The 115,343-nt window shown below is 69.5% G+C and carries 95 protein-coding genes, 1 tRNA gene and 1 pseudogene (2 of these 97 cut by a window edge); 56 read left to right on the top strand and 41 right to left on the bottom strand.

Translation table 11 applies throughout. The features are described from left to right. The 3 genes from BLV57_RS02910 to BLV57_RS02900 all read right to left on the bottom strand — a co-directional run. Positions 1-340: the start of an ABC transporter ATP-binding protein gene (locus BLV57_RS02910; RefSeq protein WP_091286215.1), read on the bottom strand. Its footprint begins 572 nt before the window's first position; only the first 340 of its 912 coding nucleotides appear in the window; its start codon is at positions 338-340; its stop codon lies off the left edge, out of view. Then, positions 337-1,452: a hypothetical protein gene (locus tag BLV57_RS02905; RefSeq protein WP_091286212.1), complete on the bottom strand. Its 1,116-nt coding sequence runs from the start codon at positions 1,450-1,452 to the stop codon at positions 337-339. Before BLV57_RS02905 ends, BLV57_RS02910 begins: the two co-directional genes overlap by 4 nt. Before the next feature lie 88 nt (positions 1,453-1,540). Further along, positions 1,541-2,248, bottom strand: a complete 708-nt coding sequence (locus tag BLV57_RS02900; protein WP_091286210.1) for an MBL fold metallo-hydrolase — start codon at positions 2,246-2,248, stop codon at positions 1,541-1,543. Between the two features lie 336 nt (positions 2,249-2,584). Between BLV57_RS02900 and BLV57_RS02895 the strand changes: the two genes are divergently transcribed. Both BLV57_RS02895 and BLV57_RS44210 read left to right on the top strand, forming a co-directional pair. Continuing rightward, positions 2,585-4,603 (top strand): hypothetical protein, encoded by a 2,019-nt coding sequence (locus BLV57_RS02895; RefSeq protein WP_143046962.1) that lies wholly within the window; start codon positions 2,585-2,587, stop codon positions 4,601-4,603. 8 nt (positions 4,604-4,611) lie between these two features. Beyond that, positions 4,612-4,737 (top strand): hypothetical protein, encoded by a 126-nt coding sequence (locus BLV57_RS44210; protein ID WP_281244379.1) that lies wholly within the window; start codon positions 4,612-4,614, stop codon positions 4,735-4,737. Positions 4,738-4,959: 222 nt separating this feature from the next. On the opposite strand, the gene BLV57_RS02890 is transcribed toward BLV57_RS44210, so the two are convergent. Beyond that, a complete protein-coding gene (locus BLV57_RS02890) occupies positions 4,960-5,676 on the bottom strand; it encodes an AAA family ATPase (protein ID WP_091286206.1) in 717 nt (238 codons plus the stop codon). 112 nt (positions 5,677-5,788) lie between these two features. Here BLV57_RS02890 and BLV57_RS02885 point away from each other — a divergent pair, with 112 nt between their 5' ends. Genes BLV57_RS02885 through BLV57_RS02875 form a run of 3 tightly spaced genes read left to right on the top strand, consistent with a single transcriptional unit; the run spans position 5,789 to position 9,274 of the window. Then, positions 5,789-6,658 carry a HalD/BesD family halogenase gene (locus BLV57_RS02885; protein ID WP_091286203.1) on the top strand — a complete coding sequence of 290 codons (870 nt, stop codon included), beginning with the start codon at positions 5,789-5,791 and terminating at the stop codon, positions 6,656-6,658. 12 nt (positions 6,659-6,670) lie between these two features. Continuing rightward, the gene (locus BLV57_RS02880; RefSeq protein ID WP_091286201.1) at positions 6,671-7,474 is read left to right on the top strand and encodes a methyltransferase type 12; all 804 of its coding nucleotides are present in this window, start codon (positions 6,671-6,673) and stop codon (positions 7,472-7,474) included. Between the two features lie 9 nt (positions 7,475-7,483). Then, the gene (locus BLV57_RS02875; protein WP_425425937.1) at positions 7,484-9,274 is read left to right on the top strand and encodes a choline/carnitine O-acyltransferase; all 1,791 of its coding nucleotides are present in this window, start codon (positions 7,484-7,486) and stop codon (positions 9,272-9,274) included. A gap of 414 nt (positions 9,275-9,688) precedes the next feature. Here BLV57_RS02875 and BLV57_RS02870 read toward each other — a convergent pair whose 3' ends face one another. Further along, complete coding sequence (locus tag BLV57_RS02870) at positions 9,689-10,201, bottom strand: mycothiol transferase (protein WP_091286196.1); 513 nt, start codon at positions 10,199-10,201, stop codon at positions 9,689-9,691. A gap of 45 nt (positions 10,202-10,246) precedes the next feature. On the opposite strand from BLV57_RS02870, the gene BLV57_RS02865 reads away from it, so the two are divergent. The 5 genes from BLV57_RS02865 to BLV57_RS02845 all read left to right on the top strand — a co-directional run bounded on the left by BLV57_RS02865 (position 10,247) and on the right by BLV57_RS02845 (position 14,782). Next, a complete protein-coding gene (locus tag BLV57_RS02865) occupies positions 10,247-10,654 on the top strand; it encodes a fluoride efflux transporter FluC (protein ID WP_091286193.1) in 408 nt (135 codons plus the stop codon). Beyond that, positions 10,651-11,022 carry a fluoride efflux transporter CrcB gene (crcB, locus tag BLV57_RS02860; RefSeq protein WP_091286191.1) on the top strand — a complete coding sequence of 124 codons (372 nt, stop codon included), beginning with the start codon at positions 10,651-10,653 and terminating at the stop codon, positions 11,020-11,022. The genes BLV57_RS02865 and crcB overlap by 4 nt, the downstream gene beginning before the upstream one ends. A gap of 100 nt (positions 11,023-11,122) precedes the next feature. Beyond that, positions 11,123-12,340 carry a GUN4 domain-containing protein gene (locus BLV57_RS02855; protein WP_091286189.1) on the top strand — a complete coding sequence of 406 codons (1,218 nt, stop codon included), beginning with the start codon at positions 11,123-11,125 and terminating at the stop codon, positions 12,338-12,340. Then, positions 12,328-13,914: an SPFH domain-containing protein gene (locus BLV57_RS02850; RefSeq protein ID WP_091286186.1), complete on the top strand. Its 1,587-nt coding sequence runs from the start codon at positions 12,328-12,330 to the stop codon at positions 13,912-13,914. Before BLV57_RS02855 ends, BLV57_RS02850 begins: the two co-directional genes overlap by 13 nt. Positions 13,915-13,939: 25 nt before the next feature. After that, positions 13,940-14,782 (top strand): DMT family protein, encoded by an 843-nt coding sequence (locus BLV57_RS02845; RefSeq protein WP_091286184.1) that lies wholly within the window; start codon positions 13,940-13,942, stop codon positions 14,780-14,782. Here the strand turns inward: BLV57_RS02845 and BLV57_RS02840 are convergent. Then, entirely contained in the window at positions 14,769-16,094 is a 1,326-nt protein-coding gene (locus BLV57_RS02840) for a lysine N(6)-hydroxylase/L-ornithine N(5)-oxygenase family protein (RefSeq protein WP_091286181.1), read from the bottom strand. The two genes, BLV57_RS02845 and BLV57_RS02840, sit on opposite strands and share 14 nt — an antisense overlap. A 171-nt stretch (positions 16,095-16,265) precedes the next feature. Here BLV57_RS02840 and BLV57_RS02835 point away from each other — a divergent pair, with 171 nt between their 5' ends. Together BLV57_RS02835 and BLV57_RS02830 are read left to right on the top strand one after the other, a co-directional pair. Then, positions 16,266-17,207 (top strand): methionyl-tRNA formyltransferase, encoded by a 942-nt coding sequence (locus BLV57_RS02835; protein WP_091286178.1) that lies wholly within the window; start codon positions 16,266-16,268, stop codon positions 17,205-17,207. Positions 17,208-17,229: 22 nt separating this feature from the next. Next, the gene (locus BLV57_RS02830; protein WP_245757123.1) at positions 17,230-18,240 is read left to right on the top strand and encodes an iron-siderophore ABC transporter substrate-binding protein; all 1,011 of its coding nucleotides are present in this window, start codon (positions 17,230-17,232) and stop codon (positions 18,238-18,240) included. A gap of 333 nt (positions 18,241-18,573) precedes the next feature. Here BLV57_RS02830 and BLV57_RS02825 read toward each other — a convergent pair whose 3' ends face one another. The 8 genes from BLV57_RS02825 to entS all read right to left on the bottom strand — a co-directional run bounded on the left by BLV57_RS02825 (position 18,574) and on the right by entS (position 44,314). Beyond that, the gene (locus BLV57_RS02825) at positions 18,574-19,179 is read right to left on the bottom strand and encodes a hypothetical protein (protein ID WP_091286176.1); all 606 of its coding nucleotides are present in this window, start codon (positions 19,177-19,179) and stop codon (positions 18,574-18,576) included. 68 nt (positions 19,180-19,247) lie between these two features. Continuing rightward, entirely contained in the window at positions 19,248-22,610 is a 3,363-nt protein-coding gene (locus tag BLV57_RS02820; RefSeq protein ID WP_091286174.1) for a non-ribosomal peptide synthetase, read from the bottom strand. After that, a complete protein-coding gene (locus BLV57_RS02815) occupies positions 22,607-30,229 on the bottom strand; it encodes a non-ribosomal peptide synthetase (RefSeq protein WP_091286171.1) in 7,623 nt (2,540 codons plus the stop codon). Before BLV57_RS02815 ends, BLV57_RS02820 begins: the two co-directional genes overlap by 4 nt. After that, positions 30,226-34,593, bottom strand: coding sequence for a non-ribosomal peptide synthetase (locus tag BLV57_RS02810; protein ID WP_091286170.1), 4,368 nt, complete (start codon positions 34,591-34,593; stop codon positions 30,226-30,228). Before BLV57_RS02810 ends, BLV57_RS02815 begins: the two co-directional genes overlap by 4 nt. After that, positions 34,590-41,909, bottom strand: a complete 7,320-nt coding sequence (locus BLV57_RS02805) for a non-ribosomal peptide synthetase (RefSeq protein WP_245757122.1) — start codon at positions 41,907-41,909, stop codon at positions 34,590-34,592. The genes BLV57_RS02810 and BLV57_RS02805 overlap by 4 nt, the downstream gene beginning before the upstream one ends. Positions 41,910-41,911: 2 nt before the next feature. Continuing rightward, positions 41,912-42,130, bottom strand: a complete 219-nt coding sequence (locus BLV57_RS02800) for an MbtH family protein (protein WP_091286165.1) — start codon at positions 42,128-42,130, stop codon at positions 41,912-41,914. A gap of 107 nt (positions 42,131-42,237) precedes the next feature. After that, on the bottom strand, positions 42,238-43,044 hold the full coding sequence (locus BLV57_RS02795; RefSeq protein WP_091286164.1) for an alpha/beta fold hydrolase: 807 nt from the start codon (positions 43,042-43,044) through the stop codon (positions 42,238-42,240). 10 nt (positions 43,045-43,054) lie between these two features. Further along, entirely contained in the window at positions 43,055-44,314 is a 1,260-nt protein-coding gene (gene entS, locus BLV57_RS02790) for an enterobactin transporter EntS (RefSeq protein ID WP_091286161.1), read from the bottom strand. A 77-nt stretch (positions 44,315-44,391) separates the two neighbouring features. On the opposite strand from entS, the gene BLV57_RS02785 reads away from it, so the two are divergent. From BLV57_RS02785 to BLV57_RS02775, 3 genes are read left to right on the top strand one after another with little or no spacing between them, the layout of a single operon-like run. Then, the gene (locus BLV57_RS02785; RefSeq protein WP_091286160.1) at positions 44,392-45,978 is read left to right on the top strand and encodes a (2,3-dihydroxybenzoyl)adenylate synthase; all 1,587 of its coding nucleotides are present in this window, start codon (positions 44,392-44,394) and stop codon (positions 45,976-45,978) included. Then, on the top strand, positions 45,965-46,966 hold the full coding sequence (locus BLV57_RS02780; RefSeq protein WP_091286158.1) for a FecCD family ABC transporter permease: 1,002 nt from the start codon (positions 45,965-45,967) through the stop codon (positions 46,964-46,966). The genes BLV57_RS02785 and BLV57_RS02780 overlap by 14 nt, the downstream gene beginning before the upstream one ends. Then, on the top strand, positions 46,963-47,949 hold the full coding sequence (locus BLV57_RS02775; protein ID WP_245757121.1) for a FecCD family ABC transporter permease: 987 nt from the start codon (positions 46,963-46,965) through the stop codon (positions 47,947-47,949). Before BLV57_RS02780 ends, BLV57_RS02775 begins: the two co-directional genes overlap by 4 nt. 68 nt (positions 47,950-48,017) lie before the next feature. On the opposite strand, the gene BLV57_RS02770 is transcribed toward BLV57_RS02775, so the two are convergent. Then, the gene (locus tag BLV57_RS02770) at positions 48,018-49,340 is read right to left on the bottom strand and encodes a salicylate synthase (RefSeq protein WP_245757120.1); all 1,323 of its coding nucleotides are present in this window, start codon (positions 49,338-49,340) and stop codon (positions 48,018-48,020) included. 153 nt (positions 49,341-49,493) lie between these two features. On the opposite strand from BLV57_RS02770, the gene BLV57_RS02765 reads away from it, so the two are divergent. The 4 genes from BLV57_RS02765 to BLV57_RS02750 all read left to right on the top strand — a co-directional run bounded on the left by BLV57_RS02765 (position 49,494) and on the right by BLV57_RS02750 (position 54,820). Continuing rightward, positions 49,494-51,575: an alpha-galactosidase gene (locus BLV57_RS02765; RefSeq protein WP_091286151.1), complete on the top strand. Its 2,082-nt coding sequence runs from the start codon at positions 49,494-49,496 to the stop codon at positions 51,573-51,575. 168 nt (positions 51,576-51,743) lie between these two features. Continuing rightward, positions 51,744-53,024 carry an ABC transporter substrate-binding protein gene (locus tag BLV57_RS02760; RefSeq protein WP_091287835.1) on the top strand — a complete coding sequence of 427 codons (1,281 nt, stop codon included), beginning with the start codon at positions 51,744-51,746 and terminating at the stop codon, positions 53,022-53,024. A gap of 99 nt (positions 53,025-53,123) precedes the next feature. Beyond that, positions 53,124-53,984, top strand: a complete 861-nt coding sequence (locus BLV57_RS02755) for a carbohydrate ABC transporter permease (RefSeq protein ID WP_218134675.1) — start codon at positions 53,124-53,126, stop codon at positions 53,982-53,984. 5 nt (positions 53,985-53,989) lie between these two features. Further along, a complete protein-coding gene (locus BLV57_RS02750; protein ID WP_091287834.1) occupies positions 53,990-54,820 on the top strand; it encodes an ABC transporter permease subunit in 831 nt (276 codons plus the stop codon). 56 nt (positions 54,821-54,876) lie between these two features. On the opposite strand, the gene BLV57_RS02745 is transcribed toward BLV57_RS02750, so the two are convergent. After that, positions 54,877-55,122: a hypothetical protein gene (locus BLV57_RS02745; protein ID WP_143046961.1), complete on the bottom strand. Its 246-nt coding sequence runs from the start codon at positions 55,120-55,122 to the stop codon at positions 54,877-54,879. 270 nt (positions 55,123-55,392) lie between these two features. Here BLV57_RS02745 and BLV57_RS02740 point away from each other — a divergent pair, with 270 nt between their 5' ends. Next, complete coding sequence (locus BLV57_RS02740; RefSeq protein WP_091286140.1) at positions 55,393-55,641, top strand: hypothetical protein; 249 nt, start codon at positions 55,393-55,395, stop codon at positions 55,639-55,641. Between the two features lie 6 nt (positions 55,642-55,647). Here BLV57_RS02740 and BLV57_RS02735 read toward each other — a convergent pair whose 3' ends face one another. After that, the gene (locus tag BLV57_RS02735; RefSeq protein ID WP_091286137.1) at positions 55,648-56,280 is read right to left on the bottom strand and encodes a TetR/AcrR family transcriptional regulator; all 633 of its coding nucleotides are present in this window, start codon (positions 56,278-56,280) and stop codon (positions 55,648-55,650) included. 48 nt (positions 56,281-56,328) lie between these two features. On the opposite strand from BLV57_RS02735, the gene BLV57_RS02730 reads away from it, so the two are divergent. The 3 genes from BLV57_RS02730 to BLV57_RS02720 are packed head-to-tail and all read left to right on the top strand — an operon-like array spanning position 56,329 to position 59,605. Next, complete coding sequence (locus BLV57_RS02730) at positions 56,329-57,276, top strand: patatin-like phospholipase family protein (RefSeq protein ID WP_176968477.1); 948 nt, start codon at positions 56,329-56,331, stop codon at positions 57,274-57,276. Next, on the top strand, positions 57,273-58,121 hold the full coding sequence (locus BLV57_RS02725; RefSeq protein WP_091286134.1) for an SDR family oxidoreductase: 849 nt from the start codon (positions 57,273-57,275) through the stop codon (positions 58,119-58,121). Before BLV57_RS02730 ends, BLV57_RS02725 begins: the two co-directional genes overlap by 4 nt. Next, positions 58,118-59,605, top strand: coding sequence for a flavin-containing monooxygenase (locus BLV57_RS02720; RefSeq protein WP_091286131.1), 1,488 nt, complete (start codon positions 58,118-58,120; stop codon positions 59,603-59,605). Before BLV57_RS02725 ends, BLV57_RS02720 begins: the two co-directional genes overlap by 4 nt. Here the strand turns inward: BLV57_RS02720 and BLV57_RS02715 are convergent. Continuing rightward, positions 59,602-61,239 (bottom strand): ABC-F family ATP-binding cassette domain-containing protein, encoded by a 1,638-nt coding sequence (locus BLV57_RS02715; protein WP_091286128.1) that lies wholly within the window; start codon positions 61,237-61,239, stop codon positions 59,602-59,604. The two genes, BLV57_RS02720 and BLV57_RS02715, sit on opposite strands and share 4 nt — an antisense overlap. A gap of 104 nt (positions 61,240-61,343) precedes the next feature. Here BLV57_RS02715 and BLV57_RS43825 point away from each other — a divergent pair, with 104 nt between their 5' ends. The 3 genes from BLV57_RS43825 to BLV57_RS02700 all read left to right on the top strand — a co-directional run bounded on the left by BLV57_RS43825 (position 61,344) and on the right by BLV57_RS02700 (position 63,611). Beyond that, the gene (locus tag BLV57_RS43825; RefSeq protein ID WP_245757118.1) at positions 61,344-62,555 is read left to right on the top strand and encodes an HNH endonuclease signature motif containing protein; all 1,212 of its coding nucleotides are present in this window, start codon (positions 61,344-61,346) and stop codon (positions 62,553-62,555) included. 4 nt (positions 62,556-62,559) lie between these two features. Continuing rightward, a complete protein-coding gene (locus tag BLV57_RS02705; protein WP_245757117.1) occupies positions 62,560-62,889 on the top strand; it encodes a riboflavin biosynthesis intermediates N-glycosidase in 330 nt (109 codons plus the stop codon). Between the two features lie 107 nt (positions 62,890-62,996). Next, the gene (locus BLV57_RS02700; protein WP_425425936.1) at positions 62,997-63,611 is read left to right on the top strand and encodes a thiaminase II/PqqC family protein; all 615 of its coding nucleotides are present in this window, start codon (positions 62,997-62,999) and stop codon (positions 63,609-63,611) included. 7 nt (positions 63,612-63,618) lie between these two features. Here the strand turns inward: BLV57_RS02700 and BLV57_RS02695 are convergent, their stop codons facing one another. Next, the gene (locus BLV57_RS02695; RefSeq protein WP_091286118.1) at positions 63,619-65,727 is read right to left on the bottom strand and encodes a bifunctional diguanylate cyclase/phosphohydrolase; all 2,109 of its coding nucleotides are present in this window, start codon (positions 65,725-65,727) and stop codon (positions 63,619-63,621) included. 361 nt (positions 65,728-66,088) lie between these two features. On the opposite strand from BLV57_RS02695, the gene BLV57_RS02690 reads away from it, so the two are divergent. Together BLV57_RS02690 and BLV57_RS02685 are read left to right on the top strand one after the other, a co-directional pair. Next, positions 66,089-67,000, top strand: coding sequence for a PaaX family transcriptional regulator (locus BLV57_RS02690; RefSeq protein WP_091286116.1), 912 nt, complete (start codon positions 66,089-66,091; stop codon positions 66,998-67,000). Positions 67,001-67,004: 4 nt separating this feature from the next. Continuing rightward, positions 67,005-67,778, top strand: a complete 774-nt coding sequence (locus BLV57_RS02685; RefSeq protein WP_425425935.1) for an enoyl-CoA hydratase/isomerase family protein — start codon at positions 67,005-67,007, stop codon at positions 67,776-67,778. A 6-nt stretch (positions 67,779-67,784) separates the two neighbouring features. Here BLV57_RS02685 and BLV57_RS02680 read toward each other — a convergent pair whose 3' ends face one another. From BLV57_RS02680 to BLV57_RS02665, 4 genes are all read right to left on the bottom strand, one after another. Then, a complete protein-coding gene (locus BLV57_RS02680) occupies positions 67,785-68,396 on the bottom strand; it encodes a TetR/AcrR family transcriptional regulator (RefSeq protein WP_091286111.1) in 612 nt (203 codons plus the stop codon). A gap of 77 nt (positions 68,397-68,473) precedes the next feature. Further along, positions 68,474-69,367, bottom strand: a complete 894-nt coding sequence (locus BLV57_RS02675) for a CU044_5270 family protein (RefSeq protein ID WP_091286108.1) — start codon at positions 69,365-69,367, stop codon at positions 68,474-68,476. Beyond that, positions 69,360-69,926: an RNA polymerase sigma factor gene (locus tag BLV57_RS02670; RefSeq protein ID WP_245757116.1), complete on the bottom strand. Its 567-nt coding sequence runs from the start codon at positions 69,924-69,926 to the stop codon at positions 69,360-69,362. Before BLV57_RS02670 ends, BLV57_RS02675 begins: the two co-directional genes overlap by 8 nt. 59 nt (positions 69,927-69,985) lie before the next feature. Beyond that, on the bottom strand, positions 69,986-71,452 hold the full coding sequence (locus BLV57_RS02665) for an amino acid permease (protein ID WP_218134569.1): 1,467 nt from the start codon (positions 71,450-71,452) through the stop codon (positions 69,986-69,988). A 149-nt stretch (positions 71,453-71,601) separates the two neighbouring features. Between BLV57_RS02665 and BLV57_RS02660 the strand changes: the two genes are divergently transcribed. From BLV57_RS02660 to BLV57_RS02615, 10 genes and pseudogenes are all read left to right on the top strand, one after another. Beyond that, positions 71,602-72,750: an NAD(P)/FAD-dependent oxidoreductase gene (locus BLV57_RS02660; RefSeq protein WP_218134567.1), complete on the top strand. Its 1,149-nt coding sequence runs from the start codon at positions 71,602-71,604 to the stop codon at positions 72,748-72,750. Positions 72,751-72,759: 9 nt separating this feature from the next. After that, positions 72,760-73,899 (top strand): Glu/Leu/Phe/Val family dehydrogenase, encoded by a 1,140-nt coding sequence (locus tag BLV57_RS02655; protein WP_245757115.1) that lies wholly within the window; start codon positions 72,760-72,762, stop codon positions 73,897-73,899. A 9-nt stretch (positions 73,900-73,908) separates the two neighbouring features. Next, on the top strand, positions 73,909-74,808 hold the full coding sequence (locus tag BLV57_RS02650) for a LysR family transcriptional regulator (RefSeq protein WP_091286100.1): 900 nt from the start codon (positions 73,909-73,911) through the stop codon (positions 74,806-74,808). Between the two features lie 99 nt (positions 74,809-74,907). Beyond that, a complete protein-coding gene (locus BLV57_RS02645) occupies positions 74,908-77,157 on the top strand; it encodes a glycosyl hydrolase family 18 protein (RefSeq protein WP_091286097.1) in 2,250 nt (749 codons plus the stop codon). A gap of 214 nt (positions 77,158-77,371) precedes the next feature. Beyond that, positions 77,372-77,911, top strand: a pseudogene (locus BLV57_RS02640) (D-glycero-alpha-D-manno-heptose-1,7-bisphosphate 7-phosphatase); the annotation flags it as partial. Further along, positions 77,908-78,471, top strand: a complete 564-nt coding sequence (locus BLV57_RS02635; RefSeq protein WP_091286092.1) for a D-sedoheptulose-7-phosphate isomerase — start codon at positions 77,908-77,910, stop codon at positions 78,469-78,471. The pseudogene BLV57_RS02640 and the gene BLV57_RS02635, both read left to right, overlap by 4 nt. Next, a complete protein-coding gene (locus tag BLV57_RS02630; protein ID WP_091286090.1) occupies positions 78,468-79,856 on the top strand; it encodes a PfkB family carbohydrate kinase in 1,389 nt (462 codons plus the stop codon). Before BLV57_RS02635 ends, BLV57_RS02630 begins: the two co-directional genes overlap by 4 nt. A 17-nt stretch (positions 79,857-79,873) precedes the next feature. Further along, the gene (locus BLV57_RS02625) at positions 79,874-81,226 is read left to right on the top strand and encodes a phenylacetate--CoA ligase family protein (protein ID WP_091286087.1); all 1,353 of its coding nucleotides are present in this window, start codon (positions 79,874-79,876) and stop codon (positions 81,224-81,226) included. A 62-nt stretch (positions 81,227-81,288) separates the two neighbouring features. Further along, on the top strand, positions 81,289-82,947 hold the full coding sequence (locus tag BLV57_RS02620) for a glycoside hydrolase family 55 protein (RefSeq protein ID WP_218134566.1): 1,659 nt from the start codon (positions 81,289-81,291) through the stop codon (positions 82,945-82,947). Positions 82,948-83,058: 111 nt separating this feature from the next. Next, positions 83,059-84,234: an alginate lyase family protein gene (locus BLV57_RS02615; RefSeq protein ID WP_091286083.1), complete on the top strand. Its 1,176-nt coding sequence runs from the start codon at positions 83,059-83,061 to the stop codon at positions 84,232-84,234. Here the strand turns inward: BLV57_RS02615 and BLV57_RS02610 are convergent. After that, positions 84,231-85,022: an ATP-grasp domain-containing protein gene (locus BLV57_RS02610; protein ID WP_091286081.1), complete on the bottom strand. Its 792-nt coding sequence runs from the start codon at positions 85,020-85,022 to the stop codon at positions 84,231-84,233. The two genes, BLV57_RS02615 and BLV57_RS02610, sit on opposite strands and share 4 nt — an antisense overlap. 151 nt (positions 85,023-85,173) lie before the next feature. Here BLV57_RS02610 and BLV57_RS02605 point away from each other — a divergent pair. From BLV57_RS02605 to BLV57_RS02580, 6 genes are all read left to right on the top strand, one after another. Next, a tRNA-Pro gene (locus BLV57_RS02605) sits at positions 85,174-85,247 on the top strand. 151 nt (positions 85,248-85,398) lie between these two features. Next, the gene (locus BLV57_RS02600; RefSeq protein WP_091286079.1) at positions 85,399-85,983 is read left to right on the top strand and encodes an RNA polymerase sigma factor; all 585 of its coding nucleotides are present in this window, start codon (positions 85,399-85,401) and stop codon (positions 85,981-85,983) included. After that, the gene (locus tag BLV57_RS02595) at positions 85,983-86,654 is read left to right on the top strand and encodes a QcrA and Rieske domain-containing protein (protein ID WP_091286077.1); all 672 of its coding nucleotides are present in this window, start codon (positions 85,983-85,985) and stop codon (positions 86,652-86,654) included. Before BLV57_RS02600 ends, BLV57_RS02595 begins: the two co-directional genes overlap by 1 nt. 54 nt (positions 86,655-86,708) lie before the next feature. Then, positions 86,709-87,062 carry a cupredoxin domain-containing protein gene (locus BLV57_RS02590; RefSeq protein ID WP_245757114.1) on the top strand — a complete coding sequence of 118 codons (354 nt, stop codon included), beginning with the start codon at positions 86,709-86,711 and terminating at the stop codon, positions 87,060-87,062. After that, a complete protein-coding gene (locus BLV57_RS02585) occupies positions 87,059-87,994 on the top strand; it encodes a metallophosphoesterase family protein (RefSeq protein WP_245757113.1) in 936 nt (311 codons plus the stop codon). The genes BLV57_RS02590 and BLV57_RS02585 overlap by 4 nt, the downstream gene beginning before the upstream one ends. Further along, on the top strand, positions 87,991-88,398 hold the full coding sequence (locus tag BLV57_RS02580) for a hypothetical protein (RefSeq protein ID WP_091286072.1): 408 nt from the start codon (positions 87,991-87,993) through the stop codon (positions 88,396-88,398). Before BLV57_RS02585 ends, BLV57_RS02580 begins: the two co-directional genes overlap by 4 nt. Positions 88,399-88,482: 84 nt before the next feature. Here BLV57_RS02580 and BLV57_RS02575 read toward each other — a convergent pair whose 3' ends face one another. The 4 genes from BLV57_RS02575 to BLV57_RS02560 all read right to left on the bottom strand — a co-directional run bounded on the left by BLV57_RS02575 (position 88,483) and on the right by BLV57_RS02560 (position 91,168). Further along, positions 88,483-88,941, bottom strand: coding sequence for a DUF6294 family protein (locus tag BLV57_RS02575; RefSeq protein ID WP_091286070.1), 459 nt, complete (start codon positions 88,939-88,941; stop codon positions 88,483-88,485). 181 nt (positions 88,942-89,122) lie between these two features. Continuing rightward, positions 89,123-89,674 carry a hypothetical protein gene (locus tag BLV57_RS02570; protein WP_091286068.1) on the bottom strand — a complete coding sequence of 184 codons (552 nt, stop codon included), beginning with the start codon at positions 89,672-89,674 and terminating at the stop codon, positions 89,123-89,125. 20 nt (positions 89,675-89,694) lie between these two features. Further along, positions 89,695-90,615 (bottom strand): SAM-dependent methyltransferase, encoded by a 921-nt coding sequence (locus BLV57_RS02565; protein WP_091286065.1) that lies wholly within the window; start codon positions 90,613-90,615, stop codon positions 89,695-89,697. Positions 90,616-90,664: 49 nt separating this feature from the next. Next, complete coding sequence (locus tag BLV57_RS02560; RefSeq protein ID WP_091286064.1) at positions 90,665-91,168, bottom strand: hypothetical protein; 504 nt, start codon at positions 91,166-91,168, stop codon at positions 90,665-90,667. A 472-nt stretch (positions 91,169-91,640) separates the two neighbouring features. Between BLV57_RS02560 and BLV57_RS02555 the strand changes: the two genes are divergently transcribed. Then, positions 91,641-92,294: a hypothetical protein gene (locus tag BLV57_RS02555; protein ID WP_091286061.1), complete on the top strand. Its 654-nt coding sequence runs from the start codon at positions 91,641-91,643 to the stop codon at positions 92,292-92,294. Between the two features lie 384 nt (positions 92,295-92,678). Here the strand turns inward: BLV57_RS02555 and BLV57_RS02550 are convergent, their stop codons facing one another. Genes BLV57_RS02550 through BLV57_RS02540 form a run of 3 tightly spaced genes read right to left on the bottom strand, consistent with a single transcriptional unit; the run spans position 92,679 to position 95,119 of the window. After that, entirely contained in the window at positions 92,679-93,470 is a 792-nt protein-coding gene (locus BLV57_RS02550) for an arginase family protein (protein ID WP_091286059.1), read from the bottom strand. Then, on the bottom strand, positions 93,463-94,185 hold the full coding sequence (locus tag BLV57_RS02545) for a GntR family transcriptional regulator (RefSeq protein WP_091286057.1): 723 nt from the start codon (positions 94,183-94,185) through the stop codon (positions 93,463-93,465). The genes BLV57_RS02550 and BLV57_RS02545 overlap by 8 nt, the downstream gene beginning before the upstream one ends. 52 nt (positions 94,186-94,237) lie before the next feature. Further along, positions 94,238-95,119 carry an SDR family oxidoreductase gene (locus tag BLV57_RS02540; protein ID WP_091286054.1) on the bottom strand — a complete coding sequence of 294 codons (882 nt, stop codon included), beginning with the start codon at positions 95,117-95,119 and terminating at the stop codon, positions 94,238-94,240. Positions 95,120-95,205: 86 nt separating this feature from the next. Here BLV57_RS02540 and BLV57_RS02535 point away from each other — a divergent pair, with 86 nt between their 5' ends. Beyond that, positions 95,206-95,784 carry a TetR/AcrR family transcriptional regulator gene (locus BLV57_RS02535; RefSeq protein WP_091286052.1) on the top strand — a complete coding sequence of 193 codons (579 nt, stop codon included), beginning with the start codon at positions 95,206-95,208 and terminating at the stop codon, positions 95,782-95,784. On the opposite strand, the gene BLV57_RS02530 is transcribed toward BLV57_RS02535, so the two are convergent. Genes BLV57_RS02530 through BLV57_RS02515 form a run of 4 tightly spaced genes read right to left on the bottom strand, consistent with a single transcriptional unit; the run spans position 95,773 to position 100,243 of the window. Then, the gene (locus tag BLV57_RS02530; protein WP_091286049.1) at positions 95,773-96,525 is read right to left on the bottom strand and encodes an endonuclease/exonuclease/phosphatase family protein; all 753 of its coding nucleotides are present in this window, start codon (positions 96,523-96,525) and stop codon (positions 95,773-95,775) included. The genes BLV57_RS02535 and BLV57_RS02530 overlap by 12 nt on opposite strands. Positions 96,526-96,540: 15 nt before the next feature. Continuing rightward, positions 96,541-97,764, bottom strand: coding sequence for a vWA domain-containing protein (locus BLV57_RS02525; RefSeq protein ID WP_091286046.1), 1,224 nt, complete (start codon positions 97,762-97,764; stop codon positions 96,541-96,543). Beyond that, complete coding sequence (locus tag BLV57_RS02520; RefSeq protein WP_091286044.1) at positions 97,761-98,948, bottom strand: AAA family ATPase; 1,188 nt, start codon at positions 98,946-98,948, stop codon at positions 97,761-97,763. The genes BLV57_RS02525 and BLV57_RS02520 overlap by 4 nt, the downstream gene beginning before the upstream one ends. A 44-nt stretch (positions 98,949-98,992) precedes the next feature. Next, positions 98,993-100,243: a hypothetical protein gene (locus BLV57_RS02515; protein ID WP_218134565.1), complete on the bottom strand. Its 1,251-nt coding sequence runs from the start codon at positions 100,241-100,243 to the stop codon at positions 98,993-98,995. 244 nt (positions 100,244-100,487) lie between these two features. Here BLV57_RS02515 and BLV57_RS43155 point away from each other — a divergent pair, with 244 nt between their 5' ends. The 7 genes from BLV57_RS43155 to BLV57_RS02475 are packed head-to-tail and all read left to right on the top strand — an operon-like array spanning position 100,488 to position 104,737. Then, positions 100,488-101,612 carry a WXG100 family type VII secretion target gene (locus BLV57_RS43155; RefSeq protein ID WP_176968476.1) on the top strand — a complete coding sequence of 375 codons (1,125 nt, stop codon included), beginning with the start codon at positions 100,488-100,490 and terminating at the stop codon, positions 101,610-101,612. Positions 101,613-101,629: 17 nt separating this feature from the next. After that, a complete protein-coding gene (locus BLV57_RS02500; RefSeq protein ID WP_091286034.1) occupies positions 101,630-101,950 on the top strand; it encodes a hypothetical protein in 321 nt (106 codons plus the stop codon). Beyond that, positions 101,947-102,732 (top strand): ESX secretion-associated protein EspG, encoded by a 786-nt coding sequence (locus BLV57_RS02495; protein ID WP_091286031.1) that lies wholly within the window; start codon positions 101,947-101,949, stop codon positions 102,730-102,732. The genes BLV57_RS02500 and BLV57_RS02495 overlap by 4 nt, the downstream gene beginning before the upstream one ends. Next, positions 102,729-103,121: a YbaB/EbfC family nucleoid-associated protein gene (locus BLV57_RS02490; protein WP_091286028.1), complete on the top strand. Its 393-nt coding sequence runs from the start codon at positions 102,729-102,731 to the stop codon at positions 103,119-103,121. Before BLV57_RS02495 ends, BLV57_RS02490 begins: the two co-directional genes overlap by 4 nt. Next, positions 103,118-103,423, top strand: coding sequence for a type VII secretion target (locus BLV57_RS02485; RefSeq protein ID WP_091286026.1), 306 nt, complete (start codon positions 103,118-103,120; stop codon positions 103,421-103,423). The genes BLV57_RS02490 and BLV57_RS02485 overlap by 4 nt, the downstream gene beginning before the upstream one ends. Continuing rightward, the gene (locus tag BLV57_RS02480) at positions 103,420-104,172 is read left to right on the top strand and encodes a hypothetical protein (protein WP_245757112.1); all 753 of its coding nucleotides are present in this window, start codon (positions 103,420-103,422) and stop codon (positions 104,170-104,172) included. Before BLV57_RS02485 ends, BLV57_RS02480 begins: the two co-directional genes overlap by 4 nt. 28 nt (positions 104,173-104,200) lie before the next feature. Continuing rightward, entirely contained in the window at positions 104,201-104,737 is a 537-nt protein-coding gene (locus tag BLV57_RS02475) for an NUDIX domain-containing protein (RefSeq protein ID WP_091286023.1), read from the top strand. A 2-nt stretch (positions 104,738-104,739) separates the two neighbouring features. Here the strand turns inward: BLV57_RS02475 and BLV57_RS02470 are convergent, their stop codons facing one another. Together BLV57_RS02470 and BLV57_RS02465 are read right to left on the bottom strand one after the other, a co-directional pair. After that, a complete protein-coding gene (locus BLV57_RS02470) occupies positions 104,740-106,185 on the bottom strand; it encodes a substrate-binding and vWA domain-containing protein (protein ID WP_176968475.1) in 1,446 nt (481 codons plus the stop codon). After that, positions 106,182-107,351, bottom strand: coding sequence for a hypothetical protein (locus BLV57_RS02465; RefSeq protein ID WP_091286020.1), 1,170 nt, complete (start codon positions 107,349-107,351; stop codon positions 106,182-106,184). Before BLV57_RS02465 ends, BLV57_RS02470 begins: the two co-directional genes overlap by 4 nt. 282 nt (positions 107,352-107,633) lie before the next feature. Here BLV57_RS02465 and BLV57_RS02460 point away from each other — a divergent pair, with 282 nt between their 5' ends. Continuing rightward, the gene (locus BLV57_RS02460) at positions 107,634-109,010 is read left to right on the top strand and encodes a PI-PLC domain-containing protein (protein ID WP_091286016.1); all 1,377 of its coding nucleotides are present in this window, start codon (positions 107,634-107,636) and stop codon (positions 109,008-109,010) included. On the opposite strand, the gene BLV57_RS02455 is transcribed toward BLV57_RS02460, so the two are convergent. The 3 genes from BLV57_RS02455 to BLV57_RS02445 form a co-directional block, all read right to left on the bottom strand. Then, a complete protein-coding gene (locus BLV57_RS02455; protein WP_245757111.1) occupies positions 108,995-109,483 on the bottom strand; it encodes a hypothetical protein in 489 nt (162 codons plus the stop codon). The two genes, BLV57_RS02460 and BLV57_RS02455, sit on opposite strands and share 16 nt — an antisense overlap. Positions 109,484-109,550: 67 nt before the next feature. After that, positions 109,551-112,829 carry an NACHT domain-containing protein gene (locus BLV57_RS02450; RefSeq protein ID WP_091286014.1) on the bottom strand — a complete coding sequence of 1,093 codons (3,279 nt, stop codon included), beginning with the start codon at positions 112,827-112,829 and terminating at the stop codon, positions 109,551-109,553. A gap of 38 nt (positions 112,830-112,867) precedes the next feature. Further along, positions 112,868-113,173 (bottom strand): spore germination protein GerW family protein, encoded by a 306-nt coding sequence (locus tag BLV57_RS02445; RefSeq protein ID WP_245757110.1) that lies wholly within the window; start codon positions 113,171-113,173, stop codon positions 112,868-112,870. A 55-nt stretch (positions 113,174-113,228) separates the two neighbouring features. Here BLV57_RS02445 and rnhA point away from each other — a divergent pair, with 55 nt between their 5' ends. Beyond that, a complete protein-coding gene (gene rnhA, locus BLV57_RS02440; RefSeq protein WP_091286007.1) occupies positions 113,229-113,681 on the top strand; it encodes a ribonuclease HI in 453 nt (150 codons plus the stop codon). A 1-nt stretch (position 113,682) separates the two neighbouring features. Here rnhA and BLV57_RS02435 read toward each other — a convergent pair whose 3' ends face one another. Next, complete coding sequence (locus BLV57_RS02435) at positions 113,683-114,228, bottom strand: EF-hand domain-containing protein (RefSeq protein ID WP_091286004.1); 546 nt, start codon at positions 114,226-114,228, stop codon at positions 113,683-113,685. Between the two features lie 197 nt (positions 114,229-114,425). Here BLV57_RS02435 and BLV57_RS02430 point away from each other — a divergent pair, with 197 nt between their 5' ends. Beyond that, positions 114,426-115,343, top strand: partial view of a glycoside hydrolase family 28 protein gene (locus BLV57_RS02430; protein WP_176968474.1) — the 5' portion only. 588 nt of this gene lie beyond the right edge of the window; the window shows 918 of its 1,506 coding nt (coding positions 1-918); the start codon lies at positions 114,426-114,428; its stop codon lies off the right edge, out of view.

Here is a 115,343-nt window from a genome sequence, read left to right as displayed (position 1 = left end):
CGACCCGTGCGCGCCGCGTGCGCCTGCCGCCGCGACCACTCGCGTCGAGCAGTTCGAGATTGCGCGGCCCGGAAAGGTGGTTATACGCGGCCGGGCCTTCGACGAGCGCGCCGACCTCGGGCAGCGCGTCGGACAGGTGCCGGGGCACCGTGCGCCCGAGGATCTCGATCTCGCCGCTGGTCGCGTAGACCAGGCCGAGCAGCATCCGGACGAGCGTGGTCTTGCCGGAGCCGTTCGGCCCGAGGAAGCCGTAACGCTCCCCCTCGGCGACCGAGAGGTTCACCGAGTCGACGGCGGTGAGCCCGCCGAAGCGCTTGGTCAGCGCGTGGGTGACGATCATCGGGGCAGCCCGCTCAGCTCGGTCGCGGCCAGGTGCAGCAGGCCGGGCGTGACCGTGCCCGCCAGCAGGAACCAGCGCCGCGTCTTGGTCGAGCGCACGATGAGCAGCGACGCGGGCGAGATCTGCAACGCCTGCCCGTTACCGGTGTTCAGCTGCACCGGGGCCGACCCCGCCCTGGCCGCCGCGTCCGAGATGGCGGCGCCGAGATCTCGTGGCACGGCGACGACCACGAAGGCGGCCAGTCCCGAGCCGTAGACGCCGGCGCCCTGCGAGTTCTCGGCGCCGGTGCGCAGTTCGCGCCCGGCGATCTTGCCCGGTAGCTGCACCTGCGCGAGCGCGCCGAGGTCGTACGCGATGTCGGGCGCGTTCGTGACGCTGTAGCCGCTGCCTGGCAGTCTCGCCGGGAAGTCGAGCAGTGGCCGGGTCTGCCGGAGTTCGGCGAACGCGGTGGTGAGCACCGGGCTGTTCTGGCCGCGCGCGGTCACTTCGACGGCCAGCGGCAGGCCGGTGATCTGGTCCGCCCAGACGTCGATCTGGCCGAGTGTGGTGGCCGGGTCGGCCGGGATCAGGCGCAGGCCGGGCGCGGCGATCCCGGCGATCCGGCGGCTGGGCAACGGTGTCACCGGATCTTGCGGGACGGCGCCGAGCAGGCGGCGGGCCAGCTCCGGTGGGAGGAGGTCGCCCGCCCTGGGCGTGCGGATCGGTGGTTCGCCGACCAGCTGGGTGAGCAGGTTCGTCTCGTAATCCCAGCTGTAGGCGTTGCCGATCGTGCGGTAGATGTCCTGCTCACCCGCGGCGGTGAGCACCGAAACGCGGGACTCCTCCGGCGACGCGTACCAGACACGCAGTCTGGTCTTGCCGTTAAGAAGCGAGGTGAGGTTTCCCGAGTTAGGAAGCTCTGGCAGTGCCATGGAGCCGACGCTCTCGGCATAGCCTTGATAAGGCTGGGGAGCCGAGCGCAGGATCAGCGTGCGCAGGCGTCCCGCGTCCGCCTGTGCGCTCGACGGCGCGACCGCCTTGACGGCGGCGGGCACCGCTATGAGCGTCACGGCGACCGCCGCGACCAGCGCCCAGCGGCGCCGCTTTTCCCTTCGCACGACTGACAAGAGCACAGCCTTTCTAAGGTCTGCACTCTTTCTACGCTGTGAAAGGCCGGCCGGACACCGGCCAGAACGGGGTGATCCGGCCGGTGCCGGTGTGCTAGCCGAACATCCGCCGCCACTCGTCGAGGTTCCGCGGCTGGAACACGAAGTTCGTGTCGCGCACGTGCGACAGGTTCGCCGAGGGGTCGGCCGAGTACTGATGACCTGGGTAGACGACCGGATCGCCCGGCAGCTTGGCCAGCTCCTGCAGGCTCGCGTAGATCGCCTCGGAGTCGCCGCCGGGGAAGTCGGTGCGGCCACAGCCTTCGAGGAACAGCGTGTCCCCGGAGACGAGCTTGCCGTCGACCAGGAAGCACTGGCTGCCCGGCGTGTGGCCGGGGGTGTGCAGCAGGCGGATCGGCACGGCGCCGACCTCGACCACGTCGTCGTGGTCGTGCCCGCGCAGATCGGAGTCCGAGACACCGGTGGTGCGGCGGACCCATTCGGCCTCGGCGTTGTTGACGTGCACCGGGACGGGCTGCAGCGCGAGCAGTTCGGCGAGGCCGGGCAGGGTGAAGCCCATCATCGTGCCGCCGACGTGGTCGGGGTGGTGATGGGTGGCGAGCACGCCGGTGAGCCGCATGTCATCCTCGGCGAGCACGTTCAGCAGGTCACCGACGGCGTACGCGGGGTCGACGATCACCGCTTCCCTGGTCTCGGTGTCGCCGATGAGATAGGCGAAGTTGACCATCTGGGTGGCCACCGGGTCACCTACCGCGAAGTCGCGGCCTGCGAGAAGCTGTCGGAAGTAGAGGCGATCGCTCATGGCCCCAGCCTAGGGCTCGTGAGTGGCGTAGCCGGTGAGAACCCTGGGCCGGGCGGTGAGCGCGTGACCTGGACAGTCAAGCCAGGTGAGGGATGGCCGTGCGAAACCCGAGTTCGGGCCATTGGGTGGCCCAAACCCGGGTTTCGCGAAGATCAACTTGCGAAAGTGGCGTTTGCGCGACTCAAGGTTCTCACCAGGCACCGACGCCATTACCTTGGGATTTCCACCCGATAACCGCCCGCAACGCTCACGAGTCCTGTACTCAGAGGACTAGGCCGACTGGACGAACGCGCCGACCGCTACGGTGTCCACTAAAGAGTGAACGAGAGTGAGCTGATGTCTTCGGCCCTGTTCATCGAGCCGTGCGGCGCGAACAGCATCATCAGGGTACCCGGTGATCGGGACGCCCGGGAGCATGCCCTGTTCACGGCCGTCCCCTCGGTGCCGGGTGAAGCCGTCGTGACCGCCACCGTCGGCGCCTTGATGAACCGGGACCTGCCTCAGGTCGTGGCGCAGGCCGCCAAGCGAGACCTTTCGGTGAAGCGGGTGTGGCTCGCGCTCTCAGGACTCGGAAGGCCTATCAAGACCGGCAGCCCGTTCCCGCAGCGGCTCGCCGAGAGCCTCGGCGTGGAAGTGCTCGCCCCGGACGGCGCGTTGTCGCTCGCGCCCGGCGGCCTCCTGTTCGTCGGTGGCGGGGTATGGCGATGTTTCCGCCCGTCGGACACGAGCCGTCCGTGGGGCACCCGGTTCCCGCAGCCCGAGTGGGAGGCGCTGCTGCCGCAGGACCCGGTCACGGTCGCGGGCCTGACGGTCGAGCCGATCCCGGCCGGGCTCCTCGTCCGGCCCGACGGCGCTTCGCCGACGTCCCCGGTCGACCCGGCGTACGCGGTCGCCGTCGATCCGGCGCGGCCCCGGCTCGTGCTCGGCAGGCCCGGCGAGGCCGGCTACTCCCCCGCGCAGGCCGCCGCGCTTCTCACGCGCCTGCGCACCTCGTTCGAACTCGTCCCCCACACCCCGCGCGTGGCGACCACCGACTGGCTCGCCGAGCTGGCAGCCAGGCTCGGCCAGGACGTCCGCGCGGCCACCGGCATGCCGCTCTACGCGCTCGACGGCTCCGTGCAGGTCATCGCGCACAACATCGAGGGCGGCCAGCTGCTCCGGCACGCCGCGACGGTCCGGATCCACCAGCCGGACGGCCGCATCCGCGTGCTCGCCTACACACCGCCGCCCGCGGGCTGGGTGGTCGCGAAAGACCGCGTCTTCCGGCTCCCGAGGGCCGCCGAGCTGACGCCGGGTGACCCGGTCGTCGAGGTGATCCCGGCCGGGCTGGCCGTGATCCCGTCGGCCATCGCGACCGGCAGGCACGCGGCGTCACTCCTGGCCGCCGAGCCGCACCGGTTCATCGTGACGGTCGGCCTGCCCGGCGCGGGCCTGCCGGGCTGGACGCCCGAGATCCTCTCGGCGCTGCTGGCCGGGTTGCCGCCGGACGCCTTGGCCCGCTTGCGCATTCTCGTGCTGGCGCGGGTCACCGAGTCCGATCGGGAGATGCTCGCCGAAGCGGCGGGCGGCCACGCGCGGGCACTCGAGTTCTCGCAGGTGCCCGCCGGTTCGCAGGACGGCACCGCCGCGCCGGTGGCGGTCGAGCCGGTCACCATGCCCCACGCGCGCCACCGCAGCACGAAGATCGAGCAGACCGAGTTCCAGCGGCTGGCCTCCTTCGAGCCCGACCCGGCGGTCCCGGCCGCCGAGCGCGCCGACCTCGCGGCCGTCCGCTGCTACCTCGGCGGCGGCCCGCTCGGCGCGGTCGCGATCAACGCCAAGCTCGCCGCGGGCACGCCCGTGCCGACCGCCTACCTGGCCTGCCTGAACTCGGGGCTGCGCAGGCTGCCGGTGCACCGCGGCGTCGTCTACCGCCCGATCCGCTTGTCCGGCAAGGAGAATCTGGCCTTCGGCGAGGGCGAGGTGCTCACCGAGCCCGGGTTCCTGACGACGTCGGCCACCACCGGCATCGCGGTCCCCGGCTCCGACGTCGACCTGCTCATCTGGTCCCGCAACGGGCGCCGCACCGACGAGCTCGGCGTGGCCGGGTTGTCCGAAGAGATCGTCTTCAGCGCCAAGACACGCTTCAAGGTGCTGGCGCTCGACTTCGAGTCCCCGCCCGCGGTGCTCCTGCGCGAGCTGCATCCGGACGAGATCCCGTATTCGCGGATCCTGGACACCACGGACGTGGCGGTCCTCTCGAAGCTCAGAAGGGCACTGGACCGGCGAAGAGCCAGCGCGCGCGTCGCCGTCACCGACGAGGACCAGCAGGCCAGGCTCGCCGAACCACCGCAGACCATGTCCCCGACTTCGTGAGGCCCCCGATGCCCGAAGACGAAACCCCGCCCCCGCCGCCGGCGCCCTGGTCGATCCCGATCCAGCTCGCCGTGCCGCTGCCTGACGTCTTCGCGGCGCAGCGGGCGGGCGCCGAGCCCGCCGACAACGGCTGACCGCTAGGGCTGTGCGGCCTGCGGCGGGTGCCGCAGGGGTCGGCTGAACGTTGTGAACGGGGCGTTCACAACGCTGAGCGACGCAAACGCCCCGCTCATTACGTCGGGCTCGCGCGAGGGCCTGCTTGAAGGGGGTCGTGAGCGTTGCGGGCGGTTAGAACCGCCCGCAACGCTCACGACCTCCGCCGACCAGCGAGAGTCCGCGGGCACCGAGCCCGCCGGCTAGAACATGCGGCTCGGGTTGCGCAGGAACGTCTGCCACAGCCGGACGGTGTCCAGGTCCTCCCACTCTTGCTCCTCGATCCCGTACTCGGTCAGCTCGAGGATCTGCGCCCCCGGCAAGGCAGCGACCAGCGGCGAGTGAGTCGAATAGATGACCTGAGCGGTCTGCGTGGTCACGAGTTCCCGCAAGCAGTTCAGCAGCGCGAGGGTCGAGTGGAACGACAGCGGCCCCTCGGCTTCGTCGAGCAGGAACAGGCCGGGGCCGTTGAACCGCCCGGTGATCGCCCCCAGATAAGACTCACCATGGCTGACCTCCTCGGTCCGGCGGTCGCCGTAACCCGACACGCCGAACTCGGTCATGTAGGACAACATCCCGTGCGCCGTCTCGGCGCGCAGGAAGAACCCGGTGGCCTTCCGCCCGGTGAAGCCGCCCGCGCCGCGACGCAGCCGCAATGACTCGCCGAGCGGGCTCTTGCTCAGCGGGCTGGAGTACTGCCTGCCGCCGTGGCCGCCGCGCACGTCCAGCCCGTACGCCTCGGCGATGCCCTCCAGGAGTGTCGACTTGCCGCTGCCGTTGCCGCCGACGAGCACGACGAGGTCGCTGGTGAAGGTCAGGCCGTGCTCGGCCACGTGGCGGATCGCCGGGACCGAGAGCGGCCAGGCCGATTCGTCCTGGTCGGCGAGCGGCGGGGTCACCTCGAGGCGTTCGATGATCATGGCCCGAACCTAGAACCGGAGTTGTGAAGCCCACGTCGATCGACACCCGTTCAGCGGCAGAGTCACCCCCTACCGCTGGGTAACCTCTCGGGAAACGAGGACGGGGGTACCCATGAGCACGTCCGAGGCTCTGGTTGCTGAACAGGTGATCGACACCGGCCGCTATCCCTTGTCCGAGCCCGGCGGCGCCGCGTGGCGCGAGGCCGTCTCGGCGACTCATCGTGAACTGAGGGAATCCGGGTGCAGTGTGCTGCCGGACTTCGTGCGCGCGGAGCTGATCGGCGCGCTGCGTGCCGAATGCGTGCAGGTCGCGCCGCTGGCCCACTTCGACGTCGAGACCGTCAACGCCTACAACATCGCCCTCGACACGCCGCTGCCCGAAGATCATCCGGGGCGGACGACCATGGAACGCGGCAACGCCTTCGTCGCGCGTGACCGCATTCCCGCGCACTACCTCATCCAGCAGCTCTACGGCAGCGGGCTGTTCCAGCGATTCGTGGCGGACTGCTTCGAGCTGCCGCAGGTGCACGAACTCGCCGATCCGCTGTCGGGGCTGGTGCTCAATGTGGTGTCACCTGGGCTTTCACATCCGTGGCACTTCGACACGAACGAGTTCACCGTCAGCATGCTCACGCAGGAATCCGAGTCGGGCGGTGTTTTCGAGTATTGCCCGAACATCCGGTCGGCGGCCGCCGAGAATTTCGATGACGTGCGTGCCGTGCTTGCCGGGCGTGGCGATCACCTGATCCGGCGACTTTCCTTGCGACCCGGTGATCTTCAGTTGTTCAAAGGCCGCTATTCATTGCACCGGGTGAGTACGGTGGACGGCGAGACAGCACGCCATTCGGCGATCTTCGCTTACAGCGAGCGTCCGGGGGTCATCGGCAGCGTCGAACGGACACGGCAGCTCTTCGGCCGGGTGCTGCCGGATCATCTGGCCGCGGCGGGGAACGCCGTCCGGGGTGACCAGCTGCTGGATTGAGGGAGACCGACCGTGCGCGCCGAGAACGCCGCCAAGACCTCGTTCGACCATATCTACACCGAGCCCGATCCGCGCGCGTTCTTCACCGCGCTGCGGGAACTGGACTACCGCATCCCGCAGCTGGCGAAACCGCATTTCACGAAATTCATCGAGGAATACCGGGAAGCGCACCGGGTCGAAGCGCCGACCGTGCTCGACATCGGCTGTTCCTATGGCGTCAACGCCGCGTTGCTCCGATGCGACGCGTCGATGGACGAGTTGTACGAGCTCTACGGCGAAAGCCCGCTGACCCGTGACGCGCTGCTGGTGCGCGACCGCGAGCTCGTGCGCCGCCGGTTCGGCCTGGCGAAGACCAGCTTCATCGGGTTCGACCGCTCCCGGCCCGCGCTCGCGTACGCGCTCGAGGCCGGGTTCATCGACGACGCGCTCGAAGCCGACCTGGAGCACAACGAACCCACTGAGCGGCAACGTGCCCAGCTCGCCGCCGCGGACATCGTGATCTCGACCGGGTGCATCGGCTACGTCACCGAGGCGACCATTTCGCGGGTCGCCGCCGCGCACGGCGAGCGCAGGCCGTGGATGGCGCATTTCGTGCTGCGGATGTTCTCGTACGAACCGATCGCGCGCGGCCTCGCCGAGCTCGGCTACGAGACCGTGGCCGTCGAAGGCGTGTTTAAGCAGCGGCGTTTCAGCTCGGCGGAAGAACAGTCTCAGGTGATCGGCACGCTCGCCGCGGCCGGAGTGGATCCGCGCGGACTCGAAGACGACGGCTGGCTCTACGCTCAGCTCTACCTTTCCCGTCCACGCACCACATAAAGGATGCCCGTGAACAACAGCCAGGAATGGTCAAGCCGCACTTTCGGCAACGAAGAACTCCTCCCGCGCGTGCCGCTGCCGACGCTGGAGGCGAGCTGCGCCCGGTTCCTCGAGTGGTGCACCCCGCTGCTGAGCACCGAGGAGCTGGCGACGACCGAAGCCGCGGTGAAGGCCTACCTGGCGCCGGAAAGCCCCGCGCACGAACTGCACGCCACGCTCAAGGCGTACGACGAGAGCGAGGGAGTGCACAGCTGGCTGGACACGTTCTGGCCGTCGCGGTACCTCGGCCGCCGTGACCGGATCGCGCTCAACGCGAACTTCTTCTTCCTGTTCAAGGAATCCGAAGAGAGCCAGCTCGAGCGCGCCGCCGGGCTCGTGGCGTCGGCGGTCAACTACAAGCTGCTGCTCGACGAGGAACTCCTGCCGCCGATCGTGCAGCGCGGGCAGGCACATTCGATGGTGCAGCACAAGTTCCTGTTCTCCGCCACCCGCATCCCCGGCGAGGTCCAGGACACCGCGCGCACGCCTTACACCGACGAATGGCCGGGCCCGTCGGCCGAGCGGCACATCGTGGTCTTCTTCCGCGGCGCCATGATCCGGATGGACGTGATCGGCCCCGACGGCGTGCCGCATTCACTCGAAGACCTCGCCGCCGGCCTCGACGCGATCATGAAGTCGGCTTCGGCGCCGGAAACCTCCGCCGGGCACTTCACCACGAAGGCCCGCGCCGAGTGGGCGTCGACGCGGCAGGAGCTGATCGCGGCAGGCAACGCCGAGGCACTCGACGCGGTCGAGACGGCGTTGTTCTGTCTCTGCCTGGAGGATTTCGCGCCCAAGGACACGCAGGAGGCGTGCGACCATCTTTTCCACGGCGACAGCGGCAACCGGTGGTTCGACAAGGCCGTCTCGCTGATCGTCTTCGCCGACGGCACGGCCGGGATCAACGTCGAGCACTGCCGCCTCGACGGCACCACGATCCTCGGTTTCACCGACACCCTGCTCGGCTCCCCCGCTGCGGAGCAGTCGGCTCGCTCGGGCGCCCGATCCCAAGGCGTCCCGGCGTTCGCGCCGATCGACTTCACGCTGACGCCTTCACTCCGCGCCGATGCCGAAGCGGCGGCCGCGGCCTTCGCGAAGTACGCGGCCGACAACGCGACGTCGATCGTGTCCTTCCAGGATTTCGGCGCCACCACGGCGAAACAGCTCGGCATGTCGCCCGACGGCTTCGTGCAGATGGCATACCAGCTCGCGCACAAGCGCACCAAGGGCCTGCTGGGCGCCACCTACGAGTCGATCGCCACCCGCCAGTACCAGAACGGCCGCACGGAGGCGATGCGCTGCGTCACCCCCGAAGCCGTCCGTTTCGTCGCCACGATGGAAGACCCGGCCGCGGACGCGGATACCCGCCGCGCCGCTTTTCGTGCGGCGGCGGCGAAACACGTCGCGCGTGCGAAGGAATGCCAGCTCGGCGACGCGCCCGAGCAGCACCTGTGGGAGCTGCAACTCATCCAGAAGCGGCGCGGCGAAGTCACGGAACCGCTGGCGCTGTACGACTCCCCCGGCTGGACCGTCATGCGCGACGACTACCTGAGCACCAGCTCGGCGCCGTCGTACAACATCCAGTACTTCGGCTTCGGCTCGACCAGCAGCAAATGCATCGGCGTCGCCTACGTGCTGCTGCAGGACCGGCTGAACATCTACCTCAGCACGCCGCTTCCGGTGGCGGACAAGATGTCGCTGTTCGCCGAGAACCTGGGCAACGCGCTGGTCGAGCTGCGCGACCTGCTCGCCTCCGAGTAGGGAGCCGGTCTCGGGCAAGGACTGGGGTCGTGAGTGTTGCGACCGGTTCTAACGGACCGGTACCTGGCTACCTACCACGCGAGTCTCGGCGCGAGTGGAAGGTTTGCTCCGTTAGATGCAGAAATTCTTCCACTCGCTCGAGCCCGTCGACCCTGGGCACGTGACAAGGGTCGCCCTTGCAACGCTCTGGGTGACAAAGGCCGCCCTTGTCACCCAGACCGGGGCCCGGCGTGTGGGAAACGGAGCGTTGAACGCCTCGTTTCCCACACACCACCACACATAAGTCACTTTCGTTCCGCTGAGCGTGACACAAGCCCCGCCCGTGCACGCCAGCCAAGGCCACGTCACGGGCGGGTCGTCGAATACCGGTTCGCTCTAACCGGCCGGAACACTCACGAGCCCTGGCACGAGTGGCTATTCGCCGACTTCGCCGTCGGCCATCTCGCGCAGGAAGTCGAGATGGCCGACGTGCCTGGCCGTCTCCTGGACCAGGTGCGCCAGCAGCCAGCGCACGGTGAACTCGCCCTTGCGCCGTGAGCGTTCCGCAGCCGCCATGCCGACCAGCGCGCCTTCCGAGCGGGCCCATTCGGCTTGATAAGCGGCGACCACCGAAGCCGGGGTGTCGTCGTCGGTGATGTTCCAGCTCGGGTCGGGGCTGCCCGCCCACAGGGACGGCAGGTCGCTTCCGCCGCCCTCGATCGAGAACCACCAGCGCTCAGCCGCGGTCAAGTGCTTGATAACGCCGAGAGCGCTCATGCCCGGCGAAGTCGCCAGAGGCGCGGCGATCGCCTGAGAGCGCGAAAGCCCGGCCACCTTGTTAACGGCTGTCGCGCGTAAGAAGCGCAGGAACTCCCATTGCAGGCGCAGTTCGTCGTCGGCCAGCGTCTCCGGCCACGCGCGCTCCACGCTCGAACTCGTGTTCGACATGGGCGGACCCTACCAGCAGCGCCGCGCTGTCTACACTGGACAGCGATGACCAAGGTGCCCGCCTCGACGCTCGCGGTGATCGCGGCAGGCGGCGCGATCGGCGCGTGCGCGCGCTACGGCGCGACCCTGCTCTGGCCGACCGGGGCGACCGCCTTTCCCTGGACGACGTTCGCCATCAACATCACCGGAAGCGCGCTGCTGGGTGTCGTGCTGGTGCTGATCATCGAGCGTGCCACCGTGCATCCGCTGGTCCGGCCGTTCGTCGGGACCGGGATCATCGGCGGCTACACCACGTTCTCGACCTACGCGGTCGACGCGCAACGGCTGATCGGCAACGGCCACGCGCTGACCGCGCTCGTGTACCTGACAGCGACCCTGCTGACCGCGCTCGCCGCCGTCTGGGCCGCCGCCGCGCTGACCCGTGCCGCGCTGGGCCGGAAGGATCACGCGTGAACTGGCTGCTCGTGATCGCCGGGGCCGTGATCGGCGCGCCGCTGCGGTATCTGACCGACCGGGCTGTGCAGGCGCGGCATGGCGGGGCGTTCCCGTGGGGCACCTTCACCGTCAACATGATCGCCTGTTCCGTGCTCGGCGGGCTCGCGGGCGCGGCCAGCTCCGCCGTCGTTCCGCAGTGGGTGCAGCTGTTCCTGGGCACCGGGTTTTGCGCGACGCTGAGCACGTACTCGACCTTCTCGTACGAGACACTGCGGCTGGCCGAGACCGGGGCGAAGCTCTACGCCGTGGCCAACGCCGTGATCAGCGTGGTCGCCGGGCTCGGCGGGGCGTTTCTCGGCGGCGCCGTGGTCCAGCTCTTCCTCTAGCGAAAGCGTCATTTGACGCATAGCGCGGCGACGCCCGGACGTAGCGTGGAGCCGGACTGCCCGGTCCCGCCCGGGCGGCCGGCGCCGTGCTGGAGGTCGTGTGTCACTCGTCGAGCGGTTCGTGATCGGCGTCGATATCCAGGGCTTCAGCGGGCGCGGCACTCGTGAGCAGGTCGAGCTGCAGCGAGCGCTCGACCGGATGCTCGACGACGCGGCGGAAAGCGCGGGGGTCAGCAGACGGAACTGGGAGCGCCGGGCCGATGGCGACGGGGAGTTCGCGGTGCTGCCCGCCGACGTCGACCTGCTCGCCATGGTGCGCGGGTTCGTCAACGAACTCGACATTCGCCTGATGGACCACAACGAGGACCACTCGCCGAAGATGAGGATACGGCTGCGCGTGGCCATGCACACTGACGTGCTGACCGACGGCGTGCTGGGCAGGGCCGGGCCCGCGCCGATCGTGCTGGCGCGGCTGCTGGACTCGGCTCCGGTGCGCGCGGCGCTGAAGGAACAGCCGACCGCGCATCTGGCCCAGATCATCTCGGAGCCGGTCTATCTGAAGGTGGTCATGTCCGGGCTCGGTGGACTGCGCCCGTCGCAGTTCGCGAAGGTGCTGGTGGATCTGCCGGAGAAGGACTTCCACCAGACCGCCTACCTCTATGTGCCGACGGGATTCCCCGCGCCCCAAACCGAATCATCCGCCGCTCGGCCGAAACCGCCGTCGTTTCCGTTCCCTGTCCCGCTGCCGAAACGGACACCGGCCGCGACGCTGCGCACCGAATCCGCGCCGGCGGCCGTCGAGGAGAGCCCGCCGCCCGAACTCACCGCCGCGCTGCGGGAGCGGGTGTCCCAGGTCAAAGCCGCGCTCATGGAGCGTCAGCTGGAACTCGCCGACACACTGACGACGCTGGCGGTGGTCGACTCGGCGGACCGCGGCCGTGCCGGGTGGCTCCGCATGCCGGACGGCGACCAGGTTCCGCTCGAGCTGATCAGCGCGCTGGACGCGGAATGGGCCGAGTATTCCTGCGGCGTCTGGGGTTTTCACGCTCAGGTACTGCGGCTGGCCGACCTCAAGCCGTTCGGTCGCCGCGAGTTCCGCGAGGTCTGCGTCCGGCTCGGCTGGCGGGCCGAGCCGGACGAGGTCGCGCTCCCCTATCCGTCCTTCGGTTCCCGCGCCGGGCAGGGCGGTCCCTTCTACCCGACGCTGCGAAATCCGGCCAGGGAAGCCTTCGCCGAGTGGCATCACGAGTGGGAGTCCACGGTCCTGTCGGTGCACGCCCGGCTGCGGGCACGGGAAGGGACGACATGGGCTACGTGATCCTGGTCTTGGTCCTCGCGGCCATCGGCTACGTCCTTTACGCCGGCCGGTATGTCATTCCGGCGGGCCAGGTCGGGATCGTCACCAAGAAATTCGGTGCCAGGGCGGCCGGTGACGACGAGCTGAAGGTCAGCATCGGCGGCGGAGCCGGTGTCCAGGCGCGGACGCTCAGGCCGAACACCAGGGGCTGGCTGCCGCCGTTCGTCTACGAGGTCGCGTGCGTCCCGCAGGTCGGCGTCCCCAACGGGACGATCGGCTTGGTGGTGGCCAAGGTCGGCAAGATCCGCCCGCCGGGACGGCCCCTGGCCGACCACATCGACTGCGACCATTTCCGTGACGGCGAGAAGTTCCTCAGGGCGGGCGGCCAGCAAGGACGGCAGCTGCAGGTGCTCACCAGCGGCCGCTACGCCATCAACACCGAGATGTTCGAGATCATCACCGTCGACACCCCGGAGGCCGCGGAGCGCGAGAAGGTGCCCGAGGCCGCGCTGCGTGAGGTGGAGATCCCGGTCGGCGCGACCGGCGTCGTGGTGACCAGGGCGGGCACCGAGCCAGACGAGGAGGAGTTCTCGGTCGGCCCCGTCGTGCCAGGCCACGAGAGTTTCCAGCTGCCCTGGGTGTTCCTGGACAACGGCGGGCTCAAGGGCGTCCAGGAGGAGACGCTCCGCGAAGGTGGCCAGTACGCCATCAACCCGTGGTTCGCCCACGTGGTCCAGATCCCGACCAGGGAACTGATCCTGGAATGGTCGAAGGACAAGAAGCCGGGCGGCAACCTCGACGCGGCGCTGGGGCAGATCGTGCTCGACGTCCAGGGCCACACGGTCCGGCTGGAGATGAAACAGACCGTGCGGATCCCGCGGCAGGCGGCTCCACTGCTGGTCTGCCGGTTCGGGGTGGCGGGGACCGAGCCAGACGGCCGGGACCCGGTCAAGCAGTTCGTCGTCAAGCAGCTGGCGTCCACGGTCGACGGCTACTTCAGGCGGGTCTCGGGCGGTTACCGGATCCAGGAGTTCATCACCAAGTACGACGACGTCTGCACCGAGCTCGCGGGTGAGGTCCGGCAGGCGCTCGCGCACACCGGGGTGATCGCGGTCAACACGAACCTCGAGGAGTTCGAGTGCGACCATCCCGAGCTCAACGCCCGCCGCCGCGAGATCGCGCTCATGGAGGAGAAGGCGAAACTGGCTCGTGCCAGGCTCGCCGAGCTCGAGGCCGAACTGCGGAACGAGAAGGTGCAGACCGAGATCGAGCTGATGCGCGTCAAGGTGGCCGAGGAGAACAAGAAACTCGAACACGTCAAGATCAAGGTGCTCGTCGAACTGCTCGGTTCCGAGTTCGTCGGCTTCGAGCGGGTGCTGGCTCAACTGGCCAAGGCCCAGGTCCCCGATCAGCAGGTCATCAGCGGGTCCGGCGGCGAGAGCGTCGACGCGCTGCTGCAGACGATGCCCGCTGCCCAGGTCCGCGGCCTGATCTGGGATGTCTTCAAGGACTGGGGTGCGGCCAAGGACGGCGAGCGAATGCTGCCCAAAACGCCCAGGCCACCGGCGGTCGGCACCAGGCAGGCGGCCGACTAGCGGTCCCCGGGCATAGGGTGATCGCATGTGGTGGGGACTGCTCTGCGCGTTGCTGGCCGCCTGCGCGTACGGGATCGCGTCGGTGATGCAGGCCGTCGCCGCCCAGGCGACCGAGGGCGACGGCGACCGGGTCGACCCCCGGCTGCTGATGCGGGTGCTCAAGCAGTGGAAGTTCCTGGCCGGGCTGGGGCTCGACGTGCTCGGGTTCGTGGCGCAGCTGGCGGCGTTGCAGACGTTGCCGTTGTTCGTGGTGCAGTCCGCGCTCGCGGCGAGCCTGGCGGTGACCGCGGTGGCGGCGATCAAGCTCGGGGTGCGGCTCGGCAGGCGCGAATGGACGGCGATCGTCGTGGTCTGTCTCGGGCTCGCGTTGCTCGGGGCGTCGGCCGAGAGTGAGGGCACCGCGACCGTCGGGACCGCGTTCCATCTGGGTCTCGGCGGGACGGTCGTGCTGCTCGGCCTCGCGGGGATGCTGCTGGGGCGGGCCAAGGAAAGCGTCAGGACGCCCGCGCTGGGGCTGATCGCCGGGCTGTGCTTCGGGATGGTGGCCGTCGCCGGGCGGATCATCCCGAGCGTGGCGCCGCTGGACCTGCTGACCGACCCGGCCGTGTACACGGTCGCGGTGGCGGGCGGGCTCGCGATGTTGTTCTACGCCAGCGCTTTGCAGCGTGGCGGGGTGACCACGGCGACCGCGATGATGGTCATCGGCGAAACCGTGCTGCCGAGCCTGATCGGGGTGATCGTGCTGGGAGACCGGACCCGCGCGGGGCTCGCGCCGGTGGCGATCGCCGGGTTCGTGCTCGCCGTCGCGGCGGCGCTGGCGCTGGCCCGCTTCGGCGAGCCAGCGCCCGAGAAGGTCAGCGCCCGCTGATGGCGTAGACGGGCTCTTCGGCCTGGACCTCACGGCGGTCGAGGATCGAGCCGAGGATCTCGCCGACGCGCACGGCCGTGTTCGACAGCAGCGAAGACGTGATGCCGTGCGTGTGCTCGGTGCCGCCCTGCAGGTAGATGCCACCACGCAGCGAAGCCGAGGCCCGCACCCGGTAGTCGCGCTCGACGACCAGGCGGCCGGAGTCGTCGCGCTTGCAGAACGACTCCAGCGAGCCGAACAGCGGCGACGCGTCGGCGGGCTGGTATCCCGTCGAGTAGATGACGTGGTCCGCGTCGAGCACGGTCCGCGAGCGGTCCACTAAGGACTCAACGGTGACCTGGACGCCCGCTTCGTTTTCCGTCACCGCGATCGGGCGGGAGACGTTGAACAGCCGCAGCCGCTCGACGCCGAGCACCTTCTCGCGGTAGACGCGCTTGTAGAGGTCGTCGATCAGCTCGATGTCGACCGCGGAGTAGTTGGTGCTGCCGTGATAGCGCATCAGCCGCTCCTTGACCTCCTCCGGCGCGTCGTAGAAATGCCCGACGGCGTCGGGGTCGAAGATGCGGTTCGCGAAGGAGCTGTCGTCGGCCGGGCTGTAGCCGTAGCGGGAGAAGACGCCGCAGATCTCGGCGTCGGGGAACCGGTCGTGCAGCAGCGCGGTGACCTCGGCGGCGCTCTGGCCTGCGCCGACCACGACGAAGCGGGACGCGGACTTCAGCTCGCCGACGCGGTGCAGCAGCTCGTGGTTGTGCCAGACGCGGTCGGTCCGCGTGACGCCCTCGGGCAGGTTCGGGCGCAAACCGGTGCCCAGCACCAGGTTGCGCGCGCGGAACTCGCTCACCTCACCCGCGACGACCGCGCGGACGTCGAAGTACTCGATGACGCCGCCGGCCACGACCGGGCGCACCTCGGTCACCTCGGACGAGTAGGCGACCAGGTCGTCGACCTTGGCGGCGGCCCACTCGAAGTAGTCGTGGAACTCGACCCGCAGCGGGAACAGGTTCTTGTGGTTGATGAAGTCGACCAGCCTGCCCTTGTCGTGCAGGTAGGCGAGGAAGGAGAACGAACTGGTCGGGTTGCGCATGGTGACCAGGTCCTTCATGAACGACACCTGCATGGTCGCGGTGTCGATCAGCATCCCCCGGTGCCAGCCGAACCGCGCCTGCTTCTCCAGGAAGTGCGCCGTCACCGGCGCCGCCGCGGTGGCGTTGTGCTCGGTCAGCGCGATCGCCAGCGCGAGGTTGGAGGGACCGAAGCCGACACCGACGACGTCGTACACAGGAACGTGGTCACCGGGCAGAGCTCGTGGCATTTGATTCCCCTCGCAGAGACGTTTGACAGAGGAAACCCTAACCTAAGTTAGGCTAGCCTCAGCTAGTGCATTCGAGGGTGATGTTCATCCCGCGAGGAGGCCTTGCGCTGTTAGGTTAGGCTTGCTTCACTTGCGGGGTTTGCCGAGCCCAGACGTCCAAGGAGGAGACCCATGCGGGTCGCGCTGTTCGGTTACCAGACCTGGGGCCACCGCACCCTGCAGGCGCTCATCGAGTCGGAGCACGAGGTCGCGCTGGTCGTGACCCACCCGGCCAGCGACCACGCCTACGAGAAGATCTGGTCCGACTCCGTCGCCGAACTGGCCGCCGCAAACGGCATCCCGGTGCTGCTCCGCACCCGGCCCGACGATCTGCTCGACGAACTCCGCGCCGCCGACCTCGACCTGATCGTGGCGAACAATTGGCGGACCTGGCTGCCGCCGGAGATCTTCACCCTCCCCCGCCTCGGCACGCTCAACGTGCACGACTCGCTGCTTCCGGCGTACGCGGGCTTCTCCCCGCTGATCTGGGCGCTGATCAACGGCGAGCCCGAGGTCGGCGTGACCGCCCACATGATGGACGACGAACTCGACGCGGGCGACATCGTGCTGCAGCGCTCGGTCGCGGTCGGCCCGCGCGACACCACGACCGACCTGTTCCACAAGACGGTCGACCTGATCGGCCCGATCGTCGCCGAGTCGCTCGACCTGCTCGCCTCCGGCAACGCGGTGCTGACCAAACAGGACCGCAGCAAGGCGAGCTTCTTCCACAAGCGCTCACTCGAGGACAGCCGCATCGACTGGACCTGGCCGGCCGAGGACATCGAACGCCTCGTCCGCGCGCAGTCCGACCCGTACCCGAACGCCTACACGTTCCACAAAGGACAGCGGGTGCGGATCACCGCCGCCTCGGTGTCCGAAGGCCGCTACGGCGGCACGCCCGGCCGGATCTTCATCCGTGAGGGCAAGGGCATCGTCATCGTCGCAGGCACCGACGCGCGCCGGGGCGACAAGCGCGGCCTGCTGATCGAGCGGGTCCGCACCGACGACGGCATCGAACACGACGCGACCGCGTTCTTCCCCGCCATGGGCGGGTACCTCAAGTCCCACCAGTAAGAAAACCCCCGAAAGGTCCCCTATGTCCCGCCGCCTTCTGGCCGGGCTCACCGCCGGTGTGCTCGCACTTTCCCTCGTCGCGTGTGGCAACGTCGAAGACAAGCCGACGACGCCCGCAGCCGGGTCGTCGTCGGCCCAGCCGGGTGCGTTCCCGGTGACGATCACGCACAAGTTCGGCAGCACGACGGTCGCGAAGGCGCCCGAACGCGTCGTCGTGGTCGGCACCTACACCGACGATCTGGACGCGGCGCTCGCGCTCGGGGTCACCCCGGTCGGGTTCTTCTCCGAGGGTCAGACCCAGCCAGACGGCGTCGCTACCTGGCTCAAGGGCAAGCTCGACCCGGCGAAGACCAAGATCGTGAACACCGGCGCGGGCCTCGACCCGGAGCAGGTCGGCAAGCTCAACCCCGACCTGATCCTGGCGACGGCGGCGTTCGGCCTTGACAAGGTTTACGAGAACCTCAACAAGATCGCGCCGACCATCGGCTACGAGAAGGAGTGGGGCGGCCAGAGCTGGCAGCAGCACGTCCAGGTCGCCGGCAAAGCGCTTGGCAAGGCTTCCGACGCCGACAAACTGATCGCCGACACCACCGCGCAGATCACGAAGGTCAAGACCGACAACGCGAAGGCGGCGGGCAAGACGTTCACCGTCTCCGTCGGCAACACCCCCGGCAAGATCTTCACGCTCGCGTCGAAGGACGACTTCGCGGTGAAGTTCGTCGAGGAGCTGGGCATGCGGCTGAGCCCGTCCGCGCTGACCGCGACCAAGGAGACCGCGGGCAGCCCGACCGGCTCGCTCAGCCCCGAGCAGTACGACAAGCTCGGCGCCGACCTGGTCGTCATCGCCTACACCGGCCCGGACCTGCGCAAGGCGGTCGAGGACAACCAGCTCGTCAAGGACCTGCCCGCGATCAAGCAGGGCAACTACCTGGTCATCGACATGGAGGCGATCACGCAGCTGCGGGCGCCGACGCTGCTGGGCATCCCCAGCTCGCTCGAGAAGCTGAACTCGGCCATGCAAAAGCTCGCCTGAGACGCTTGAGGGGTCGTGAGTGCTGCGGCCGGTTCTAACCGGCCGGAACACTCACGACCCCGATATCCGTGGCCACGCCGTGAACGAGGGGTTCCCCTGCTGCACCCAACGCAGTAGGCGAACCCCTCGTTCAGGCACGAAAGGCGTTGCGCGAGTGGTGACTCTGCTCCGTTAGACGCAGCAAAGTCACCACTCGCGCGAACGCACGATCCAAGCCTGGGGCCGATCTTGCAGTGAGGGGACCCCTGAGTGCTTACTAAGCTGAGACTTGTAAGGGGTCGTGAGTGCTGCGGCCGGTTCTAACCGGTCTAAACACTCACGACCCCTGGCCTCTTAGGCGAAGGGTTCGCTGACGTGGAACTGGTCGTCGAGTGCGGCGGCCAGGTCGGCGGCGAGGGCCGGGCCGTAAGGCTCGGCCCATTTTCGTACCAGGCCGACGAAATCGCGCAGGTCACGTTGGATCGCCGCGAGCCGCGCGGGCAGGTCCGCGAGCGGGATCTCGAGCGGTGGGGCCGTGGCCTCGCGGTCCGCGTCGGGCCAGAGGCGGGCGACGCCGGGGCCGAATTCGAGTTTGGGCTCGGGGTCGTGGCCGAGCCAAGGTTCGGCGCCGTGGACCAGGTAGAACCAGTCGCGCCAGTCCTCGAGACCGCAGCAGCAGCCGGGTTCGATGGTGACGCCGGTCGTGGTGTCGCGGGCGCGCAGGCCGCCGGACACCACGACGCGCTCCGATCCGGCCAGTGCGCGCAGGAGGCTGAACGCGTCCGGTGAGCCGGCCTCGCGCTGGTTGTACTCGGCGATGGCGGCGATCGCCTTGCCCACCTCTGGTTCCGCGAGGTCACCGGATAACACGATCAGGTCATCGGGCGGCTGGTCGGCGACCGGCCAGTGCCGGAACGGCGTGGAATGGTAAGCCGACACCACGGCCTGGAACTCGATCACGGGCCCAGTTTCACCCGTGATCGAGGCCCCACGCCTTCCTTTTCAATTTTTTCGGACTTTCCCCACGGTCAGGCGAGGAGTTCGCTTTCGAGCTCTTCGGCCGAAAGTTCCGAAACCTCCAGGTAAATCTCGGCGACCTGCTCCAGTCTGCCGGGAACCGAGTCGTCCGCGGCCAGACGAGCGGCCATCGCGCCTGGTGTCAGCGTCGCGAACAGGGTGCGAACGGACACCTCGTCGGTGTCGAGCGCCTCGCGCAGCCTGCCGATGATGACCGTGGCGAGCACGGAATCGCCGCCCAGCGCGAAAAACGCGTCGTCGAGGCCGACGCGCTCGGTTTCGAGCACGTCCGCCCAAATCGAGGTGACCACCTTTTCCAAAGCGGTTTTCGGCGCGGTGTAAGAATCCGTTCGCACCGCCCAGGAAAGGGCGACCGCGCGCCGGTCGATCTTTCCGTTGGCGGTCAACGGGAACTCGCCGAGCACCACGATCCGCGACGGGACCATGTGCGGCGGCAGCAGCTCGCGCGACCAGTCGCGGACCTGCTCGCCGTCGACGTCACCCGCGACGGCCGCGACGAGCTGGTTGCCCGCGACCCCGGCGACACCGCGGCGCACACCGGGGTGCTGGGCGAGAGCCGCTTCGACCTCGCCGAGTTCGATGCGCACCCCGCGTACCTTGACCTGGTGGTCGCGGCGGCCGAGGAACTCGAGCGTGCCGTCCGGCCAGTAGCGGGCGAGGTCGCCGGTGCGGTACCAGCGCGCGCCCTGGTAGTCGACGAACCGGTCGGCCGTGCGGTCGGGGTCGCCCCGGTAGCCCGCGGCCACGCCGTCGCCGCCGATCCAGAGTTCGCCGCCGACCCAGTCGGGGCAGTCGCGGCCGAGCACGTCGACCACCCGGCAGCGCACGTTGCGCAGCGGCGTCCCGTACGGCACGGACCGCCAGGACGGCGGCACGTCGCGCACTTCGCAGACGGTCGAGTGGATCGCGGTTTCGGTCGTCCCGCCGAGACCGGCGAACCGGCAGCCCGGCGCCTGCGCGGCCACGCGGCCCGGCAGGTCGGTGCCGACCCAGTCGCCGCCGAGCAGCACCGTGCGCAGGCCGGACAGCTCACCGGGGCGGGCCGCGAGCAGGAGCATGTCCAGCAGCGCGGGCACGCAGTTGACCAGCGTGACGCCGCGCGCGGCGGCCAGCTCGGCCCAGTGGCGGGCTTCGCGCTTGTCGGTCTCCTCGACCAGCACCACCGCTCCCCCGGCGGAAAGCAGGCCGAAGACGTCGTACACCGAGAGGTCGAAGTCCAACGCGGACACCGCGAGGCAGCGGTCGCCGGCGCCGATCCCGAAGCGCTCGTTGAGGTCGTCGATGGTGTTCATCGCCGCGCGGTGCGGGACCTCGACGCCCTTGGGCTCGCCGGTCGAGCCGGAGGTGAAGAGCACGTACGCGATCGACTCCTCGCCGACGCGGACCGGCTCGGCCAGCGGCGAGGCGTCCGGCAGCTCGGTCAGCACGAGCTTGAGCCCGCCGATCCGCTCGATGCGCTCGCGGCGTGCGGGCGGCTGGTCGACACCGATCGGTACGTAACCGGCTCCGGCGGCGAGCACCCCGAGCACCGCGACGAGCTGGTCCGCGCCCTTGGGGAAGCTCACACCGACGGTGTCGCCCGGCTGGATCCCTTGCGCCACAAGAGAACCAGCGACTCGCAACGCACGGTCGGCGAGTTCGCCGTAGGACAGCGTGCCGTCCATGCCCCACAGCACCGCCGGTGCGTCCGGAGTACGAGCGGCCAGTTCGAAGAAGCCGTCCTGCAGCAGACGGCCGCTGCGCGGACCGGCCGTGGCGTTGACGCGCTCGCGAACCTCGGCCTGCGCGACCGGCAACGCCCCGCCGACGGACAGCTCCCAGCCCTCGGCCGACTGCCCGAGCCGGGTCACCAGGCCGTGGAAGGCGGCGAACATCTCGTCGATCATCCCGGCGGGGAAGGCGTCCTCGCGGACGTCCCAGTTGATCAGCAGCCCGCCGTTGACCTCGGTCACCTGCGCGTCGAGCAGCACCTGCGGGCCTTGCGAGATGATCCACACCGGCTCGCCGAAACTCGCGCGCACGGTGTCGTCGAACAGCTCGCCCAGGTTCAGCGCGCTGGTGAAGACGATCGGCGCGAGCACCTGCTCGCCTTCGTGCCGCGACAGGTCACGCAGCACCTCGACACCCGAGTACGCGGCGTGCGCGGCGTCGGCGTGCATCCGTTCCTGCAACGCCCGCGCATGGTCCACAAAGGACGCTTCGGCCGAGAAGTCGACATCGAGCAGCACCGAGCCGGTGAAGTCGCCGACCAGCGCGTCCACCTCGGGGTGAATCGGCTCGCGGGCGAACATCGGCACGTTCAGCAGGAACCGCGGCTGCGCGCTCCACGACGCGATCGACTCGGCGAAGGCCGTGGCCACCACCATCGCCGGCGTCAGGCCGTGCTCGTGCGCGCGGGCGCCCAGGCGCGCGCGATCCTCCGGCGAAAGCCAGTGGTGACGGCGGGTCACGCGGTTCGCGTCACCACGCTCGGCCTCGGGCACCAGTGGCAGGTCGGGCGCGGACGGCAGCTCGGGAATCCGGCGCTGCCAATACTCCTTGGCCTTCTCCTGGTCGGCCGTGCGGGTGACCTCGCGCTCGGCGAGGTAGCGCGGGTAGCTGTAGCCGATCGGCGCCGGCTCCAGCGCGGGGTCCGCGTAGAACCGCGCGAGGTCGGACAGCAAAATCCGGTAGCTCATCGCGTCGGCGGCGAGCATGTCAACGTCGACGTGCAGCCGGGTTCGACCACCCGGCAGGCGCGAGAGCTGGATCGAGAAGACCTCGCCGCCGGAAACATCGAGACGCGCGTGCGACGACTTGTCCCGCAGCGCTTCGAGTTCGTCCTCGTGCTGGAGGTCGTTGACGATCAAGGCGGGCTGGCTGCGCGCGGGCAGGATGCGCTGGGTGCCGTCGTCACCGATCCGCGCGCGCAGCATGCCGTGGCGCGCGACGAGCTTGCCGACCGCACGCTCGAGGCGCTCCGGGTCGACGTTCTCGCCGTCGAACTCGACGTAGAGGTGCGCCGCGACCGCGCCGAGCGTGCTCTCCTCGTCGCGCCCGATCCAGTACGCGTGCTGCATCAGCGCGAGCGGGAACGGCGCGTCCTCGTCGACCTCGACCGTCACCGGCGCGGCCACCCCCGGCGCGTCGGCCAGGATTTGGCGCCAGTCGGCCAAAGTCGGCCGCTTCGCGAGTTCAGCGAAGCTGACCTTGACGCCCCGGCGGCGCCACTTGCCCGCCACCTGCATGAGCTGGATGGAGTCGAGCCCGAACTCGATGAGACTGTCCTGATCGGACAGTGCGGCCGCCTCCGCGCCGAGCAGGCCGGTGACCTCGCTCAGCAGTTCGTCCACCGTCGGCTTGTTGTCGCTCACCAGTCGCTCTCCTCGAACTCGTTCAAATCTTCTTGCGTGACCGACACCAGCGACAGGTCCGACAGCGTCGGCCCCGCGCCTTCGGCCTGGCCGATCCCCCGCAGCGCGGCGCCGAGCAGGCCGGCCAGCTCGTCGGCGCCCGGCCGGTCGAGCACGCCGTCGAGCCAGCTCAGCACCACCCGCAGGCGCTCGCCCTCCGGCCCGTCCGCCAGCAGCGCGGTGATCTCCAGCCCGAAGTCCGCCGCCCTGCCCTCGTGCGGGCGCACCCGCAGCATCGGCGCCTCCGGGGCGAACGAGAACGGCTTCGGCTCACCCGTCCCGATCCGGCCCAGATAGTTGACGACCAGGCCGGGCTCCGGCGCGTCCAGCTCTTCGGTGAAGTGCCGCAGCACCCCGTAGCCGAATCCGTGGTCCGGCTGCGAACGCAGCGAGTCCTTGGCGCGCTTGACGATTTCACCCGCCGGGGCCCCACCGGACTGGACGGCCGCCGCCTCGGCCGCCGACACGCGCACCCGGACCGGGGCCAGCGTGGTGAACCAGCCGACCGTGCCGGACAGGTCCACGTCCTCGGCGATCTGTTCCTCGCGGCCATGTCCCTCGTAGGACAGGACCGTGTCCCCGGTTTCGAGCCCGCGCCGGTGCCGCCAGGTGGTCACCGCCGACGCGACCGCGCCGAGCAGCAGCTCGTGCACACCCGCCTGATAGGCCCCGTCCAGCAGCGGCGCCGTCTCGGCGGCGGATAGCACCAGTTCGGTGTCCCGCACGGCCGAGCCGCCGTCCGGCGCGAACAGCACCGGCGCGTCACGCAGGACCTCACGCCACAGGTCCGCTTCCGGCAGCCGGGCCTCGGCCTGCTCGGCGACGAGACGGCTCCAGCGCCGGAACGAGGTGCCGGTCCGCTCCAGCACCGGCGCGATCCCGGCCGCCGCCTGCCCCCAGGCCTCGGCGAGGTCCGCGGCGAGGATGCGCCACGAAACACCGTCGACCACGAGGTGATGCGCGACGAGCAGCACCCGGTCGACGCCGAGCCAGACGACGTCGAGCATCCGGCCAGCCACCGGGTCCAGCCGGTCGGCCGCGGCCTCGATCTCCTTGTCCAGCACGGCGGAATCACCCCGGCTGAGCAGATGCGCGGCGTCGATCGACCCCGGCGCGGGCACGACCAGGCCGCCGAGCGCGTCGTCCCAGCGGGCGCGCAGCACGTCGTGCCGGTCGAGCACGGCCTGCACGGCGGCCGTCAGCCCCGCCGCGGTCAGCTCGGGCGGTGCGACCAGCAGCACGGCCTGCGCGAGACCGCCGAAGCCGTCCGGGCGCCGGGCCCAGCGCTGGATCGGCGTGGCCTCGGCGAGCCCGAGCGCGGCTTCGAGCGGATCGGTCGTGGTGCCGGACAGCCCGCCCGCCACCAGCGCGAGCGCCGACGGCGTGCGGTGTTCGAAGATCTCACGCGGGCTGAGTGCCAGGCCCGCCTTGCGGGCGAGGCTGACCAGCTGCACCGACAGGATGCTGTCGCCGCCGAGTTCGAAGAAGCTGTCGTCCGCGCCGACCTTGTCCAGCCGCAGCGTTTCCGCGAACAGTCCACAGAGGACCGACTCGCGTTCGGTGCGCGGCCTGGACTCCCCGGCGAGCCCGGCGAAGTCCGGCTCCGGGAGCGCACGGCGGTCGAGCTTGCCGCTCGGGGTCAGCGGGAACTCGGCGAGCGGGACGACCGCGGCGGGCACCATGTGGTCGGGCAGCGACTCGGCCAGCAGGCGGCGCAGGCCCAGCGGGTCGAGTCCGGTTCCGCGCACGTAGGCGACCAGCCGCTGGGCCTGGGCGGTGACGACCGCGCCGGTGACCCCGGCCAGCCGCTCGGCCGCGGCCTCGATCTCGCCGAGTTCCACCCGGAAGCCGCGGATCTTGACCTGGTCGTCGGCGCGGCCGAGGTACTCGAGCGCGCGCTGCCCGGTCCAGCGGACGACGTCGCCGGTGCGGTACAGCCTGCCTTCGCCGAACGGGTTCGCCACGAACCGCGCGGCCGTCAGCCCGGCTCGGTTCAGGTAGCCGCGAGCCAGCTGGACACCGCCGAGGTACAGCTCACCGGAGACGCCGGGCGGCACCGGCCGCAGGAACCGGTCCAGCACGTAGACGGTGGTGTTCCACACCGGACGTCCGATGGGGACGGCGCTCTCCCCCACGCCGTCCGCCGCTGGCCAGTACGTGACGTCGACGGCCGCCTCGGTCGGGCCGTAGAGGTTGTGCACCGGCGCGCCGATCACGTCGGCCGCGCGGCGGGCCAGCTCGGACGGCAACGCCTCGCCGCTGCACAGCACCCGCCGCAGCGCGCGGCCATGTCCACCGCTGTCCACAAAGGACTTAAGCATCGATGGTACGAAGTGGATGGTCGTGACCCGCTCGGCTTCGATCAAGGACGTGAGATACGCGGGATCCTTGTGGCCATCCGGCTTCGCCACGACCAGCGTCGCGCCGGTGATCAACGGCCAGAAGAACTCCCACACCGACACATCGAAACTCGACGGCGTCTTCTGCAGCACCCGGTCATCCGCACCCAAGCCGTATTCGTCCTGCATCCACAACAGACGGTTCACGATCGCCGCGTGCTCGACCACCACACCCTTGGGCTTTCCAGTCGAACCCGAGGTGTAGATGACGTACGCCGGGTTCGATCCGGTCACGCCGGATTCGACAACGTCAGCGGGCAGGTCGTCGGCGTCGGCGACGACGATCGCGTCCACGTCGAGCCCGGCCGGGCCGTCGGGCGAGGTCACCAGCAGGACGGGGGCGGCGTCCTCGACCATGAACGCCAGCCGCTCCGCCGGATACGACGGGTCGAGCGGCAGGTAGGCCGCACCCGTCTTGACCACCGCGAGCAGCGTGACGACGAGATCGGCCGAGCGCGCGAGCGAGACCGCGACCGTGCGTTCCGGCCCGGCGCCCCGCGACCGGAGCAGCCCGGCGAGCCGGTTGGACCGCTCGTCGAGTTCGGCGTAGGTCAGCCGCTCATCTTCGAAGACGACGGCGACCGCGTCCGGCGTGCGCGCCACCTGCGCGGCGACGAGCCCGGGCAAAGTGCCCCGCTCGACCGCGTGCGCCGTGGCGTTCCGGTCGCCCAGCAGGTCCCGGCTTTCCTCAGCGCTGAGCACGCTCGTGCGTGACAACGGCTGATCCGGAGCCGCCAGCAGCGCGTCGACCAGCCGGACGAGCCTGGCGGCGATGGCGTCCACAGTGGACCGGTCGAACAGATCGGTGCTGTAGACGAGCCAGCCGTCGACGCCGTCGGCGTCTTCGTACTCGAAGAGGTGGAACGAGAGGTCGAGCCGTGCGGCGAAGAAGTCGACCCGCTCCTCCACCAGCGAGGCGGCCCCGAACGGCCGGGCCTCCCGGCGCGCCGACTCGTGCGCGACCATCACCTGGACCAGCGGGTGCCTGGCCATCGACCGGGCGGGGTTGAGCGCTTCGACCAGCCGCTCGAACGGCAGGTCCTGGTGCGCGTGCGCGTCGAGGTCGGTGTCGCGCACCCGGCCGAGCAGCTGCCGGAACGAGGGATCGCCGCCGAGGTCGGTGCGCAGGACCAGGGTGTTGACGAAGAACCCGACCAGCCCGTCGAGCGCCGGGTCGGTCCGCCCGGCGACCGGGCTGCCCAGCGGGATGTCCTCGCCCGCGCCCAAATGGCTCAGCAGCGCCGAAACTGCGGCCTGCAACGCCATGAACACGGTCGCGCCGACGCCCCGCGCGAGCTTGCGCAGCGCGCGATGCGTCTCGGGCGCGAGGGTGAACGGCACCGCGTCGCCGCGGAAGCTCGGCACCGCCGGGCGTGGCCGGTCGGCGGGCAGCGGCAGCTCCTCGGGCAGCCCGGCGAGCCGCTCGGTCCAGTAGGCGAGCTGGGCATCGGCGTCCCTGGCGAGCACTTCCTCTTGCCAGAGCGTGTAATCCGCGTAGTGCACGGGCAGCGGCGACCAGTCCGGCCGCAGGCCGCGGCACCGCGCCGCGTAGGCGGCCGAGAGGTCGGCCAGCAGCCGCCGGCCCGACCAGCCGTCACTCGCGATGTGGTGCGTGAGCAGCGAAAGCACATGCTCGGACTCCCCGAGCACGAACAGCTTCGCCGACAGCGGCGGCTCGCTGTCGAGCACGAACGCGTGCTTGGCCGCGTCACGCAGCCTGCCGTCCAGTTCGGACTCCGCCGAGCGCACCACACTCAGCGCGGCGGCGGACTTCAGCACGCGCTGGTACGGCTTGCCCTCGAACTCGGGGTACACCGTCCGCAGCACCTCGTGCCTCGACACGACGTCGGCAATCGCCGCACGCAGCGCGTCGACGTCGAGCGGTCCGGCGAGCCTGACGGCCAGCGGGATGTTGTAGGTCGGGCTGGGTCCTTCGAGCCGGTAGAGGAACCACAGCCGTCGCTGCGCGGCGGACAGCGGTTGACGGCGGGGCCTGGGCCTCGGGGTGAGCGCGGGCCGCGCGCCGACGGACTCGGACAGCGCCGCGGCCAGCTTCGCCGGCGTCGGCGCGTCGAAGACCGTGCGCAGCGCGACCTCGGCGCCGAGCTCCGCGCGGATCCGCCCGGCGAGCCGGGTGGCCATGATCGAGTGCCCGCCGAGCGCGAAGAAGTCGTCGTGCGCGCCGACACCGGGCACGCCGAGCAGCTCGGCGAACAGTCCACACAGGACCGTTTCTTCGGCGGTGGCGGGCGTCGCGCCCTCCGCGACCGCGGCTTCGGGCTCCGGCAGCGCCCGGCGGTCGAGCTTTCCGCTGGGAGACAACGGGAAGCTGTCGACGGCCATGATCACCGACGGCACCAGGTGTTCGGGCAGGGAGGCGGCGAGTTCGGCCCGGTACCCGGCCGGGTCCGGAGCGTCCGCGATGACGTAGGCGATGAGCTGCTGACGGTCCTCGCGGGCGACCACGGCCGCCGCGCGGACGCCGTCGAGCGCGGTGATCGCCGCTTCGACCTCGCCGAGTTCGATGCGGAAGCCACGCAGCTTCACCTGGTCGTCGCCCCGGCCCAGGAATTCGAGCGCGCCCGCCGGATTGCGCCGGACCAGGTCGCCCGTGCGGTACAGCCTGCCTTCGCCGAACGGGTTCGCCACGAACCGCGCCGCGGTGAGCCCCGGCCGGTTCAGGTAGCCGCGCCCGAGCTGGACGCCACCGAGGTACAGCTCGCCGGTGACGCCGGGCGCGACCGGCTGGAGCGCCTGGTCGAGCACGTGGACCTGGGTGTTCCACACTGGTCGGCCGATCGGCACCGACCCGGCGACGGAGTCGGCGCCGTCCTCGGCGGGCCAGTACGTGACGTCGACGGCCGCTTCGGTTGGGCCGTAGAGATTGTGCAGCCCGGCGGTGAGCAGCCCGGCGAACCGGCGGGCCAGGTCGGACGGCAGTGCCTCGCCACTGCAGATCACCCGCCGGAGCGAGGTGCAGCGGACCGCGGCGGGCTCGTCCACAAAGGACCGCAGCATCGATGGTACGAAGTGGACGGTCGTGACGGACTCCGCCTCGATCACCGACGCGAGATACGCGGGATCCTTGTGACCATCCGGCTTCGCGACCACCAAAGTCGCACCCGTGATCAACGGCCAGAAGAACTCCCACACCGACACATCGAAACTCGACGGCGTCTTCTGCAACACCCGATCATCCGAGCCGAGCCGGTACTCGTCCTGCATCCACAACAGACGATTCACGATCGCCGCGTGCTCGACCACCACCCCCTTGGGGCGGCCAGTCGAACCCGAGGTGTAGATGACGTACGCCGGGTTCGACCCGGCGGGCGGGTGCGTTTCGCCGCGCTCGCCCGGCAGCGGCTCGTCGACGGCCAGCCCCGGGATCGGGGACCGCGCGTCGGTGAGCACGACCACCGGGGCGGCGTCGGCGATCATGAACGAGAGCCGCTCGGCGGGATAGGACGGGTCGAGCGGCAGGTAGGCGGCACCCGACTTGAGCACGGCGAGCAGCGAGACGACCAGCTCGGCCGAGCGCGTCACCGCGACGCCGACCACGGACTCCGGCCCGGCGCCGCGGGCGGCGAGCACCCCGGCGAGATCGTTCACCCGCCCGGCGAGTTCGCGGTAGGTGAGCCTCTCGCCTTCGAAGACCACGGCGTCCGCGTCCGGCGTGCGAGCGACCTGCGCGTCAAACAGGGACACCAGCGTCTCGTCGGGCACGGCCACCGACGGCCACGCGATGGCGGCGTCGGCACCCAGGAACTTCAGCCGTCCCACCGGGACCCCGGGCGTCGCGAGCGCGGCGGCCAGCAGGCTCTCCAGGTGCGCGAGGAACTGGTCCACAGTGGACTTCTCGAACAGCTCGGCGCGGTAGGTGGCTTCGATGCGCAGGTCGCCGTCGGTGAGGAACGCCTCCAGCGCCAGGTCGAACTGGGTGGTGTCGTTGTGCACCGTCTCCCAGGTCGCTTCGACGCCGGGGAGGTCGAGTCCTTGCAGCCCCTGGGTCAAGAACAGCAGCATGACGTCGAACAGGACCGACCGGCCGGGCTGCCGTGGCGGGTTCAGCTTCTCTACGAGCACGTCGAACGGCATCGCTTGGTGGGCGTAGCCGTCGGTGCAGATCTGCCGCACCCTGGACACGAGTTCGCCGAACACGGGATCGCCGCTCAGGTCGGCGCGCAGCACGAGCGTGTTGCCGAAGTTGCCGATGAGCCGTTCCAGCTCGGCCGTGTCGCGGTTCATCGACGCCGAGCCGATCGGCACGTCGGTGGCGCCGGTGTAGCGGTGCAGCAGCGCGGCGTACGCGGCGAAGACGACCATGAACGGGGTGGCGCCCACCTCCCGGGCGTACTCGACGAGCCGCGCGGTCAGCTCGGGCGCGAAGGTGCGGAACCGGCGGTCTCCCGCCGAGGACGGGCTCAGCCGCCGTGCGCGGTCGACCGGCAGCGGCAGGTTCTCCGGGATCGGGTCGAGTATCTCGCGCCAGTAGGCGAGATCACCGGCGAGCCGCTCGTCGGTGAGGGTTTTCCGTTGCCACAGGGCGAAATCGGCGTACTGGACCGCCAGCGGCTCGAGCCCGGAAGGCTGGCCGGTGGTGTCCTCGCGATAGAGCGCGCTGAGGTCGCGCGAGAGCGCGTTGAAGGTGAAGCCGTCCCACGCGATGTGGTGCACAACCAGCACCAGCACGAAGTCGTCGTCGCCGCGCTGCAGGAGCCGCAGCCGCATCGGGTGGTCGGTGGCCAGGTCGTAGGAGCCGCCGGAGTCACGGCGCGCCTGCTCCTCGATCGTCTGGTCCCGCTCGGCCTCGCCGAGCCCGCGCAGGTCGGTCTGGTCCATGGTGACCACCGCGTACGGGTCGACGACCTGCCACGGCACGCCGTCGGCGCCGGGCACGTACCGGGTGCGCAGGATCTCGTGTCGCTGCACCAGCCGCTGGAACGAGCGCTGCAGCGCGGCGCGGTCGAGTGTGCCGCGCAGCCCGATGCGCAGGCAGACGTTGTACGCCGCGCTGCCCGGTTCGAGCTGCTGCAGCAGCCACATCCGCGATTGCGCGAACGACAGCGGGACAGCCTCGTCGCCCTCACGCCGGGGAATCCGGCGTTCCGGCTCACGCAAGCCCGCCTGCGCCAGCTTGCGGCGCATCAGTTCACGGCGGCGGGCCGCCAGATCGGCGTTCATCCTTCACCCCTTGCGATAGCTGTGAGCGCGGCGAACCACGCGTCGGAGAGCGTCTTGATCCGCTCCTCGGTGAACAGCGCCGACGGCCACTGCCAGTCGGCCTCCAGCACCGGGCCGCTCACGTGGTCCCGCACCAAGGCGTTGAGCACCAGGCAGTAGGGCGCGGGCATCGCGTCGTCGACCCCGCCACCCATCGCCCCGGTCTCCGGCGCGCCGGTCCACGGCTCACCGGAGCGCTCTCCGGCGGTGAGCCTGCCGAGATAGTTGAACTCGATCTGCGGCTCGGGCAGTTCGGGCAGCGCTTCGGCCAGGTAGCGAAGCAAACCGTGCCCGATTCCCTTGTCCGGCAAAGCGAGCTGTTCCTCCACTCGGGACAGTCGCTTGTGGACGTCCCCGTCGCCGGGGTCGACCCGCACCGGGAACACGGTGGTGAACCAGCCGACGGTGCCGGACAGGTCCGCGCCGTCGACGACCTGTTCCTCCCGTCCGTGCCCTTCGAGCGCGACCAGCAGCGAGCCGTCACCGCGCAGAGCGCGGGCGAGCGCCGCCAGCAGCACGGCGTCCACCGAGACCCCGTGCTCGGCGGGCACGGTGGTGAGCAGCGCGCGGGTGACGTCCGCGTCGAGCGAGGTCCTGGCCGCGCGCACGGTCGCGCGGGTGTCGACGGCCGGGTCGAGCCTGCGTGCGCCCAGCACCGGGTCGGGACCGCTGAGCATGTCCCGCCAGAGGTCCACTTCGGACAGCCGGGTCGCGGCGGCTTTTTCCAAGCCCAGCGCCCATTCCCGGAACGACGTGCCCGGATACGCGCTTGCGAAGGCCTCACCGCGTTGCAGCGCCGCCCAGTCGTCGGCAAGGTCCTGCACCAGGAAGCCCCAGGACGCGCCATCGACCACCAGGTGGTGGAGGAGGATCAGCAAGCGGCCCGGCCTGCCGTCCCCCGCGTCGAACCAGGTGAACCTGGCCATCGCACCCCGTGCAGGCGCGAGCGTGGCCAAGTCTTCTTCCAGCACGCCCGGCAGCCGCTCGCCGATGCTCTCGTAGCTCAGGCCGCTCGCGTCGACACGGCGGACGACGTCCTCGGCGCGGACGGTACCCACCGGGCGCGCGGTGAACCGCCACCGGCCGTCGGCACGCGCGAAGGTGGTGCGCAGCACGTCATGCCGGTCGAGCAGCGACTGCACGAGCCCGCGCAGCCCGGCCTCGTCCAGCCCGGCGGGCGTGATCAGGAACCGGGCCTGGCTGAACCGGTCGTGCGGCGTGCCCTGCTCGGCGAACCAGCGCAGCATCGGTGTCAGCGGGATGTCGCCGACGCCGTCGCTCGCACGCTCGGGCGCCACGCCTTCGGCCGCCACGCCCGCGAGCGCGGCGACGGTCCGGTGCTCGAACACGTCGCGTGGCGAAAGCTTCAGTCCGGCGGCCCTGGCCTTGCTGACCAGGCGCATCGACACGATGCTGTCGCCGCCGAGCGCGAAGAAGCTGTCCTCGACCCCGACCGTGTCCAGGCCGAGCACCTCGGCGAAGAGGTCGGCGAAGCGTTGCTCGCGCTCGGTGCGCGGAGCCACGGCGTTCGCGTCCGCCAGGTCGGGCGCCGCCAGCGCCGCCGTGTCGAACTTCCCGTTCGGGGTGAGCGGGAAGGTGTCGATCGGCAGCACCGCCACCGGCACCATGTACTCCGGCAGCCTGCTCGCGACCAGTTCCCGCAGTCCGTCCACAGTGGAGTTACGGAGCACCACGTACGCGACGAGCCTGCGCACGCCGGGCAGGTCTTCGCGGACGACGACGGCCGCGCGCGCGACCCTGTCGTCGGACAGGAGCACGGCCTCGATCTCACCCGGCTCGATCCGGAAACCGCGGATCTTGACCTGGTCGTCGACCCGGCCGCGGCAGTCGATCAGGCCGTCCGGGGTCCAGCGGGCGACGTCGCCCGTGCGGTACATGCGGTCCCCTGCCTGGCCGAACGGGTCGGCCATGAATCGGGACGCGGTGATGCCCGGCCGGCCGAGATAGCCCCGGGCCAGCCCGGCGCCCGCGAGGTACAGCTCGCCCTCGACACCGGGCGGGCAGTGGTTGAGCTGCCGGTCGAGCACGTACGCGCGCGCGTTGCCGACCGGCGAGCCGATGCACGGGCTCTCCATCCGCGAGAACTCGCAGGCCGCGGCATCGACGGTGCATTCGGTCGGGCCATACAGGTTGTGCACGGCGAGGCCCTCGGTCTCGCGCAGCGTGCGCCACAGGTCCGGCGGCACGGCCTCCCCGCCGACGCCGAGCACCTTCAGTTCGCCGCGCCAGCCCGGTTCGGACGCGACCTGGCCCAGCAGCGACGGCGACAGCTCGATGAACTCGATCCGGTGCGCGGCGAGGAATTCACGCAGCGCGTCGGCGTCGCGGCGGACGTCCGGCGGGACCAGGTGCAGCTCGTGCCCGGCGAACATCCACAGCATCGGCTGCCAGGACGCGTCGAACGCCATCGGCCACGCGTGCCCGACCCGCAGCGGCCTGCCGCCCGCGGCCGCGCGTGCCGGGTCGAACAGGTCGGTGCGGTGGCTGACCAGCAGGTTGACGATCGAGCGGTGCGAGACCACGACGGCCTTCGGCGTGCCGGTCGACCCCGAGGTGTAGATGACGTAGGCCGGGTTCCCGGGGTGCGCGCGCGGCTCCGGGTCGCGGTCGTCGTAGCCGTCGAGATCGGGGTAGGTCCACAGGGTCACGGCGGGCTTGGCGTCCGCGATCATCACTTCGAGGCGGTCGGCGGGCCAGTCCGGGTCCAGCGGCAGGTACGCGCCGCCGGTCTTGAGCACGGCGACCAGCGCGACGAGCACGTCCGGGCCGGGCGGCAGCGCCAGTGCGACGATCCGCTCCGGCCCGGCGCCGCGTTCGGCGAGGTAGCGGGCGAGCCGGTTGGCGCGGGCGTTGACCTCGGCGAAGGTCAGCCGCGTCTCGCCGCCGACGACGGCGATCGCGCCGGGAGTCAGGCGGGACTGCTCCTCGAAGACCTGCGCCAGCGTCACGGCGGGGACGTCGAGTGCCTTGCCGGTCCCGAAACCGAGCAGCCGCGCGCGTTCGGCTTCGCCGAGCAGGTCGACGGCCGCGACCGGCGAGTCGCCGCCATCCGCGAGGTGCTCGACGGCACGCCGGAAGTACCCCGCGACCGTCTCGGTGAACTCCCGGTCGAACACGTCCGGCCGGAACTCGAAGGTCACCGCCAGCTCGCGTTCGGCGGCGACGGCGAGCGTCATCGGGTAGTGCGTCGCGTCGTCGACCTCGATGCGGCCGAGCCGCAGGCCTGCTTCGGCCTCACCGGCGGCCACGGCCTCGTCGTCGATCGGGTAGCTCTCGAAGACGACGAGCGTGTCGAACAGATCGCCGGTGGAGCGCTGGATCTCGCTGAGTCCCACGTGCTGGAAGTCCATGAGCGCGACCTGATCGCGCTGCACCCGGCACACGACTTCGGACAGCTGAGCCGACGCGCCCGCGCGCACCCGCACCGGGACGGTGTTGATGAACAGCCCGACCATCGCCCCGACGCCCGCGAGGTCGGCGGGCCTGCCGGAGACGGTCGCGCCGAACACCACGTCGTCGCGGCCGGTGAGCCGGGCAAGCACCAGGCCCCACCCCGACTGGACGATCGTGTTGGCGGTGACCCCCAGCTCGCGTGCCCGTGTATAGAGCCGCTGGGTCAGCTCTTCCGGCAGCTCCAGCTTGAGCTTGCCGGGTGGCACCGGGACCCGTGACGGCTGCGACGGCGCCAGCAGCGTCGGCTCGGTGATCCCGTCGAGCGCGGACTTCCAGGCTCCGAGCGCGGTTTCCGCGTCCTGCGCGGCCAGCCAGGCGAGGTAGTCGCGGAACGGCCGGACCGGAGGCAGCGCGCGGCCCGCGTAGAGCCCGAGCAGGTCCGTGACCAGCAACGGCAGCGACCAGCCGTCGAGCAGGATGTGATGGTTGGTCAGCACCAGCCGGTGCTCCGCCGGGCCGAGCTTGACCACGGTGAACCGGATCAGCGGCGGGTTCTCCAGGTCGAACGGGGCGACCCGGTCGGCCGCGAGCACCGCGGCGAGCTTCGCCTCTTGGTCGTCCACAGTGGACAAGTCAAGATAGGTCCACGGCAGGTCGACCTCGCTGAGCACGACCTGGACCGGCTCGTCCATGTCCTCCTGCACGAAACAGGCACGCAGGTTCGGGTGCCGCCGCAGCAACGCGACCGCCGCCTCGCGCAGCCGCTCGGCGTCGAGTTCGCCCTCGAGGCCGAGCACGGTCTGCACGGTGTAGACGTCGGCGCCCGACTCGTCGTAGGAGGCGTGGAAGAGCATGCCCTGCTGCAGCGGAGACAGCGGCAGGACGTCTTCGACAAGGGTTTCTTCGCTCACTTCTTCCGCCACTTCGCCGCGATCTTGTCGAGCTGGCCCTGGTTCACCGAGACCAGCGGCACGTCAGAGGGGGTGAAACCGCCGGGGCCGGTGCGGGTGGCCAGCGCGTCGAGCGTGCGCACCCACGAAGCCGAGATGGCTTCGACTTCCGGCTTCGTGAGGACGCCCGACGGCCACGCCCAGGTGACCTTGATGGCGGGACCGTCCGCCCGGTCTTCGGTGACGACGGTGACGTCCAGCCCATACCGCACCGGTGTGTCCTCTGTGGACTTGAGCACGCCGGTCAGCACGTCGGATTCCTCGGCGGGCACCCAGAAACCGTCGGCGGCGCCCATGTCGAACCGGCCGAGGTAGTTGAAGCACACCGGCGGTTCCGGCGCGGTCAGGCCGAGCAGCCCGAAGCCGATGCCGTTGTCCGGAATCGCGCGCAGCTGTTCCTTGACCCGCTTGAGCGCGGCCGCCGGGTCGGCGCCCGCGACGTCGAGCGCCACCGGGTACACCGTGGTGAACCACCCGACGGTGCGGGAGAGGTCGGCGCCGGGGACGAGGTGGTCCTCGCGGCCGTGACCTTCCAGCGCGACGAGCGTGCCCGCGGGCAGCGCGAACGCCAGCGCGGTCAGCAGCACGTCCTGCACACCCGCGCGCACCGAAGCCGGGACCGTGGTCAGCAATGGCTTCGCCTGCGCGGGAGGGAGGGTCACGGTCAGCTTTTCCAGCGTTCCCAAGGTGTCCCGGTCGTCGATCGGCCGCGCGCCGAGCGGCGTGCCAGGCTTGTCGAACTTCCAGCGCGACGCGTCGGGCTTGACGGTCGCGAGCAGCTCCCGTGCCCAGCGGCGGAACGAGGTCGCCGGCGCGGCGAGCGGACGGCCCGCCCAGGCGTCGGCGAGATCGGCGGCCAGGATGCGCCACGAAACCCCGTCGACGACCAGGTGATGCAGCACCAGCAGCAGCCTGCCGGGCCGGTCGGGGCCGAGGTCGAACCACACCGCGCGCACCATCTCGCCGGCGTGCGGGTCGAGCCGCCCGACCGCGTCCGCGTAGTGCTTCGACACCAGCTCGCGCAGGTCCTCCCCCGCGGTCACGACGACTCGGTCGAGCACATCGGACACCGGGACCGGACGGGTGCGAAGCGCGTCGCCGGTGAACCGGGCGCGCAGCACCTCGTGCGTGTCCAGCACCGCCTGCAGCGCGGACTCGACCTGCTCACCAGGTGGGATCCGCAGCAGCGCGCTCTGGTGCATGCCCGGCTCGGCCGTGCGCGCCCACCAGCGCAGGATGGGCGTCAGCGGGATGTCGCCCTCGTCGTCCGCCTCGGGCTCGACGCTCACCTCGGGCCCGGCGGCCAGCGCGAGCGCGGCGACCGTCTGGTGCTCGAAGACCTGGCGCGGCGAGATCGGGACTCCGGCGGCGCGCGCCTTGCCGACCCACTGGATCGACAGGATGCTGTCGCCGCCGAGCGCGAAGAAGTTGTCGTCCGGACCGGCCGTGTCGATCTTGAGCACTTCGGCCATCAGCGCGCAGAGCACCCGTTCGCGTTCGTTCGCCGGTGCCCGGCCGGTGTCCCGGCGCTCCGGCTCCGGCGCGGGCAGCGCGCGGCGGTTGACCTTGCCGGACGGCATGAGCGGGAACTCCGTCAGGAACACGAAGGTGCTGGGCACCATGTGTTCCGGCAGCCTGCCCTTCAGCCAAGACCGGACCTCCTCGGAGGACGTGCCGGTCGCGAGCGCGTAGCCGACGAGCCGCTTCACGCCGGGCTGGTCCTCGCGCACGAGCACCACCGCCCGGCGGATCTTGTCGTGCTGCTCGAGCACGGCCTCGATCTCTTCCAGCTCGACCCGCATGCCACGGATCTTGACCTGGTTGTCCGCGCGCCCCAGGAACTCCAGCGTGCCGTCGCCCGCCCAGCGCGCGAGGTCGCCGGTCCGGTAGAGCCGGGAACCCGGCGGACCGAACGGGTCGGCGACGAACGCGGCGGCCGTCCGCTTCGGGTCGTTGACGTAGCCGCGGCCGAGGTAGACCCCGCCCGCGTAGAGCTCGCCGGGCACGCCGGCGGGCACCGGCTGGAGGTTGCGGTCGAGCACCACCAGCCAGGTGTTGCCGTTGGGCCCGCCGATCGAGATCGCGCTGCGCACCGCGTCGCTGCGGTACACGACGTGGCTGACGCCGATGGTGGCCTCGGCGGGGCCGTAGCCGTGGTACATCACCGCGTCGCTCGTGGCGCGGAACCGGTGGAACAGCTCGGGTGTGAGCACTTCACCGCCACACCAGACGTGCTTGAGCGAGCGGCCACGGCGCTCGAACCCGTCCAGCCCGACCAGCAGGTCCAAAATGGACGAAGGCAGGTAGGTGAAAGTGACCCGGTGCCGCTCGATGAGGCCGAGCAGGTAGTCGATGTCGCGTTCGCCGTCCGGCTCGGCGATCACCACGGCGCCGCCGGTGACCAGCGGCAGGAAGATCTCGTTGATCGAGATGTCGAAGCCGAGCGGCGCCTTGAACAACGCCGCGTCGCCGGTGCCGAAACCGAGCAGCTCCCGTTGCCACAGCAGCCGGTGCGTGATCGCGCGGTGGCGGATCATCGCGCCCTTGGGCGTGCCGGTCGACCCCGAGGTGTAGATGACGTACGACAGGCCTTCCGGCTCGATCTCGACGCCGAGGTTCGCACTGTCCGCTTCGGACACTTCGGCCAGCTCGACATGAACGACGGGCACACCGAGCCCGTCGACCGGGTCAGAGTGCTCTTTTCCGCTCAGCACCACGGCCAGGGCCGCGCTCTCGCAGACCTCCGCGATCCTCGCGGCGGGCCACGACGGCTCGAGCGGCACGAACGCGCCGCCCGCCTTCTCGATGGCGAGCAGGCCGACGATCATCTCGATCGAGCGTTCCCAGTGCATGCCGACGGTCCGTTCGGGACCGACACCGAGGCCCACCAGTTTGCGGGCGAGCCGGTTCGCGTGCGCGTTGAGCTGGGCGTAGGTGAGGCTCGCGTCGTGGAAAACGACGGCCGGCTCGCCGGGCGTGCGCGCGACCTGGTCCTCGACCATCGCGGTCAGCGTGGTCACCGGGACGGCCGCCGCCGTGTCGTTCCACGCGCGCTGCTGGGCTCGCTCGGCCTCGCTGAGCACGCCGATCAGGCCGACCGGGCGGGCCGGGTCGGCGATGAGCGCGGCCAGCAGCCGGGTGAACCGGTCGGCCATGGCCTCGGCGGTGGCGCGGTCGTAGAGATCCGTGCTGTAGACCAGGGTCCACTCGGTCTCGCCGAACTCGAAGGACAGGTCGAACTTCGCGGACTGGTTCTCGGCGGGCAGCGGGGTGGCGGTGACGCCGTCGAGTTCGAGCCCGAGTGCCGCCGGGTCGCGGTGGGAGACCATGACCTGGAACAACGGGTGCCGCGCCGCCGAACGCGGCGGGTTGACCGTCTCGACGACCCGCTCGAACGGCAGATCCGCGTGCGAGTACGCGCCGAGGTTGGTCTCCCGCACCCGCGCGAGCAGCTCGCGGAAGGACGGGTTGCCGGTCAGGTCCGTGCGCAGCACCAGCGTGTTGACGAAGTAGCCGACCAGGTCGTCGAGCGCCTCGTCGGCCCGGCCGGCAGCCGGGGTGCCGAGCGGGATGTCGTCGCCCGCGCCGAGCCGGTGCAGGAGCACGGCGACGGCGGCCTGGGTGACCATCAGCTCGCTGACGCCGCGTGCGCGGGCGAGTTTGCGCACGGCGGCGGCGTCGAACCGGGTGGTGACCATGGCGCCCACGTGGCTCGGCACGGCCGGGCGCGGCCGGTCGGCCGGGACGGGCAGTTCCTCGGGAACGCCCTCCAGGCGCTTGGCCCAGTAGGCACGCTGGGTTTCGCCGACCTCCGCGAGCAGTTCCTGCTGCCACAGCGTGAAGTCCGCGTACTGCAAGGGAAGCGGTCGCCATGACGGCTCTACTCCCGCACGGCGGGCGGCGTAGGCATGCGCGAGGTCACGCAGCAACGGCCGCGCCGACCACTCGTCACCAGCGATGTGGTGTGCCAGCAGGACGAGCACGTGCTCCCGCTCGCCCACGGTCAGCAGCTCGGCCCGGAACGGGATCTCTTCCGCCAGCCGGAATTCGTAGCCGGTGGCCGCCGCGACGTCGGAGCCGGTGCGCTGGACCAGCTCGGGGCTCGCGGTTTCTAGAATGCGCTGGACCGGGTTTCCGTCCGTCTCCGGGAAGATCGTGCGCAGCGACTCGTGCCGTCCGGCCACATCGGACAGTGCGGCCCGCAGCGCCGCCACGTTGACGTCGCCGGAAAGCCTTGCTGTGAAAGGAAGATTGTAAGCCGAGCTGGGTCCTTCGAGCCGGTCGAGGAACCACAAGCTGCGCTGCGCGGGTGAGAGCGGCAGTTCGGCCGGGCGTTGGCGTGGGGCGGGCGCCGGGCGCACCGGTCCGCCGTCGAGCGCTCGCGCGAGGCGGGTGACGGTCGGCGCGTCGAACACCGTCCGGACCGGGACGTCCACGCCGAGCGCGGTACGGATCCGGCCCGCCAGCCTGGTGGCGAGGATGGAATGCCCGCCGATGGCGAAGAAGTCGTCGTGCACGCCGACCGACGCCGCGCCGAGCACGTCGGCGAAGAGCCCGCAGAGGATCTCCTCGGCCGGGGTCTTGGCCTCGCCGTCCGAGGTGACGAACTCGGGCTCGGGCAGGGCCTTACGGTCCAGTTTTCCGCTGGGCGACAACGGAAAACGGTCGAGCACGACGAAAGCCGACGGCACGAGGTGCTCGGGCAGCACGCGGCTCAGCTCGGCTCGCGCGGCGACCGGGTCCGCGGTCTCCGGAGTCAGATAAGCGACCAGGCTCTGCTGTTCCGGCCGGACGACGGCCGCGGCGGCGCTCACCCCGTCGAGCGCGGTCAGCGCGGCTTCGACCTCCCCGAGTTCGACGCGGAAGCCGCGGAGCTTGACCTGGTCGTCGGCGCGGCCGAGGTACTCCAGCCCGTGCGCGGTGAAGCGCACCAGGTCACCCGTGCGGTAGAGCCGGGAACCGGGTTCCCCGAACGGGTTCGCGACGAACCTCGACGACGTGAGATCCCGCCTGCCGAGGTAGCCGCGGGCGAGCTGCACGCCCCCGAGGTACAGCTCACCCACGCTGCCTTCCGGCACCGGCCGGAGGAATCGGTCGAGCACGTACACGCCGGTATTCCACACTGGACGTCCAATAGGGACGGTGTCCTCGTCGGCACAGGCCCACGCGGTGACGTCGACGGCGGCCTCGGTCGGCCCGTAGAGGTTGAACAGCGGGACACCGAGCTTGTCCCGCACCCGGTCGCGCAGGTCGGCGCTCAGCGCCTCGCCGCTGCAGATGATCCTGCGCAGGCCGCCGCGGGCCGCCGGACCGCGCAGGAACTCGGCCAGCATCGACGGTACGAAGTGGACGGTCGTGATCCGCTCGTTCTCGATCACCGAAGCGAGATACGCAGGATCCTTGTGACCGCCAGGCTTCGCGACGACCAGCGTCGCGCCAGTGATCAACGGCCAGAAGAACTCCCACACCGAGACGTCGAAACTCGACGGTGTCTTCTGCAGCACGCGATCGTCCGGGCCGAGGCGGAATTCGTCCTGCATCCACAAGAGACGGTTGACGATCGCCGCGTGGTCGACCACCACGCCTTTCGGCCGCCCGGTGGAACCCGAGGTGTAGATGACGTACGCGGGGTTGCCCGGCCGCGGCGGCTCCAGCTCGCCCTCGGCCGAGTCATCGTCCAGCGTCGTGAGCACGACCGCGGGCGCGGCGTCGGCGATCATGAAGCCGAGGCGCTCAGCCGGATACGACGGATCGAGCGGTACGTACGCACCTCCCGCCTTGTGCACGGCCAGCAGGGCGATGACGAGGTCGAGTGACCGTTCCAGCTGGATCCCGACGGTCGTCTCGGGCCGGACCCCGCGCGCGGCCAGGCGTCGCGCGAGCGCGTCGGCGCGGGCGTCGAGTTCGGCGTAGGTCAGCGATTGGTCATCGAACACGAGCGCGGTCGCGTCGGGAGTGCGCGCGACCTGGGCCGAGAACAGTTCGGGCAGCGTCGTTTCCGGCAAGGGCACGGCCGCGCCGAGTTCGTGGGCGCGTTCGTCCGCGCCGAGCAGGCCGAGCTTGGCGAGCGGGAGCGCGGGCTCGGCCAGGAAGCGGCGCAGCACCCGCTCGAACCGGGCCGCGATCGCGGGCGCGTCGATGCCCTCCTGGTGGTCGACGCGCAGTCCGAGTTCCTCACCCGGCAACACGATCAGGGCCAGCGGATAGTGCGTGGCGTCGCGGACGGTGACCTCGGCGAGGCGGAGTCCGTGTGCTTCGGGCAGCTCGCCGACCGGGTAGCTCTCGAACACGACGAGGGTGTCGAAGAGCGTCGCGTGGCCGGCGGCGCGCTGGATGTCGGCGAGTCCGAGGTGCTGGTGGTCGAGCAGTGCGGCCTGCTCGGCCTGCACCCGGCCGAACAGCGTGGCGAGCGGCTCGGCCGGATCGAGCCGCACGCGCACGGGCAGGGTGGTGATGAACAGCCCGACCATCGAGTCGACACCGGGGATGCGGGGATCGCGCCCGGAGACCGTGGCGCCGAAGACGACGTCCTCGCGGCCGGTCAGCACACCCAGCACGACCGACCAGACGCCCTGGACGACCGCGTTCACCGTCAGCCCGTGCGCGCGGGCCACTTCGGCCAGCCGCGCGGTCACGTCTCGCGGCAACGTGAATCCAGCGCTCGCGGGCAATCCCGGCTTCGGGTCCGGCGCGATGAGCGTGGGCCCGTCGAGCCCGTCGAGTGCCCGCGCCCAGGCTTTTTCGGCGGCCGCGCGGTCTTGCCGGGCGAGCCACGCCAGGTAGTCGCGGTAAGGCCGGACCGGCGCGAGCGGTTCACCGGCGTAGAGCGCCAGCAGCTCGCGGACCAGGATCGGCGCGGACCAGCCGTCCCACAGCAGGTGGTGCGAGGTCAGCACCAGCCGGTCGCGCACGCCACGCACCAGCGTGAAGCGCAGCAGCGGCGGCCTGGTGATGTCGAACGGCTCCGCCCGGTCGCCGCCGAGGAAGGCATCGAACTCCTCCTCGGTGCGGATTTCCCTTTCCCGCCAAGGTAATTCCACGTCGCGGCGGATGACCTGCACCTGCTGCCCCGACGCGCTCGCGCGGAACGCGGACCGCAGGTTGGGGTGCCTGCGCAGCAGCGCGCCCGCGGCTTCGCGCAGGCGTCCGGCGTCCAGCGGCCCGTCCAGGCCGAACACGGCCTGGACGGTGTAGACGTCGTGGTCACCGAACAGGGCATGGAAGACCATGCCCTGTTGCAGCGGGGAAAGCGGGAGAACGTCCTCGACGGCAGACACAGTCAGGACTCGCTGCCGTCCATGGCGCGCACCAGGCTCAGCGGGCGCATGTCGGTCCAGTTCGCCTCGATGTGGTCGAGGCAGGCCTGCCGGGAGTCCTCACCGAAGGCGATCGTCCAGCCGGCGGGCACGTCCGAGAACGTCGGCCAGAGCGAGTACTGGCCTTCCTCGTTGACCAGCGCGTAGAACTTGCCGCTCTCGTCGTCGAACGGGTTCGTCACCGGATTCACTCCCCATCAAAGGTTAGCCAAGCCTTACTTTAGACAGGCTTACCTTAGACAGGAGGGCGCGCCACCGTCCACCACCGATCGACGTGACCCAGGACTCGCTACTTGGCTGCGAAGAACTCCAGCAGCGCGGCGTTGACGGCTTCGGGCCGTTCGAGATAGCCGTAATGCCCGCACTCGGCCAGCTCGCGGTAGCGGGCGCCGGGGATGGCGTCGGCGACCTCACGGGCCAGGAACGGCGGCAGGACCGCGTCATCGGCGAACCCGATGACCAGCGTCGGCGCGCTGATCGCGCGATAGGCGGGCAGCCTGCTCTCGGTCATGTCGAGCGCCAGCTGGGCACGCAGGCCGGGAGTCCACACCACCGGCGACAGCTCGAACATGTCGAGCCAGTCCCGCACCTTCGCCTCGTCGTTGAGCGTCGCGGGCGAGAGGTTCCGCTGTGCGCGGACGATCGCCTCGTAGCGCGCGGGCAGCGCGAGCCCGCTGGCCCGCAGTTCCCGTTCGGCGGCACGCGAAGCCTTGCGCAGCAGGTCGATCCGGCCGCGGGTCGCCAGCAGCACGGCCTGGGTGACGAGTTCGGGTCGCGCGAGCGCCAGCTCCTGCACGACCTGGGCGCCCAGCGAGGTGCCGACCACCCGCGAAGGGCCGAGGTCGAGGTATTCGATCAGCCCGGCGGTGTCGGCGACCAGATCGTCGATCTTGAAGCCGTCACCGCATTCGCTGGACCGGCCGGTTCCCCGGTTGTCGAAGGTGATCACCCGGTAGCCCGCTTCGGCGAGCGCGGGGACCTGGTGCAGCTGCCAGACCCGGCCGGTCGCGGCCATGCCCATGACGAGCACCACCGGTTCGCCCTCGCCGGTGTCCCAGTAGTTGAGCTCGATTCCGTTGACCTGGGCGACTGGCACTCGTTCTCCCTCAGACCTTCAGCTCGTCCGCCGATGGGGTGCGCAGGCTCGCCTCGCGGAACTTCGGCATGGCCACCGCCATCATGACCACCCCCGCGACGCACACCAGGCCACCCGTGACGACGGCCGCGGGGCCGCCGAGCAGCCGCGAGACCACGCCGGCTTCGGCGTTGCCGACGGCCGTGCCGCCGGTCGCCTGCGCCAGCCACAGGCTACCGACGCGGCCTTGCAAACGGTCGGGTGTGTAGTGCTGGAGCAGCGCCCGGCGCAGGATCTCCGAGATCGTGTCGCCGAGTCCCGCGAGCGCGAGGAAGGTCAGGCCGAGCCAGAGCTGCCCGCTGAGCCCGAACGCGGTGATCGCCAGGCCCCACAGCAAGACCGCGGCGATCAGCGCGCGCCCGGTGTGCTGGATCCGCCCGGTCCAGCCGCTGGTGAGGGCGCCGAGGAAGGCGCCGACCGCGGGCGCGGTGTAAAGCAGGCCGACGGCGGTGGGCCCGCCGTGGAAGACCTCGGTGCCCAGCTGCGGGAACAGCGCGTACGGCATGGCGAAGACGACGGCCCACAGGTCGATCAGCAGCAGCCCGGCGACGACCTGGTTGCCCTTGATGAACTTGAAGCCGTCGGCCAGCGAGCGCAGCGGATGCTGGGTGGTGTCCGACGACTCGCCCGGTGGCAGCGAAGGCAGGAACCACAGCAGTGTGAGCCCCACGACGTAGCCGGCTGCGTCGAGCGCGAAGCAGACGGCGATGCCGGGCCCCGACGCGATGAGCCCGGCGAGCGCCGGGCCGACCATCGCGCCGAACTGGCTGGTCACCGTGATCAGCGCGCCCGCGGCCGCGACCAGTTTCGGGCCGGACAGCGCCGGGATCGCGGCCATCAGCGCGGACCCGCCGAGCCCGGCGATCCCGCCCGCGAACACGGCGGCCACGTAGACGAAACCCAGTGACGGCGCGGGAAGCGCGGCGTTGACCGCCAGCCCCGTCAGGATCAGCGCGGTGCCCGCGCGGCTGCCGAGGATCACCTTGCGCCGGTCGGACCGGTCGGCGAGCACCCCGCCCGCGATCAGCCCGGCCAGCAGCGTCACGCCGAAGACCAGCCCGACCAGGCCGACCTGCAGCGAGGACTTCGTGAGCTGATAGACCTGCAGGTTGATGCCGACGTTCGTCAGGCTCGCCCCGACCACGCTCAGCGTCTGCGCGGCGAAGACCCGCCGGAACGCGCCACTGCGGCGCAACGGCTCGATATCGATGACCAGTTCCCCGAGCCGCAAGTCCGTCGTCCCCTCGTGAGCCTCCGAATACGTCGGCTAGCCTAACCTAAGTTCATCCCCCGGAACGAGGAGCCGAGATGCTGGACGGGTGCACGCCCTGGCCACCGGAACTGGCCGGAAAGTACCGTGCGGAAGGGTACTGGGCCGGGCAGCCGCTCGACGTCCTCCTGCGTGACGGGGCGCGGAACCATCCCGCGAAGACGGCACTCGTCGGCCCGACCGGCACCCGCTGGACCTACGCCGAGCTCGACGCGCGCGCGGACCGGGCCGCCGCGGGCTTCCTCGCCGCCGGCATCGCGCGGGGCGACCGGGTGGTCGTTCAGATGCCGAACATCGACGACTTCGTGGTGACGATCTTCGCGTTGCTGCGTGTCGGCGCACCGCCGGTGCTCGCGCTGCCCGCGCACCGCGAGAGCGAGATCGTGCCGTTGTGCGAGCTCAGCGAGGCGACCGCGTACGTCATCGCGGACTCCGACGACACGTTCGACTACCGCACACTGGCCAGGACGGTGACCAAGGCGGTTCCGGGACTGCGCCACGTCTTCGTGTCCGGCGACCCCGCCGAGTTCACCGCTCTTCCCGACGCCGCACCGGTTCCGCTCGACGCGCCCGACCCGGGCGAGGTCGCGTTGTTCCTGCTCTCCGGCGGCACGACCGGCACGCCGAAGCTGATCCCGCGCACGCACGACGACTATCTCTACAACGCGCGCGCGAGTGCCGAAGTCTGCGGGCTCACCGCCGAGACCGTGTACCTGGTCGCGCTGCCCGCCGCGCACAACTTCGCGTTCGCCTGTCCCGGGATCCTCGGCACGTTCGCGGCGGGCGGCACGGTCGTGCTCGCGCCGAACCCGAGCCCGGACGTGGTGTTCGAGCTGATCGAAACCGAACGCGTCACCGTGACCGCCGTTGTCCCTCCGCTCGCGTTGCTGTGGATGGAAAACGCGGAGTGGAGCGACAACGATCTGTCCAGTTTGGAGCTGCTGCAGGTCGGCGGCGCGAAGTTCAGCGCCGAGCCCGCCGGGCGGGTCCGCGAGACGCTGGGCTGCCAGTTGCAGCAGGTGTTCGGCATGGCCGAGGGGCTGCTCAACTACACCCGCCTCGACGATCCCGAAGAGCTGATCGTCACCACGCAGGGCAAGCCGCTCTCCCCCGCCGACGAAGTCCGTGTGCTCGACGCCGACGGGAACGACGCCACCGAAGGCGAGCTGCTCACGCGCGGCCCGTACACGCTGCGCGGCTACTACCGCGCCGACGAGCACAACAAGCGCGCGTTCACCGAAGACGGCTTCTACCGCTCGGGCGACCTCGTGCGGGTGCTGCCGACCGGGCACCTGGTCGTCGAAGGCCGGGTGAAGGACCAGATCAACCGCGGCGGCGAGAAGATCCCCGCCGAAGAACTCGAGAACCACCTGCTCGCGCACCCGCTGGTGCACGACGCGGCCGTGGTCGGCATGGCCGACGAGGTGATGGGCGAGCGGATCTGCGCGTTCCTCGTGGTCAAGGGCGAGACGCCCGCGCTGCGGGACGTCACCACGTTCCTGCGGGCGCGCGGGGTCGCGGCGTACAAGCTCCCCGACCGGGTCGAGGTGCTCGAGGAGTTCCCGCTGACGACCGTGGGCAAGGTCAGCAAGAAGGCTTTGGGGAAGCTGCTTGAAGAAGACTGATGCGGCGCGGGCCACGGGGCTCGCCGCCGCCGTGGCCGTGCTCGCCCTGATCGCGCTGGTGAGTGTCGCGGTCGGCGCCCGCTCCATCCCACTGTCCACTGTGGTCACCGCGTTGGTCGGCGAGTCCACTCCGGACGTCCACTTCGTCGTGTGGGACTTGCGGGTGCCACGCACGCTCATCGGCCTCGCCGTCGGCGCGGCGCTCGGCACCGCCGGCGCGTTGATGCAGGCGCTGACCCGAAACCCGCTCGCCGATCCCGGACTCTTGGGCGTCAACGCCGGCGCCGCCGCGGCCGCGGCGCTGTCGGTCAGCGTTCTCGGCATCACGGACCTGCGCGCGTTCGTCTGGTTCGCCTTCGCGGGCGCGGCGCTCGCCGGGGTCGTGCTGTACGCGCTGGCGACCGGCGGCCGCAGCGGCGCGTCCCCGGTCCGTCTCGCACTGGCGGGCACCGCGATCACGGCGGCGCTGACCGGCGTCACCCAGAGCGCGATGCTGCTCGACAGCAAGACGCTGGACCAGATGCGCTTTTGGACGGTCGGCTCGCTCAACCGGGCCGACGGCGCGACGATCGCCCGTGTCGCCCCGTTCCTCGCGGCGGGCCTGGTGCTCGCACTGGCGCTCGCCCGCCCGCTGAACGCCATCGCGCTCGGCGACGACGCGGGCCGCGCGCTCGGGGCGAACATCGGCCGCACCCGGGTTTTGACGCTCGTGGCCATCACCTTGCTGGCGGGCGCGGCGACCGCGGCCGTCGGGCCGCTGGTGTTCGTCGGGCTGGCGGTGCCGCATATCGTGCGCGCGCTCACCGGCCCCGACCAGCGGTGGATGCTGCCCTACTGCATGGTGCTCTCCCCCGCGCTGCTGCTGGCCGCCGACATCCTGGGCCGGGTGGTCGCGAAACAGGAACTCGACGTCGGCGTCGTCACGGCGCTGCTGGGCGCGCCGGTGTTCATCTACCTGGTACGCCGGACGCGGATGGTGCGCTCGTGAAAACCCGGGCCTTCACGGCTTCCGCGCTCCTGCTGGCGCTGCTCGCGCTGATGGTGGTGTTCACGCTCGGCACCGGCGCGATCTCGGTGGCGCCGCTCGACGTGATCAGGACGCTGCTCGGCAACGGCAGCCGCATGACCAACTTCGCCGTGCTCGACCTGCGCCTGCCGCGCGTGGTGGTCGCGGCGGGCGTCGGCGTCGCGCTCGGCCTGTCCGGCGCGGTCTTCCAGAGCCTGTCCCGCAATCCGCTGGGCAGCCCGGACATCGTCGGCTTCACCTACGGCTCGGCGACCGGCGCGCTGGCCGTGATCGTCCTTTTGGGAGGAAGCACGGCGGCGATCTCACTCGGTGCCGCCGTCGGCGGCCTGGTGACCGCGCTGCTGGTGTATCTGCTGGCGTGGCAACAGGGTGTGCGCGGCTACCGGCTGGTGCTGGTCGGCATCGGCGTCAGCGCGATCCTGCAGTCGATCAACTTCTACCTGCTGGTCACCGCGAGCCTCAACGAAGCGGGCCGCGCGACCGTGTGGATCACCGGCAGTTTGGACAACCGCGGCTGGGGCGAGGCCGTCCCGCTGCTGTGGGCGCTGGCAGTCGTGGTGCCGCTCGTGCTGGCGGGCGGCCGGTGGCTGAAGATGCTGGAGATGGGTGACGACGCGGCGCAGGCGCTGGGTGTCCCGATCGAGCGCAGCAGGCTGTACTTGCTGATCGTCGGCACGGCGGCCTGCGCCATCGCGACGGCCGCGGCCGGGCCGATCGCCTTCGTCGCTTTGGTGGCGCCCCAGCTCGCGAAACGGCTTACCAAGGCGTCCGGGCCGAATCTGCTCCCGGCGGCCTGGATGGGCGCTCTGCTCGTCGTGGTCGCGGACTTCGCCGCGCAGCGCGTCGCGGGCGACACGCTGCTGCCGGTCGGCGCGATGACCGGCGCGTTCGGCGGCGTCTACCTCGCGTGGATCCTCTGGCGCTTCCGCACCAAAGCCTCCTAAGACGCGATAAAGCGGGCTTTATCCCACCTCGGGATAAAGCCCGCTTTATCGCCTTCTCAAGGCTTAGCTCAGTCGGCGCGGACCACGAACGGCGCGACGCTGGAGAGCTTCTCGCAGGTCTCCTCGAACTCGCGCTCAGGCGTCGAGTCGGTGACGATGCCCGCACCCGCGCGCAGCCACGCCTGGCCGTCCTGCTGGTACACCGCGCGCAGCACCAGTGCCGCGTCGAGCGCGCCGTCGTGCGAAGCCGAAAGGACCGCGCCGGAGTAGAGGCCGCGCCGGGTCTCGTCGAGACGGAAGATCGCGTCGAGTGACTCACGCTTGGGGATGCCCGACGCGGTGATCGCCGGGAACACGGCTTCCAAGGCGTCCCAAGAGGTTCGCCGCTCGTCGAGCGTGCCGGTCACGAGCGAGGCCAGGTGCTGGACGCTGCCGCGCTCCTTGATGCCCATGAAGTCGTCGACGCCGACGGTGCCCGCCCGGCACACGCCGCGCAGCTCCTCCTGGGCGGCACGCACGGAGACCGCGTGCTCGAAGACCTCCTTGGGGTCCGACTCGAGCTCGCTGCGCGCGGCCGCGTCGGCCTCGGTGCCGCGGCCGAACGCGCGGGTGCCCGCCAGCGGCTGGGTCAGCACGTGGCCGTCGGCGTCGACCGTGACGATCACCTCGGGGCTGAAGCCCGCCGCCTCGGTGCCGTTCATCCGCAGCAGGAACGACCGCGCCGGGGTGTTGCCGCGGCGGCCGACCTCGTAGGTGCCGGCCATGTCCGCCTCGAACGGGATGCGCACCGTCCGCGACAGGATGACCTTCTGGTACTGCCCGAGCTGGATCTCCTTGACCGCCTGCGCGACGCGCTCGCGGTAGCCCTCGCCGTCGGCGCGGACGTCGATGCCCGTCGCGGCCGGGGTGATCGGGTCGACCGGCTCGCGCAGCAGCTCCAGCACCCTGGCGCGCTCGGCCTCGTCGGCACTGCGGACCACCACGCCGCGCTCGTCGATGCGGACCTCGGTCCTCGGCACGATCAGGCGCGCGAGTTCGCCACCCGGCGCCTCGGAGCCACGCGAGACCAGCGAGGCGATCAGCCCGGCGAAGTCGAAACCGAGCCAGCCGTAGGCGTTCCAGCCCTGGATCGGCAGCGCGTCGAGCGCGCGGCGCAACGCGTCGGCTGGCGAGCCGGTCCACTCCACCGCGATCTCGTCCTCGCCCGCGAGCGTGGTCTTGACCTGCTTCGCGTCGAGCGAGACGGTCGCCAGCGCGCCGCCGGCGACGGTCCAGCGGCCGCCGCTCTCGTAGACCACGTAGTCGTCGAACAGTCCGGCCCTGGCGAGCTTCACCACGAGCGGGAGAGGATCACTCGAAGCGCTGAAGGACTCATCCTCGTAGACCGACACGAACTCTCCTCGTACGCCGCCATCCGGCATTTTCACACCCACGGACTTAGGCTATGCAAACCTAACAACCACGGTCAAGCAGTGCGACCTCGATCACCGTCCCGATGACCGGTCCCCTGGCCGATTCCGCGCCCCGAGGCCAAGATTGCGCTCGTGATCGCCTTCGACGAGCAGTCCCGGCTCTGGGTTCTCCAGACCACCACCTGGACGTACGCGCTCCAGCTCACCGAGGAGGACGCGCCACGCCACGTCTACTGGGGCCCGGCGCTCACGGCCGAGCAGGTCGCCGGCGTGGTCCGGCCGAGTGCCGCCTGGTGGGACGGGTTCAACGACCCCAACGAGGGCCGCGAGGAGCTGGCCGTCGACGGCGGCACCCGGTACTGGACACCCTCGCTGCAGGTCCGCTTCGCCGATGGGACCCGTGCGCTCGAATGGGCGTACACGGACCACGAGATCGACGGCGGCGCCCTGCGGATCGGCTTCCGCGACCGCCACTATCCACTGAGGATCGACCTGCACTACCGCGTCCGCGGCGACGTGCTCGAGCGCTGGGTCGGGCTGGCCAACGACGGCGAGCCCGTCGAGGTGCTGCGCGCGGACTCCGCCGCCTGGGTGCTTCCCGAGCGCGCGGACTACCGGCTGTCCCATGTGGTCGGACGCTGGGCCGCGGAAAGCCAGCTGCGCCGCGAATCCGTGGCCGAGGGCGAGACGGTGTTCGCCAGCAGGCGCGGGATCACCAGTCACCACGCCAATCCCTGGGTGATGCTCGACGCGGGCGACGCGTCCGAGACCCACGGCGAGGTGTGGAGCACCGCTCTCGCCTGGAGTGGTTCCTGGCGCATCACCACGACCAGGAGCATCGACGGCCGCGTCACGGTCACCGGCGGATTCGGCCAGGACGGCGTCACCCACCGGCTGAACCGGGGCTCGGTCTTGACCACACCCGTTTTCGCGGGCGTGTTCTCGGAAAACGGCTTCGGCGGCGCCAGCCGCGCCTGGCATGACTACACGCTCGAGCACGTGCTCCCCCATTCCGACGAACTGCGTCCCGTGCTCTACAACTCTTGGGAGGCAACGGCTTTCGACGTCAACGAGGCGGGCCAGCGCAAGCTCGCCGCGCACGCCGCGAGCCTCGGCGTCGAGCTGTTCGTCATGGACGACGGCTGGTTCGGCAGCCGCACGAGCGACAACGCGGGCCTCGGCGACTGGGTCGTCAACCGCGACCGCTTCCCCGACGGCCTCGCCCCGCTCGCCGACGAGGTGCACCGCCTCGGCATGAAGTTCGGCCTGTGGGTCGAACCCGAGATGGTCAACCCGGACAGCGATCTCTACCGCGCGCACCCCGACTGGGTGCTGCATCATCCGCACCGGCGGCGCTCCGAGCTGCGCAGGCAGCTCGTGCTCAACTTCGCGCGCGAGGACGTCGCCGCGTGGGCGCACGGCTGGCTCGACGCGCTCGTCCGCGACAACGGCATCGACTTCCTCAAGTGGGACATGAACCGTCCGTTCAGCGAAGCCGGATGGCCGGACGACGAAGACCCCGATCGCTTGTGGACCGGACACACCCAGGCCGTCTACGCGATCATGGACCGCCTGCGCGCCGACCACCCCGGGCTGCGCATCGAGTCGTGCAGCGGCGGCGGGGGCCGGATCGACCTCGGCATCCTCGCGCGCACCGATCAGGTCTGGACCTCGGACAACACCGACGCGCTCGACCGGCTGCGCATCCAGCACGGCTACACCCAGGTCTACCCGGCGCGCGCGATGTCGGCCTGGGTCACCGACAACCCGAACTTCGTCACCGGCCGATCCACCCCGCTGGCGTTCCGCTTCCATGTCGCCATGGCGGGCGTGCTCGGGATCGGCGGAAACATCGTCGAGTGGAGCGAGGACGACCTCGCGTTCGCACGCGAGCAGATCGCGCTCTACAAGGAGATCCGCGAAACCGTCCAGCACGGCGCGCTCCACCGGCTCCAGCCGCCATCCGCGTCGGGGATCTCGGCCGTCCAGTACGTGTCGCCCGAGCGGACGGTCGTGTTCGCCTACCGCCAGTCGGCGCACTTCAACCTGCCCGAGCGGCGCGTCCGGCTGCGGGGCCTCGACCCCGCGGCCCGCTACCGCGACCCCGGCAGCGGCGCCGTCCACCACGGCGCCGTCCTGCTCGCGCACGGGATCGAGATCGACCTGCCGAAGGGTGACCACGGGAGCGCGATCGTCCGCTTGTATCGTATCTGACGTATAAGATCGCGCAGGCAGAGATCGGATGTATAAGGTCACAGGGCGGCTTTCAATCCCCCAAAGGGCTTGACAGTTGTCTAAACATCGGATCGAATGCCCGAGTCTCGTGACGCAGGTCACCGAGGCCCATGGGGTTCAGGCAGTGTGGTGGAGAGGCGGCTGATCATGAGAAGGTCCCTGGCGCTGGGAGCGGCGATACTGCTGGCCGCGAGCGCGTGCACGGTCGGCAGCGACACCGGCTCGGGCACGAACGGCGGCGGCACCAAGGAAATCTCGTTCCTGACCTTCGAATCGCCCAACCTCACCCCGGCCTACTGGGACGCCGCGATCAAGCGCGTCACCGACAAGCACCCGGAAATCAAGGTCAAGAAGCTGGTCGCGCCCAGCACCGACCGCACCGGGTACGCCAAGCAGCTGCTGACCTCCGGGCAGTTCCCCGACGTCGCGATCGCCGTCGACTCGGCCGGGTTCGCCGAGTCCGGCGCGCTCTACGCGTGGACGCCCGAGGAGCTCAAGGACTTCCAGTTCCCCGACGCCAACCCGATCAAGGGCGGGCACCACCAGCTGCCCGCGAACACCCAGACGATCCCGCCGATCTACTACAACAAGAAGATGTTCGCCGACGCGGGCATCACCGCTACGCCGACCACGTGGGCCGAGCTGGTCGCCGCGGCCGAGAAGGTGAAGGCCAAGGGCGGCAAGCCCTTCGTCATCGGCGGCGGCAAGGAAGGCTTCCCGTCGGCGATGATCCTCGACGGGATCGTCAGCGTCGACCTCTACGGCAAGACCCCCGACTGGCTGACCCAGCGCCGCGCGGACAAGGTCAAGTTCGCCGACCCCGACTTCCAGAAGGCGTTCGGCAAGTTCGCCGACCTGGTCGCCAAGGGCTACATCGACAAGAGCCAGGTCTCGCGCAGCTACGACGACACCCAGGCCGCCTTCCTCAAGGGCGAGGGCGCGATGTACCCGATGGGCAACTGGTTCGCCTCCGCCGCCGACTCCAAGCCGCACGACTTCGAGATCGGCGTGTTCAACTTCCCCAGCGAGGACGGCAAGCTCGTGGTGCCCGCGTACACCGGCGGCGGCATGATCGTGAACGCCAAGTCCGCGAACCTCGACGCGGCGCGCACCTTCGCGCTGGCGTTCCAGCTCGACAAGACCCAGCTCGACACCTCGGTCAAGGCCGACGGCCTGTTCCCGGCGATCAAGGGCTACACCCCGCCCGCCGACGCGGGCGCGGTGTTCAAGGCGGGCTACGACCTCTACCAGAAGGCCGTCGAGCAGAAGGCGGTCGTGAACGCCTTCTCGTGGGAGACCGCGGACGACGGCCTGCTGCCCGGCATGAAGGACAAGGTCTACCAGGCCGCGCAGGACGTGATCACCGGCCGCAAGTCGGTCGCGGACGCGTGCGCCTTCCTCGACACCGAATGGGCAAAGGCCAAATAACCCGAGATGGCAACAGATGTGGTGACCGCTCCGACGCCGGAGCGCGCTGACCGGAGCAAGGTGCCCACCCGGCGCAGGCGCAAGCCGATCCTGCCGAGGGTGTGGCACTTCGCCTCGTTCGGCGCGCCCGGCGTGCTGATCTACCTCTGCTTCGTGATGGCGCCGATCCTGATCAGCTTCGGCTACAGCCTGACGAACTACAACCCGTTCAACCCGCCCACGAAGTTCGTCGGGCTGGAGAACTACAAGAACCTGTTCAGCGACGAAACCTTCCTCACCGCGCTGTGGGTGACCACGGTGCTCACGCTGATCGTGGTCATCGTGCCGAACGTGCTCGGCCTCGGCATCGCGCTGCTGCTGGACAAAAAAGGCTGGCTTTACAACGCCCTGCGCACGGTGTTCTTCACGCCGGTCATCCTGAGCTCGGTCGTGGTCAGCATCATCTGGCAGAAGCTGCTCGACGACCAGGGCCCGGTCAACCAGGCGCTGCGCGCGTTCGGCGTCGAGCATCCGCCTGGCTGGCTGTCCGACCCGGACATCGCGTTGTATTCGGTCGCCTCGATCGTCTGCTGGCAGATGCTCGGCTTCTGCGTGGTCGTCTACCTGGCCGGTCTGCAGGGCGTGCCCGCCGAGCTCTTGGAAGCCGCGGAGATCGACGGCGCCGGGCCGTGGCGCCGGTTCCGCGCGGTCACCTGGCCGCTGCTCGCGCCGTCGCTGACCATCAACACGGTCGTGATGCTGATTTCGGCGTTCAAGACCTACGACTACGTCAAGGTCATCACCAACGGCGGGCCCGGCTCGGGCACCACGGCGACGATCGCGTTCAACGTGCTCGCGACCGGCCTCGACGCCAACCACGCCGGTTATGCCTCGGCGATGGCGGTCGTGATGCTGACGATCGTCGCGGTCGTGACCACGATCGTGCTGCAGTTCCTGCGCAAGCGGGAGGTCGACCTGTGAGCGCCGTGACGACAGGCAAGCGGTCTTGGGTCCGCCCGGTGGTGGCGATCGCCGTCAGCGCGGTCTTCTTCATCCCGCTGTACTACGTGCTGGTCAACGTCTTCAAGCGCGGCGACCTGATCTCGACCGAGCCGTCCGCGCTGCCGCTGCCGCCGACGCTGAAGAACATCAGCGCCATGCTGACCAGGCCGGACGGGCTGTACTGGGTCAGCCTCACGAACAGCATCGTGGTGACGCTGCTGTCGATCCTGGTGCTGACCGTGCTTTCGGCGATGCTCGGGCACTACCTGGCCCGGTCGCAGAAGCGCTGGACGAAGGCGCTGACGATGGTCCTGCTCGCCGGGCTGATGATCCCGCCGCAGGTGATCCTCATCCCGATCACCGACGTGCTGCGGGCGACGCACCTGATGGCGACCCTGCAGGGACTGGTGCTGTTCAACGTCGGCTACTACGTGCCGTTCGGCGTGTTCGTGTTCAGCGGGTTCATCCGCGGCGTGCCGGTGGAGCTGGAAGAGGCGGCCCTGCTCGACGGCGCGAACCGGATGCAGGTGTTCTGGCGGATCGTGTTCCCGCTGCTCAAGCCGGCGACGGCGAGCGTGCTCATCTTCCTCGGCGTCTGGATCTGGAACGACTTCATCGACCCGCTGATCATCCTCGGGCCTTCGCAAGGCACCACGGTGACGACGGGCATCTACCGGTCCATCGGGCAGTACCAGGCGGACCTGGGCAGCGTGTTCGCGCTGATGTTCCTGGCCACGCTGCCGGTGCTGATCTTCTACCTGGCGCTGCAGAAGCAGTTCGTCAAGGGTCTCACCGGCGGTGCGACCAAGGGCTGAACGAGCGGAGGGGACCTAGGCCGTTTCCGGCGGTTCAGGTCCCCTCTTCGGCGTTCTCAGGCCGCCCCCACTTGCGGATAGGCCTTCTGGACACAGCTGATGCACCATCTGATCCGGTCGAGATACGTCTCAGGATGATCCCCCGCCTCCTGCGCCACGTCGCACAGGCAGCCGCTGGACTCCTGCGCCTTGAGGATGCTTTCGATCTCGGCCCTGATGCTGTCGACCGGCAGATCGGCCGTGACCGGCAACGGTGAACAGAACAGCGCCTGCACCAATTCCGGTTTCGCTACCTCGGACATCTCGGTTTCCACCCCTCAGTCGGTTTTCTCTGGATCTGCTCCCTTCCAGTGAAGCTCGTCACACTCCGCCGTGCTAGTGCTTTACGACCAAAGATGGGTATGAGCGTTGCACTCCGTGCACAAACCAGAACCCAAACGAGATCAAGTGACGCAGCGTTACTCCATTGTCACGGTCGTCACCGTGACCCATTGGTTACCGAATAGTCCCGTCATGAGGCGTGGGTCACGTTCTCCCGTTCACGGTGGAGGTAATCGACCCGGGAGCTGGAGATGACCGTCAGCGCACAGCCAAGACCTTGGAGCATCACCCTGATCGTGAACGGACGAGAGCCCAGCACGGGGCGCTCGGTACCCATCGCCGTCGGCGTCACCCAGGACGTCGGCGGAGCCCATCTGACACTGCGGGTCGAGAACGGCCCCGACATCCGCCTCACCATGGCCGAGGCGGCGTTGCTGCGGCACCACCTGGCCACTGCGGTGCTGGAGCAGTACCACCTGGACGCGGACTCGGCCTCGTAGGGCTCGTCAGTCGCGCGCGGCGATCCCGTCGTACATGACACGGCGGATCGCCGCGCTCAGGCGCGCCTGCGACTCGGGCGCCGGATCACGCAGGCTCGCCAGCACCGCGGCGAGGATCATGCCGTTGATCGCGCGGGCGGATCCCTCGACGTCGAGGTCCGCGCGCAGGTAGCCGAGCTCGACCCCGTGACTCAGGTACGCGGCGGTCAGCTGCGCGGCGCCGTCGTAGAAATCCAGCACGCGCTCCCGCATCTCGGCGTCGATGCCCGCGGCTTCGAGCAGCAGGAAGCGGGCGAGCCGGGGGTCGCCGCCGAAGATCCCGGCCAGCGCGTCCCCGATGCGCGCGGTCTGCGTGCGGTACTCCGCCAGGCTGCTGACCGCGTCGGGGGCGTTGTCGGCGGCCAGCGCCGCGACCACGGTCCGCACCAGGTCGGTGATCACGTGGTCGACGATGTCGCGCTTGTTCTGGAAGTACCGGTAGAAGGTCCCGTGCCCGATGCCGAGGCGCGCGGCGATGTCGGCGATGCCGGTCGCGTGGTAGCCGCGCTCGGCGAAACAGTCGAACGCGGTCTCGATGATCTCGCGCCGCAGTTCCTGCTTCTTGCGCTCGGCCCTGCTCACCGGCGTCCCTGTCGTCATCAACCCAGCATATTGCCCTTCGCGCGAAACTGACATACCGTTCCAAGAATGACACGCCATTCCGATTCGGCTCTGGTGATCGGCTGCGGCGGCACGCTGGGCTTCGCCTGGACCGCCGCCGTCCTGGACGCGCTGCACACCCGAGCGGGCTGGGATCCCGGCGCCGCGCGGTTTCTGATCGGCACCTCCGCGGGCGCGGAAGCCGTGGCCATGCTGGGTGCGGGTATCCCCGCCTCGGCGATCCTCGGCGCGCTGACCGGCTCGGATGGCGACCCCGTCGTCTCCGCGCACCTGCGCCGGTCGCCTGGCCGGTTCCCGCCCGTGCCGTCGCCGCGGTGGCCCGCGACCGGGCTGGTGCGCGCCGCGCGCCGCGGCCAGGTCGACCGGACGGCCGGGCTCGCGGGCCTGCTCCCCCTCGGCCGCGGCGACGCGGGCTGGCTGCGAGACCTCGGTGACGCGCTGGCGACCGAAAACGGCTGGGTCGCCCATCCCGCGACCTGGTGTGTGGCCACCGACCTGACCGGGCAGCGTGTCGCGTTCGGGTCACCCGAAGCCCCGAGTGCCAACCTCGGCGAGGCGATCGCGGCGTCGTGGGCGATCCCCGGCTGGTTTCCCCCGGTGCCGATCGGCGGACGGCTTTTCCTCGACGGCGGCACGGTTTCGCCGACCTCGGCCGACCTCCTGCTCGGACACGACGTCGAAGAGGTCGTCGTGATCGCGCCGATGTCCAGCGAGAGCGGCGCTCTCGCACGCGGTTTCTCTCGCGCGGAGCGACTCTTGCGCGCCGCGATGACCCGCAGGCTCGACGACGAGGTGCGCCGCCTGCGCGCGGCGGGCAGCCGGGTGATCCGGATCGAGCCGTCTCAGCGCGACCTCGACGCGATGGGCGCGAACTTCATGGACGGCAGGCGCCGCGAACGGGTGCTCGACACCGCGATGAGCACCGCACCGGATCTGCTCGATCAGGCCTTCGAAGGACAAGGAGCACGGTCATGACCCGCTATCCGGCGATCGACCTCACCGGCGCCCACGTGGCGATCACCGGTGCGGGGCAAGGCATCGGCCGGGTGACCGCCGAGCGCATGGCCGCGCGGGGCGCGCGAGTGTCCATCGGCGATCTCGACACCGAAGCGGCCAAGCGCACCGCCTCGGACGTCGGCGGCACCGCGCATCACCTCGACGTCACCGACCCCGACTCGTACGCAACGTTCCTCGCGGAGGCCGAAACGGCGAACGGCCCGGTGAGCGTGCTGGTCAACAACGCCGGGATCATGCCCAACGGCGGTTTCCTCGACATCCCGGCCGAGCAGAACCGGGCGATGATCGAGGTCAACCTCTTCGGCGTCATCCACGGCATGCGGCTCGCGCTGCCCGGCATGCTCGAGCGCGGCCGGGGACACGTCGTCAACGTCGCGTCGCTGGCCGGGAAGTTCCCGGTGCCGGGACTGGCGGTCTACAACGCCAGCAAGTTCGCCGTCGTCGGGCTGACCGCCGCCACCCGCCTCGAGTACGCGCACCTCGGCGTCAGCGTCAGCGCCGTCCTCCCGTCCGCCGTCGACACCGCGCTCGCGTCCGGTTTGGACATGCGGCCGATTCCGAAGGTCAGCCCGGGCCGGATCGCCGACGCGGTGGTCGCCACCGTGCGCACCCGCGCCGCCGAGGTCGCCGTGCCCGGCTACGTCGGCGCGCTCGCGACCGCCGCCGGGCTGCTGCCCGAGCCGGCGCTCCTCGCGTTCCGCAAGCTGGCGAAGGGCGACCGCGCGCTGCACCCGGACAGCCCCGAGCGCGCGGGCTACCGCGCCCGACTCACCCAGGACACCACGCGAAAGGATCAGGCATGAGCACCTACGACGCGATCATCGTCGGCGCGGGCTTCGGCGGGATGGGCGCGGCGATCCAGCTCAACCGCCTCGGGTACGACAACCTGCTCATCCTCGAACGCGAGTCGGACCTCGGCGGCACCTGGCACGTCAACCACTACCCCGGACTGGCCGTGGACATCCCGTCGGCCACCTACTCCTACTCGTTCGAGCCCAACCCCGGCTGGTCCCGCCTGTTCGCGCCGGGCCGCGAGCTCAAGCGCTACGCCGAGCACGTCGCCGACAAATACCGGCTGCGCCGCTACATGCGGTTCGGCACCGAGGTGACCGGAGCGGTGTGGGACGCCGACCGCGCACAGTGGACGGTGTCCCGCCGCGACGGCGACCCGGTCACCGCGAAGTACCTGCTCACGGCGACCGGTTTCCTTTCCCAGCCCAGGAAACCCGACATCGACGGGATCGACACGTTCGCGGGCAAGGTCATCCACACCACCGACTGGGACGACGGCTACGACCTGAGCGGCAAGCGCGTCGCGGTGATCGGCACCGGCGCGACCGCGGTCCAGCTCATCCCCGAACTCGCCAAGGTCGCCGCCGAAATGACGGTGTACCAGCGGACCCCGATCTGGGTCAGCCCCAAACCGGACCTCGCGGTCCCGCCCGCGCTGCGGCGTGCCTTCGCCGCGGTCCCGCTCACCCAGCGGATCGCGCGCTGGGCGGGCAGCGCCGTGCTCGAGCTGATGATGGTCACCGGGGTGCTGCACTACAAGCAGCTTCCCGCGGCCAACCGGCTCGGCGAGCGCTGGTGCCGCGCGCATCTGCGCCGCCAGATCCGCGACCCCGAGCTGCGGCGCAAACTGACGCCGAGCTACTCGTTCGGCTGCAAACGACCGACGTTCTCCAACGACTACTACCCCACCTTCACCCGCGACCACGTCCACCTGGAGACCACGCCGATCGCGCGGATCGACGCCACCGGCATCGTCACCTCCGACGGCGGGCGCCGCGACATCGACGTGCTGGTGCTCGCCACCGGGTTCGACCTGTGGGAGGCGAACTTCCCGGCGATCGAGATCATCGGCCGCGACGGCCGCGACCTCGGGAAGTGGTGGCGGGAGAACCGGTTCCAGGCCTACGAGGGCGTCACCGTGCCGCGGTTCCCGAACTTCATCTCGCTCAACAGCCCGTACTCGTACTCGGGACTGTCCTATTTCACCACCATCGAGACGCAGATGCGGCACATGGACCGGCTGTTCACGGCCATGCGCGCCCGCGGCGCGACCGAGTTCGAGGTCACCCAGCACGCCAACGACGAGTTCCTCGGCCGCATGCGGGAGAAGATCGGCGACTCGATCTTCGCGCTCGGCCAGTGCTCGGCCGCCAACAGCTACTACTTCAACCCGCACGGCGAAGCGACCTTGCTCCGGCCTTCCTCCACCGCGAACGCCCATCGCGAAGCCGGGCGTTTCCCGCTCGAGGACTACTCGTTCGCCGGGAAAGGCTAGCGCTCGGCGACCTTCCCGTCGGCGACCTCGAAGCGCCGAGTGGTCTCCACGGCCTCCAGCATGCGGCGGTCGTGCGTGACCAGCAGCAGCGTGCCGGGGTAGTTCGCGAGTGCGGACTCGAGCTGCTCGATGGCGGGCAGGTCCAGGTGGTTGGTCGGCTCGTCGAGCACGAGCAGGTTGACGCCGCGGATCTGCAGCAACGCCAAGGCGGCCCGGGTCCGCTCCCCCGGCGAAAGCGTCGCGGCGCGCCGCAGCACGTGCTGGGCCTTAAGGCCGAACTTGGCCAGCAGCGTGCGCACTTCCGCGTCCGCGAGCTCGGGCACTTCGGCGGCGAACGCGTCGACCAGCGGCTGGTCGCCGAGGAAGAGCTTGCGTGCCTGGTCGACCTCGCCGACGACCACCCCGGAACCGAGCGACGCCTCGCCCGCGGTCAGGTCGACCCGGCCGAGCAGCGCGGCCAGCAGCGTCGACTTGCCCGCCCCGTTCGCGCCGGTGATGGCGACCTTGTCCGCCCAGTCGATCTGCAGATCCACCGGGCCGAGCGTGAACTCGCCCCGGTCGACGACCGCCCCGCGCAGCGTCGCGACGACCGCGCCCGCCCGTGGCGCCGCCGCGATCTCCATCCGGAGTTCCCACTCCTTGCGCGGCTCCTCGACCACCTCGAGCCGCTCGATCATGCGGTCGGTCTGCCGGGCCTTCGACGCCTGCTTCTCGGTCGCCTCCGACCGGAACTTGCGGCCGATCTTGTCGTTGTCGGTCGCCTTGCGCCTGGCGTTCTTGACGCCCTTCTCCATCCACCCGCGCTGCATGCTCGCGCGGGCTTCGAGCGCGGCCTTGGTGTCGGCGAACTCTTCGTACTCCTCGCGCGCGTGCCTGCGCGCGACCGCGCGCTCCTCGAGGTACGCCTCGTAGCCGCCGCCGTAGGAATTGACCTGCTGCTGCGCCAGATCCAGCTCGACCACCCTGGTCACCGTGCGCGCGAGGAACTCACGGTCGTGGCTCACCAGCACGGTCCCGGCGCGCAGGTTCGTCACGAACCGCTCGAGCCGGTCGAGCCCGTCGAGATCGAGGTCGTTGGTCGGCTCGTCGAGCAGGAACAGGTCGTAGCGGCTCAGCAGCAGCGACGCCATGCCCGCGCGCGCCGCCTGCCCGCCCGACAGCGAGGTCATGGGCTGGTCGAGGCTCACGTCGAGCCCGAGTTCGTGGATGACCTCGCCGATCCGGTCGTCGAGATCCGCGCCACCGAGCGCGAGCCACCGGTCGAAGGCCGTCGCGTACGCGTCGTCGGCGCCCGCCGTCTCGGCCGCCAGCGCGGTGGTCGCCGCGTCGAGTTCGGCCTGCGCGGCCGCGACACCGGTACGCCTGCTCAGAAAGGCGTGCACGGTCTCGCCCGCGCGCCGCTCGGGCTCCTGCGGGAGGTGCCCGACGGTCGCGGTGGGCGGGCTCAGCTGCACGGTCCCCTGCTCCGCCGGGATCAAGCCGCCGAGGGTGCGGAGCAGTGTCGACTTGCCCGCGCCGTTGACCCCGACGAGGCCGACGACATCACCGGGTGAGACGACGAGATTCAAGCCGGAGAAGAGGACGCGATCGCCGTGGCCGGCCGCGAGGTCCTTCGCTACGAGTGTGGCGCTCATGAGGGTTACGAGCTTAGTTGGCCCCTGTCGCAGGCTCGCGACGGCTTGCGGATCACCCGATCGTGTCCTGGTGGCTAGAGGTATATGTCCCTACATTCGAACATGTGAACGATAAACGAAGAGCTGGGACCGCTTACGCGGACCAGCCACCCTCGATCTTCCTGACGGTGAACCTCAAGGAGCTCTCCGCCGCGCAGCGAATGGACCTTTTGAACGAAGTCGACAACGCGCGCGCCACACTCGATGCCGCCTACCTCCGCACGGTCAACGGACTCGTCGAAGCGTTGGGCGGCGATGCCAAGGCCGCGGTCGACCTGATCACCGTGGAACGCAAGACGAGCTCCGCTCGCGTCGGCAAGGACATCGCCTTCGCGCACTCGTTGGCGGCCAGGCATCCCCTGTCCTTCACCGCGTTGGCCGGCGGCCGCCTCAACTGGCTGCGCGCCGACATCATCGACCGCGCCTGCTCGGGCCTGACCGAGAAGAACGCCCGAGCGGTGGACGCGGCGATCCATCCCCGCGCCTGTGACCTGTCCCCCGGTCAGCTCTGGTCCTTGCTGCGCACGACAATTCTCACCATCGACCCCGAGGGTGAAGCCAAACGACGCGCGATCGCGAAGAAGGGCCGCCGTGTCTCGGTGAAGCCCGAGCCCGACGGGATGGCGACGCAGCTCTGGCACGACTCGGCCGAGAACGTCCTGGCCGTGCAAGACCGAATCGACACGATCGCCCGCGAACTCGCGAGCGAAACCGATCCGCGCTCGATGAACGAACTCCGCGCCGACATCATGCGAGATCTGTTGCTGGGCAAGTACACCAGCAAGACCGTCGCCCACGTTTACGTCGCGGGCAACGCTTCGACCATCCTGGGACTTGATGATCTGCCTGGGACCCTCCGCGGCTACGGCGCCATCACCGCCCAGCAGTTGCGGGAGATCGCGTTCAGTCTCCAGGCGACCTGGACCGGCGTTCTCGTCGACGACGGCGGCTACCCGAAGAAGATGGCCGAGAAGAAATATCGGCCGAGCGCGGCGTTGAAGGAATTCGTCCAGCTGCGCGACAACACCTGCACCTTCCCGGCGTGCTACCAGGTCGCGCACAAGACCGACTACGACCACGTGCGGCCTTGGAACCGACGCGGCCGGACCTCCAGCGCGAACGGCAAATGCGAGTGCCGCCGCCATCACCGCGCCAAGCATTCCGGCCGCTGGCGAGTTCGAACGGGCGCTGACGGCGACACGGTGTGGACCTCGTCGGTCACGCGGCGAAGCTACTCGAAGAAGCGGGAACCACTCGTCCCCGTCATGGCGGAGTAGACCGGTGACCGAGGTCAAGATCAGGAAGGCGAGCCACCCCAACGAAGCCAAGACGCTCGGCCGCCAGATCACCGGATTCGACGAGCAGGCCTGGACGAAGCACCGCCACGACATTGTCGTCGCCGGAAACCTCGCCAAATTCGGGCAGAACGCCGAACTCAAGACATTCCTCCTCAACACCGGAGACCGAGTCCTCGTCGAAGCGTCGCCCCTCGACCGGATCTGGGGCATCGGCCTCGCCGAAGACGACGAGCGGGCCGCCGACCCGAACCGCTGGCTGGGACTGAACATGCTCGGCTTCGCGCTCATGGAGGTCCGCGAGCGGCTTCGCTAGGCTCGTCGGGTACCGACCGTCAGCGAACGGTCACCGACCGGCAAAAGGGGAACGGTAGATCCATGGCCGCTTCGGCTCGTGAGTTGCTCAGCGCAGTCCACCAAGAGTTGGCACCGAAGGAAAGTGAAAACCGGCTGGTCGACCTGATCGCGAGCGGCGAGGCGCCGCGTTCGGTGTTCCGGCTGATCGCGGCCGAGGAAAGCCGCATCGTGCCCAGCGACCAGCGCAGCTTCCTGCACCTGGCGGCGCGGGCGAGCGAGCCCGGCGCGCGCGAGTTCTTCGCCGGGCTCGGCGCGGGCGAAGGCCTCGCGCTCGAGAAACTGAAGGCGCTGGCCGCCGTGACGGGCCTCGACGACCAGGCGCTGCGCGAGTACCGCCCCCTGGCGGGCTGCCAGGCGTACCCGTCGTTCATGGCGTGGATGGCGCTCAACGGCAAGCCCGCCGACGTCGTCGTCGCGCTCAACGCGAACTTCGCCGCGTTCGGCACCTACTGCGCGACCATCGCGAAGGCGATGCGCGAGCACTACGGCTTCGACGACGAAGCCTGCGGGTTCTTCGACTTCTTCGGCGCGCCGATCCCTGGCGCGGACGAGCAGGCCGCGACCATCGTCCAGGCCGGGATCGACCGCAACGAGGCGACCGACGAGGCGTGGACCTACGCGCGCCTGTTCCAGGACTACGAACTGCAGTTCTGGAACACGATCGCCGACGAGGCCAAGTAGCTCGCGCTCAGGCTCGCCCGGCCGGCGCCTTGCCGGCCGGGTCGAGCAGGGGCAGCGGGCCCAGCCTGCGGTGCCGGTGCAAGGTCAGGAACGTCGCGACCACGTCAGGATCGAACTGCGTGCCCCGGCCGCTGAGCAGCTCACGCACGGCGCCGTCCTCGGTCAACGCCTTCTGGTACGGCCGCTCGGCCAGCATCGCCGCCCACGAGTCGCACACCGCCAGGATGCGCGCCTCGATCCGGATGTGCGCGCCCGCGAGCCCGCCCGGGTAGCCCGTCCCGTCGAACCGCTCGTGATGCTGCCGGATGATCTCGGCGACGTCGTCGAGCCCGGCGACCGTCTTCGCCAGCCTGCAGCCGAATTCCGGGTGCTGCCGCACGAGCAGCCACTCCTCGTCGGTCAGCGGCTTCTCCTTGGTCCAGACCTCCTGCGGCACGAGCACCTTGCCGATGTCGTGCAGCCGCCCGGCCAGCTCCACCCGGCCCGCCACCTCGGGCGCCAGGCCCATCCCGGTCGCGACCAGCCCGGACCAGTAGCCGACGACCTTGCTGTGCTCGTGGTTGGACAGCCAGCCGTCCACCTCGTCGGCGACCTTCTCGAGATCGAGCGTGAGCGACCGAACCGCGTGCTGGTCGACCGGCGGGTGCCCGCTGAGATCGGCGAGCACGACCCGGTCGCGCCCCTGCGCCTTGGCCGAGTACAGCGCGCGGTCCGCCGCGCCGAACAGCTCGCCGGGGGTGTCGCCGTGCAGGGGGTAGCTCGCGGTGCCCACCGAGATGGTCGCGCCGATCCACACGTCACCGGAGACCACGATCGGCCGGTCCGCCACCTGCTGGCGCAGCCGCTCGGCGATCACCGCGGGATCGTCGGGGCCCGCGTCGCGGATCAGGATCGCGAATTCCTCGCCGCCGTAGCGGGCGAGGTGGTCGCCGGGCCGGATGGCCTCGCGCAGCCGCTTGCCGATCTCGATCAGCACCTCGTCGCCGACGGGGTGGCCGTAGCGGTCGTTGACGGACTTGAAATGGTCGACGTCGGCGATCAGCACGGCGACCGAACCGCCCGCGCGGCGCGCCCTGGCGAGTTCGGGGACCATTTGGGCTTCGAAGTGACGCCGCGTGCGCAACCCGGTCAGCGCGTCGGTGATGGCCAGTTTGCGTTGCTGGGAAACAAGCCCGGCCAAACGCGCGATCGTGAGCAGAAACAACACCGCGCAAGCACAAGCGACCACCGGAATACCGGAATGCGCACCGCGGGCGTTCTCGATGAGCACGGTCGCGGGCGCGATGAGAACAGCCGTGCACAAGGCGCCGATGCGCCACGGGCCTGGCACCGGCGCGCCGAACGGCACCGGTTCGGCGACCTTGCCCATGGTCGGGTGCAATGCGGACGCGCCGAGCAGCAGGTTCCCGGAAAGCCAAATGGCGTCGAGGAAATTGCCCGCCGAATAAGTGCCGTTCACCTGCTGCACCACATAGACGGTGTCGGCCACGACGAACGAGAGCAAACTCAAGGACAGCAGCGAAAACGCGACCGGGCGACGGCCTTGGCCGAGAACCAGCCGCAGCGCCACGGCGAACATGGCGAGGTCCATCATCGGATAGCCGACCGAGGCCACCTTGACCAGCATCGGCGCGGTGCCGGTCGCCTGCGGCGCGATGAGGTAGAGCCAGGACAGCATCCCGCCGACCACGGCGAGCATCGCGGCGTCGAGCACCGCGGGCAGGTCCCAGCCGGGGGTGCGCGAGCGGATCAGCACGATCAGGCCCGCCACCACGAGCGGATAATGTCCCAGGTAGAACACGTCGGCGAGCGCGGGGAAAGCGAGGTCGTCGAGGATGTAGTGCGCGACGTAGAAACTCGTGTCGGCGGTCGCGTAGACGATCTGGCCGAGCCCGAGCAGGACCCACGGGAGCTTGGCCGCGGGCCGGTTGCGGACGCACCCGTAGAACACGGCGACGAAGGCCGAGACGCTGACCGCGCAGTAGAGCGCGACCCGTAATAGTTGCGGAGCGGAAGAAATAACGGTCACGTAGTAAGCGGCGATGACCACGAAACCGGCGGCAAGATACCCGGCCCAAGTCCATCGCCGTGGCGCCGCCCCTGCAAAAGTCGTCACAGCCGCTCTTCCCCGCCTCAGCTATCGGCGAAAATCCACGTGCGAGGCGACCACCTTACCGCTGCCCCGATCCGAAGATCCTCACCCTAGAAAGACCGGCGAGTGCAGTGGCACCCGCAAACCCGTTCTTCACCTGGTTGGCGGACCCCAGAAAACGCTGCGTGACAACTTTATTCTTGACCTCGGACGGCGCCGGGGCAAAATGTCCCGCTTCCGTTCAGCGGGACGAAACTCCCGCCCGCCCCGTGGGCGTGCCATTTCGGTTACTTGGCGAAACTCCGGACCGACTTGTCCCGCCCGTTCGATGGCCTGGGTAGGCTGACGAGGTTGACGTTCCGTGAGCAGTGAGGCGGTGAGAGCGATGGCGGAGGCCGCCACCGACGCCATGGTCGGAGCTCGGTCGCGCGCGACCGAGCAGAAGGGCGCCGCGCCGCGGCCGACCGTTTCCCGCCGCCGGGAGGTGAGCCACGCCAGCGCGCGCTCCCTGCTGATGACGGTGCTCGGCGAATTCGTGCTGCCGAGAGACAAGCCGGTCTGGACTTCGATCCTGGTGGACGTGCTCGGCCTGCTGGAGGTCGAGGAGAAGTCGGCGCGCCAGGCGCTCGCGCGCTCGTCGGCCGAGGGCTGGGTCGTGTCCGAGCGCGTCGGCCGCCGCGTCCGCTGGTCGCTGACGCCGCCGGGGCGCCGCCTGCTGACCGAGGGCGCGGAGCGGATCTACGGCTTCGGCAACGAGACCCGCAGCTGGGACGGCAGCTGGCTGATGCTGATCGTCTCGGTGCCCGAGTCGAAGCGGGACCTGCGTCATCGCCTGCGCACCCGGCTGACCTGGGCCGGGTTCGGCTCGCCGGTGTCCGGGGTCTGGGTGAGCCCGGACGTCACGCGCCAGGGCGAGGCCCAGCAGATCGTGCACGACCTCGGCCTCGACACCCAGGCGATGTCGTTCACCTCGCACTACGGCGAGGTCGGCGAGCAGGAGTCCATGGTCGCGCGCTCGTGGGACCTGACCGACCTCAAGGACCGCTACGAGGACTTCATCGACAAGTTCACCGGCCTCAATCCGGCAGGCGGCGAGGCGGTGCTGCGTGCGCAGACCCGGCTCGTGCACGAATGGCGCCGCTTTCCGTTCCTGGACCCGCAGCTGCCCTCGGACCTGCTGCCGTCGAACTGGAGCGGGCTGAAGGCCGCCGAGCTGTTCCACAAGACCCATGTCGACTGGCGGCCGGAGGCCCAGCAACACTGGGACGCGCTCGTGGACGCGGAAGAACAGGATTGACCCCTTGATCGAACTACAACGGGAAAGCTCCGGCCTCGCCGTGCTGACCATCGACGCTCCCCCGCTCAACCTCTACACCGCCGAGTTGCAGGACCGTCTCGCCGAAGCGATCGGCGAACTCGAGGGCGACCGCCCGCGCGCGCTGCTCGTCCGCGCCGAGGGCAAGATCGTCAGCGGCGGCGTCGACGTGTCCCTGTTCGACGCGCAGGGCAGCGCCGCCGAGGCGAAGGTCCTGTTCGACCGGATGCTGTCCATTCCGGACCGGATCGCCGCGCTGGAGTTCCCGACCGTCTTCGCCGCGCATGGCCTGTGCCTCACGTGGGCGTTCGAAGTGGCTGTCGCCTGCGACATCATCCTGGCCTCCGAGCGCGCCAAATTCGGTCTGGTGGAACGGGTCGTGGGCCTGACGCCGACCATGGGCGGCACCCAGCGGCTCGCCGCGCGAGCCGGGGTCGGCCGCGCCAAGGAGTTCGTGATGACCGGCGCGACCTATGACGCCCAGACGCTGGAGCGCTGGAATGTCGTCAACCGCGTGCTGCCCGCGGAAGACTTCGACGCCGCGTGCCGCGCGTTCACCGAGGCCTTGGCCGCCGGGCCGACCAAGGCGCACGCCGCCACGAAGAAGGTGCTCGAGCACTATGAACACGGCGGCGTCGCGGAGGCGAACGCGCACATCACCACGATCGCCGCGGAATTGTTCGACACCGAGGATCTGCGTGGCGCGGTGAAGTCATTCCTCGCCGATGGACCGGGTAAAGCGACTTTCACCGGACGCTAAGAGATCTTAAGAAGCGGGCACGGTCGCGGTGAGAGCGTCGATGAACCGCGACAGGAACTGCCCGTAAGCCGCTGTCATGTCGACGGCCTCCGGATCCAGCAGCCACTGGATCTGCAGGCCGTCCATAGTGGCCAAGAACAGCTGCGACACCAGTTCCGGATCGACGTCCGCGCCGATCTGCCCGGCTTCCTGCGCGGCGCGCACGTGTTTCGCCGCGATTTCCCGGCCCTGGGCGTACCGCTTGACGAAATACGCGTGCGCGGGATGCGAGGGTTCACTCGCCGCCGTCGACAGGGTCGCGAAAAGCTGCACCAGATGGGGCTGGCGGACGTTGTGCGCCACCACTTGTTCGCTGGCGCGCAGCCAGTCCATCCCCGTGACGCCCTCGGCCTTTTCGGGTTCGAGCGCCTGCTCGTCGCGATACCGGAGCACCGCCATCAGCAGCTCCTCTTTCGAGGCGAAATGATGGCGGAGCCCGGTGTGCGAAATCCCGACCTGTGCCGCGAGTTCCCGCAGCGAAACGGCTTCGTATCCCCTGGTCGCGAAGACCTGCAGCGCGGCCCGGATGAGTTCTTCCCGCCGCGCCACCCCCGGCGCGTACGGCCCCCGAGCCCCCATCCGGCAACCCCTTCCGGCGAAATCTTGCCAACCGGCACGAATTCTAGTCAGGGGTTACCGGCGCCGTCTTCACCCGGTCAGGGGTGGTCTCCGATCTTGTCCACGATGCCGCGGGTGACCACCGCTGTGGACCGATCCCCCAGATAGATCCCGGTTTTCGGATCGAAGACCAGGATGACCGGCTTGGCGGCCTTCGAAGATCCGTGCGGGGTCGGCCAGGTGATGCCGATGCCCAGCCTGCCGATCCCGTCCTTCGCGTTTTCCACCACGGACAGACCCGGCACCTTCGCCGCGGCGCGGAACAGCGCCGCGCGAGCCGCCGGGCGCAGGTAGCGCTCGTTGGCGAGTGACGCGACATCCTTGCCGAGCGCGTTGACGTCGCCCTCGGCACCGCTGTGATTCTTCAAGAGGTAGGCGAGCATCGCGTCGGCGTCGGTGGGCAGGTCCCGCAGGTAGGCTGGCGACGGCTTGCAGAGTTCGAACTGGCCTGGCAGCGGCTCGTCGCCTTTGATCACCTGAGCCTTCCCATTGACACACCCTGGCAACGGGAAGTCGCCTTGTTCCTGTTTGATGAACCCGTCATGCTCGCCGTCGACCGAAAGCCATGACTCCCGCACGCTCCCGGGGTTCTGCGTCTTGGTGTAGATCAGCTGCTCGGGACGTGGCTCCGCGTCCGGTTCGAGCAACGCAGCGGCGGCCGCCTCGGTCAGCACCCGCACAGGATCGGCGACCGCCCGCGGCGCCACCTCGTCGACGGGCGCGACCGCGATCACCGCGGTGATCGCGGCGGCGAGCCCGATGACTCCTGCACCACCCCAGGCGAGCCGCCTGCGACGAGACCGGGGGGCTTTGGCCGTAACGGACGACGCGCCGATCGCGGCTTCGAGGCGCGCTCGCGCCGGCGCGAGTTCCGCCAGCGTGACGAGCGGGGTCTTGTCTCCTGCTTCCTTCAGCAACTGCAGCTCATCCATGCTGGGAAATCTCCTCAGAAGTCGTCAAGCCGAGCGAGGCGCGGACTTTCTTGCGGGCGCGGAACATCCGCGACCGGACCGTCCCGACCGGGATGTCCAGCGCGGCCGCGACCTCCTCGTAGGCCAGTCCCTCGGTGGCGATCAGCACGAGCACGTCGCGGTCGCCTTCGGACAGCGTGTCCAGCGCCTGGGTGAGCACGTCGCCCATGGCCTCGGCGGTCACCTGCTCGGCGACCCGGTCGGCGTGCCCGTCCTGGACCGGCTCCGGTCCGGTGACCAGCCGCAGCCGTGCCTGTTTGCCCTGTTCACGCCAGTATTGACTGACCAGGTTGGTCGCGATGCCGTACAGCCACGGCCGGGCGTCCGGCCGGGCCAGGTCGTACTTGCCGCGTTTGTCGAAGGCGATCAGGAAGGTGTCGCCGACCAGGTCGTCGGCGGCCTCCCTGCCGAGCCGTCGCGCGAGATAGCGGTGTATGTGGGGACCGTGGCGGTCGAAGATCGCCGCGAACCGGCCTGGTTCGCCTAGCGACGCTTCGATCACCGCTGCGTCTGAGCTCAAGTTCAGCCTCTCGCCGTGGGACCGTTCACCCGGCTATTCGCGAGAAGGGCGAAACGAGTTCACGGCTGGTCGGGCAGGCTCGCCAGATCGACCGATCCCCCAGGGCTGACCTTCCGTGCGTTGCGGTAGCCGTAAGCAGCGTAAATGATCAATCCGAGCACCAGCCAGACGCCCAGCCGCCACCAGGTTTCGGCCTTGAGGAACGTCATCAGCCAGATCGAGAACCCGATACCGATCAACGGCACGATCGGCATGCCGGGGCACCTGAACCCGCGCGGCAGCTCCGGGCTGCGGTAGCGCAGCACGATGACCGCGGCGCTGACGATGACGAACGCGAGCAGCACGCCGATGTTGGTCAGCTCGGCCGCTTCACGCACCGGCAGCAGCCCGGCGAGTACCGCGGACGCGCCGCCGATCAGCCAGGTCGCGCGGTGCGGCACCCGGCGGCGCGGGTGCAGGCCGCCGAACCAGCGCGGCATCAGGCCGTCGCGGCTGAGCGCGTACCAGAGCCTCGAGGCGCCCATCATGAACGAGAAGCTGACCGTCACGATGCCGAGCACCGCGCCGATGGCGACGATCGTGCCGACACCGCCGAGCCCGACCGCCTCGAACGCGGCCGAGAACCCGCGCGCCGGGTCCACCTTCTGGTAGCCGACCATGCCGGTGAGCACGATGCAGGCGAGCACGTAGAGCACCATGCAGATGCCGAGCGAGAGCATCATCGCTTTGGGCAGATTCCGCCGCGCTTCAAGGGATTCCTCGGCCGCCGTGCTCAGCGCGTCGTACCCGAACACGGCGAAGAACACCGTCGACGCGCCCGCGACCGCGCCGTCGAACCCGAACGGCATGAACGGGCTCAGGTTCGCGCTCTGCACCTTGGTGATCCCGACGATCACCACCAGCAGCACGATCACGATCTTGATGACGGTCAGCACGACGTCGACCCGCGACGAGGTCTTCGTGCCCCGGTTGAGCAGCCACGCGACGCCGAGGCAGATCAGCACCGCGACCAGGTCGATCCGGTGGCCCGCCCCGGTGCCCGGCGCGCCGAGCGCCCACGCAGGCAGATGGATGCCGAGGTCGTCGAGCAGGAAGCCGACATACCCCGACATGCCGATCGACACCGCGGCCACGATCGCGGTGTATTCGAGCAGCAGGTCCCAGCCGATCACCCAGCCGACGATCTCGCCGAGCACGGCCGCGCCATAGGTGTACGAGGACCCGGCGCGCGGCACCAGCCCGGTGAACTCGGCGTACGCGAACGCCGAGCAGAGCGACGCGACGCCGGCGATCAGGAACGAGAGCAACACCGCGGGCCCGGCGATGTCGCGGGCGACCGCGCCGGCCAGGCTGAAGATCCCGGCGCCGATGATCGCGCCGACGCCGATCAAGGTGAGCTGGCCCAGCCCGAGCACCCGGACCATGCGATGCCCGCTGTCCGGCTCCGCGGCGGGCAGAGTCCGGCGGAAAATCCCGCGCGGTCCGGTGCTCAGGAATCCCGATTCGCGTTCGCCGAGCCTGCTCATCAGCGCCTCCCAGATCGTTGTGGGTGACTTTCACTGTTCCGCCGAGTTCGCGAAAGGTTCACGAGGCCGCCGATGGATGTCGCTGAGCCCCAGATCTACTGGCACTGAACGGCTCGCGCGAGCACGTTCCGGCGTCCTACGGTCGCCTTATGGAAATGCGCGGCACGGCCGAGGTGGTGATCATCGGCGGTGGGGTGGTCGGCGTCAGCGCCGCCTTCCATCTCGCCGAAGCGGGGGTCGACGTCCTGCTGCTCGAACGCGACGAGCTCGCGTCCGGCAGCACTTCGAAGGCGGCGGGCGGGGTGCGCGCGCAGTTCTCCGATCCGGTCAACATCGCGCTCGGCGCGCGCAGTATCGAGCTGCTGGAACGGTTCGCGCGGCGGCCGGGCGGCGAGATCGACCTGCGCCAGCACGGCTATCTCTTCCTGCTCGACAAACCGGGCGACGTCGCCGCGTTCACCGCGGGCGTCGCCGTGCAGAACACGGCAGGCGTGCCGAGCCGCATGCTGGAGGTCGCCGAAGCACGGGCGCTGTCGCCGATCATCAGCACCGAAGGCCTGCTCGCCGCCGCGTATTCGCCGCGCGACGGCCATTGCACGCCGGAAGCGGTCGTGCAGGGTTTCGCACAGGGCGCGCGGCGGCTGGGCGCGACGATCCGGCGGCACTGCGCGGTCACCGGCATCGAGACCACCGGCGGGCACCTCTCCGCGGTCCACACGACCGCCGGAACCGTCCGCACCTCGACGGTCGTCTGCGCCGCGGGCGCCTGGTCGGCCGAGATCGGCGAGCTGGCGGGCGTCGACCTGCCCGTGCGGCCGCTGCGCCGCCAGATCCGGGTCACCGAGCCGATTCCCGCTCTGCCGCCGGGCCTCCCGATGACCATCGACTTCGGCACCACGTTCTACTTCCATCCCGAGGGCGCCGGACTGTTGATCGGGATGTCCGACCCTGACGAGGAGTTCGGCTATCACCTGTCGGCCCATGACGGCTGGCTCGAACGGCTCGGCTCGGCGGTCCTGCGTCGCGCGCCGGGGCTCGCCGAAGTCGGGATCGCGCACGGCTGGGCCGGGCTCTACGAGATCAGCCCCGACCACAACGCGATCATCGGCCAGTCCGCCGGCGTCCCCGGTTTCTTTTACGCCACCGGGTTTTCCGGGCACGGCTTCGGCCAAGGCCCCGCCGTCGGCGAAGTACTCCGCGATCTCGTTCTCGGCGAAAAACCTTTTGTCGACGTGTCCACATTGGACGTGCAACGTTTCACGGGAAACAAGATCAAGCCCGAACACAACGTCGTTTAAGGACTTTCAGTGGATCTGCTGCAGAGCATGGACGAGTGGGGACCCGAGAAGATCGTCTGCGTCTCGGACACCAAGACCGGGATGCGGGGCGTGCTCGTCATCGACAACACGGCACGCGGCTCCGGCAAGGGCGGCATCCGGATGGGCCCGGACGTGTCTGTCAACGAAATCGCCCGGCTCGCCAGGGTGATGACGTGGAAATGGGCCGCCGTCGATTTGTTCCACGGCGGCGCGAAGGCGGGCATCGCGGGCGACCCGGACGGCGCGGGCAAGGAACGCGTCTTGCGCGCGTTCGCCCGGAAACTCGCTGATCAGATCCCCTCGCAGTACGTCGCCGGGCTCGACATGGGCCTGACCGAGCGCGACGCGGCGATCATCCAGGACGAGCTCGGCGACCGCGGCGCGGCCGTCGGCGTGCCGGAGGAACTCGGCGGCGTCCCTTACGACAAGCTCGGCGTGACCGGGCACGGGGTCGCCGAATCGGCGGACGCGGCGCTGTTCCGGATCGGCCGCTCGTCCGCGGGCGCGCGCGTCTCGATCCAGGGTTTCGGCGCGGTCGGCGCGGCGGCCGCCCGGCGGCTGCACGAACTCGGGGCGCAGATCGTCGCCTTGTCGACCTCGCAGGGCGTGGTCTACTCCCCCAGCGGCCTCGATGTGCCGAAATGGCTTGACCTGCGCGCCGAACACGGCGACGCGTGTGTCCAGGCCGCGCCGCCCCATCACCGGATCGCGGCGGGCGCCGAGCTGCTGGTCGACTGCGAAGTCCTCATTCCCGCCGCCCGCCAGGACGTGCTCGACGTCGACGTCGCGCCGGATGTCAAAGCCCAGCTGATCATCGAGGGCGCCAACCTGCCGACCACCCCCGCGGCGCGCCAGGTGCTCGCCGGGCGCGGCGTCACGGTCGTGCCGGACTTCATCGCCAACGCGGGCGGCGTGATCGCGGCGGCCTTCGCGATGGACGCCCGGCGTTCGCCGTTCCGCCCCGACCCGGCCGCGATCATGACCTCGGTCGCCGAACGCGTGCGGCGCAACACCGATCAGGTGCTGACCGCGGCCGAACGATCCGGGACCCTGCCGCACGCGGCGGCCCTGTCGATCGCGCAGGGCCGCGTCCGCGCGGCGATGGAACTGCGGGGCCGGCTGCCGTAGTGTCACGGCGTGCTCAACCCGATCCACCTGCGCACACTGCGCGAATGCGTCCGGACCGGATCGTTCGCGGAGGCCGCGCGGGGTCTCGGCTACACCGCGTCGGCCGTCTCGCAGCAGATGATGCTGCTGGAACGGGCGGTCGGCGCGGCGCTGTTCGAGCGCTCGGCGCGCAGTGTCCGGCCGACCGCGGTGGCCCAGCTGCTCGCGGAGCGCAGCCAGGACGTGCTCGGCGCGCTGGCCAAGCTGGAGAGCGAAGCCCGGGCGATGGCGCTCGGCGAGCACGGCACGCTGCGGCTGGCGAGCTTCGCGACCGCGAGCGCGCGGGTGCTGCCGCCCGCGCTGGCCGAGATCGTCGCGCGCTGCCCCGGCGCCGAGGTCGAGCTCGACGAGGGTGAGCCGGACGAGGTGCTCGGCGGCGTCGTCGACGGTGCGGTCGATCTGGCGCTCGTCTTCGAGTACGACCTCGACCCGCGCGAATGGCCCATATCGTTGCACCGCACGGAACTGCTCGCCGAACCACTGACCATCGCGGTCCCGTCGGCGCACGCGGCGGAGGGTCCCGAAGTGGAGCTCGCCGAGCTGGCTGACGAGCCGTGGATGTGCACCCGCGAGGACACCGCGGGCGCGCGCTCGCTCGGGCGGCTGGCGCACGCGGCCGGGTTCACTCCGCGCATCATCTTCCGCAGCAACGATTACACGGTGTTGCGCGACCTCGTGGCGCGCGGGCTCGGCGTCGCGATGCTGCCCGGACTGGCCGTTTCCGGGGAGGGCATCCGCGCGCTGCGGCCGGCCGGGGTGACCGCGAGCCGCCGGGTGCTCGCGGTGCATCGGCCGCACAACGGCAATCCACTGCTCCCGGTCGCGCTCGACTGCCTGCGGATCGCGGCCTCGACGCTGCTGCTGGTCTAGTCCCCTACTAAGTGGTCTAGACGTTTGCCCATCGGCGGGTTACCTTCTTTTGTGGTCTAGACCACAGCAGGCACCTCCTTAGTCGCTAGGAGAACAGCCATGAGACGTACCCTCCGCCGCTTACTCATCGCGTTCGCCACGCTACTGCTGGCGACAACTTCCTTCAGTCCACCCGCACTGGCCGCCGGCAGCCTCAAAGCCACGCTGGTGCTCACCGGGAACACCGGCGAATACACGGTCACCAACAGCGGCACCGCCGCGGTCAGCAACTGGGCGATCACCTTCCAGCTGCCGTCCGGCGTCACCGCGACCTCGGGCCAGCACGGCACGATCAGCCAGTCCGGCACCTCGGTCACCCTCACCCCGGCGTACTACATCGCCACCCTGCAGCCGGGCCGGTCGACGTATCCGTACAGCCCGACCTTCCAGCTCAGCTCGGCCGCGCAGCCGACCCAGTGCCGGGTGGACAACGCCAACTGCGACGGCTCACCCGACACGCCGCCGTCGGCGCCCGGCAATCTACGCGCCACCGTGAAGACGACGACCACGGTCAGCCTGGCCTGGAACGCCTCGGCGGCCGGCTCGCTGCCCGTCGCGGGCTACGACGTCTACAAGGGCACCGCGGTCGCCGCTTCGGTCACCGGCACCACCGCCACGCTCAGCGGCCTCACCGCGAACACCTCGTACACGTTCACGGTGAAAGCCAAGGACACCAAGGGAACCGCGTCACCGGCGAGCGCGCCGCTCACGGTCACCACCAACAACCCCGGCGACGACACGCAACCGCCGACCGCGCCGGGCAACCTGCGGTCGACGGCGGCCGACTCGGGCAGCGTGACGCTCGCCTGGAACGCCTCGACCGACAACACCGGCGTCGTCGCCTACGACGTCTACCGTGGCGGCTCGCTGGCCGCCACCGTCACGACGACGACCGCGAAGGTCAGCGGGCTCGCACCGTCCACTTCGTACACTTTCACCGTCAAAGCCCGTGACGCCTACGACAACGCGTCCGCGGCGAGCAACACGCTCACCGCGTCCACAACGGACATCGTGAGCGGGTACGCGCGGGTCGGCTACTTCGTGCAGTGGGGCATCTACGGCAGGCAGTTCTTCGTCAAGAACCTGCAGACCTCGGGTGCGGCGTCGAAGCTGACGCATCTGCTGTACGCGTTCCAGAACATCGACCCGGTCAACCTGACCTGCCTGTCCGGCGTCACCAAGGGCACCACCGCCAACCCGCAGGACCCGAACCAGGGTGACGGCGCGGGCGACGCGGAAGCCGACTACTCGCGGCCGATGTCGGCGGCGCAGTCGGTCGACGGGGTCGGCGACACCGGCTGGGAGTCGCTGCGCGGCAACTTCAACCAGCTCAAGAAGCTCAAGGCGGCCAACCCGAACCTCAAGGTGCTGGTGTCGCTCGGCGGCTGGACGTATTCCAAGTACTTCTCGGACGTCGCGGCCACCGACGCCTCGCGCAAGAAGTTCGTCTCCTCGTGCGTCGACACCTGGATCAAGGGCAACATCGCGCCGTACGGCGGCGCGGGCGGCCCCGGCACCGCGGCGGGCATCTTCGACGGCATCGACATCGACTGGGAATGGCCGGGCAGCCCTGACGGTCACCCCGGCAACCACTGGAACGCCAACGACAAGCAGAACCTGACCGCGCTGCTCGCCGAGTTCCGCACGCAGCTCGACGCGTACGGCACGACCACCGGCAAGCGCTACCAGCTGCAGGCGTTCACGCCCGCGGACCCCGGCAAGGTCTCCGGCGGCTGGGAGGTCGACAAGATCTTCCAGTACCTCGACGTCGCGAACGTGCAGGGCTACGACTTCCACGGCGCGGGCAGCGACAACTCGTGGGAGCCGAACCGCACCGGTCACCAGGGCAACCTGTACGCCGACGCGGATGACCCGTACACCACCAAGTTCAGCGTCGAGGCGGCGATCAAGGCCTACACCGACAAGGGCGTCAATCCACGGAAGCTGACACTCGGGCTCGCCTTCTACGGCCGCGGCTGGCAAGGCGTGGCCGCAGGCGGCAAGAACGGCGAGTGGCAATCCGCCACGGGTGCCGCGCCGGGCCAGTTCGCCGAGGAAGCGGGCACGCGCGGGTACTCGAACCTCATCGCGTCGGTGCCCGGCTGCACGATCTATCACGACACGGCGGCCGTCGCCACGTCCTGCTACACCGGCAACAACGGTCAGTGGTGGACGTTCGACGACGCCTGGTCGATCGCGGCCAAGACGGCCTGGCTCAAGAGCAAGGGCCTGCTCGGCGTGATGGCCTGGGAGATGTCCGGTGACAGCGGCGGCACGCTGATGAACGCCGTCGACGGCGGACTCAAGTAAGACCTCGTGGGCGTTCCGGGCGGTTCTGGCCGCCCGGAACGCCCACGGGCCTTGCCTGGACAATGACATGAATCGACGTAACCGATCCCGGCTCCATGGCACGAAATCAGGTCATCCACCGAACGATGGCTTCGCCCGCTATAGCTTCCGGCTGTGAGAAGCGCCTGAAGCCCGGGGAGTTCGGACAATGCGAGACCCAAGCAGCGAATCCTGCCGAAGCCGGACACCGTCGGCGGTCCTGTTCGACCGGGACGACACGCTCATCACGGATGTGGCCTACCTCAATGATCCTGGCGGCGTCCAGCCGGTGGCAGGCGCCGAACAAGCCCTCGACCTCTTGCGAAGCTCCGGCATCGAGGTCGGCGTGGTGACCAATCAGTCCGGAGTGGCTCGCGGATTCATCACACCGGATCAGCTCGAAGCGGTGAACGCCAGGGTCGAGCAGTTGCTCGGACCATTCGGTACCTGGCAAGTGTGCGTGCACGGTCCCGACGACGGCTGCACGTGCCGTAAACCCGCGCCTGGCCTGGTCTTGTCCGCGGCCCGCGAACTCGGCGTGGAGGCAAGCCGGTGCGTGGTCATCGGCGACACCCGCAGCGACATCGAGGCCGCGCATGCCGCCGGTGCCCGCGGCATCCTCGTGGGCGCCCGGCCACCCGAGGTCCCGGGCGCGCGCGGGCAGGTGCCCGTCGCACGCGACCTGACCCACGCTGTCCGCCTCGCGCTGGCGTCCACGCCGGGAGGCAGCCGGTGATCGAAGAACATTTCGCCGCGCTCAGCGGTGCGCTGCTACGCACCCGCCCCGCCGCGGCACGTATCCGGCGATGGGGGCACCAGCTCGCGGCCGTGTTCGACAGCGGCGGCAAGGTTCTTGTCTGCGGGAACGGGGGCAGTGCCGCCGAGGCACAGCATCTGACCGGCGAGCTGATCGGCCGCTTTCGCGGTGAGCGGCGGCCCCTGTCGGCCATCGCGCTGCACGCCGACAGTTCCGCGGTCACCGCCATAGTCAACGACTACGGGGAATCCGAGGTCTTCGCCCGCCAGGTGCGCGCACACGGCCGCCCGGGCGACGTGCTGCTCACCCTGTCCGCCAGCGGCGCCAGCCCGAACGTGGTGGCAGCCGCCAAGACCGCGCTGGACGGCGGGTTGACCGCGTGGGCGTTCACCGGACCGGCGCCGAATCCACTCGTGTCCGTTTGTCATGACGCGGTGGTGGTCGAGGCCTCGTCGGTCGCGACCGTGCAGGAGGTGCACCTCGTGCTGGTGCACGCCCTGTGCACGGCAGTCGACGACGCGCTGGGCGTGACGGAATGAAGCCGCTGGTGGTGGTCGGCGACGCGGTGCTCGACATCGACGTCGAAGGTGCCACCGAACGGCTCTGCCCGGACGCGCCGGTGCCGGTGGTCGACGTCGGCACGCATTGGCGGCGCCCCGGTGGTGCGGGCCTCGCCGCGATGTTCGCCGCGCGCACGACCGCGGACGTCGTGCTCGTGACCGCGCTCGGTACCGACCCGGCCGGTACGACGCTCACCGCGCTGCTCGAACGCGAGGTGAAGGTGCTACCGCTGCCACTCCGTGGTGAGACCTCGTCGAAACTGCGAGTGCGGGCCGGCGGCAAGACGTTACTGCGCTTGGATTCCGGGACGGGCACGGCCGCGCCCGCACGGCTGGACCCCGCCGTGACGGCCGCGCTGCGTTCGGCGGGCACGATCTTGGTCGCCGACTACGGGCGTGGGGTCACCGGACATCCGGAACTCCGCCGCCTGCTCACCGAACTCGCACCTGGGACGCCGGTGGTCTGGGATCCGCATCCGAAAGGGTCGGCGCCGGTTCCCGGTGCGCTGCTGGTCACGCCGAATCTCGCCGAAGCACGGCTTTTCGCACCAGGCCACCGGAACCCGGCCGTGCTCGCACGGCGCCTGCGCGAGCAGTGGGCCGCCGGCGGCGTCACCGTGACGACCGGGCGCGACGGAGCCGTACTGGCCGACGGCATGAGCACATCGGCGACACCCGTGCCACGGGCCTACCGATCGGCCGCGATCGACGCCGACAGCTGCGGCGCCGGAGACCGGTTCGCCGCCTCGGCCGCCTCGGCACTGCTGGCAGGGGCGTCGCCGCGTGAAGCAGTCCGTGCCGCCGTGGTCGCCGCGGCACGGTACGTCCTCGCGGGTGGTCCTGCTTCGGTGTCCCGATGTGACACCTCGCGCACGCCGGGCACGGCCTTCGCGGTGGCCGAGCGGATCCGGGCTTCAGGTGGACGGCTGGTGGCGACCGGTGGGTGCTTCGACCTGCTGCACCCCGGGCACACCGACTTGTTGCGCCGGGCGAGGGCGCTCGGCGACGCGCTCGTCGTCTGCCTGAACTCCGACGAATCCGTGCGCCGTTTGAAGGGCCCGGCCCGGCCGATCATCCCCGCGCGGGACAGGGCACGGCTGCTGCTCGAACTGTCCTCCGTGGACGCGGTGGTGACCTTCGACGAGCCGACGCCGGTCGAAGTGCTGGCTCGCCTGCGACCGGACGTGTGGGTCAAGGGCGCCGACTACCACGGAACCGAGCTACCCGAGCGCGAAGTCGTCGGCGAGATCGTGCTGATCCCGCTGCTTGAAGGCTACTCGACCACCCGGCTGATCGATCTGCTCGGCGCGCGAGGGGATCGCGGGCCCGAAGACCATCAGCACGACCTGCCCCTTGTTGTCTGATCGATTTTGGAGCCGACGTGGACCTGACCGGAGAAACGGCCCGCGCTTTCGCACGTGCCAGTTCGGCACTCGCTCGTGCGACGGCGACGGCGCGGGTGGCTCGCAAGCGCGAGAAGATCGAGCAGCTGGTCGAATTCGATCTCGCGGCGGGCGCCGAACGGCTCGATCGGCTGTTGGCCCACGCGGTGGAGCGGGTTCCCTTCTATCGTGGCCGTGATATCCCTGTCGGCCGCTCTCTCACTGATTTCCCGATGGTACGCAAAGCCGATCTGCGCGCCGGTTTCCCGGATTTCATCAGCAGGAGATCGAACGGCCGGATGGAACAGGGCACGTACTTCATCAACGAGACCAGCGGCAGCACCGGCCAGCCGCTCCGGACGCTGGCCACCGTCGAGACCGGCGGAATCATGAACGCCGCGATCCACGAGCGGATCAACCGTCATCTCGGGGTCGCCGAAGGCGGCATCACCCTCAACGTCGGCCTGCAATACTCCGGGCCGACCCCACTGTTCGAGCCTGAGGCGCTGCCACGGGCCACCGTGCGCTGTAACCTGCGTGGTTTCGATCCCGGCGAGATCGAGGTCGCCCAGGCCTACGAGGCGACGGTCGGCCTGTTCCCGGTCGAAAAGATCAGCGGCACCTCCAGCCGCATCGTCACGCTCGCACGGTACTGCGCGGAGCGCGGGATCAGCTTGCGCCCGAAGGCGATCATCGCGACCTACGAGCACATGCCGGACAGTGGGCGCGCTCTCGTCGAGAAGACGTTCGGCTGTGCGGTGACCATGCTGTACGCGACTTCGGAGACCGGGTACTCCGCGTGGGAGTGCGACCGGCGCAACCTGCATTTCCAGGATGACCTGGTGTTCCCCGAGATCGTGCCGGACGGCGGCACGGGGATCGGCGACATCGTGCTCACCAACTTGCTGTCAACACCGATGCCGATCATTCGCTATCTGACCGGGGACCGGGCGACCGAGCCGATCGTGTGTGGCTGCGGACTGCCCGGTACCGCGATCGCGAACCTGGTCGGGCGGACCAGGACCAGTCTGGTCGGCGCGGATCGAGAACTCTATTCACCGTTCGCGTTGATGGGCGCGCTGGCGGCGGCGGGCCTGCCCGACTTCCAGATCATCCAAGAGACACCAGGCATGGTCGAGCTGATCGTGCCCGCCGCCTCGTCGCAGACGGACGAAGTCATGCGCGTGCTCAACTCCCGGTTGGTGGAGGTGTTCGCGCCACGGCGCGGTTTCCGGCTCCGCTTGGGCTCGTACGGGCGCTTCGTGCTCACCGAATCGGGCAAGCGCAACCCGGTCGTCCAATACCTCGACTTCCCACCGGCGACCGAGACCAGCGGATACCTCATCTCCTGAAGGAACTGTTCCCGCTCAGCGCGCCATTTACATCCGATGTATGCCGGACTTACCGTGTGCGCGTGGAGATACAGCGGCGAAAGTTCCTGATGGGCGGCGCGAGCATGGCCGCATTGGCGGCGACTCACTCGGTGACCGGGACAGCGTCCGCGGCGGTCCAGGCAGAAAGCTCCGACCTTTGGCGGGAATTCGTCCGCGACCCGTATCGCCATCCCCAGATCCCGAACGTCGCCTACGCCGGATACCGGACAGGGCAACGGCTCCCGCACCTGCCGGTCCACGCGAACGTACTGGCGTACGGCGCGAAACCGGACGGCTCGGCCGACGCGGCGCCCGCCATCAACCGCGCGATCGAGCAGGTCGGCAAGCGCGGCGGCGGCGCGGTGTACCTGCCACCGGGCACCTATCGCATCGACGACGTCGTGCGCATCGGCTACGACAACGTCGTGCTGCGCGGCGCCGGCCGCGAGCGGACCACGTTGTTCGCCACCAAGTCGCTCGAAGAGATCATCGGCATCAACCGCAGCCGCTACGGCGGCGGCGACAACTCGGCGTGGAGCTGGTCGGGCGGCCTGGTCTGGGTCTGCCATCGCGACCGCTACCGCGACCTCGTCACGGCCATCCAGGCCCGCGACTGGCCGCTCGAAGGCTGGACCGGCAACGAAGGCGACGCGTCGAAGCCGATCGCCCAGCTCACCGCGCCGGCGACCCGTGGCGCGTTCACCCTGACCGTCGACGACGCGCGCGGGCTCTGCGCCGGGCGCCGGGTAATGCTGCAACTCGACGACACCGCCGACTACAGCCTGCTGCGGCACATGGCGGGCGACCTGCCCGGCACGGCCACCTACAAGTGGTCCGACAAGGACAAGCTGCTGTCCTACCGGCCGTTCCAGTGGCCGGTACGCATCGAAGCGGTGCGAGGCAAGCAGATCCGGTTGAGCCAGCCACTGCCGCTCGACGCGCGCCCTGAGTGGATGCCGCGGCTGACCACCATGGTCACGCCGGTGAGCGGGTCCGGCGTCGAGGACCTGACCATCCAGATGGTCAAGACCGTGCGGCCGCGGCATCTCAAGGACAAGGGCTACAACGGGCTGGTCTTCCAGTGCGCGTGGGACTGCTGGGCGGACAACGTGTCGGTTGTGGACAGTGACAACGGCTTCCTGCTCGTGTCGTCGAAGGGCGTCACGCTGTCGCGGACGCGGGTGTCCGGGCGTGGTCAGCACCATTCTTACGCATGCCGCGAGCAGTCGCATGACAACCTCGTCGAGGACTTCGGCATCGCCAAGTTCACCGAGACCACGGCGGGGTCCACCCACCACGGGATCAATGTGGAGGGCCTGTCGTCCGGCAACGTCTGGTCGCGCGGCGTCATGGAGGCGGGCACCTTCGACACCCACCGCGGACTGCCGTTCGCCAATGTGCGCACCGAAATCACGATCTTGAACGACGGCGCGCACGGCGGCAGCGCGGACGCGGGCCCGCTGTACGGCGCGCGTTTCGCTCACTGGAACATCACGGTCACCAATGAACGGGCCGGTTGCGTGAAAATCGACGACGTGGCACCGTGCAGCGCTACCGTGGGGATCTCGGCAGTCCGCGACTTCGGGCAGATCGACAAACCCGATTTCAGCGGCGAGCTGAACGCACGCCTGGAAAGCTACGGGACGACGGCGATCTCGCCGTCGAATCTCCACCAGGCGCAACGCCGCCTGCGCGGCTGAACCCGCCATTCACATATGTGTTTATTCAGGCCAAAAACTAAGACCTTGACTGTCTTGGTTTAGACCATTCACACTGCAAGGCACAGCACAACTCCTTCCCTGCAAAGGAGCATGATGTTCGTACGTCAACGTGGACTCCGAATATCAGCGGCGGCACTACTCGTTTCGCTCGCTGTGACCGCGACCCCGGCAGCCGCCGCCCCGGCGGCCTTCGCCCATCCCGGGGTACTGGTCAGCAAGACCCAGCTCGATTTCGTCAAGGGCAAGGTCAACTCCGGCGCCCAGCCATGGAAGAGCGCCTACGACCAGATGATGGGCAGCGGCTACGCGTCACTGAACCGCACCCCGAAACCCAGGGCGACCGTCGAATGCGGACCCTATTCCAACCCCAACTACGGCTGCACCGACGAGCGCCAGGACGCCATCGCCGCGTATTCACTGGCGCTGGCCTGGTACATCACCGGTGATTCCCGGTACGCCACCAAGTCCATCGCGATCATGGACGCCTGGTCGGCCACCATCAAGACCCACACCAACTCCAATGCCCCGCTGCAAACCGGCTGGGCGGGCTCATCATGGCCACGCGCGGCCGAGATCATCAAGTACACGTACTCGAGCTGGCCGAACTCGGGCCGCTTCGCGACGATGCTGCGCAACGTGTATCTGCCGGTGGTGATCAAAGGCAGTAACAGCAACGGAAACTGGGAACTCAGCATGATGGAGGCCGCGATCGGCATCTCCGTGTTCCTGGAGGACAAGGGCAGCTACGACACGGCCGTGGCCAAGTTCCGCGCCCGCGTGCCCGCCTACATCTACCTGACCTCCGACGGCTCACAGCCCCGCGTGACGCCCGGCAGCGGCCTCGACACCAAGGCCAAGGTCGTCAAGTACTGGCAGAACCAGAGCACCTTTGTGGACGGACTCGCCCAGGAGACCTGCCGCGACTTCACCCACACCGGCTACGGCCTCGCCGCGATCGCCGACTTCGCGGAGACCACCCGCATCCAGGGCCAGGATCTCTATCCCGAGATCGGCACCCGCCTCCGCCAGGCGCTCGGCTTCCACGCCAAGTACGAACTCGGCGCGGCCGTGCCGTCCTGGCTCTGCGGCGGCAAGCTCAACCTGGGCCTCGGCCCGGTCACCGAGGTCGGTTTCAACGCCATGCACACCCGCCTCGGCAACGACATGCCCAGCACCCAGCAACTCACCGAGTCCAGGCGGCCGGCGGGCACCAACGCCCTCTTCGTCTCCTGGCAGACCCTGACCCACGCGAACAATCCGTCCTAGGCCGTGCGGGGCTCCTCCACCGAGGAGCCCCGCACGAACCGGCGGTCCCGCGGCGAGACCTCGCCTAGCGGCCCCGCGGACCTGAGCACGACATCCAGCACCTTGTCGAGGTCCGCCATGTAGTACTCGGAGAACCAGGCCATGTTGGCCTCGACGATCGCCGCCCGCCCATCGGCGACGCCGACGTCGAGCACCACCGCGCCGGGCAGCTCCCCACCGTGCTCGCCGAGGTAATCGGCGGCCAGTGCGAGCACGTCCCCGGGCACGGCGTCGCCGAGGCCAGGATCCAGCCGACCCCACGTCGCATAGCGCGACGCCGCGTGCACGACGCCGTCGAGCACGAACAGCCGGTGCTCGCTCGCGAACTCGACGACCTCACTGACCAAGACCGGCGTGTCCCCGGCCAGCCCCTCAGTCGCCTCCCGCAGATCTTGCCCATCGCGGTAAACCCGCGCCGGGAACCCCTTGTCGCTCGGCGGCTTCACGAACGCCCGTGTGTCCAGCGTCCATGCCTCGCTCAGGCTCATCGCGGCGACAGCGCGCCCAGCGAACTCGAACGGCACGTTCGGCAGCCAGTCGGTGGCGGGCTCCAGCAACCCGATACCCAGCTCACCCGCGAGCCGCTCCCCCACCTTCGGGCCGCCGTAGTAGTGATTTGAACCCGCGGCCCCTTGACCCCCAGTCAAGTGCGTCACGACCTCAAGCCCCCGCCAAGCGGCGACCCGCGCCAGCGGCCCGACGGTCGGCAGCACCCGCGGCGCCACCACCAGCACCCGTTCCCGCCCCATCGGCCCACCCTCCCAGCCCTCGATCGCCGCCGCACCCGATTTTGACTGTTAGTGCAGGTCAGACACACAGGGTGACCTGGTTGCAAGGCCCTCTGAGGGAGGCGCTAGAGTACTCACATCGCCTTCCGGGGAACACCCCGGCTGACGAGTCCGGGCTGTGGCGCAGTTTGGTAGCGCACTTGACTGGGGGTCAAGGGGTCGCAGGTTCAAATCCTGTCAGCCCGACGGACACAAGAGCCGCTTGATTTGGGTGAAAACCCAGGTCAAGCGGCTTTTTTGCGTTCTTGGCAGAGCGCCGCCGCGTTCATCGTGTAACCCGTGCCCCTATCTAGGGTGACAGGGAGTGGTCTGGGTGCGGGAGGCCGGATGGTGACGGGTGGCGGCGCAGCGGTTTTGGAGCAGGCGTAGACCAGGTGACGAAGAGAAGCCGGATGCCGGCGCGCACGGGCGTCTGCGTGCGGTGTCGCCGGACGCGTATGCGAATTGGGAGGCGATCTACCGCGACAACGTGGATCGGGTGTACCGGCTGATGTTCGCGAAGGTCGGGAACCGGCCGGACGCCGAGGATCTGACGGCGGAGGTGTTCATGACGGCGCTGAAGCCGCTGCGCGTGTCGGCGAGCGTGGGTGAGGTGCGGGCCTATCTGCTGGCGACCGCGCGCACGGTGCTGGCCGGGCATTGGCGGCGCACCCTGGGCAGGGAGGTCACCGCGCTCGACGTGGACCGGGTCGCCGAGGAGTTCACGCCGGAGACGATGGACGCGGAATCGGTCGCGAAGGCGGAGGCGATTTTGGCGGAGCTGCCGGAGCGGTATCGGACTGTGCTGCGGCTGCGGTTCCTCGAGGCGTGTTCGCTCAAGGAAGCGGCGGCCGCGCTTGGCGTGACCGTGGGCAACGCGAAGGTCCTGCAGCATCGGGCGCTGCGTCAAGCGGCGGCCGTCGCGGACAGGATGGAGGCGTGATGCGCGGGCTTCGCCGTTATGTCAAGGATTTGCTCCGCGGACGACGCCCTCGTCCGTTCGCCGCGGACGCGGCCGAGGAGGCCGAGGCGCGTGCGGCGATCCTGCTGCGCGCCGCCGGCCCGGACCGGGGCCCGGCGTCCGGCGATTTCGTCGAGGACGTGCGGCGGCGGCTGGCTTCGGAACTCGACGAGGCCGGCGAGGCGCCGCGTGGCGGGAGCCGGCGGCGATTCGTGGAGGTGACCTCGGTGGCCGCGGCGTCGGTGGCGCTCGGCATCGGGTTGGACCGCGTCCTCACCGGCGACGGGGAACCGAGTGCTCCCGCGGCCGAGACGGTCGTGCCGGACGGCGGGGAATGGCGCGCGGTGGTTGCCGCCAAGGACCTGCCCGAAGGCGCCGTGGTGCCGTTCGACGCCGGCGCGGTGTCCGGGTTCGTCGAACGTGCCGGCGGTCAGGTCCGAGCCGTGTCGGGCGCGTGCACGCATCTGGGCTGCAAGCTCACGCTCAACGCACCGGCCCGCCAGCTCGACTGCCCGTGCCACAAGGCGGCGTTCGCTGTCGACGGTGCCGTGCTGCACCACCGGTTGCCGATCGCTCTGCCCCCGCTGCCGCGCCTGCTGGTGCGCGAATCCGGTGGTGTGGTGGAGGTCTTCGTGCCCACGCGCACGGCGTAACCCGGTTGCCTATCCGTAGGCATGAAGATATTCCTTGCCGTACAACGAGTCTTGGTGACCACGGTCTGCTTGGCTGGACTGGCCGCCTGTGCTCAGCCCGCCGCTCAGCCGATGCCGAGCATGCCGATGCCGCCTAGCGCCGCCACGGTGGCCGTCGACTCCGTGTCCATTAAGGACTTCGCGTACGCACCGGCGAAGGTCACCGTGAAGGCGGGCGCCACGGTCACCTGGCGCAACGAAGACCAGGATCCGCACACCGTCACCAGCTCGGGCACGGGCGGCCCGCTGAAATCGCCGACGCTGAACACCGGTGACACCTTTCGCTTCACCTTCATAACGCCGGGGACTTATGAGTACCTGTGCACGATCCACCCGTTCATGACCGCGTCCGTGACGGTGACCCCGTGACCGCCGAAGACGGCCCCGAGGGCATGACGCGACGCCAGCTCCTGCGGCACACCGCCTGGTTCGGCGCGGCGGTCGTGCTGACGGTGACCGGCGGCGAGGTGCTCAGCCGGATCGCCGTCCCCGGCGAGGCGGACGCCACCGACGATCCCCGCGCGCTGCGCTTCGTCCAGATCAGCGACAGCCACCTGGGGTTCAAGGGCCCGGCCAACACCATGGTCGAGGACTCGTTCGCCGGCGCGATCAAGCAGATCAACGGGCTGCCGTACCGGCCGGATTTCGTCATGCACACCGGTGATCTGACCCATCTGTCCACCGCCGCCCAGTTCGATCAGGTCAAGCAGATGATGAGCGAGCTGCGCGCCGGGCACGTCTTCACGGTCCCCGGCGAGCACGACTCGATCGATGACACGGGCCAGAAATACCGGCAGGCCTTCGGCGCCGGGACCGCCGGGGACGGGTGGTACAGCTTCGATCTCCAAGGCGTCCACTTCCTGTCGCTGGTCAACACGCTGAGCCTGGAGAAGCTCGGTCATCTCGGCACCGACCAGCTGGAGTTCGTGCGCAAGGACGTGGCAGGCCTGTCCTCCGACACGCCGATCGTGGTGTTCAGCCATATCCCGCTGTTCGCGTTCTACAACGAGTGGGGCTGGGGCACCGACGACGCGACCCAGGCACTGAGTTACCTGCGCCGTTTCTCCTCGGTGACCTGCCTCAACGGCCACGTGCACCAGCTGTTCACCAAAACCGAAGGAAACGTGACCTTCCACAGCGCCACCACCACCGCGTACCCGTTGCCGCGTCCCGGCGACGGCCCCGCGCCGAAGCCGGTCACCCTGCCCGCCGGGAAGCTGCGGGACGCGCTGGGCATCCGGGAAGTCGCCTACCGCCAAGGAAACCGGTCGCTGGCCGTCAAGGACGTGAAACTCGCATGAGCCCGCTTCGATCGCTCGCGCCACGGCTGGCCGTCGCGGGTTGCTTGGGTACCACGGGCTTCGTGCACGCGGAGCTCTACCTGCACGGCTACCGGGTGATTCCTTTTGTGGGCAAAGCGTTTCTGTGGCAGGCCAGCGGTTCCCTCGCGGTCGCGTCGCTCCTGCTGCTGGCGAATCCGGGCATCCTGAGATTGGCCGCCGCGGCCCTGTCCGCGGGCGCGTTAGGCGGATTCGTGCTGTCCCGCACGATCGGCATCTTCGGCTTCGTCGAACACGGCTGGCAGCCCACGCCCCAAGCACTGGTCAGTGTGCTCGCCGAGCTGGCCACCCTGGCCTTCCTCGCCATCCCGTTCGTACTGGACCACAGAGCACGTAGCCGGGTCAGCCGGGACATGCCGATGTGATGAGGCCCCAGCGCCCGTTCGCGACCCCGACGGGGAGCCGCGAACGGGCCGTATCCGGTGGAACCATCGCTCAGCGACGTTCGGTCAGCACTCCGAGTGCTGGAGGGTCTGGAAGATGTCGATCACGTCGAACGCCGCAGGGTCGAAGCCGAACGAAGCGAACATGAGGTAATGCGGCGGCGGGTCGCCGTCGTCCATGCGCGGGCTGTCGAACGCTCCCCTGCTGAACAGGTTGAACCCGGACGACGTGCGGAACCTGAACGTGGAATGCCAGACGTCGCCGAAGTGCGTGTGGTACGTGAGAGTCGTTGCCCGGAACGAGGCCGTCCCATCCGAGTTGAGCGTGAGGGTCCCGCCGTTCTGCTGGCAGTCACCCACGTGCAGCTCGGGCCACGTCGCGGTTTTGACCCGCAGCGCGTTGATGTGGGCCACCGGTGAGGAGGGTTGTCCCGCGGCCTGCGCGGCCGGGACGCCGGCTAGCGACGCGATACCGACCGCGGCCATGACGAGAACCGGTTTGAGCCTGGGAATCTTGAACTTCATGTCTGTTTCTCGCCCCTCTGAGAGCTCCTACTTGGCGGGAACCTGCTGTCCCCATCCAGTAGGCGCGACACCGCTGTTCCACCCCGTTCCACGGTGTTCCACGGTGTTCCACCTCCAGTCATGCCTGCCCGGGTCGCTGTCGCCCCGTAGAGATCGCAGCCGTTTCTGGCGCGCCAGTTGATCATCCGCACATATGGCGCCCGGGCCGGATGGCGGCTGCGATGTCATGACCGTTCGCGACCGTGATGACATCACCGGCATCGAGCAGGTCGGCGGGAAGGTGCCGATGCTGGCCGGGCGTGATCAGGAGAATGGGACCGCCGACCGGCATGATCACCGCATTGGCGCGCCGCGCGAACTCGGCGACCAAGTCGAGGACATCGCCGTCGGTGAAACGACTGAGCATCAAGCCGTCAAAGGACTCGCCGTCGACTCGAGCGTAGATGTCCGACTCGCTGGAGTCCGCGGCCACAACGTGCCAGTAGTTGCGTGCGGGTTCCGTTCGGTCGATCCGAGGACCGAACACCGCGTGGAACGCGGCGCTGGGCAGTAGCGCGGCCGTGCCGTGATGGAAGCCTTGGACGAAGACATCGAAGCTCACAGCGGTCGACCATACGGGGTCTTGGACGTGGCGGAGGAACACGGCGCGCAAGAGGCGGCCGCGCTGGCCGACGTCTTCGGCGAATGATCTATGGTCCGGCACGATCTGGAGTCCACAGTGGACAGCTTTCATCGTCTCGTCCGTGTGAGCCGCTACCCCGTCGCCTTGTCGAGGACGCCACTGACGTAGAGCACGCCACCCATGCGCAGGTCGTCATCCCGGAGGGGCGGGTGGGCGTTGGCCGCGAACAGGTCTCGGTTGCTGGTTCCGTTCAGCGTCCAGCCACGGTCGGCCAGGTAGGGAGCCGCTTCGTTGCGCTCACCGAAATAACGCAGCCTCGCGTGGTCGAGATGAAAACCGTGCGCACGCCAGCGTTCGGAGACGCGGTTCAGGCCTTCCTTCGTCTTGTCCTCGTCGCCAGGTCGAGGGTTGGGCCTGCTCTCAGTGGCCACCCGGCTTCCTGGTGCGCTGAGGTCGGTGACGGTGTCCAGCAGGCGGTCCTGCGCCTCTAGTGGCAGGTAGCCCAGCAGCCCCTCGGCGCTCCACGCGGTCGGCTGGGCAGGGTCGAACCCGGCGTCGCGCAGCGCGGTGGGCCACTCGTCGCGCAGATCGATCGCGACCACTCGGCGGTCGGCGGTGGGCACGGCGCCCAGCTCGGCCAGTGTGCGAGTCTTGAATGCGATCACCTGCGGCTGATCGATCTCGTACACCACGGTCCCGGTCGGCCAAGGCAGCCGGTACGCGCGGGAATCCAGCCCTGAGGCCAGAATCACCACCTGCGTGATGCCCTCGTTCGCCGCGTTCAGGAAGAACTCGTCGTAGAACCTGGTACGTACCTTGGCTCCGTCGATCACCTCCTGCCCGACCAGGTCGCCAGGGTCGGCTTCACCGGTCGCGAGCCGGGTGAGGATGTCGATGCCGACCGCCCGGACAAGTGGTTCGGCGAACGGGTCGTCGATGAGCGACCGATCCGTTCGCATCGCCATCGCCCGCGCCACCGCGGCCAAAGTGGCGGTCGCGCCGACACCGGACGCCAGATCCCAGGTGTCACCGTCCTGCCTGGCAGAAGTCATGCGCCGTCCCGTCTTTCGGTGGATTCGAATCGGCCCGTCGCGGCCACGATCACTGCCAGCGCATCGCTCGCGGTTTCCGCCACCGGCGAGAGACGAACCGAGTGCCGTAGACGAGGGCGAACGCCAAGCCGAGCAGAGCACCGACCACGAGAAAGAAGGCCCAAAATCCGATTGCGGCCCACACATCATCGATGTTCGCCAGCAACGGCACGAGCGGGCCCACGACCGCGAGAGGGGCCAGAAGCCAGCAATACAAGTAGGTGCGGATCACCTCCCCCGGAACCAGCGAGGACCGGCCGAGAATGTCGTAACGCGAATGCGAACCGATCATGTGGACGCCGCCGCCCAGCGGATCCGGCTCGGCAGACCGCAGGTAGTACCGGCCGATCGGGAAAACCGGGCCCAGCAAGGTGAACCACAGTGTCATGAAGTGCGCGCCGGAGGCGTCGGTCGGAGTTGAGGAAAGCAGTGTCCGGCCCACCCCGTTCATCGAGGTGATGGTGCGCAGTTTCTCGCGCTCGCCTGGGGTCAGATGTCTCACGATGTCTGGCATTGCGTCAGTGGCATCTTTCAGAACGGCGGTGAGGGCGAAGTCTCGGACGGCGAGTCGAGGGTATCCGGCCTATGCCCGCTGGGGTGACACCTCTGTAGAAATGGCCGGAACAGGCCAATAGACCCATGGCTGCGGTCACCCCTGCTGTCTGGCGACGTGCGCGGCATACACGGCTTGGAGGAATCCGAAGTTGCCACGCTCACCCTCGGCCGGGAGTCGGTCGCAGGCCACGTCGGCGACCGGCGCACGTCGCTGCGAGACAGCCGAGAACACCAAGGCAAGACAAGACCGAGCGGATTTACCGGTCGTAGCCTAGGTATTCATCGCGGGGGCGATGCCGAGCATGGTTTCCAGTGGTCCGCGGGTTCGATGCCGGTCAGATCCAACCGCCACCCCGACTCCAGCACCCCGCCCTCCGGCGACCGGTCGCGGGTGCTGCGAGGGTGGATTCTTGATCGGCTACCTTGCCGGGGTGGATATCCAGGTACTGGAGGGTGCGCTCATCGAGGCACCCACATGCGCTGCTACCGGAATGGACCGCCGTGCGTTCGGGGAGTTCATCGGCCCGCAGGGTGAACTGGCCTCGTACGCACTCGGCTGGACCACCGGGGCAGACCCGCACGTCGCCCGCCTGTCGGTCGGGATCGGCGCCGGCAACCCCGGCGGCGGCACCTTCCATGCCGTCATTTTCGACAACGCGGACGGGCATGCGTTCTCGCTGACCGACGACCCGTTCGAACGCGTGCCGCAGGGCGGACCGGACCTGACCGCGGAACAGGCACGCGCCCATGCGGACCTGCCGTTCATCTGGTGGGTCACCGACCAGGTCATGCAGCGCGACCGACGAGCCTGGTGGATGCGGCACTGGCTGCTGCGAACCACCTGCGTCCAGACCCGAGAGGTCTTCGAGCGCCGCGAGCCCATCCTGTTCGTCAAGCACGACGCCGACGACGGCGTCTGGCAGCTCATCGGCACCTCCGACGCCGACGGCAGCACCGCCAAGATCGGACACCTGCACCACGCCATCGACGAAGACCAAAGCCTGATCGACATCCTCGACCTGCCACCCGGCGGCAGCGCGACACGAATCGGCGCCGGAGATCCTTGGAGCGGCCGCTTCTACTGAGGGGAAGGTCAAATATGGCGTGTTCCGGGGCTGGCCGGTGTGGAGTTCCTTGGCCGGGTTCGAGGTGGTTACGCAATGAAGCGAGGGTGCCCTTGAGTGCGTAGTAAGCACTCGGGGGTCCCCTCGCTGCGCGATCAAACTCGGATCAGAGGGACTGCCGACGCGAGTGGTACCTCTGCTGCATCTAACGGAGCAGAGGTACCACTCGCGCAAGCCTTGTCAGGCGGAGCGAGGGGATCCCCCGCGGCATTGAACGCAGCAGGGGAACCCCTCGCTCACGCCTGACAAGGCTTGCGCAGGTGCGTGAAGGAGGCCCTCACCCAGCCGCCCAGACCCGCCACGTTCGGCTTTCCGCCCAAGAGACCACCACCCGAAGGACTGAGCTCAGCGCAGGTCGGCGCCGAGTGCCACGGCGAGCCGGGTGATCGCCTGGCGGCTGGTCTGGTCGCCTGCATGCTCAGGAAGCCAGGCGCAGGCAAGGTAAGCGCCGACGATAGTGGCGGTCGCGCAGGCGACGGAAAGGCACTCCTCGATCTGGGCCAGGGAAGGACCAGGGCCGGAGGGAAAGCGCGCGCCGGGCAGCTGAGCGCCGTTGATGACGTCGATGTCGAGGTGGAGGTAGACGGGGACGGGACCGAGCCGGTCGAGAACGGAAGCGATCGCGGCAGGCTCGGCGGGCATGCGGTGGACGTGACTGGCGGTGAGAGCGTCGCGCTCGGCGGGGTCGAGATCGCGGGCGTCAGCGAGCACGACGCTGGTATCGGGGACCGGCCGCAAGTCGAGCATGTCGTCGAACAAGCCCGGTGTGCGGCCGGTCAGCATCGCCAGTGCCATGCCGCCGAGGTAGCCGCTGGTCGAGATGGCGGGGGTGTTGAAGTCGCCATGGGCGTCCAGCCACAGTACGGCCAGGTCGCGATGGCGGCGCTGCAGCCCGGCCACCGCTGCCCGGGAGGTCGGGCAGTCGCCGGAAAGCACCAGGGGCCTGTCGGCCCGCGTCACCACGTCGGCTGCTGCCCGGTGCAGCAGGTTCATCCGGGCGGGGACGGGGCCTGCGGGGAGGACCGGGCGGACGACTTCGGTCGCGGTGGCGGGGATCGGGAAGGCTGGGATGTGCTCGTCGAGGTGCCAGGGCGTGACGATCAGATCCCAGGCGCCGCCGGTGCCGTGGTCAGCCACGAGGTGTTTCCCTTTCGTTCTGGCGGGCGAGCAGGTCGAGCAGCCGTCGCAGTTCGGCGGCGCCGGCCCGCAGGTGGGCGGTGAGCTCCGCCCTGGCTTGTTCGGGGGTGCCGTGCAGTGCGTCGAGTAGCCGGCGGTGGTCGTCCGTGGTGCGGCCGAGTTCACGGCGGGAGCGTTCGGCCAGCGCCAGGGCGAGGCGCTGTTCTTGCTGGAGCTGCTCGTGGAAGCGGCGCAGCCGGGGGCTGCCGCAGGCCCCGACCAGGGTGGCGTGGAAGAGCCGGTCGCCGTCGAGCGCGGCGGCGGTGTCACCGTCGGCGAAGGCGCGTTCTATCTGGTCGACCAGGTCGGCGAGTCTCTGGTAGATCACCGGGTCGCGGTGCTCGGTGAGGGCGTCGGCCGCTGCCAGCTCCACGGCGGCGCGGGCGGCGTAGAGGTCGGTGACATCCGGGCCGGTGATGTCCGCGACGACGATGCCGCGGTTCATCCGGTAATGGACCAGGCCCTCGCTTTCGAGGGTCCGCGCGGCCTCGCGGAGAGTGCTGCGGGAGACACCGAGCTCGGCGGCGACGGCGGCCTCGCGCAGTGGCGTGCCCGGCGGCAGCCTGCCGGACAAGATGGCCTGGCGGACGGCTTCGGCGGCCTGCTCGGTGGTGCTCTGCCGCTGGATGCCCGCGCCGAGGCCGGTGATCGGGTTCGGCACGGGTTCGGCATCCATGCGGCCCAGATTGCCATATTGTCCGACAATCCGGCAAGCGCGAAAAGACTCGTCAGGGCTGGATGTTCTCCAGGTCCGCGAGCAGGCTCGGGTGCTTGGGTTCCCAGCCGAGCACCTGCCGGGTGTGAGCACTCGACGAGGGCTGGTCGGCCGCGAAGATGGCGCCCAGGGCGCCGTAGGTCTGCGGGGGCACGGATTCGACGGGCAGATCCAGCCGCCTGCCGATGACCTCGGCGATGTCACGAACCGGGTCACCCTCGTCGGCCACTGCGTGCCAGGCGGTTCCGGCCTCGGCCCGCTCGAGTGCGAGCCGGAACAGGACCGCGGCGTCGTGTGCGTGCACGGCGGGCCAGCGCTGCGTGCCGTCGGCCGGGTAGCCGGACACTCCGGTTCGCCGCGCGATCCCGGTCAGGACCCCGGCGAACCCGCCCGCGCCGTTGTTGTGGACGGTCCGCGGCAGGCGGACGGCCGAGCTCCGGACACCGCGCGAGGCCAGATCCAAGACTCCCATGACCGCGCGGCCCCGGCCACCGAGCGGACCTTCGGCCGGAATCGAGTCGGCCTCCGTGGAGGCACGGCCAGGCACGGCGGGCGTGCCCGAGCAGGTGACGAAAGGTCGGTCGCTGCCGACGAGCGCCTCGCCGAGCGCGGCGAGGGCGGCGCTTTCCTCGGCGACCGCGTTCGCCAGCGCTTCGGGGCTGCTGAAGTCGTTGGCGAAGGCCAGGTGGATCACGCCGTCAGCCTTGGTGACGCCCGCACGCAAGACGTCCAGGTCGGCCAAGCCTCCCCGGATCGGCTCGGCGCCGGCCGCCTCGGCGACCTGGGCCGAGGCGTCGGAACGGGTGAGTGCGAGGACGGTGTGGCCGTTGCCCAGCAGCTCGGCGACGACCGCGGACCCGATCAGGCCGGTGCCGCCGGTGATGAAGACACGCATGAAACTCTCCCGTCAGTGATGGGACTCTTGTCCCATCACAGTAGCAGGGTGACGGGACAAAAGTCCCATCACCTAGACTGGGTCCCATGGGCCGATGGGAACCGGGAGCGCGCGAACGCCTCGTCGTGGCGGCCGTCGACCTGTTCACCGAGCAGGGTTACGACGCCACCACGGTCGCGCAGATCGCCGAGCGCGCCGGGGTCACCAAAAGCACCTTCTTCCGGCACTTCCCCGACAAACGCGAGCTGCTGGTCGCCGGACAGGAAACCCTCTGCAGGCTGCTGACCGAAGGCATTGCCGAGGCGCCCGACGGCACCAGCCCACTCGACGCGGTCGCCGCCGGTCTCGTGCGTGCCTCGACCGCGATAGGCCCGGTGAGCCGGGAGATCGCCCCGCGCCTGAAGGCCGCCGTGGCCGCCAGCACCGAACTTCAGGAGCGCGACGCACTCAAGAGCGTCAGCCTGGCGGCCGCGATGAGCGCCGCCCTGGTCGCACGGGGCGTGCCCGATCCGACCGCCGCCCTGGCCGGTGAACTCGGCGTCCTCGCCTTCAAGCGCGGGTACCTCGAATGGTCCAGCGGCGACCGTGTCGCCGAGGACGGGTTCGCGGCGTGTCTCCTCAAAGCCCTCGACGAGCTGCGCGCCGCGAGCGCGTCACTGGGCTGACGTGGTGGCCAGCAAGCCGGGGTGGTCGGTCGTGCCCATCATGTCGATCTTGGTGGCATGGGTGAACGACAGGTCATCGCTGACGACCACGTGTTGGACGTCGCCGTCGCTCCGGCGCGAGAACCCAGGCGGGTCGCAGTCCCGCATGCCCGTGTCGTTCAGATTGAAGTCGCCGACGACGATGACAGGACGCGGATAGCCCGCCGCGCGGCGCATCAGGTCCTGGCATTGTGCGAGCGCGGTCGGTGCGTTGTCCGCGGACAGATGCGTAGTGCAAGCGCTGAGGCCGGCCGCGCGCAGACAGCCCCAGGACCGTAGTTCCCGGTAGCCGTCGGCGGCCGTGTACTGGGCGGTGTAGGTGCCGGTCTCCTCGATGGCGCCAGCGAACCTGCTCGAGACCATGATGATGTTGCCGTACCGCTGGCTACGGTCACGGCACAAAGTGGGCGTGCCATCGAGGTTGCGTGCCGCGACGAACAGTGCCCGCGCGGGCCCCATCGCCGTCCGCAGCCGGTCGAGGTCACCCGAACACGCCTCGTTCACCGACAGCACCTGCGGCTTGCCCGACCTGATCACTTCGGCGGCCTTCGCCAGCACCGCATCGCCTCGATAGCAGCCGGCCATGCCACCGTGGCAGATGTTGAGCTGGAGCACGGTGATCGTGTTGCCTGCGCTCGTGGAGTCCGACGACGGTATGACCAGAACCCCGAGCGCCACCAGGACGATGATCAGGCGGCTCATGGCGAAGACACTAATTCATCCCAACGTGACGACCCGCGCCCAAGCAGGAGGAACGTCGGGTTTGTAGTCGGGATCGTTCTCGTCTGGTTGACGCCGGCGGGGAAAGAGCCCTACGACCGTCCGGGCGGGCGGTCGTGCCTTGGGCCAAGGGGTGTCACCATCAGTCAGAGCGACGATGACATCGGGACGGGGACTGCCGCGCAGCGCCTTGGCGAAGCCGGTCCGCAAATCGGTGCCACCGCCACCCACCAAGGGAATCCCTTCGGCACGGCACAACTGCTGTGTGCTGTGGGCGGCGGCGTCACACGAGAGGACCGAGACGAGATCGCGCCTGCCGCCCACCGCGCGGACGATCGCGGCGATTTCGACGAGCGCGGTGCCCAGCTCGGCGTCGCTCACCGACGCGGAGGTGTCGACGATCACGCACACATGGGGTGGACGGCGCCGCAGGCTCGGCATGATGACCCCTGGCACGCTCGCCGACCTGCGCGAAGGCCGGCCGTAGGTGTAGTCCTCGCCGACGCCTGGGCCGGAAACGGCGGACCGGACCGCCGCGCCGAGCAGTTCCCGCCACGGCTGTGGCGGCTGGAACGCCTCCTGCGCCCAGCGCTGCCAGCCCTGCGGAACGCTGCCCGGGCTGCCGTTGATGCCTTGTGCGACGCGGAATCGGACGGCATCGCGTTCCTGGTCGCTGAGCCCGTGCGCGCCGTCGGCGCCGAGATCCCAGTCCCGCTCGAGCCCGTCGGCGCCGCTGCCGCAGTCCAGCCAAGCGAATTCGGCGGTGGACGATCCGAGCCGGAACCGGCGCAGGTAGTCCTCCATCAGCTCCCCGGCGGCCAGCCCGAGCAGTGCCGGTTCGACGGCGCCCTCGGGCCGGGCCAGCCCGTCGCCGAAGACGTCGTCGTTGATTTCGCAGTCCGCGGCGATGTTCATGCGCAAGCGTTCCGCGGGCCCGGTCAGCTCGTGCTTCGCGGCGAACCGGTCGCTGCGCCCGTGATGGTCACGCAGCAGATGGGAAACCTCGTGCACCCAGACACCGGCCAGCTCCTCCAACGGTGTCCGGTCCACGAACGACGGTGAGACATAGCAGCGCCAATGCCGGTCCACGGCCATCGTCGGCACGTGCCGTGATTCCACGGTGTGCAAGGCGAACAACGCCGTCGCCAGATACGGCCGGCTGCGCACGGCGTGGAGCCGGGCGGCGAAGAGCTTCTCCTCGTCGAGCTGCCCCGGCGTCATCGGCGGACACCCCCGGCGGCCACGGCCTGGTCCGCGCGCCGGGACACCGACACCACCCCGGCCAGTCGCTCGATCGAAGCCGGCACCTCCCAGTCGTCGCGGCGCAGCGCGGCGAGCGTGGCGGCGGGCACGACGACCAAATCCGGTGCGCCGGTGTCCAAAGCCAGCACCAGCAACGACCATGCCGCGTTCCAGCGGTCCTGGTCCGGCCGCTTGCGGACCGCTTCCACCACGCCGTCGAGCACCGTCTGGCGCAGATCGCCGCGTTCGGGCAGCACCGCCGACGCGGGATCCGCGAGCAGCGTCTCGGGGTCCGGCAGGTCCATCCGGTCCATGCTCGCCAGCAACTCCAGGCCCGGCCCGTCCCCGACGGTGCCGCGCACGAGCATGGACAGCACGTCCCGGGAAGCATCGGCCGCGGTGGCGAAAGCGACGAGCCGCAGAGTCATTTCCCAGCTGCGTGGCGACGGCCAGGCGCCACCGCGGCGTGCTTCGCTCTTCGGCAGTTGATGGACGAGTCCCGGCCGGGCGGCCAGCAGTCCGCAGACCGCCCGGCGGGCGAACGTCACCGCCTCGGGCAGCCGCGCCCTGTTCAACCTGGGCAGCTCCGCCTTGGGCCACGTCCCGCCCAGCCCACGCACCACGACGTCGTGGTCGTAGGTCCAGTGCAGATGGACGAATCGGTTGGCCAGCGGCGGGCTGAGCTCCCAGCCGTCGGCCGCCGAGGACCGCGGGTTGGCGGCGGCCACGATCCGGACACCCGGCGGCAGGCGCAGCGCGCCGACCCGTCGCTCGAGCACGACGCGCAGCAACGCGGCCTGCACCGCGGGCGGCGCGGTGGACAGCTCGTCCAGGAACAAGAGGCCCCGGCCCGCCCGGACCAGGCGCACGGCCCAGTCCGGCGGGGCCATCGGCACCCCCTGCACCGCGGGATCGTCGCCGACCACCGGCAGACCGGCGAAGTCGGACGGCTCGTGCACGCTCGCGATCACCGTGGTCAGTGGCAGCTCGACGGCTTCCGCGAGCTGGTTCAGCGCCGCGGTCTTGCCGATGCCCGGCTCACCCCACAGCAGCACCGGCAAATCGGCGGACACGGCCAGCGTCAAGGCTTCCAGCTGGATGTCCACCCGCGACTCGGTGGTCGTGTCGTCGAGCATGGCGAGCAGCCCGGCGGAAATATCCATGGCAGTAGACAGTTTTGATCACCTTCGGGTCGAGGTATGCGGGTTCAGCGAAGCGTCGCGCGACGGCGACGGCGGTCCTGTTTGGACGAAGGAGGCCGATAACCGGCCAGTCCGGCCCGGTAAAGCCCATGAGCCACCTGGCGGCGCACCGCCGTCTCAAGCTCATCGCGCAACGCGCCATCGCGCAAGAGCACGTCCGGGCCGAGCAGAGCTTCGACGGCGGCGAGTGCGCCCGCGGTGTCGCCGTGGTCCAGCCTGGCGCGAACCTCCACCAGGTTTTCCGGATGGCGGTGTGCCTCGTCGATGGCACGCAGGCACGGCAACTCGGTGCCGCCCAAGGCCCCCAGCAGCTCCTCGCGGCGCACCTCGCCGGCGTCATGGTCCAGCGCGACGAGCACGCCGTTCACCACCCCGAGGCGATGCGTGGCACCCCGGCATTCGACAAGGCGCGAATTCCTTACCGCGCAAGGATTCCGCGACGGGCGATGGCCGGGCCGAAGTGCCGACGCGACGAGCGGATGCAGCCGGTCCGCATCGATCAACCCGGCATGAAGCAACTCCAGATCGGGCAGTACCCAGGTCGCAGCCTCGGGCAGGACCGGCGCCGCACGGTCAAAGGCCATCTCGCGCGGCGTGCCCAGGTTCAGCATCAGCTTGTGCCGGGCGGAAAGCCGCACTGCGACAACGTCGCCCTCGCGTCCCTCGTCGCGCAGCAAGAGCTCTGCCTCGGCCTGCCACCGATCCACGGCACAAGCACCGACTCCGGGAGGGAGCCAATCCCGCGCGAAGTCCAACGGCCAGCGGCCGGCCCGCTCCCGTAACTCACCGGCCCTGCGCACGTCCCATAAATGGCGGTGCAAATCGAGGCGATACCGGCGGGCGGGGCGGGGATGCGGATGAAGACCCGCCCCCGGATCGCCCCGGGACGGCGCCCAGAGCGCGAGGCTGATCCGCTGACCGGCATCGGCCCACGCAGGCGGCGTCCGCGCCACCAGGTGGATCGCACGTTCGCCCTCGGCCGCCGGACCGTACCGCGCCAGGGAAACCGTGAGACCGGGCCGCAGCACACCATCCGGCCCGATCCTCGGAAAATGCCAGCGAAGCAGGTCCGGAGCCAGATGTCGCAGATCGGCGCGGACCTGTGCGGCCACGGAATCACCATGGGCGCGGCCCACCGCTCGCAGGTTCAGATCCACGTCGACGTGCGCGGCAGCGCACGCTCCGGCCCAATCGCCCAGTTCACGGCGGGCGGTCGCCGTCTCGATCATCGACGGTGGCACGGCGAACTCACGCACTCGTGCCCAGAAAAGGAGTCTTGGGTTCTCATTCGCGGTCAAAGGGTGCATCAGCACTCACCTTGGGCGAACGGAACCTCCGATCGGCTTGAGTAGGTACTCATCTCCTCAAGCGTAACAGGATCAACGCGAAGCGGGAGATGTTTATCAAGCCGCCGGAACCGGCCATGCCGTTTCATCGGGATTTCATCGGCCTTCTCTACCTTCGCCGTCAAGGCAGCGAGGAGCGGGCGAAGGCGGGGGTATGACGGGCGAACCCGGTGTGGGGACCATCGTGGACACGGCGTCAGCGGGCGTGGAAGACCTGGCGGGGGCGGCCATCGGCATGGCCGGGGACTTGGCGGAGCCCATCATCGGGATGCTGCGCAATGTCTGGGAGGGCTACTTCGGGTCGCCCACTCTCCCGGACGGGACCAACTGGAACGCCTACACCCACGAGCAGCTGTATCGGATGTTGTGGGACGACGCCGATGTCGGCGACGTGAGCGCGGTCGCGGCGGAGTGGGATCGGCACGGCACCGAGCTCACCAACCACGCCGAAACGCTTCGTGACCAGCGTGGTTCCCTCAAGGAGAACTGGAGCGGGCAAGCCGCCGAACGGGCCGCGGACCGGCTCGGGGAACTCAGCCAGCGGACCTCCGGGATCGGGAGCCGAGCGGCGACCGTCGGCGAGGCGGCTCAAGGTGCCGGGGACGCGCTGGCCACCGCGCGCAACACCATGCCACCGCCGCCGGGGGACGCGCTGGGGCCCGCCGCGAGTGCCGCGGTCGCCGGGGCCGGGGCGGGTGCGGCGATCGGGGCGATCGTCGGCGCGGGCGCCGGTGGGGTCGGCGCCGGGCCGGGCGCGTTGATCGGGGCCGCGATCGGCGCGGTCGCCGCCGGTGGCGCGAGCCTGTTCCTCGCCGATGTCGCGGCCGCCGAGCAGAAGGCCGAAGCCGTGCATGTCATGCAGCGCTACGAGGAAAGCCTGCGCACCAGCAGCGAAGCCGTCGCGCCCGCCGGGTCCACGAAGGCCAAGGCGTTCGGCGGGCTGGGTGCCGACGAGACGACCAGCGCGGCCGGCTACGCGGGCGGGTACCAGGACGGCTCCCCGGGTTCCGGCGCCGGGCTGCCTTGGCGGCAGGCGACCGGAGCCGGGTTGACAGGTGGGCTGATGACCGGCGGCGGGCTGGCCGCCGCGCTGGCCGGGCGGGCGGCGATGGCCCAGCTCGCCGCGGCGCGGGCCGCGGGCAACGGCGGGATGATGCCGGGCCAGGGCGCGCGTGCCCAAGGCGAGGAAGAGAAAGAGCACAAGAACCGCATGCCCGTCTTCGACCAGCCGCTGCTCGACGCCGACGAGATGACCAGCACGCCGGTCATCGGGCTGTGACGGACGGGAGCGGACACATGCCAGGATTTCGCGTCGTACCCGGGGAACTGACCGCGCAGGTCACGGCGATCAGCACCGTCGGCGATCAGACGGCGGCGCTCGTCGGTTCCGCGAACCGGCTCGCCGAACGGCTACCGCCGCTCGGGACCGCGCCGCCCGCGCTGCATCTCGCGCAGCGGCTGCGGGAAGCGGCCGGGCGGAGCGGGCTCACCGGAGAGGTCAGCGCGGCCGACACCGAGGTCACCGGCTTCCATCACGCGCTCAAGGCCACGGTCAGCCGGTATCTCGACCGGGAGTCCGATGGCGTGGAGGCGGTCAAGAAGGGCGGCCGGAAATGACGGCCGCCGTGACCGAAGCCGTCCACTTCGGACTGGTCGAGCTGGATCTGCTGGCCGCGCACGCCGGGACGGCTTTCCCGTTTCCCTTGCGGATTCCGTCTTTCGGGCGTATCGACGGGGAACGCGAAGTGCTGCTCGGCACGGCGGGCGCGACACTCGAGGCAAGCGGCCTCGCCGACGAGAACGGGCCGACCGGGATCGCCGCCGACGTGGTCGCGGCCTTGCGGCACCGGCGGGGCACGGTCGATCTGGTGGTGGCCGACGGCGACCAGACCATCGCGGCCGTGGCGATGGTCTGCCGGTCGTGGGCGTTGATCTGCCGGCAACGGCTCGACGACGAGCTGACCGGGATGGTGCGGGTCTGGCGCGTGCCCGAGGCGATGCTCGCCGACGAGCTGTTCGCGCTGGTGCCCGAATGCCCGGCGGCTCGGTCGATGCCGATCACCTTGCCCGCGTACGCCGTGGACGCGGCGGCGGGGCTGGCCGACGACAACGACCGCGAGCACGAGCGGCGGCTCCGGGCCCTGGTCCGGGACTGCGGCGGTGATCCGGCTGTGCTCGACCAGCTCGCCGGGCTGCTGTCGACGGTGATCGGACGCGGGCAGGTCGGCGCGACACGGGGCTCGGCGCGCATCGGCGCCGAGTTGTCGTGGCTGGACGGGCCGCGCGGACGCGTCCGGATCAATCGCGCCACCGGATGGGTGAGCGTGAATCCGTTGCGGCACAACGACTTAAGGCTGGCACTGAGCGAGCTGGCCATGGCTTCGAGGGGACCACGATGACGGCGGCACAGTGGCTGGCGGACTACGACGAGACTCTCGCACGCGCCGCGGCCAGTGCCCGGATGGCGAGCGATCGGCTGCGGCAGGTCGGCGGGAGCGCGATCTCGCCGCGCGGTGAGGTGCAGGTCCTGGTGGGCGCGAGTGGCGCGCTCGAAGATCTGCGGCTGACGCCGGCGGCGCGGACGCTCGAGGCCGATCAGCTCGCGCGGCTGATTCTGGCCACGGCTCAGCAGGCGCAGCGGGCGGTCGGGACGCAGGTCGTCGAGATCATGACCGGCTACCTGGGCGACGGGCCCGCGCTGGAGTTCGTCAAGGACCACCTGCCCGCCGAAGCCCGCCCTGCGCGCGACGACGACTACTTCACCAATCCACCGGAGATCACCCGATGAGCACACCCGGTTTCGAGGTCGACGCGGCCCAGATCCGCGCGCACGCCGCGAATGTCGGCGCGCTGGCCGATCAGCTTTCCGCTGTGTCACAAGGACTTCCGGACAGACTGGGGCCGCAGGCGCTCGGCGGGTTCGTCCAGCCGCTCACCGCCGGGCTGGGTGACGCGATGGCGCGGACCGTGGCCGCGCTCGCACATGCTTCGTCCACTGTGGACGACATGAGCACCGGGCTTGTCCATGCCGCCGACGGCTACGACCGGGCCGACGAGACGAACACGATGCGCTGGGAGGACTTCCGGTGACCGCGGACACTTCGCAGCTGCTCGCCGACCTGAAATCGACCACCGAGGCCGTGAAGAACCAGGACTGGGTCGCCGCGGGCCTCGGCGGCGCCACCACCGCGCTCGACCTGCTCGGGCCGGTGCCGAGCCCGCTGTCGGCGATCGCGGGCGCGGGCTTCGGCATGGTGATGGACCTCGTCTCGTTTCTCGAAGAGCCGCTCAAGCAGCTCGAAGGCGACCCGAGCCCGGTCTCGTCGAACTCGCGGAGCCTCGACGGCGCCGGGCGGAACGTCGCCTCCGCGGCCGATTCGTATCGCGAGTCGTCGGACAAGGAAACGACCGGGTGGTCGGGCGGAGCGGGCACGAGCTACCGGGACACGAGCAAGAAGCACGCCGACGGGATCAAGGCGCTCGGGCAGGCGAGCACGGCCGTCTCGCACGCGCTGTCCGGCGCCGGTCAGGTGGTCGCTCAGGTGACGGCGCTGGTCACCGGCCTGATCACCGAAGCGGCCGGGAAGATCATCCCGATCATGACCCAGGCGGTGGCCGCCGCACCCGCCACGTTCGGCGCGAGCGTGGCGGCGGCGATTCCGCAGGTCGTGCAGATCGCCGTGGAGTACGGCCAGAAGATCGCCGAGAAGATGGGCACGCTGCTGGCCAGCTCGGACAACCTGCTGCGGCTGCTGCAGGCGGTGCTCGGCACCGTCGAGGCGGTCACCACCGCGCTCACCCAGCTCAGTGCCGGAGCGAAGGGCGATAAGGTGCGCTGAAAATCGCACGACCGGATGAGGCGGCTCGATGAACCACAGCGGCGACCCCGCGCTGTTCGCCCAGGACCTGCTCGACGACGGCGAGCCGGAGGGCGAGTTCGTCACCGGGATCGCGAGCAGGCTGCCGCGCAAAAGCGTGGCCGCGGGCGCGCTCATCCGCGACGAGGCGGGCCGCGTCCTGTTCGTCTCGCCGATCTACAAGCCATACCTCGAAATCCCGGGCGGCCTGACCGAGAACGACGAGTCGCCGCTCGCCGCCTGCCGTCGCGAGGTTCACGAGGAGCTGGGCATCGAAGTCCACATCGGACGCCTGCTGGTGGTCGACTGGATGCCGACACACGGGTTGTGGCGCGACAGCATGCAGCTCATCTTCGACGGCGGCGTGCTCGACGACGACCGGATCCGGCGAATCCGGTTACAGGCCGACGAGATCAGCCAGTGCGAGTTCCTCGACCTCGACGCCGCCAAGACGCGCCTGCGGCCGTCGAAGGCACGCCGGATCGAGCTGGCCTACCGGGCGATGCTCGACGGCGACACCCTCTACGGTGAGTTCGGCCGCCGCTGACTTCAGCAGCCGCGGATCTCCTTCACCGCGTCCAGCAGGGATTTCGCGCCCGCCTCGACGAGACGGCCGCCGGTGGCGCGGGCGACCTGGTCCAGCTCGCCCGGATTCGCCTCACCGAAGCGGATCGCGAAGGTCTTCGCACGCGGCCCGGCACGCCCCAGCAGTTCGGCGGCGGTCAGGCCGGTGTTGTTCTCCCCGTCCGTCATGAGCACGATCGAAGTGCCGCCGTCCGCGAGCTGGAACGCGCGCCCGAGCGCCGACCAGATCGCCGTGCCCGCCGCGAACCCGTCGGAGGCCACCACGGCGTTCACCGCGTCGAGGTCGGCCCGGCCACCGATGGTGAGCGCGCGTTCCTCCAGCACCTGGCTCGCGAAGCGGATGATCGTCACCTGCTCACCGACGAAAAAGCGATCGAACCCGGCCAGCTTCGCGAACGCCTCACGCAGCCCCGCCACGCGCGTGCCCGCCATCGAGGTCGAATAGTCGAGCACGAAGATCACCCGGCGGCCTTTGCCCGCCCGGTCGTAGGCGGCGAGCAGGGTGTCGAGCACCTGACGCCGGTCCGGGAAGTAGAGCGGGTTCCCGACGGGACGCCGCAGCTGTTCCGGGCGCGACAGCGTGGGATCGACCGGCCGCCGCGAGGTGCGGTCCATGATCGCGCGCTGGGCCGGTTCGGCGCGCAGCCAGTCGACGGCACGCTGGTACACCGCCCGCTGGGCCGGCTTCAGCAGGGTGAGGGGGTAATCCGACAGCATGATGCCGTCACGCGGGTACACGACCTCCAGTGGTTCCGCCAGCTTGCCGGAAGCGTTGAGCGACAACACTTCCGATTCGTGCGTGACGAGCGCGTCCGCCTCGTGCTGACGCTGGACGAACTCGGCTGTGTCGAACGCCCGGCCCGCGAGGAAGCCTTGGATCCGGTCGCAGCCGACGTCCTCGGCGCGCAAGGCGGCGCCGGTACCGGCCGCGGCGGTCGCGACCCCGATGAGCGCGGCCATGCCGCTGCTCGACCGGCGTGGGTCGGCCATCGCGAACTTGAGCTCCCCCAGCGCCGCGCGGTCGGCGAGGTCGGCCCACGACGGCTGCCCGCCGACGCTTTCACGCAGCTGTTTCGCCTTGGCCGCCTTCATGCCGACCACGAGCGGCGACAGCATCAGGCTCGTCGACTGCGGCTTCGCGGCAGTGTCCAAACGCAGGAACCGGTTGGTGGACAGCCACGCCAGGTCGAACGGGGACGCGTCGCGGGCCAGCTCGTCGCCCGCTTCCACAGTGCCGCGGAATTCCATCGCCAGCTCGATCCCGGTGGCGTGCTTCAGGTCGTCCAGCACCGGCGCGAGGTCGGTGAGCTCGGGACTGGCCAGCACGGTCAGCTTCACCGGCGTGGGACCACTTGCCGTGCAGCCGGTCATCAGGCTCGTCAAGAGCAGGAGCGCGACGAGGTACCTCATCGGCAACCGGCGATCGCGGTGATCATCTTCTCGAACAGTGCCGGTTTGGGCAGCCAGGTCTCGGTGTCGCCGACCCCGTTGCGCGGGACCGGCAGGCCACGGCCGGTGAGCATCGAGGAGAACTCCGGGCTCTGCACGTCCTCGCCCACGCCGAGGACGTGGAACCCGAGCTCGACCGCCCGCCGCCGCAGGCCAGGGTCCTCCATCAGCAGCCTGCCGATCTGGTCGCCCTCCGGCGTGAACGAGATCAGCTCGGGCGCGGTCTCGTGCTGCGCGCTCGGGTAGAGCAGCACCCGCTCGGCGTCGGGCCGCCCGGTCCGGTCGTGGGTCCTGACCTGGTGCGCGATGAACTGGTGCTCGTAGATGACGACGACGGGCGCGAAACTCCGGCCTTCCGGGGCGAGGTACTTCGGCGACAGGTCCTCGCCGTGCTGGCCTTCGGCGTCGAACAGTGGCTTGATCTCGCTCGCCCACCCGAGCGCCTCCGCCTCGTCGACGGGAGTCTTGCCGCTGTGTTTCGCGAACGACAGGAGCGCGACGTAGATGGAGCCGGAGTAGGTCCGGCACGGATCCGGGATTTGCGCGAGCAGCCGATTCCTGTTGTCGACCTGATAGTCGCTCCAGGTTTTCCCGTGGTCCATCAGGTCGACCAGTTTGTCCAGCTCCAAGGTGTAGTAGAGATCGTTTTGCTTGGTCGCCGCGCCGGCTTTCACCAGCGCGTCCGCGTACTCACGGAAGGTGCCGAGCACAATGGGACTGAAGAACGGCCGAAAGGGGACGGCATGGCGACGCGCACGGCGGTCGCGAATCAGATCGGCCGCGGACTGGCCGGACGGGAAGACGAAATGATACGAATCGATGTCTTCGGACCGCACGATGTCGAATGAGCCTGCCGGAGTCACCTCGACTCGGAAACCCTTGGCCAGCAGCAACCGTTTGACCTCGGCGTCTTCGAAGAATTCCCGCTTGGACGCGAGCAAGGCGCGTACCACGGTGACCGGCGGTTCCCCCGAGCCGCTGAAGACCCTGACACCGACGAATACTCCGCAGATCGTCACCACGAGCACGACGATGACCACGACCGGATGAATGCGCCCGCGACGCGCCCGTCCGGGCACCGGTTTGCCCTCGTACACTCGATCATGGTCGTGCCGCACCTCGCTCATGGCGCCAATTCAACGGGGTGCGGCGCCACGAGGCACTCGGCCGAATAGTGGAGTTTCGGTCTCGATATGGTCGGGCAAACCCCGATCCGGCGGCACGAGAGTGGTGTTTTCCGGCAATTCACGAACCAGGTGACAGCGCCAGGTGCGCGGCGGGCGGGCCGGCACGCTCAGTGCCATCCCCCGGGGCGTGGAGCGACCGCTTCCGGAAAACGCCACCGGCCAAGGTCCGATGCCGGTACAAAGTGAGGGCTACTCATCCGTACCCGCGACGAAAGCGAAGTCATGAGCAGTGTGAAACGGGCAGGCGTACTCGCCGCGGCGGTGGTGCTCACCGCCGGGCTGGCCGCGAGCCCCGCGACCGCGGACACGCCGTTCGCGTCGGCCGTCTTCAAGGCGACGCACAACAGCTACTCCGGCGGCGCCAAGAACTCCATCACCTACCAGCTCGACCACGGTGTCCGGTTCCTCGAATTCGACATCCACGACAATCTGTACGGCTCGACCGGCGACTACGCGCTCGGCCACACCGGGCCGGGCAACGACGTCGACCACGCGGGCAACCCCGCGTCGAACAACCTGCGCGACTGGCTCGCGGTCGTGTCCGCGTGGTCCGACGCGCACCGGACGCACGCGCCGCTGGTCGTCATGCTCGACCTCAAGGACGACCTGACCGACAACCCGTCGTACGCGGCGGGCAACCTGACCGCGCTCAACCAGGAACTCAAGAGCGCGTTCGGCGCCAAACTGCTGCTCGCCAAGGACTATCCCGGCGATCTGCCGTCAGTGGACGCGCTGCGCGGGCGCGTGATCAGCCTGCTTTCGGGTGACGGCAAGACCCGCGCCGAGTACCGCCGAGACCTCGGCTACCACCCCGCGGTCGCCGTCAACGGGCGCGGCCAGGTGGTCGAAGTGCACGACTCCGGCGGCGGTTCGCTCTGGTACTGGACCGGCACGCTCGGCGCGGACAATCGCGTGACGTGGCTGAGGCACGGCAAATACGACAGCGGGCAGACTCCCGCGGTCGCGCTGCGCGACGACGGCACGCTCGTCGAGGTCCACCAGTCGGAGACCGCGAGCACGCTCTGGTACCACGTCGGCAAGCTCGGCGCGGACGGCGAGATCACCTGGTCACCGAGCCATCAGTACGACAACGGCGTGCTGCCGACGATCGCGTTCACCGGTTCGGCGCTGCGCGAGATCCACAAAAGCCAGAGCAGCAGCCAGAACTGGGAATGGCGTGGCACGCTCAGCGGCCAGACGGTCACCTGGACCGGCAACGCGAAGACCTCCGACGCCCGCTACCCCAAGTCGGTCTCGGGCCCGGTGAGCGTCTGGACCGGCGCGGACGGCGCCACGCCCGCCCAGACGCTCCGGTACTCGGCCACGGGCGTGACCGGGGACCGCATCCGTTATCAGCAGACCGCGTTCGACGAATACCAGGAAGGCGACAGCGCGGAACTCAAGCAGGGCGCGCTGTTCTACGCCGCTCCGGCGTCGAGTTCTTCGTTCATCGTGGCGGCCCGCCAAGCCGGGCGTGCCGTGCGGGGCTGGGACTTCGACGACCCGTCCCGCGCGACCAGCCCGCTCGCCAACTACCCGGCGACCAACCATCCGTGGGACGGCTGGTACCAGTCACTGCTGGCTCAAGCGGCCGAGTAACCGCCGCCGGTCGCCGGCGCCCCCTTCGGCTTGACGACCACCTGCGGCTTCGGCTTCGGCGCGGGTGGCTTCGGCTTGGTCGTGGTGGGCGTCGGCGTCTTGGTCGGCGTCGGCTCCGGCGTGCCCTTCACGACGAACGTCCGCGACGTCTTCTTGCCATTGGTGCAGGTGAACGTGGCGACGTACTTGCCCGGCTTCTTCACCGCCGTGCCATAGCCGGCGTAGGTGCCGAAGTTGCCGCCGATCGTCCAGCGCAGCGGCTCGACGAGACCGGCCGAGGTCACCGGCGTGCTCGGCGTGCACCCGCCGTTCGCCGCCTGGGTCTTGGCGTACAACTGCCCACCCGGGTCGACCGGAGACGGCCCGATGTACCACGAGACGTCTTCCGTGGCCTGCGCCGGCAGCACGGCGACTCCGGCGGCCAGTGCGGACACCGCTGCGGCCACCAGGCCGCGTCTTATCGGAAAAGACATGAATATCCCCTTTCAGCGTCCCCTCGCTGATCACCTGCACGCCCGGGACGCCGGGGAGGTTGCCTCGCTAGAGCAACTCTTCGTCGTCGAGTGCGGAGAGGCGCTGGAGGAGGTCGGGGCGGCGGGCGAGCAACTCGCCCCGCTCTGGCCAGCGCAGAAGGTGGGCCTGCTCATGCAGCGCTTCGTGGAACCGCGGGCGCGGGATGCCCGCCTCGGCCAGAGCACACCACGTCTCGGCGATCTGTTCGACACTCAGGATGTTTCGCTCCAGCAGGTCACCCAGCGACGACAGGAACACGTCGTACTCTGAGATTCTCGGCAGTAAGCGCAAGAGTAAACCTAGATTGCGCGCACCTTCCGGAGAACGACGAGCGCCGGCAAGGTCATCGAGATGCGCCACGACGAAATCCGGAGGAATGAGATCGTCATTGACGAGCATGTGAAGTATCTGAGTAGACAATTGACGCCAGTCGGCGACATGGTTCAGCGCGAAGACGCGACAGACTCCCACAAGTCGCCGGTAAGCAGCGATCCTTTCCGTCAGGGGAACATCGGAACCATGAAAGAAGAAGGCAGCCGAAAGCGCGGCCACCAGGGAAAACTCACCCGTACCATCTTCGAATCTGACAGCATGCCATCTGCCAAGAGTTCCATGCTGGCCGCCGAGCGCGCTGACCACCATGTCGGTCTCACCATCACAAAGAAGCTCCGCGGAGTTGAAGAAGTAGCTTGACCCGAACCTGACGGTCAGCTCGAAATCGTTCTCGTCCCCAGCGGAAGACCTGCTCTCGAATTGTTCCCCCACAAGAGTCGCGTCACCGCGACTGAAAATGCGCACGGATCCGCCCTCCGGCTCACGGACGGCGACGCAAGCGTCCGTCATGCTCAACCATTCACCCGTGGCCAGTTGCGACTGCCACAACTGCGCGGTGCGACGCCACGCGTCCACGGCGTTTCCCGCATGCGGGTGGAGTTCGCCCGCGGAAACATCCGGACCGATGGTCACCATGAGCAAGACCAGGTTGGCGCCGTAGGTCGCCAGTCGCGCCGTGTGCGTTTTGCCGACCGGGACATAAGCCTGGTAGGCCACGTTGACTTCCGGCTGATCGAGGTCTTGGAAGGCGGCCAGGACCGCGCCGCGCAGCTCGGCTCGCCGCCCGGCCGGAAGAGCCGCGACGAACTCATCGAGAAACTGCATGGTAGTGGCTCGGACCGAAAGCACCGACCAGGAGAGGAAAGCCCTGAGCCTCGCGTCGTTGACCCGCTGCGGAGCCGAGAAGAAGCGTCCATCCTCGTGGGCCGCACGATCGACCATGTCCAGCAGGCAGCGCCACACCAGCCGGGCGACCAAATACTCGCCGAAAGTCGCGTGCAAGAACTCGTAGGTGCCGATCTCGGCGTCGTCCAGCGAGGTCTTCGCTCGATGGACGAAGAAGAACCGGCCGAGCGCGTCCTTCGCGGGCCCGGCCAGCCGCCGGTGCCCGGCGGTCACGTTCTGCCGCGCCTGCGGGGCGAGCTGCAGCGCGGTCAGGTCCTCGGCGAGCTGGTCGTCGGTGATCCACTGGGCACCGCGGTTGAACATGCCGAACGCGATGACCGAAAGCATCATCAGTTCGCGTTCGACCGCGTCTTCGCCGACTTCACTGTCCTGCTTGGACACCTCACGGCTCGCGAACCGCCGCAGCAGCCGCTCATACAGCTCGGTCTGACTCAAAGTCCCGGCCGGATCGCGCAGCGCACCGGCCTCGGCGTCGTACACGGCCAGCATGAGCAGGAGCAGTGGCTGCGAAGCCAGGTCGAGATAGCGCTCGACGACATCGAGGTCGAGTGGTCCGTGGCCCGCCCTGACCAGGTAGTCGCGGTTGACGTCGTTCCACTCGTCGAGCCAGCGCTCCACCTGGCCGAGTTCGAACGGCTCGAGCCGGGCCACGGCCGTCCGGCCGGGTAGCCGCATCCGGTCGGCGACCGTCACCCGGCTGGTGACGATCACCGCGACGTGCCGCCCTTGGGTGGCTTCGATCTCCTGGAACCGTTTGACCCGCACCAGGTAGTCCGACTTGCTCACCCCGGTGGCCTGGAGCAGCTCGTCGAAGCCGTCGAGCATCACGACCAGCACCGATTCGCCGGCCGCCCTGGCGAAGTCCGGCCAGGTCACCGACTCGTGGGTGGCCAGCCGGATCGCCTGTTCGATCTGCTCGTGGATCTCGGCGTCCGCGGGGACGTCGCGCAGCGGAACGCGAACGGTCACGTAGTCCGGTGACGGCAGCCAAGCCGCCTGCACTTGGGTGAGCAGCGATTTCCCGGCGCCGGGATGCCCAAGGATCACCAGTGGATTGAGCAAAGCCCACGGCGTGGCCAGATAGCCGAGCAGGAACTTGCCGAACACCGTCCGGGGCTCCGTGCCGTCCCAGAAGTCTTCACTGTTGATCGGAGTCTGAAGATCGGCTTCCACCAACCTGAAGTGCGGGTTGATGTAGGCCTGGCCGACCTTGGGTGCGTCGAGCCCTTCCGGCAGCTCGTCGACATTGATCAGCTTCCGGTCCAGGATCGCGCGGTTGACCCGCACCACCGCTTGCAACGCCGGCGGTACCCGCGAGACCGGCTCCGCCCTGTCGAGCAGCACCTGCACGGCTTCGTCGATCCTCGCGAGACCGTCCCTGGTCGCCTGGTGACCGGCGAGATTCAGCCAGATCGCGAACTCGGGGCAGTCGGTCGCGGCCCGCTGCATCAACACATCGAACCGCAGGGCAGCCACAGACGGAACGACCCGATCGAGGATCACCTCGGTCGACAGCCGCTGCGTTTCGTCGAGCTCATCCCAGACATTCAGGCCCGTGATGAATCCGAGGAAGCGATCGGCCAGCTTCTTGTAGCAGTTCTCGAGTTCCGCCCGCACGCGCTTGCTGTCGGCCTGTACGCCGAGCAGCGGCAGCTCGGTCTCGAGAATCGCGGACGTGATCTCCGCGAGCGAGCCGCGCTCGGTGACCGGCGCGGCCACCCCCATCGCGTCCTTGCGCGAGATTTGCGCATCCGCGAGCCGAAAGGGCAGGTCGGCGCGTTCCAAAGCTTCGAAGAACGCGGTCACCGTCAGCACACCGCGTGCCGCCTGCAGTCGCTGGATCCGGTCGAACTGCGTCAGCTTGCGCCGTTTGTCGATGCCGTGCGTGACCAGCTCGTCGGCCAGCTTCGTCAGCTCGCTCTTGGCGTCGAAGATCGACAGCAGCTCCGGCACGAACGGAGTCGCTCCCAGCAGCAGCCCGCCGAAGACCTTGTCCAGCGCCTGCACCACCGGGCTGTTCCCGGCGCCCAGGATCTTGACCGCGTCCTGGTACGTCAACCGCGCCACATGTCCTCCCCAAACAAGAACGACGATTGTGCCAGGCGCTAGCGTCTTCTCCGCAAATGCAGGTAGGCGATCGCCACCAGCGCGCCGAACACCGTCTTCACGATGCGTGTCACGTCGACGGCGGGCACCCAGGAGACAGAGCCGTTCTTGACCACGAACGCGCCCACCGGCCGGGCGCCCGCGCCGAACCCGGCGCCTTCGCCTTCGTCGGGGCCTTGGCGGCCCTGGCCCCCGCCGCCACCTCCGCCGACACTGGCCGCGGGGATGATCAGGACGCCGTCACGCTCGATCGGGTCGGCGTACACCCGTTGCACCGTGATGGAGTCACGCACGGTGCTGATCATGTCGTTGAGTTTCACCCCGCCCACGAAACCACACCGCGGCCGTTAGGGTGGCGCGGTGAGCGAGCAAGTGGTCGAGATCTTCACCGATGGGGCCTGTGTGCCCAATCCGGGGCCGGGTGGCTGGGGCGCGGTGCTGCGGTACGGGACCGTCGAGAAGGAACTGTGCGGCGGTGAGGCCGGCGAGACGACGAACAACCGGATGGAGCTGACCGCGCCGATCGCGGCGCTGGAAAGTCTCACTCGCCCGGTCACCGTGCGGTTGTACACCGACAGCACCTACGTGCGGAACGGCATCATGAGCTGGGTCGCCAAGTGGAAGACCAATGGCTGGCAGACCTCGGCGCGGCAGCCGGTGAAGAACGCCGACCTGTGGAAACGGCTCGAGGAGGCCGCGGCGCGGCACGAGGTCGAGTGGCACTGGGTCAAGGGGCACGCCGGGCACCCGGAGAACGAGCGCGCCGACCGGCTGGCCGCGAAAGGCCTCGAAGAAGCGACCGGGAAACGGTGATTCAGGCGTTGCCGAGCATATTCGAACCGGGTGCCTCGGCCATGGTCGCCATGAATATCCCCTGAACGGCGGCTCGCCATTCGGCCGAGGTGATCCGGCCGTCGCCGTCGGTGTCGATCTGGTCGAACGCGCCCGCCGCGATCTCGCCGCCGATGCCGACGCTGGCGTAGATCGCGCCCATCTCCGCACGGCTGAGCGAGCCGTCGCCGTCGGTGTCGACCGCGGTGAACAACGCGTCCGCGACGCAGGTCACCGCGTCGAGGTAATCCGTGGTGTGCAACAGGCCCCGGTCGACGGCGGCCAGGTACTCGGCCTTGCTGACCCGGCCGTCACCGTCGCCGTCGGCGTCCTCGCGGATCTGCTCCCACCAATTGAGGTAGCCGTCGCGGACGGCCTGGCCGTATATCGAACCGGCGGGCCGGTCGATTCCGGAGAGCACTGATTCCGAAATCTTTTCGAAATCGTCCTGATCGAGCGCGCCGTCGCGGGTGACGTCGAGAACGTCGAACGCGGTGCTCAGGTTGGCGATCTGCAGTTCGGTCAGCATCGGACCAAGCTATCGGCGGCGGCCACTCACTGTATGTAGCCCGATAGCGGATCACTGTTTTCCACCCGCCAAAACGGGCCGTCTTCCGGCGGTTGACGTGGCCCGGAACGCACTCTTAGGGTTCCGAGGCGAAACCGCTTTCAGTGCATCTTCGAGCTCCGCCGCCTCGACGCCGCACCCCCTAGTGAAGGAAGATGATGAAGCGTCGACCGACCGGAGCATTGTTCACCGTGCTCTCCCTCACCGCGGCACTCGCCACGCTGACACCCGCCGGAGCCGCCACAGCGGCTACCACCAGCGCGGCGTCCTTCAACGTCAAGGACTTCGGCGCCAAGGGCAACGGCACCACCGTCGACTCCCCCGCCTTCGACAAGGCCATCACCGCCGCGAGCAGCGCGGGCGGCGGCATCGTCGAGGTGCCGCCGGGCACCTACCTCGCGCGCACGATCCACCTCAAGAGCAACATCACCATCAACCTGCAGGCGGGCTCGAAGATCATCGCCTCCGGCAGCGGGATGGACGCGCCGGAGTCCAACCCGAACGACAAGTACCAGGACTTCGGGCACAGCCACTTCAACAACGCGCTGCTGCGCGGCGCCGGCGTCCAGAACGTCTCGTTCACCGGCTCCGGGGTCATCGACGGCAACAACAAGATCGAGACCGGCGAGGACATCAAGGCGGGCATCGCCGACAAGATGCTCTCGCTGACGCTGTGCAAGAACATCAGCATCAGCGGCATCACGCTGCGCCAGGCCGGGCACTTCGCGATCATCACCAACGGCTGCGACGGCATGAAGATCGACAAGCTCAAGGTCGACACCGGCGACGACCGCGACGGCATCAACTTCATCAACAGCTCGAACATCGAGATGTCGAACTCGACCATTGTAGCCAGCGACGACGCGGTCGCGTTCAAGAGCGACTACGCGCTGGGCAAGACGTTCGTGTCCGAGAACAACATCGTGCGCGACACCTCGATCACCTCGACCGAGAACAACGCCGTGCAGTTCGGCTCGGAGACCTGCGGCAGCTTCCGCAACATCCAGTTCAAGAACCTGACCATCGGCGGCGCGTCGAAGGCGGGCCTCGGCCTCGTGTCGATGGACGGCGCGACC

The sequence above is a fragment of the Amycolatopsis xylanica genome, assembly GCF_900107045.1.
Classification (GTDB): domain Bacteria; phylum Actinomycetota; class Actinomycetes; order Mycobacteriales; family Pseudonocardiaceae; genus Amycolatopsis; species Amycolatopsis xylanica.
This window is presented reverse-complemented; position numbering and strand designations above follow the sequence as displayed.

What these genes read in the sequence shown, in the direction of transcription:
- BLV57_RS02570 (WP_091286068.1), bottom strand. Translation starts at nt 89,674, where the DNA reads ATGAAAGCTGTCCACTGTGGACTCCAGATCGTGCCGGACCATAGATCA.
- BLV57_RS02525 (WP_091286046.1), bottom strand. Translation starts at nt 97,764, where the DNA reads ATGACGCCGGGGCAGCTCGACGAGGAGAAGCTCTTCGCCGCCCGGCTC.
- BLV57_RS02830 (WP_245757123.1), top strand. Translation starts at nt 17,230, where the DNA reads ATGTCCCGCCGCCTTCTGGCCGGGCTCACCGCCGGTGTGCTCGCACTT.
- BLV57_RS02680 (WP_091286111.1), bottom strand. Translation starts at nt 68,396, where the DNA reads ATGGGGGCTCGGGGGCCGTACGCGCCGGGGGTGGCGCGGCGGGAAGAA.
- BLV57_RS02435 (WP_091286004.1), bottom strand. Translation starts at nt 114,228, where the DNA reads ATGCTGACCGAACTGCAGATCGCCAACCTGAGCACCGCGTTCGACGTT.
- BLV57_RS02890 (WP_091286206.1), bottom strand. Translation starts at nt 5,676, where the DNA reads ATGATCATCGAACGCCTCGAGGTGACCCCGCCGCTCGCCGACCAGGAC.
- BLV57_RS02870 (WP_091286196.1), bottom strand. Translation starts at nt 10,201, where the DNA reads ATGTCGAACACGAGTTCGAGCGTGGAGCGCGCGTGGCCGGAGACGCTG.
- BLV57_RS02580 (WP_091286072.1), top strand. Translation starts at nt 87,991, where the DNA reads ATGAGCCCGCTTCGATCGCTCGCGCCACGGCTGGCCGTCGCGGGTTGC.
- BLV57_RS02850 (WP_091286186.1), top strand. Translation starts at nt 12,328, where the DNA reads ATGGGCTACGTGATCCTGGTCTTGGTCCTCGCGGCCATCGGCTACGTC.
- BLV57_RS02595 (WP_091286077.1), top strand. Translation starts at nt 85,983, where the DNA reads ATGCGCGGGCTTCGCCGTTATGTCAAGGATTTGCTCCGCGGACGACGC.
- BLV57_RS02785 (WP_091286160.1), top strand. Translation starts at nt 44,392, where the DNA reads ATGCTGGACGGGTGCACGCCCTGGCCACCGGAACTGGCCGGAAAGTAC.
- BLV57_RS02885 (WP_091286203.1), top strand. Translation starts at nt 5,789, where the DNA reads ATGAGCACGTCCGAGGCTCTGGTTGCTGAACAGGTGATCGACACCGGC.
- BLV57_RS02490 (WP_091286028.1), top strand. Translation starts at nt 102,729, where the DNA reads ATGACGGCGGCACAGTGGCTGGCGGACTACGACGAGACTCTCGCACGC.
- BLV57_RS02535 (WP_091286052.1), top strand. Translation starts at nt 95,206, where the DNA reads ATGGGCCGATGGGAACCGGGAGCGCGCGAACGCCTCGTCGTGGCGGCC.
- BLV57_RS02660 (WP_218134567.1), top strand. Translation starts at nt 71,602, where the DNA reads ATGGAAATGCGCGGCACGGCCGAGGTGGTGATCATCGGCGGTGGGGTG.
- BLV57_RS02465 (WP_091286020.1), bottom strand. Translation starts at nt 107,351, where the DNA reads ATGAGCGAGGTGCGGCACGACCATGATCGAGTGTACGAGGGCAAACCG.
- BLV57_RS02720 (WP_091286131.1), top strand. Translation starts at nt 58,118, where the DNA reads ATGAGCACCTACGACGCGATCATCGTCGGCGCGGGCTTCGGCGGGATG.
- BLV57_RS02455 (WP_245757111.1), bottom strand. Translation starts at nt 109,483, where the DNA reads ATGTCTTTTCCGATAAGACGCGGCCTGGTGGCCGCAGCGGTGTCCGCA.
- BLV57_RS02845 (WP_091286184.1), top strand. Translation starts at nt 13,940, where the DNA reads ATGTGGTGGGGACTGCTCTGCGCGTTGCTGGCCGCCTGCGCGTACGGG.
- BLV57_RS02740 (WP_091286140.1), top strand. Translation starts at nt 55,393, where the DNA reads ATGACCGTCAGCGCACAGCCAAGACCTTGGAGCATCACCCTGATCGTG.
- BLV57_RS02815 (WP_091286171.1), bottom strand. Translation starts at nt 30,229, where the DNA reads ATGAACGCCGATCTGGCGGCCCGCCGCCGTGAACTGATGCGCCGCAAG.
- BLV57_RS02730 (WP_176968477.1), top strand. Translation starts at nt 56,329, where the DNA reads ATGACACGCCATTCCGATTCGGCTCTGGTGATCGGCTGCGGCGGCACG.
- BLV57_RS02735 (WP_091286137.1), bottom strand. Translation starts at nt 56,280, where the DNA reads ATGACGACAGGGACGCCGGTGAGCAGGGCCGAGCGCAAGAAGCAGGAA.
- BLV57_RS02690 (WP_091286116.1), top strand. Translation starts at nt 66,089, where the DNA reads ATGGCGGAGGCCGCCACCGACGCCATGGTCGGAGCTCGGTCGCGCGCG.
- BLV57_RS02760 (WP_091287835.1), top strand. Translation starts at nt 51,744, where the DNA reads ATGAGAAGGTCCCTGGCGCTGGGAGCGGCGATACTGCTGGCCGCGAGC.
- BLV57_RS02540 (WP_091286054.1), bottom strand. Translation starts at nt 95,119, where the DNA reads ATGCGTGTCTTCATCACCGGCGGCACCGGCCTGATCGGGTCCGCGGTC.
- BLV57_RS02745 (WP_143046961.1), bottom strand. Translation starts at nt 55,122, where the DNA reads ATGTCCGAGGTAGCGAAACCGGAATTGGTGCAGGCGCTGTTCTGTTCA.
- BLV57_RS02460 (WP_091286016.1), top strand. Translation starts at nt 107,634, where the DNA reads ATGAGCAGTGTGAAACGGGCAGGCGTACTCGCCGCGGCGGTGGTGCTC.
- BLV57_RS02485 (WP_091286026.1), top strand. Translation starts at nt 103,118, where the DNA reads ATGAGCACACCCGGTTTCGAGGTCGACGCGGCCCAGATCCGCGCGCAC.
- BLV57_RS02520 (WP_091286044.1), bottom strand. Translation starts at nt 98,948, where the DNA reads ATGGATATTTCCGCCGGGCTGCTCGCCATGCTCGACGACACGACCACC.
- BLV57_RS02715 (WP_091286128.1), bottom strand. Translation starts at nt 61,239, where the DNA reads ATGAGCGCCACACTCGTAGCGAAGGACCTCGCGGCCGGCCACGGCGAT.
- BLV57_RS02645 (WP_091286097.1), top strand. Translation starts at nt 74,908, where the DNA reads ATGAGACGTACCCTCCGCCGCTTACTCATCGCGTTCGCCACGCTACTG.
- BLV57_RS02575 (WP_091286070.1), bottom strand. Translation starts at nt 88,941, where the DNA reads ATGAAGTTCAAGATTCCCAGGCTCAAACCGGTTCTCGTCATGGCCGCG.
- BLV57_RS02725 (WP_091286134.1), top strand. Translation starts at nt 57,273, where the DNA reads ATGACCCGCTATCCGGCGATCGACCTCACCGGCGCCCACGTGGCGATC.
- BLV57_RS02565 (WP_091286065.1), bottom strand. Translation starts at nt 90,615, where the DNA reads ATGACTTCTGCCAGGCAGGACGGTGACACCTGGGATCTGGCGTCCGGT.
- BLV57_RS02530 (WP_091286049.1), bottom strand. Translation starts at nt 96,525, where the DNA reads ATGAGCCGCCTGATCATCGTCCTGGTGGCGCTCGGGGTTCTGGTCATA.
- BLV57_RS02665 (WP_218134569.1), bottom strand. Translation starts at nt 71,452, where the DNA reads ATGAGCAGGCTCGGCGAACGCGAATCGGGATTCCTGAGCACCGGACCG.
- BLV57_RS02895 (WP_143046962.1), top strand. Translation starts at nt 2,585, where the DNA reads ATGTCTTCGGCCCTGTTCATCGAGCCGTGCGGCGCGAACAGCATCATC.
- BLV57_RS02495 (WP_091286031.1), top strand. Translation starts at nt 101,947, where the DNA reads ATGACGGCCGCCGTGACCGAAGCCGTCCACTTCGGACTGGTCGAGCTG.
- BLV57_RS02545 (WP_091286057.1), bottom strand. Translation starts at nt 94,185, where the DNA reads ATGGATGCCGAACCCGTGCCGAACCCGATCACCGGCCTCGGCGCGGGC.
- BLV57_RS02630 (WP_091286090.1), top strand. Translation starts at nt 78,468, where the DNA reads ATGAAGCCGCTGGTGGTGGTCGGCGACGCGGTGCTCGACATCGACGTC.
- BLV57_RS43155 (WP_176968476.1), top strand. Translation starts at nt 100,488, where the DNA reads ATGACGGGCGAACCCGGTGTGGGGACCATCGTGGACACGGCGTCAGCG.
- BLV57_RS02470 (WP_176968475.1), bottom strand. Translation starts at nt 106,185, where the DNA reads ATGAGGTACCTCGTCGCGCTCCTGCTCTTGACGAGCCTGATGACCGGC.
- BLV57_RS02615 (WP_091286083.1), top strand. Translation starts at nt 83,059, where the DNA reads ATGATGTTCGTACGTCAACGTGGACTCCGAATATCAGCGGCGGCACTA.
- BLV57_RS02675 (WP_091286108.1), bottom strand. Translation starts at nt 69,367, where the DNA reads ATGGATGAGCTGCAGTTGCTGAAGGAAGCAGGAGACAAGACCCCGCTC.
- BLV57_RS02900 (WP_091286210.1), bottom strand. Translation starts at nt 2,248, where the DNA reads ATGAGCGATCGCCTCTACTTCCGACAGCTTCTCGCAGGCCGCGACTTC.
- BLV57_RS02500 (WP_091286034.1), top strand. Translation starts at nt 101,630, where the DNA reads ATGCCAGGATTTCGCGTCGTACCCGGGGAACTGACCGCGCAGGTCACG.
- BLV57_RS02560 (WP_091286064.1), bottom strand. Translation starts at nt 91,168, where the DNA reads ATGCCAGACATCGTGAGACATCTGACCCCAGGCGAGCGCGAGAAACTG.
- BLV57_RS02865 (WP_091286193.1), top strand. Translation starts at nt 10,247, where the DNA reads ATGACCAAGGTGCCCGCCTCGACGCTCGCGGTGATCGCGGCAGGCGGC.
- BLV57_RS02840 (WP_091286181.1), bottom strand. Translation starts at nt 16,094, where the DNA reads ATGCCACGAGCTCTGCCCGGTGACCACGTTCCTGTGTACGACGTCGTC.
- BLV57_RS02610 (WP_091286081.1), bottom strand. Translation starts at nt 85,022, where the DNA reads ATGGGGCGGGAACGGGTGCTGGTGGTGGCGCCGCGGGTGCTGCCGACC.
- BLV57_RS02835 (WP_091286178.1), top strand. Translation starts at nt 16,266, where the DNA reads ATGCGGGTCGCGCTGTTCGGTTACCAGACCTGGGGCCACCGCACCCTG.
- BLV57_RS02475 (WP_091286023.1), top strand. Translation starts at nt 104,201, where the DNA reads ATGAACCACAGCGGCGACCCCGCGCTGTTCGCCCAGGACCTGCTCGAC.
- BLV57_RS44210 (WP_281244379.1), top strand. Translation starts at nt 4,612, where the DNA reads ATGCCCGAAGACGAAACCCCGCCCCCGCCGCCGGCGCCCTGGTCGATC.
- BLV57_RS02445 (WP_245757110.1), bottom strand. Translation starts at nt 113,173, where the DNA reads ATGATCAGCACCGTGCGTGACTCCATCACGGTGCAACGGGTGTACGCC.